Origin of the sequence: Nonomuraea sp. NPDC005692, assembly GCF_040631115.1 — a bacterium.
Taxonomy (GTDB): Bacteria; Actinomycetota; Actinomycetes; order Streptosporangiales; family Streptosporangiaceae; genus Nonomuraea.
On record NZ_JBEXYU010000006.1, the window covers coordinates 167,826 to 282,117 of the forward strand.

The 114,292-nt window shown below is 70.8% G+C and carries 101 protein-coding genes and 1 pseudogene (2 of these 102 only partly in view); 56 read left to right on the plus strand and 46 right to left on the minus strand.

From position 1 onward, the window contains the following. The 4 genes in view from ABZ459_RS15935 to ABZ459_RS15950 are tightly spaced (each overlapping or abutting the next) and all read right to left on the minus strand, a layout consistent with a single transcriptional unit that may run on beyond the window. A protein-coding gene (locus ABZ459_RS15935) for a GH1 family beta-glucosidase (protein WP_357970982.1) crosses the window boundary here: on the minus strand, positions 1 to 951 show its 5' portion. The gene continues 420 nt to the left of window position 1, outside the view; the window shows 951 of its 1,371 coding nt (coding positions 1–951); its start codon is at positions 949 to 951; its stop codon lies beyond the left edge, outside the window. Next, positions 948 to 1,751: a carbohydrate ABC transporter permease gene (locus ABZ459_RS15940; protein ID WP_357970984.1), complete on the minus strand. Its 804-nt coding sequence runs from the start codon at positions 1,749 to 1,751 to the stop codon at positions 948 to 950. The genes ABZ459_RS15935 and ABZ459_RS15940 overlap by 4 nt, the downstream gene beginning before the upstream one ends. Next, the gene (locus ABZ459_RS15945) at positions 1,748 to 2,707 is read right to left on the minus strand and encodes a sugar ABC transporter permease (RefSeq protein ID WP_357970985.1); all 960 of its coding nucleotides are present in this window, start codon (positions 2,705 to 2,707) and stop codon (positions 1,748 to 1,750) included. Before ABZ459_RS15945 ends, ABZ459_RS15940 begins: the two co-directional genes overlap by 4 nt. After that, positions 2,704 to 3,999, minus strand: a complete 1,296-nt coding sequence (locus tag ABZ459_RS15950) for an extracellular solute-binding protein (RefSeq protein WP_357970986.1) — start codon at positions 3,997 to 3,999, stop codon at positions 2,704 to 2,706. The genes ABZ459_RS15945 and ABZ459_RS15950 overlap by 4 nt, the downstream gene beginning before the upstream one ends. Before the next feature lie 189 nt (positions 4,000 to 4,188). Here ABZ459_RS15950 and ABZ459_RS15955 point away from each other — a divergent pair, with 189 nt between their 5' ends. Continuing rightward, positions 4,189 to 5,151 carry an alpha/beta hydrolase-fold protein gene (locus tag ABZ459_RS15955; protein ID WP_357970987.1) on the plus strand — a complete coding sequence of 321 codons (963 nt, stop codon included), beginning with the start codon at positions 4,189 to 4,191 and terminating at the stop codon, positions 5,149 to 5,151. Here the strand turns inward: ABZ459_RS15955 and ABZ459_RS15960 are convergent. After that, positions 5,135 to 6,031, minus strand: a complete 897-nt coding sequence (locus tag ABZ459_RS15960; protein WP_357970988.1) for a serine/threonine-protein kinase — start codon at positions 6,029 to 6,031, stop codon at positions 5,135 to 5,137. The two genes, ABZ459_RS15955 and ABZ459_RS15960, sit on opposite strands and share 17 nt — an antisense overlap. A 38-nt stretch (positions 6,032 to 6,069) precedes the next feature. Next, complete coding sequence (locus tag ABZ459_RS15965) at positions 6,070 to 7,899, minus strand: N-6 DNA methylase (RefSeq protein WP_357970989.1); 1,830 nt, start codon at positions 7,897 to 7,899, stop codon at positions 6,070 to 6,072. Between the two features lie 75 nt (positions 7,900 to 7,974). On the opposite strand from ABZ459_RS15965, the gene ABZ459_RS15970 reads away from it, so the two are divergent. Continuing rightward, positions 7,975 to 8,745 (plus strand): protein phosphatase 2C domain-containing protein, encoded by a 771-nt coding sequence (locus tag ABZ459_RS15970; RefSeq protein ID WP_357970990.1) that lies wholly within the window; start codon positions 7,975 to 7,977, stop codon positions 8,743 to 8,745. A gap of 124 nt (positions 8,746 to 8,869) precedes the next feature. Then, entirely contained in the window at positions 8,870 to 9,862 is a 993-nt protein-coding gene (locus tag ABZ459_RS15975) for a CHAP domain-containing protein (protein ID WP_357970991.1), read from the plus strand. A 10-nt stretch (positions 9,863 to 9,872) separates the two neighbouring features. Here the strand turns inward: ABZ459_RS15975 and ABZ459_RS15980 are convergent, their stop codons facing one another. Then, complete coding sequence (locus tag ABZ459_RS15980; protein WP_357970992.1) at positions 9,873 to 10,925, minus strand: glucose 1-dehydrogenase; 1,053 nt, start codon at positions 10,923 to 10,925, stop codon at positions 9,873 to 9,875. A gap of 125 nt (positions 10,926 to 11,050) precedes the next feature. Between ABZ459_RS15980 and icmF the strand changes: the two genes are divergently transcribed. Continuing rightward, the gene (icmF, locus tag ABZ459_RS15985) at positions 11,051 to 14,257 is read left to right on the plus strand and encodes a fused isobutyryl-CoA mutase/GTPase IcmF (RefSeq protein WP_357970993.1); all 3,207 of its coding nucleotides are present in this window, start codon (positions 11,051 to 11,053) and stop codon (positions 14,255 to 14,257) included. Positions 14,258 to 14,313: 56 nt separating this feature from the next. Beyond that, on the plus strand, positions 14,314 to 14,814 hold the full coding sequence (gene tpx, locus ABZ459_RS15990) for a thiol peroxidase (protein WP_357970994.1): 501 nt from the start codon (positions 14,314 to 14,316) through the stop codon (positions 14,812 to 14,814). A gap of 7 nt (positions 14,815 to 14,821) precedes the next feature. Here tpx and ABZ459_RS15995 read toward each other — a convergent pair whose 3' ends face one another. Then, positions 14,822 to 15,721: a TIGR03619 family F420-dependent LLM class oxidoreductase gene (locus tag ABZ459_RS15995; RefSeq protein ID WP_357970995.1), complete on the minus strand. Its 900-nt coding sequence runs from the start codon at positions 15,719 to 15,721 to the stop codon at positions 14,822 to 14,824. Positions 15,722 to 15,730: 9 nt separating this feature from the next. After that, entirely contained in the window at positions 15,731 to 16,537 is an 807-nt protein-coding gene (locus ABZ459_RS16000) for an SAM-dependent methyltransferase (protein WP_357970996.1), read from the minus strand. A 142-nt stretch (positions 16,538 to 16,679) separates the two neighbouring features. Here ABZ459_RS16000 and ABZ459_RS16005 point away from each other — a divergent pair, with 142 nt between their 5' ends. Continuing rightward, complete coding sequence (locus tag ABZ459_RS16005; protein WP_357970997.1) at positions 16,680 to 17,405, plus strand: helical backbone metal receptor; 726 nt, start codon at positions 16,680 to 16,682, stop codon at positions 17,403 to 17,405. Here the strand turns inward: ABZ459_RS16005 and ABZ459_RS16010 are convergent, their stop codons facing one another. The 4 genes from ABZ459_RS16010 to ABZ459_RS16025 are packed head-to-tail and all read right to left on the minus strand — an operon-like array spanning position 17,406 to position 21,667. Further along, positions 17,406 to 18,551 (minus strand): ROK family transcriptional regulator, encoded by a 1,146-nt coding sequence (locus tag ABZ459_RS16010; RefSeq protein WP_357970998.1) that lies wholly within the window; start codon positions 18,549 to 18,551, stop codon positions 17,406 to 17,408. A gap of 2 nt (positions 18,552 to 18,553) precedes the next feature. Further along, positions 18,554 to 19,399 carry a carbohydrate ABC transporter permease gene (locus tag ABZ459_RS16015; protein WP_352349881.1) on the minus strand — a complete coding sequence of 282 codons (846 nt, stop codon included), beginning with the start codon at positions 19,397 to 19,399 and terminating at the stop codon, positions 18,554 to 18,556. Continuing rightward, the gene (locus tag ABZ459_RS16020; RefSeq protein ID WP_357970999.1) at positions 19,386 to 20,300 is read right to left on the minus strand and encodes a sugar ABC transporter permease; all 915 of its coding nucleotides are present in this window, start codon (positions 20,298 to 20,300) and stop codon (positions 19,386 to 19,388) included. Before ABZ459_RS16020 ends, ABZ459_RS16015 begins: the two co-directional genes overlap by 14 nt. Beyond that, positions 20,297 to 21,667, minus strand: coding sequence for an extracellular solute-binding protein (locus ABZ459_RS16025; RefSeq protein ID WP_357971000.1), 1,371 nt, complete (start codon positions 21,665 to 21,667; stop codon positions 20,297 to 20,299). Before ABZ459_RS16025 ends, ABZ459_RS16020 begins: the two co-directional genes overlap by 4 nt. Before the next feature lie 449 nt (positions 21,668 to 22,116). Between ABZ459_RS16025 and ABZ459_RS16030 the strand changes: the two genes are divergently transcribed. Further along, positions 22,117 to 23,151 carry a zinc-binding dehydrogenase gene (locus tag ABZ459_RS16030; protein WP_357971001.1) on the plus strand — a complete coding sequence of 345 codons (1,035 nt, stop codon included), beginning with the start codon at positions 22,117 to 22,119 and terminating at the stop codon, positions 23,149 to 23,151. Continuing rightward, positions 23,148 to 23,933, plus strand: coding sequence for a sugar phosphate isomerase/epimerase family protein (locus ABZ459_RS16035; RefSeq protein ID WP_357971002.1), 786 nt, complete (start codon positions 23,148 to 23,150; stop codon positions 23,931 to 23,933). Before ABZ459_RS16030 ends, ABZ459_RS16035 begins: the two co-directional genes overlap by 4 nt. Positions 23,934 to 25,117: 1,184 nt before the next feature. Here ABZ459_RS16035 and ABZ459_RS16040 read toward each other — a convergent pair. Next, positions 25,118 to 26,236: a zinc-binding dehydrogenase gene (locus ABZ459_RS16040; RefSeq protein WP_357971003.1), complete on the minus strand. Its 1,119-nt coding sequence runs from the start codon at positions 26,234 to 26,236 to the stop codon at positions 25,118 to 25,120. Next, positions 26,229 to 27,179 carry a Gfo/Idh/MocA family oxidoreductase gene (locus ABZ459_RS16045; RefSeq protein ID WP_357971004.1) on the minus strand — a complete coding sequence of 317 codons (951 nt, stop codon included), beginning with the start codon at positions 27,177 to 27,179 and terminating at the stop codon, positions 26,229 to 26,231. Before ABZ459_RS16045 ends, ABZ459_RS16040 begins: the two co-directional genes overlap by 8 nt. Positions 27,180 to 27,277: 98 nt before the next feature. Between ABZ459_RS16045 and ABZ459_RS16050 the strand changes: the two genes are divergently transcribed. The 3 genes from ABZ459_RS16050 to ABZ459_RS16060 are packed head-to-tail and all read left to right on the plus strand — an operon-like array spanning position 27,278 to position 29,988. Further along, positions 27,278 to 28,252: a glucosyl-3-phosphoglycerate synthase gene (locus ABZ459_RS16050; RefSeq protein ID WP_357971005.1), complete on the plus strand. Its 975-nt coding sequence runs from the start codon at positions 27,278 to 27,280 to the stop codon at positions 28,250 to 28,252. Then, entirely contained in the window at positions 28,249 to 29,367 is a 1,119-nt protein-coding gene (locus tag ABZ459_RS16055) for a glycosyltransferase (protein ID WP_357971006.1), read from the plus strand. Before ABZ459_RS16050 ends, ABZ459_RS16055 begins: the two co-directional genes overlap by 4 nt. Positions 29,368 to 29,379: 12 nt before the next feature. Next, on the plus strand, positions 29,380 to 29,988 hold the full coding sequence (locus ABZ459_RS16060) for a response regulator transcription factor (protein ID WP_357971007.1): 609 nt from the start codon (positions 29,380 to 29,382) through the stop codon (positions 29,986 to 29,988). 375 nt (positions 29,989 to 30,363) lie between these two features. Here ABZ459_RS16060 and ABZ459_RS16065 read toward each other — a convergent pair. Both ABZ459_RS16065 and ABZ459_RS16070 read right to left on the minus strand, forming a co-directional pair. Then, positions 30,364 to 31,635, minus strand: a pseudogene (locus tag ABZ459_RS16065) (histidine kinase); the annotation flags it as partial. A 406-nt stretch (positions 31,636 to 32,041) separates the two neighbouring features. Then, on the minus strand, positions 32,042 to 32,836 hold the full coding sequence (locus ABZ459_RS16070) for a universal stress protein (RefSeq protein ID WP_357971008.1): 795 nt from the start codon (positions 32,834 to 32,836) through the stop codon (positions 32,042 to 32,044). Between the two features lie 79 nt (positions 32,837 to 32,915). On the opposite strand from ABZ459_RS16070, the gene ABZ459_RS16075 reads away from it, so the two are divergent. Together ABZ459_RS16075 and ABZ459_RS16080 are read left to right on the plus strand one after the other, a co-directional pair. Next, entirely contained in the window at positions 32,916 to 33,218 is a 303-nt protein-coding gene (locus ABZ459_RS16075; RefSeq protein WP_357971009.1) for a hypothetical protein, read from the plus strand. An 86-nt stretch (positions 33,219 to 33,304) separates the two neighbouring features. Then, positions 33,305 to 33,853 (plus strand): phosphatase PAP2 family protein, encoded by a 549-nt coding sequence (locus ABZ459_RS16080; protein WP_357971010.1) that lies wholly within the window; start codon positions 33,305 to 33,307, stop codon positions 33,851 to 33,853. Here ABZ459_RS16080 and pip read toward each other — a convergent pair. Continuing rightward, entirely contained in the window at positions 33,819 to 34,778 is a 960-nt protein-coding gene (pip, locus tag ABZ459_RS16085) for a prolyl aminopeptidase (RefSeq protein WP_357971011.1), read from the minus strand. The genes ABZ459_RS16080 and pip overlap by 35 nt on opposite strands. A gap of 66 nt (positions 34,779 to 34,844) precedes the next feature. Between pip and ABZ459_RS16090 the strand changes: the two genes are divergently transcribed. Next, the gene (locus ABZ459_RS16090) at positions 34,845 to 35,762 is read left to right on the plus strand and encodes a threonine/serine dehydratase (RefSeq protein WP_357971012.1); all 918 of its coding nucleotides are present in this window, start codon (positions 34,845 to 34,847) and stop codon (positions 35,760 to 35,762) included. Here ABZ459_RS16090 and ABZ459_RS16095 read toward each other — a convergent pair. From ABZ459_RS16095 to ABZ459_RS16115, 5 genes are all read right to left on the minus strand, one after another. Continuing rightward, positions 35,753 to 36,331 carry a hypothetical protein gene (locus ABZ459_RS16095; protein ID WP_357971013.1) on the minus strand — a complete coding sequence of 193 codons (579 nt, stop codon included), beginning with the start codon at positions 36,329 to 36,331 and terminating at the stop codon, positions 35,753 to 35,755. The genes ABZ459_RS16090 and ABZ459_RS16095 overlap by 10 nt on opposite strands. Positions 36,332 to 36,398: 67 nt before the next feature. Next, positions 36,399 to 36,818, minus strand: coding sequence for a large conductance mechanosensitive channel protein MscL (mscL, locus tag ABZ459_RS16100; RefSeq protein WP_352349915.1), 420 nt, complete (start codon positions 36,816 to 36,818; stop codon positions 36,399 to 36,401). Between the two features lie 80 nt (positions 36,819 to 36,898). After that, on the minus strand, positions 36,899 to 37,114 hold the full coding sequence (locus ABZ459_RS16105; protein WP_357971014.1) for a DUF397 domain-containing protein: 216 nt from the start codon (positions 37,112 to 37,114) through the stop codon (positions 36,899 to 36,901). A 164-nt stretch (positions 37,115 to 37,278) separates the two neighbouring features. Continuing rightward, the gene (locus tag ABZ459_RS16110; protein WP_357971015.1) at positions 37,279 to 37,482 is read right to left on the minus strand and encodes a DUF397 domain-containing protein; all 204 of its coding nucleotides are present in this window, start codon (positions 37,480 to 37,482) and stop codon (positions 37,279 to 37,281) included. 219 nt (positions 37,483 to 37,701) lie between these two features. Then, a complete protein-coding gene (locus ABZ459_RS16115; protein WP_357971016.1) occupies positions 37,702 to 38,550 on the minus strand; it encodes a helix-turn-helix transcriptional regulator in 849 nt (282 codons plus the stop codon). 608 nt (positions 38,551 to 39,158) lie between these two features. Between ABZ459_RS16115 and glgX the strand changes: the two genes are divergently transcribed. The 4 genes from glgX to ABZ459_RS16135 all read left to right on the plus strand — a co-directional run bounded on the left by glgX (position 39,159) and on the right by ABZ459_RS16135 (position 46,309). After that, positions 39,159 to 41,252, plus strand: a complete 2,094-nt coding sequence (gene glgX, locus ABZ459_RS16120) for a glycogen debranching protein GlgX (RefSeq protein ID WP_357971017.1) — start codon at positions 39,159 to 39,161, stop codon at positions 41,250 to 41,252. Beyond that, positions 41,245 to 43,395: a malto-oligosyltrehalose synthase gene (treY, locus tag ABZ459_RS16125; RefSeq protein WP_357971018.1), complete on the plus strand. Its 2,151-nt coding sequence runs from the start codon at positions 41,245 to 41,247 to the stop codon at positions 43,393 to 43,395. The genes glgX and treY overlap by 8 nt, the downstream gene beginning before the upstream one ends. Continuing rightward, on the plus strand, positions 43,385 to 45,097 hold the full coding sequence (gene treZ / locus ABZ459_RS16130; protein WP_357971019.1) for a malto-oligosyltrehalose trehalohydrolase: 1,713 nt from the start codon (positions 43,385 to 43,387) through the stop codon (positions 45,095 to 45,097). The genes treY and treZ overlap by 11 nt, the downstream gene beginning before the upstream one ends. A 246-nt stretch (positions 45,098 to 45,343) precedes the next feature. Then, on the plus strand, positions 45,344 to 46,309 hold the full coding sequence (locus ABZ459_RS16135) for a hypothetical protein (RefSeq protein WP_357971020.1): 966 nt from the start codon (positions 45,344 to 45,346) through the stop codon (positions 46,307 to 46,309). Positions 46,310 to 46,427: 118 nt separating this feature from the next. Here ABZ459_RS16135 and ABZ459_RS16140 read toward each other — a convergent pair whose 3' ends face one another. From ABZ459_RS16140 to ABZ459_RS16180, 9 genes are all read right to left on the minus strand, one after another. Continuing rightward, positions 46,428 to 48,029 carry an FAD-dependent monooxygenase gene (locus ABZ459_RS16140; RefSeq protein ID WP_357971021.1) on the minus strand — a complete coding sequence of 534 codons (1,602 nt, stop codon included), beginning with the start codon at positions 48,027 to 48,029 and terminating at the stop codon, positions 46,428 to 46,430. Between the two features lie 870 nt (positions 48,030 to 48,899). Further along, the gene (locus tag ABZ459_RS16145; RefSeq protein WP_357971022.1) at positions 48,900 to 49,190 is read right to left on the minus strand and encodes an MTH1187 family thiamine-binding protein; all 291 of its coding nucleotides are present in this window, start codon (positions 49,188 to 49,190) and stop codon (positions 48,900 to 48,902) included. Positions 49,191 to 49,471: 281 nt separating this feature from the next. Further along, positions 49,472 to 49,801: a hypothetical protein gene (locus tag ABZ459_RS16150; RefSeq protein WP_352320347.1), complete on the minus strand. Its 330-nt coding sequence runs from the start codon at positions 49,799 to 49,801 to the stop codon at positions 49,472 to 49,474. Positions 49,802 to 49,811: 10 nt separating this feature from the next. Further along, positions 49,812 to 50,489: a uracil-DNA glycosylase gene (locus ABZ459_RS16155; protein WP_357971023.1), complete on the minus strand. Its 678-nt coding sequence runs from the start codon at positions 50,487 to 50,489 to the stop codon at positions 49,812 to 49,814. A gap of 69 nt (positions 50,490 to 50,558) precedes the next feature. After that, positions 50,559 to 51,932: a M1 family metallopeptidase gene (locus tag ABZ459_RS16160; protein WP_357971024.1), complete on the minus strand. Its 1,374-nt coding sequence runs from the start codon at positions 51,930 to 51,932 to the stop codon at positions 50,559 to 50,561. 82 nt (positions 51,933 to 52,014) lie between these two features. Further along, positions 52,015 to 52,914, minus strand: a complete 900-nt coding sequence (locus ABZ459_RS16165; RefSeq protein ID WP_357971025.1) for a carbohydrate ABC transporter permease — start codon at positions 52,912 to 52,914, stop codon at positions 52,015 to 52,017. Beyond that, complete coding sequence (locus ABZ459_RS16170; RefSeq protein ID WP_357971026.1) at positions 52,911 to 54,284, minus strand: ABC transporter permease subunit; 1,374 nt, start codon at positions 54,282 to 54,284, stop codon at positions 52,911 to 52,913. Before ABZ459_RS16170 ends, ABZ459_RS16165 begins: the two co-directional genes overlap by 4 nt. A gap of 12 nt (positions 54,285 to 54,296) precedes the next feature. Next, positions 54,297 to 55,625: an ABC transporter substrate-binding protein gene (locus tag ABZ459_RS16175; RefSeq protein ID WP_352320357.1), complete on the minus strand. Its 1,329-nt coding sequence runs from the start codon at positions 55,623 to 55,625 to the stop codon at positions 54,297 to 54,299. Positions 55,626 to 55,633: 8 nt separating this feature from the next. Next, positions 55,634 to 56,881, minus strand: coding sequence for an ABC transporter substrate-binding protein (locus ABZ459_RS16180; protein ID WP_357971027.1), 1,248 nt, complete (start codon positions 56,879 to 56,881; stop codon positions 55,634 to 55,636). Positions 56,882 to 57,011: 130 nt separating this feature from the next. Between ABZ459_RS16180 and ABZ459_RS16185 the strand changes: the two genes are divergently transcribed. The 3 genes from ABZ459_RS16185 to ABZ459_RS16195 are packed head-to-tail and all read left to right on the plus strand — an operon-like array spanning position 57,012 to position 60,510. Further along, a complete protein-coding gene (locus tag ABZ459_RS16185; RefSeq protein ID WP_352349944.1) occupies positions 57,012 to 57,518 on the plus strand; it encodes a PadR family transcriptional regulator in 507 nt (168 codons plus the stop codon). Beyond that, complete coding sequence (locus ABZ459_RS16190; RefSeq protein WP_352320362.1) at positions 57,515 to 58,243, plus strand: ABC transporter ATP-binding protein; 729 nt, start codon at positions 57,515 to 57,517, stop codon at positions 58,241 to 58,243. Before ABZ459_RS16185 ends, ABZ459_RS16190 begins: the two co-directional genes overlap by 4 nt. Continuing rightward, complete coding sequence (locus ABZ459_RS16195; protein WP_357971028.1) at positions 58,240 to 60,510, plus strand: FtsX-like permease family protein; 2,271 nt, start codon at positions 58,240 to 58,242, stop codon at positions 60,508 to 60,510. Before ABZ459_RS16190 ends, ABZ459_RS16195 begins: the two co-directional genes overlap by 4 nt. 18 nt (positions 60,511 to 60,528) lie before the next feature. Here ABZ459_RS16195 and treS read toward each other — a convergent pair whose 3' ends face one another. Further along, entirely contained in the window at positions 60,529 to 62,223 is a 1,695-nt protein-coding gene (gene treS, locus ABZ459_RS16200) for a maltose alpha-D-glucosyltransferase (protein ID WP_357971029.1), read from the minus strand. A 264-nt stretch (positions 62,224 to 62,487) separates the two neighbouring features. Beyond that, complete coding sequence (locus ABZ459_RS16205) at positions 62,488 to 64,110, minus strand: asparagine synthetase B family protein (RefSeq protein ID WP_357971030.1); 1,623 nt, start codon at positions 64,108 to 64,110, stop codon at positions 62,488 to 62,490. Positions 64,111 to 64,226: 116 nt separating this feature from the next. Here ABZ459_RS16205 and ABZ459_RS16210 point away from each other — a divergent pair, with 116 nt between their 5' ends. The 4 genes from ABZ459_RS16210 (at position 64,227) to ABZ459_RS16225 (ending at position 69,477) form a co-directional block, all read left to right on the plus strand. After that, positions 64,227 to 66,038: a hypothetical protein gene (locus ABZ459_RS16210; protein WP_357971031.1), complete on the plus strand. Its 1,812-nt coding sequence runs from the start codon at positions 64,227 to 64,229 to the stop codon at positions 66,036 to 66,038. Positions 66,039 to 66,054: 16 nt separating this feature from the next. Then, positions 66,055 to 66,687: an anticodon-binding protein gene (locus ABZ459_RS16215; RefSeq protein ID WP_357971032.1), complete on the plus strand. Its 633-nt coding sequence runs from the start codon at positions 66,055 to 66,057 to the stop codon at positions 66,685 to 66,687. 163 nt (positions 66,688 to 66,850) lie between these two features. Beyond that, on the plus strand, positions 66,851 to 68,191 hold the full coding sequence (gene lysA, locus ABZ459_RS16220; protein WP_357971212.1) for a diaminopimelate decarboxylase: 1,341 nt from the start codon (positions 66,851 to 66,853) through the stop codon (positions 68,189 to 68,191). After that, positions 68,188 to 69,477 (plus strand): homoserine dehydrogenase, encoded by a 1,290-nt coding sequence (locus ABZ459_RS16225; protein WP_357971033.1) that lies wholly within the window; start codon positions 68,188 to 68,190, stop codon positions 69,475 to 69,477. The genes lysA and ABZ459_RS16225 overlap by 4 nt, the downstream gene beginning before the upstream one ends. A gap of 16 nt (positions 69,478 to 69,493) precedes the next feature. Here ABZ459_RS16225 and ABZ459_RS16230 read toward each other — a convergent pair whose 3' ends face one another. From ABZ459_RS16230 to ABZ459_RS16245, 4 genes are read right to left on the minus strand one after another with little or no spacing between them, the layout of a single operon-like run. After that, entirely contained in the window at positions 69,494 to 71,182 is a 1,689-nt protein-coding gene (locus ABZ459_RS16230; protein WP_357971034.1) for a glycosyltransferase, read from the minus strand. After that, the gene (locus ABZ459_RS16235; RefSeq protein WP_357971035.1) at positions 71,179 to 73,215 is read right to left on the minus strand and encodes a glycosyltransferase family 2 protein; all 2,037 of its coding nucleotides are present in this window, start codon (positions 73,213 to 73,215) and stop codon (positions 71,179 to 71,181) included. Before ABZ459_RS16235 ends, ABZ459_RS16230 begins: the two co-directional genes overlap by 4 nt. Continuing rightward, positions 73,212 to 74,708, minus strand: a complete 1,497-nt coding sequence (locus tag ABZ459_RS16240) for a glycosyltransferase family 2 protein (protein ID WP_357971036.1) — start codon at positions 74,706 to 74,708, stop codon at positions 73,212 to 73,214. The genes ABZ459_RS16235 and ABZ459_RS16240 overlap by 4 nt, the downstream gene beginning before the upstream one ends. After that, complete coding sequence (locus ABZ459_RS16245; protein WP_357971037.1) at positions 74,705 to 75,142, minus strand: hypothetical protein; 438 nt, start codon at positions 75,140 to 75,142, stop codon at positions 74,705 to 74,707. Before ABZ459_RS16245 ends, ABZ459_RS16240 begins: the two co-directional genes overlap by 4 nt. Positions 75,143 to 75,378: 236 nt before the next feature. Between ABZ459_RS16245 and ABZ459_RS16250 the strand changes: the two genes are divergently transcribed. Continuing rightward, positions 75,379 to 76,449 carry a family 2 glycosyl transferase gene (locus ABZ459_RS16250; protein WP_357971038.1) on the plus strand — a complete coding sequence of 357 codons (1,071 nt, stop codon included), beginning with the start codon at positions 75,379 to 75,381 and terminating at the stop codon, positions 76,447 to 76,449. After that, positions 76,446 to 78,095 carry a glycosyltransferase gene (locus ABZ459_RS16255; protein ID WP_357971039.1) on the plus strand — a complete coding sequence of 550 codons (1,650 nt, stop codon included), beginning with the start codon at positions 76,446 to 76,448 and terminating at the stop codon, positions 78,093 to 78,095. Before ABZ459_RS16250 ends, ABZ459_RS16255 begins: the two co-directional genes overlap by 4 nt. Before the next feature lie 43 nt (positions 78,096 to 78,138). On the opposite strand, the gene ABZ459_RS16260 is transcribed toward ABZ459_RS16255, so the two are convergent. Further along, a complete protein-coding gene (locus ABZ459_RS16260) occupies positions 78,139 to 79,527 on the minus strand; it encodes a glycosyltransferase (RefSeq protein WP_357971040.1) in 1,389 nt (462 codons plus the stop codon). 236 nt (positions 79,528 to 79,763) lie between these two features. Here ABZ459_RS16260 and thrC point away from each other — a divergent pair, with 236 nt between their 5' ends. The 5 genes from thrC to ABZ459_RS16285 all read left to right on the plus strand — a co-directional run bounded on the left by thrC (position 79,764) and on the right by ABZ459_RS16285 (position 86,309). Next, positions 79,764 to 80,822 (plus strand): threonine synthase, encoded by a 1,059-nt coding sequence (gene thrC, locus ABZ459_RS16265; RefSeq protein WP_357971041.1) that lies wholly within the window; start codon positions 79,764 to 79,766, stop codon positions 80,820 to 80,822. 44 nt (positions 80,823 to 80,866) lie between these two features. Then, entirely contained in the window at positions 80,867 to 81,772 is a 906-nt protein-coding gene (gene thrB, locus ABZ459_RS16270; protein WP_357971042.1) for a homoserine kinase, read from the plus strand. A gap of 454 nt (positions 81,773 to 82,226) precedes the next feature. Continuing rightward, on the plus strand, positions 82,227 to 84,251 hold the full coding sequence (rho, locus tag ABZ459_RS16275) for a transcription termination factor Rho (protein WP_357971043.1): 2,025 nt from the start codon (positions 82,227 to 82,229) through the stop codon (positions 84,249 to 84,251). A 146-nt stretch (positions 84,252 to 84,397) separates the two neighbouring features. After that, positions 84,398 to 85,663, plus strand: a complete 1,266-nt coding sequence (locus ABZ459_RS16280; RefSeq protein ID WP_357971044.1) for a sensor domain-containing protein — start codon at positions 84,398 to 84,400, stop codon at positions 85,661 to 85,663. 10 nt (positions 85,664 to 85,673) lie between these two features. Next, a complete protein-coding gene (locus ABZ459_RS16285; protein WP_357971045.1) occupies positions 85,674 to 86,309 on the plus strand; it encodes a response regulator transcription factor in 636 nt (211 codons plus the stop codon). A 40-nt stretch (positions 86,310 to 86,349) separates the two neighbouring features. On the opposite strand, the gene ABZ459_RS16290 is transcribed toward ABZ459_RS16285, so the two are convergent. Next, positions 86,350 to 87,420, minus strand: a complete 1,071-nt coding sequence (locus ABZ459_RS16290; protein ID WP_357971046.1) for a hypothetical protein — start codon at positions 87,418 to 87,420, stop codon at positions 86,350 to 86,352. A 220-nt stretch (positions 87,421 to 87,640) separates the two neighbouring features. Between ABZ459_RS16290 and rpmE the strand changes: the two genes are divergently transcribed. From rpmE to ABZ459_RS16385, 19 genes are all read left to right on the plus strand, one after another. Beyond that, positions 87,641 to 87,859, plus strand: a complete 219-nt coding sequence (rpmE, locus tag ABZ459_RS16295) for a 50S ribosomal protein L31 (protein ID WP_352320396.1) — start codon at positions 87,641 to 87,643, stop codon at positions 87,857 to 87,859. 85 nt (positions 87,860 to 87,944) lie between these two features. Continuing rightward, a complete protein-coding gene (gene prfA, locus ABZ459_RS16300) occupies positions 87,945 to 88,997 on the plus strand; it encodes a peptide chain release factor 1 (RefSeq protein WP_357971047.1) in 1,053 nt (350 codons plus the stop codon). Further along, entirely contained in the window at positions 88,994 to 89,848 is an 855-nt protein-coding gene (gene prmC / locus ABZ459_RS16305; RefSeq protein ID WP_352320399.1) for a peptide chain release factor N(5)-glutamine methyltransferase, read from the plus strand. The genes prfA and prmC overlap by 4 nt, the downstream gene beginning before the upstream one ends. Position 89,849: 1 nt before the next feature. Further along, positions 89,850 to 90,506 carry an L-threonylcarbamoyladenylate synthase gene (locus tag ABZ459_RS16310; RefSeq protein WP_357971048.1) on the plus strand — a complete coding sequence of 219 codons (657 nt, stop codon included), beginning with the start codon at positions 89,850 to 89,852 and terminating at the stop codon, positions 90,504 to 90,506. 244 nt (positions 90,507 to 90,750) lie between these two features. Continuing rightward, positions 90,751 to 92,886 carry a hypothetical protein gene (locus ABZ459_RS16315; RefSeq protein WP_357971049.1) on the plus strand — a complete coding sequence of 712 codons (2,136 nt, stop codon included), beginning with the start codon at positions 90,751 to 90,753 and terminating at the stop codon, positions 92,884 to 92,886. Further along, positions 92,886 to 93,260 carry a hypothetical protein gene (locus ABZ459_RS16320; RefSeq protein WP_357971050.1) on the plus strand — a complete coding sequence of 125 codons (375 nt, stop codon included), beginning with the start codon at positions 92,886 to 92,888 and terminating at the stop codon, positions 93,258 to 93,260. Before ABZ459_RS16315 ends, ABZ459_RS16320 begins: the two co-directional genes overlap by 1 nt. Positions 93,261 to 93,417: 157 nt before the next feature. Next, positions 93,418 to 94,683: a serine hydroxymethyltransferase gene (gene glyA, locus ABZ459_RS16325; RefSeq protein WP_357971051.1), complete on the plus strand. Its 1,266-nt coding sequence runs from the start codon at positions 93,418 to 93,420 to the stop codon at positions 94,681 to 94,683. 57 nt (positions 94,684 to 94,740) lie between these two features. Beyond that, a complete protein-coding gene (locus ABZ459_RS16330; RefSeq protein WP_357971052.1) occupies positions 94,741 to 96,030 on the plus strand; it encodes an MraY family glycosyltransferase in 1,290 nt (429 codons plus the stop codon). A 131-nt stretch (positions 96,031 to 96,161) separates the two neighbouring features. Then, on the plus strand, positions 96,162 to 96,584 hold the full coding sequence (locus ABZ459_RS16335; RefSeq protein WP_357971053.1) for a hypothetical protein: 423 nt from the start codon (positions 96,162 to 96,164) through the stop codon (positions 96,582 to 96,584). 65 nt (positions 96,585 to 96,649) lie between these two features. After that, positions 96,650 to 96,865 (plus strand): AtpZ/AtpI family protein, encoded by a 216-nt coding sequence (locus ABZ459_RS16340; protein WP_229824207.1) that lies wholly within the window; start codon positions 96,650 to 96,652, stop codon positions 96,863 to 96,865. A gap of 67 nt (positions 96,866 to 96,932) precedes the next feature. Then, a complete protein-coding gene (atpB, locus tag ABZ459_RS16345; RefSeq protein WP_357971054.1) occupies positions 96,933 to 97,730 on the plus strand; it encodes a F0F1 ATP synthase subunit A in 798 nt (265 codons plus the stop codon). A gap of 69 nt (positions 97,731 to 97,799) precedes the next feature. Further along, positions 97,800 to 98,033, plus strand: coding sequence for an ATP synthase F0 subunit C (gene atpE, locus ABZ459_RS16350; RefSeq protein ID WP_036327412.1), 234 nt, complete (start codon positions 97,800 to 97,802; stop codon positions 98,031 to 98,033). Between the two features lie 31 nt (positions 98,034 to 98,064). Then, positions 98,065 to 98,616, plus strand: a complete 552-nt coding sequence (locus ABZ459_RS16355; protein ID WP_352320415.1) for a F0F1 ATP synthase subunit B — start codon at positions 98,065 to 98,067, stop codon at positions 98,614 to 98,616. Then, entirely contained in the window at positions 98,616 to 99,425 is an 810-nt protein-coding gene (locus ABZ459_RS16360) for a F0F1 ATP synthase subunit delta (protein WP_357971055.1), read from the plus strand. The genes ABZ459_RS16355 and ABZ459_RS16360 overlap by 1 nt, the downstream gene beginning before the upstream one ends. A gap of 40 nt (positions 99,426 to 99,465) precedes the next feature. After that, the gene (gene atpA / locus ABZ459_RS16365) at positions 99,466 to 101,115 is read left to right on the plus strand and encodes a F0F1 ATP synthase subunit alpha (protein WP_357971056.1); all 1,650 of its coding nucleotides are present in this window, start codon (positions 99,466 to 99,468) and stop codon (positions 101,113 to 101,115) included. A 3-nt stretch (positions 101,116 to 101,118) separates the two neighbouring features. Beyond that, the gene (locus ABZ459_RS16370; RefSeq protein WP_357971057.1) at positions 101,119 to 102,021 is read left to right on the plus strand and encodes a F0F1 ATP synthase subunit gamma; all 903 of its coding nucleotides are present in this window, start codon (positions 101,119 to 101,121) and stop codon (positions 102,019 to 102,021) included. Position 102,022: 1 nt separating this feature from the next. Further along, positions 102,023 to 103,471, plus strand: a complete 1,449-nt coding sequence (gene atpD, locus ABZ459_RS16375; protein ID WP_357971058.1) for a F0F1 ATP synthase subunit beta — start codon at positions 102,023 to 102,025, stop codon at positions 103,469 to 103,471. Positions 103,472 to 103,539: 68 nt separating this feature from the next. Beyond that, positions 103,540 to 103,941, plus strand: a complete 402-nt coding sequence (locus ABZ459_RS16380; protein WP_080042501.1) for a F0F1 ATP synthase subunit epsilon — start codon at positions 103,540 to 103,542, stop codon at positions 103,939 to 103,941. A 29-nt stretch (positions 103,942 to 103,970) separates the two neighbouring features. Then, positions 103,971 to 104,351 (plus strand): DUF2550 domain-containing protein, encoded by a 381-nt coding sequence (locus ABZ459_RS16385; RefSeq protein ID WP_357971059.1) that lies wholly within the window; start codon positions 103,971 to 103,973, stop codon positions 104,349 to 104,351. Here the strand turns inward: ABZ459_RS16385 and ABZ459_RS16390 are convergent. Beyond that, complete coding sequence (locus ABZ459_RS16390; protein ID WP_357971060.1) at positions 104,348 to 104,938, minus strand: cob(I)yrinic acid a,c-diamide adenosyltransferase; 591 nt, start codon at positions 104,936 to 104,938, stop codon at positions 104,348 to 104,350. The two genes, ABZ459_RS16385 and ABZ459_RS16390, sit on opposite strands and share 4 nt — an antisense overlap. A 127-nt stretch (positions 104,939 to 105,065) precedes the next feature. Between ABZ459_RS16390 and ABZ459_RS16395 the strand changes: the two genes are divergently transcribed. The 4 genes from ABZ459_RS16395 to ABZ459_RS16410 all read left to right on the plus strand — a co-directional run bounded on the left by ABZ459_RS16395 (position 105,066) and on the right by ABZ459_RS16410 (position 108,620). Further along, complete coding sequence (locus ABZ459_RS16395) at positions 105,066 to 105,962, plus strand: ATP-binding cassette domain-containing protein (protein ID WP_357971061.1); 897 nt, start codon at positions 105,066 to 105,068, stop codon at positions 105,960 to 105,962. Beyond that, positions 105,959 to 107,068: an ABC transporter permease gene (locus ABZ459_RS16400; protein WP_357971062.1), complete on the plus strand. Its 1,110-nt coding sequence runs from the start codon at positions 105,959 to 105,961 to the stop codon at positions 107,066 to 107,068. The genes ABZ459_RS16395 and ABZ459_RS16400 overlap by 4 nt, the downstream gene beginning before the upstream one ends. Then, a complete protein-coding gene (locus ABZ459_RS16405; RefSeq protein ID WP_357971063.1) occupies positions 107,069 to 108,238 on the plus strand; it encodes a histidine kinase in 1,170 nt (389 codons plus the stop codon). A 64-nt stretch (positions 108,239 to 108,302) separates the two neighbouring features. Continuing rightward, positions 108,303 to 108,620, plus strand: coding sequence for an STAS domain-containing protein (locus tag ABZ459_RS16410; RefSeq protein ID WP_357971064.1), 318 nt, complete (start codon positions 108,303 to 108,305; stop codon positions 108,618 to 108,620). A gap of 169 nt (positions 108,621 to 108,789) precedes the next feature. On the opposite strand, the gene ABZ459_RS16415 is transcribed toward ABZ459_RS16410, so the two are convergent. From ABZ459_RS16415 to nucS, 5 genes are all read right to left on the minus strand, one after another. Continuing rightward, a complete protein-coding gene (locus ABZ459_RS16415) occupies positions 108,790 to 109,332 on the minus strand; it encodes a TetR/AcrR family transcriptional regulator (RefSeq protein ID WP_357971065.1) in 543 nt (180 codons plus the stop codon). A 144-nt stretch (positions 109,333 to 109,476) separates the two neighbouring features. Then, positions 109,477 to 110,949 carry an aldehyde dehydrogenase family protein gene (locus tag ABZ459_RS16420; RefSeq protein WP_357971066.1) on the minus strand — a complete coding sequence of 491 codons (1,473 nt, stop codon included), beginning with the start codon at positions 110,947 to 110,949 and terminating at the stop codon, positions 109,477 to 109,479. Between the two features lie 32 nt (positions 110,950 to 110,981). Next, entirely contained in the window at positions 110,982 to 111,539 is a 558-nt protein-coding gene (locus ABZ459_RS16425; RefSeq protein ID WP_357971067.1) for a GNAT family N-acetyltransferase, read from the minus strand. 3 nt (positions 111,540 to 111,542) lie between these two features. Then, on the minus strand, positions 111,543 to 112,844 hold the full coding sequence (locus ABZ459_RS16430) for a carotenoid oxygenase family protein (protein WP_357971068.1): 1,302 nt from the start codon (positions 112,842 to 112,844) through the stop codon (positions 111,543 to 111,545). A 106-nt stretch (positions 112,845 to 112,950) separates the two neighbouring features. Further along, positions 112,951 to 113,613 carry an endonuclease NucS gene (gene nucS, locus ABZ459_RS16435; protein ID WP_357971069.1) on the minus strand — a complete coding sequence of 221 codons (663 nt, stop codon included), beginning with the start codon at positions 113,611 to 113,613 and terminating at the stop codon, positions 112,951 to 112,953. A gap of 36 nt (positions 113,614 to 113,649) precedes the next feature. On the opposite strand from nucS, the gene ABZ459_RS16440 reads away from it, so the two are divergent. Next, a protein-coding gene (locus ABZ459_RS16440) for a 3-hydroxybutyryl-CoA dehydrogenase (RefSeq protein WP_357971070.1) crosses the window boundary here: on the plus strand, positions 113,650 to 114,292 show its 5' portion. 806 nt of this gene lie beyond the right edge of the window; 643 of the gene's 1,449 nt are visible here — the first part of the coding sequence; it begins with the start codon at positions 113,650 to 113,652; the stop codon falls past the right edge of the window.

Consider the following 114,292-nt stretch of genomic DNA (forward strand, 5'->3'; position numbering starts at 1 on the left):
CCAGGCGGCGTCGGCGGGCAGCCCCGGGCCCGACTCGACCACGCACGGGTTGTAGTAGTTGACGCCTACCAGGTCGATCGGCGCGTTGATCAGCTCCAGGTCGCCGTCGTGGACGTGCGCGGTCCCGCCGTTGCGCGCCGCCGCCGCGAGGACCTCCTCCGGGTACCTGCCGTGCACCGCCGGGTCGAGGAACTGCCTGGTCAGCAGGGCGTGGACCCGTTCGGCGGCGGCCGCGTCCGCCTCGCCGGCGACCGCCGTGGGGTCGTTGACCTGGGCCGGGGTGAGCACCGGCGCGGAGTTGACCACGAGCATGATGCTGCGCGCCCCCGCCGCGCGCAGCCCGCGCGCCGCCAGGCCGTGGCCGAGCAGCAGGTGGTGGGCCGCGCGCATGGCCTGGCCAGGGTCGCGGCGGCCGGGCGCGTGCACGCCGTTGCCGTAGCCGAGGAAGGCCGACACCCAGGGCTCGTTGAGCGTCGTCCAGTGGGTCACCCGGTCGCCGAGCCGGTCGTGCACGGCCTGGGCGTAGTCGGCGAAACGGTAGGCCGTGTCGCGGTTCGTCCAGCCGCCGTGGTCTTCGAGGGCTTGGGGAAGGTCCCAGTGATAAAGCGTGACATAGGGCGAAATTTCGGCGGCTAGTAGTTCATCTACGAGCTTGTCGTAGAAGGCCAAGCCGCGCGGGTTGATCGGCCCCGTCCCCTCCGGCTGCACGCGCGGCCAGGCCACCGAGAACCGGTAGGCCCGCAGCCGCAGCTCGCGCATCAGCGCGACGTCGTCCTTGTACCGGTGGTAGTGGTCGCAGGCCACGTCGCCGGTGTCGTCGCCGGCGACCTTCCCGGGGGTGTGGGAGAAGGTGTCCCAGATCGAGCGGCCGCGCCCGTCCTCCTCGACCGCCCCCTCGATCTGGTAGGAGGCCGTGGCGGCTCCCCAGACGAATTCCTCGGGAAACTTCATCCCTTAACAGCTCCTTGCATGATTCCACCGATGATTTGCCTGCCGAACAGGGCGAAGACCGCCACGAGCGGCAGGACGCCGACCGCCGTGCCCGCCAGGCCCAGCACGTAGTCGTTGACGTAACCGCTGGCCAGCGTCGACAGAGCCACCTGGACGGTCGGGTTGTCCGGGTTCAGCACGACCAGCGGCCAGAAGTAGTCGTTCCAGGCCGACATGAACGTCAGCATGCCGAGCACGGCCGCCGCCGGCCGCGCGGCGGGCAGCACGACGTGCCAGAACAGGCCCCACGTCGTGCACCCGTCGACCCGCCCGGCCTCCAGCAGCTCGTCCGGCAGCGCCCGGGTCAGGTACTGGGTCATGAAGAACACGCCGAACGCGTTGACCAGCGCCGGCACGATCAGCGCGTAGTCCGTGCCGGTCCACTCCAGCTTCACCATGAGCAGGTAGAGCGGGATGATGCCGAGCTGGGCCGGGACCATCATGGTGGCCACGGTGATCACCAGCATGGCGTTCCTGCCCCGGAACCTCAGCTTGGCGAAGGCGAACCCGGCCAGCGTCGAGAAGAACATCACCGCGACCGCGATCGAGCCCGCCACGATGACCGAGTTCAGCAGCGCCAGCCCGAAGGGCACGGTGTCGAACACGCGGGCGACGTTGTCGAAGAAGTTCCCGCCGGGCAGCAGCGGCGGCGGGACCTCGGCCAGCGCCGAGTTGTGCCGCGAGGCCACCACGACGCTGTAGTAGAGCGGGAAGGCGGAGAAGAAGGCGACCGCGATGAGGGTCAGGTAGCGCAGTCTCATGTCGTGCCGCCCTTCACCCTGCGGCTGATCAGGAAGTTGATCCCGGCGGCGACCACCACGACCAGGAACATCAGCCAGGACGCCGCCGAGGCGTACCCGAAGTCGAACTTGGTGAAGCCCTGCTCGTAGACGAACAGCGCGAGCGTCTGGTACTGGCGGTCCGGGCCACCGCTGGCCGCGCCGCCGCCCGCGCCGCTGCTCTGGCCGAACAGCAGGGGCTCGGCGATGATCTGCATCGCGCCGATCGTGGAGACGATGACGACGAAGATGATCGTGGGCCGGATCATCGGGATGGTGATCCGGCGCAGCTGGGTGAAGCTGCTCGCGCCGTCGAGGGTGGCGGCCTCGTACAGCTCGCGCGGTACGGCCTGCATGGCGGCCAGGAAGATGAGCGCGTTGTAGCCGGTCCAGCGCCACATGATCATCACGGAGAGCGCGATGTGCGAGGTCGCGGTGCCGGCCGCCCAGTCGATCTTCCCGATGCCGACCCACGACAACACCCAGTTGATCAGCCCGAAGTCGCGGCCGAAGAGCTGACTGAAGATCACCACCACGGCCACCACGCTGGTGACGTTGGGCAGCAGCATCGAGATGCGCAGCAGCGTCTGGAAGCGCAGCCGCCGGTTCAGCAGGTGGGCCAGCCAGATGGCCAGCAGGAGCTGCGGCACGGTGGACAACACGCCGATGGACAGCGTGTTGAAGGTGGCGTTCCAGAAGTAGCCGTCGGCCAGCAGCGTCTGGAAGTTCTTCGCGCCGACGAACGTGTGCTCCTCCGACAGCAGGGTCCAGTCGTGCAGGCTCACCCAGGCCGTGTAGACGAGCGGGAACAGCCCGAAGGCGCAGAAGAGCAGGAAGAAGGGGGCGACGTAGGCGTACGGCGACACCCTCACGTCGAGGGTGTGCCGTACGCCACGCCGCCGGTGCCGGGCCGGCGCCGACAGCGGGAGCGTACTCATTTGATCTTCTGGACGTCCTGGAGGACCTGCGCCCACGCCTCGTCGGGCGTCTGCTTGCCCTGCTCGACCCGGCCGAGCCCGTTGCCGATCGCCACCCGGACGTCGGCCTCCTTCGGGCCGAGGTGCTGCGGCTTGAGTGCCTTGGCGGCGTCGGAGTAGATCTTGCCGATGGGGGCGTCGCCGAAGAACGGCTTGGTGAAGTTCTGGATCGAGGGGTCGTCGTACAGCGCCGGGATCGACGGGAACGTGCCCTCCTCCTTGAACACCTTGGCCTGGTTCTCCTTGGAGGTCAGGAAGTCGATCAGCTCGGCCGCCTCCTTCGGGTGCTTGCTCTGCTTGGGCACCATCAGATGCGAGCCGCCGCTGTTGCCCGAACCGCCCGGCACGGTCGCGATGTCCCACTTGCCGGAGGCGTCCTTGGCCTGCTCCTGGATGAACCCGGTCATCCAGGCCGGGCAGATGATCGTGGCGAACGAGCCCTTGGCGAAGCCGGTGTTCCACGGCGGGGTGAAGGCGGCCAGCTTGGCGGTGAGGCCCTCCTGGGTGAGCTGGTTGGACAGGTCCCACGCCTTCTTCACGTCGGGGTTGCTGTCCACGATGATCTGGTCCTGGGTGTCGTACAGGCCGACGGGGGCCTGGTTGACCATGGCCCGGAAGATCTCGCCGGGGGAGTCGACGAACTTGGCGCCGGCGACGTCCGCGGCGCCGAACTTCTTGCCGGTCTCGATGTACTGCTCCCAGGTCGGCCAGAGAGCGCTCACCTCGGTCCGGTCGCTCGGCAGCCCGGCCTTCTTGAACAGGTCCTTGCGGTAGCACATGGCCAGGCCGCCGACGTCGGTGCCGAGGCCGAGGAGCTGCTGCCCGTCCTTGCTGAGGCCCTGCTGCCATTTCCAGTCGAGGTAGTCGCCCTGCCGCTTGTCCAGCCCGTACTGCTTGAGGTCGACGAACTTGCCGGGCTGGGAGGTGAACGTGCTGACGTAGCCCACCTCGACGGCCTCGACGTCACCCGCGCCGGCGTTCGTGGCCAGGCGCTTGACCAGGTTGTTGTGGTGGTCGTTGAACTGGGTGACGGCCTCCGTGATCTCGATGTTCGGGTGGGCCTTCTTGTATTCCTCGTAGAGCGGTTTGAAGCCGAAGTCGCCGAAGAGGCCGATGGACAGCTTGATCTTCTCGCCGGGCTTGGCGCTCGCCTCGGTGGCGGGGCTTCCGCCGCCGCCACCGCAGGCCGTCGCCAGCGCGAGCAGGGACGCGGTGAGCACGGGCAGGGCGAGCCGCCGGACACGAGGGGTCATGGAAACCCTCCTGGGTAGAACGGGGGATGTGAGAGAGCGCTCTCTCGCCAGATTCGCGGCCCATACGCCACCCTGTCAACGGTGTCCGGATAACGATCGGCGTTACCGAGAGAGCGCGTTCAGGGCAGGCGGGGGGCGGGTGGGGTAGGGTGCTGCAACGTCTCCGACCGGATCGAGGAGCAGCCCGCCTTGACGAGCGACCTTCCGCCCGAGACCCTTCCGGTTCCGCGTCCGGGCGCGACCGTCACGCCCGTCGTCAGCCGGCTCGACGACGAGCACGACGCGGTCACGTTCCTGTGGCGCGGCCCCGCCCGGGAGGTGCGCGTCCTGGCCGGCAGGCTGCGTCCCGACGGCGCCGACGCGCTGCTGGAGTGCGCGCCGGACCTCTGGAGCCGCACCTTCCGCGTGCGGCGCGGCTGGCGCGCCTCCTACCACCTCCAGGTGGACGGCGAGCAGGTCGCCGACCCGCTCAATCCCCGCCGGTGGCGCGGCTTCTCGATCGCCGAGACGACTCCGTCGTCACCGTGGCTGGTCCCCGGCCGGCGCCGCCACGAGCTCGTCCGCGAGCCCGTCGGGTTCCGGTACGAGCCCGCGCTCCCGCCGGTCTGCTCGCTGGTCGCGCTCGACGGCGAGGAGTGGACCGAGGACCTGCCCGTCGTCCTCGACAACCTCATCGCGGCCGGCCGCATCCCGCCGGTCCGGGCCTGGCTGGTCGAGTCGGGCCCCGACCGCACGGCCCGGCTCACCTGCGCCCCCGGCTTCGTGGACGCCCTGCCCCACGACGGCTTCACCGTGATCGCCGGCCAGAGCCTCGGCGGGCTCACCGCCGTCTACGCCGCCCACCGGCATCCCGGCAGGTTCGCCGCGGCGGTGTCGCAGTCGGGCTCGTTCTGGTGGCCGGACGGGCCCGAGCCCGAATGGCTGACGGGCGAGCTGGCCAGGGGCCCGGTGCCACGCGTGCACCTCCAGCTCGGCAGCCTGGAGGACGACGACATGCACGGCCCGACCGAACGGCTGCGGGCCGTGCTCGGCGCGGCGGCGGACTACCGGGAGTTCGCGGGCGGCCACGACCGCTACTGCTGGCGCGACCGCCTGGGGGACGCCCTGATCGCCGCCTTCGCCGGGTTCCGGGGCCCTACGACCGGGGGCTGAGCACGCGGCCCACCATGCGGGCGTACATGCGGCCGGGGCTCGGCGCCTCGGCCAGGAAGCCGGGGAGCATCGGCAGCTCGACGGCGAAGGGGGCCAGCCGCTCGTACAGCTCGTCGGCGTCGGCGGGACGGTTCTCCGGCTGCTTCTCCAGCAGTTCGGCCAGGAGCGCGCCCAGCTTGTCGGGAAGGCCGGGGATGGCCGGCGGACGCTCCTTGACCTGCTGCTCGAACACCACGTAGTCGGTCGGCCCGGTGAAGAGCTGCCGCCCGGTCAGCATCTCGTGCAGGACGCAGCCGAGCGAGTACAGGTCGCTGCGCGGCTCGGCCACGCCGTGCTGGATCTGCTCGGGGGCCATGTACGCCGGCGTGCCGAGGATCTGGCCGATCCGGGTGAACGTGGTGACGTCGGCGTCCCGGAGCAGCGCGAGCCCGAAGTCGAGCACCTTGACGCTGCCGTCGGGGCAGAGCATGAGGTTGGTCGGCTTGAGGTCGCGGTGGCAGATCGCCAGGGCGTGGGCCGCCGACAACACCGCGCACGCCTGGGCCGCGATGGCTGCCGCCCACGGCACCGGCAGCGGGCCGTGCTCGCTGACCACGTCGGCCACGGTGACGCCCTCGATGAACTGCATCACCTGGTAGAGCCGCTGCTCGTGGGTGCCGAAGTCGTAGAGCACGGGCGCGCCCGGATGCTCCAGCCTGGCCAGGATGCGCGCCTCGCGGATGAACCGGCGTTCCAGCTCGTGGTCGGGGCCGCTCGGCAGCCTGAGCAGCTTCACCGCCACCCTGCGGTCGAGGTGGCGGTCGTGGCCCGCGTAGACCGCGCCCATCCCGCCCTGCCCGAGGGGGAGGTCGTCGAGCTCATAGCGGTCGCCGATGACCATTCGCCCCTCCACGCAGCCTTTCGGGAAAAACTACACCGTCAGGACTGCGGGTGCAGATGGCCGTCGGCCAGCCCGTCGAGGCCGAGCCTGATCAGCGTGCGGCCGAGCGTCGAGGTCTCGCGCAGCGCGTCCTCCAGCACGGCCAGTTGCCTGAACGCCTCCCCGTACGCCTTCTGCTCCTTCAGCGACAACCGCGGCACGCGGGTGCGGCGCACGTCGAACCTGCTGGACCCGGTGGTCACCCGGCCGCCCGCGGCCCGCAGGAAGCCGGCCAGGAAGTCGGGGTCGAGCCGGCGGGCGTCGACCCGGTAGAGGGTCAGGTGGGGGCCGAGCACCGCGCCGCCGTCGGCGATCACCCGCACCCCGGAGTAGGAGGCCACCACGTCGCCGGGACGGATCACGATCAGGCCGGGCTGCATGCTGGTCAGGCCGGAGGGCGCGCTGCCGCGCAGCACGTCGTCGGCCGTGAGCACGGCCACGTCGCCCCCGTCGGCGGCCATCTTGGGCGGCGCCTGGGACGTGCTCACCAGGCCCTCCTTGATCAGGTCGCCCAGCGTCGTGGACGGCTGGTCGAGCGGCTGGTCGAGCACCTTCAGGTCGGGCGGGACGGCCGCGGCGGCCAGGAAACGGTCGCGGGCCTGCGCGAAGGCCCGGCCCACGTCGTCGCGGCGCTGGTGGCGGGCCGGGGTCATGTCGACCTCGTCGGCCAGCAGGTCGATGATGCGCACGGTCTGGTCGGAGCGGTCGTCGAGGTAGGCCAGCCAGGCGGGCTCGACCGGCGCCAGGTCGGCCGTCGCGTCGAGGATGAGCACCTCCGACGGCGGCCGCTCGCCCGCCCTCGGCCGGCGCAGCAGCCACAGGTCGGAGCCCGGCAGCGCCACCACCGCGCGCAGGGCTCCGGCGCGCAGCAGGTTGGCCCTGATCCGGCGGCCCGCCTTGCGGCTCGCGGCGGCCGGCGGCATGAGCACGGCGACCAGGCCGCCGGGCCGGACGTGGGTGAGGCAGTGCTGGACCCAGGCCAGCTCGGGCTCGCCGCGCGGCGGCAGGCCGTGCTCCCAGCGCGGGTCGCCGGTCAGCTCCTCGTAACCCCAGGCCCGCTCGTTGAACGGCGGATCGCACACCACGGCGTCGGCCTTGACCTCGGGGAAGCCGTCGAGCCGCATGGAGTCGCCGGCCACGATGTCGGCCTGGATACCGCGCAGCCGCAGGCGGGCGGCGGTGATGGCGGCCGAGGTCTCGCTGAGCTCCTGCCCGAGCACCCGGGCGGGCCGGCCACGGCCGGGCGGCGGGTCGTCGCCCTCGGCGGGCGCGGGGTCGCCGGGAACGGCCTCGGACCGTTCCGCCGCGCCGGGCGGCGGCAGGAGCAGGGTGCCGACCCCGCAGGCCGGGTCGAGGACGGTGGCGCCGTCGGCGCGGACGAGCCGCAGCATCAGCTCGGCCACGTCGTGGCGGGTGACCGAGAGCTGGCGGGAGTGGGCCTCCAGGTAGCGCTCGCAGAGGAACTCGTAGGCCGTCAGCGCGCCGTGCCGCTCGGCCAGCTCCGACACGAGCCCGGCCAGCTCGGGCTCCAGCTCGCTCTCACCGCTGGTCAGCAACGTTCCAGCCTGGGCGACCAACCGGCCCAGCCGCAGATCGCCGGCGGCTTTCAGGCGTTGCCACACCCGATCTCCCAGCGAGACCTGGTAGGACTTCCCATAGCGGCGCAGCCAGGACTCGACCTGCCGCAGCGAGAACAGCGGCTGGTTCGCGGTTCCGCCGATCGGCTGGGGGAAGTCGTCGTGGCGGCGGCGCCAGTTGCTCACCGCGGCACGCCCGACACCGGCGAGCCGGGCGATGTCCCCGGCGTTCACGGTCGGGTCGTGGCTCATGAGGCCACAGTAGTTCACAAGAGTCTTCAGCGCATCTGCTTGTGAAGTCTTTCAACCAATGATTTACTGCTGGGTATGAAGCACAACATCCGCTATGCCGCCGGATCAGACGTGGGCCGCCGCAGGGAGCAGAACGAGGATTCCGGCTATGCGAGTGGCCGGTTGCTCGTGGTTGCCGACGGAATGGGCGGGCACGCGGCCGGCGAGCTGGCGAGCTCGGCGGCGATCGCCGTCATGCGCGAGCTGGATGCCACGCTTCCCGAGACGGGCTCGGACCTGGAGGCGGCCCTGGAGGGCGCCGTGCACGAGGCGGCCCGCAGGCTGGTCGAACTGGCCGACATCGACCCCGCCCGCCGGGGGATGGGGACCACGGTGACCGCCATGCTGTGGGACGGCTACCGGTTCGCCCTTGCTCATCTCGGTGACTCCCGCGGATACCTGCTTCGTGATGGTGCGCTCTATCAGATGACCAAGGATCACACACTTGTGCAGTCGATGGTGGACGAAGGGCGGATAACGGAGGATCAAGCCGCCGTGCACCCCCGGCGTTCCATGGTGCTGCGCGTCCTGGGCAGCGAGGGCCGGGCCGAGCCGGACATGGCGCTGCGCGAGGCCGAGCCTGACGATCGTTACCTCCTCTGCTCCGACGGGCTCACCACCGTGCTCGGGCCCGAGGTCCTGCATGAGGTGCTGACCACGGTGGCAGACCCGGCGGCGGCCGTCCAGCGGCTCATCGACCTGGCGAACGAGGGCGGCTCGCCCGACAACGTCACCGTGATCGTGGCCGACGTGGTGGCGCCGGGCGCGGGCGAGGTGAGCGTCTACCGCGTGGGCGCCGGGACCTGAGGAGCGGCGCACCACCCGCCTCAGCAGTCACATGCGTCCCAATGCCGAAATTTGGGCCCATAAATAGACACTTTCTGAATGATTCGAGCAAATTCGCGATGGCGCTACTACAGTCCATCGTGATTTGTCGGTTTTTCGGGGAGGAGTCACCCTGGACCCGATCGCGGACGCGCTGCTGAACCAGGTACGGCAGGAACTCGGTTACAAGGAGAAGAGCGGCCAGACCACCAAATTCGGCCAGTGGTACGCGGATCGCGTCCAGGACACCCAGTACCGCGACGCGCCCTGGTGTGACATGTTCATCGCCTGGGCGGCCGACAAGACCGGCCTCGGCTCGTACGTCGGGCAGTTCGCCTGGACGCCCTCCCACGCCGCCTGGTTCATCAAGCAGAAGGCGTGGGCGCAGCGGCCCGAGCCCGGCGCGCTGGTCTTCTTCGACTGGGGCGGCGGGAAGAGCTACAAGGGCGTCGACCACGTCGGGATCGTGGAACGGGTCGAGGGCAAGAAGATCCACACCATCGAGGCCAACGTCGACCGCGTCTGGCTCAAGCGCAAGGTCAGGGACACCGACAAGGTCGTCGGCTACGGCCTTCCCCGGGTGGTCAAGGCCACGGCCGACCAGGCGGTCGAGATCCGTTCGACCGAGCGGCCGTTCGTGCCCGCGCCGCGCACGGACGTGGGCCGGTCCTCGCCTCTCGACGTCCTGGGCACGCCGCCCGCGTTGCTGGTCGCGATGGTGCTGGTGACCGTCGTGCTCTCCTTACGCGTGACCGGCCGCCGTCGTGGCGTCCACCGTCGCTTCGGCTGGCTGCGGTTCTGGCACGCGCCAGAGGGCCGCGGCGCCGGGCGGACGAGGGACGGCGAGGACTGGGCGCCGCGCGTGACCGTGCTCACGCCCGCCCCGCCGCCGCGCGAGACCGCCGGGATCCGCGTGGGCACCGCTCCCGCCGCCCCGACCGCCTCCGCCCCGACCGCCTCCGCCGCGGTCCGGCCCCGGGCCGTCCGGGCGGTGGCGCCCGAGGTGCCCGCCCCGCGCGACGGCCGGACGGGCGCGGGACGACCGGCCGCGGGCCACGTCCCCGCCAACCGCCGCAAGCCCTACACCCCCAAGAACTGAGGCCGGGGGATCAGGAGGTGAGGTCGAGAACCACCTTGACGTCGCCGGCCTCGTGGGCGAAGGCGTCCTTCGCCCGGGTGAGGGGGACGCGGCGGGTGACCAGGCGTTCGAGCCAGCTCCGGTCCGCCTGGGCCAGGGCGGTCGCGGCGTCCCGGAAGTGGCGGAGGTTGGCGTTGACGGTGCCGAAGACCGCGTCGTTCTCCAGGACGATGTCCCGGTTGATCTCGCTGACGTCCAGCCGGTGGGTGCGCCCGCCCGCCCCGAGCCCGGCCAGGCAGACGATCCCGGCCGCGGACGTGCAGGTCAGCGCCTCCATGACGAGCTGCCCCACCCCGGTGCCCTCGATGATGATGTCCGGTTTGGCGTCGGTGAAGGCGTCCAGGTTGTCACCCACGTGGTACGTCGCCCCCAGGTCGGCCACCAGCGCGGGCTTGGCCCCGCCCGCCGTCCGGTCCAGGACGTGCACCTCCAGCCCGCGCTGCCGGCCCAGCAGCGCCGCCAGCAGCCCGATCGGCCCCGCGCCGGTCACCAGCACCGTGCGCGGCTCGAACCAGGCGCGCGAGCCGATCCGCTCGATGTGCTCCCACGCCTTGGCCACCACGGACGTCGGCTCGACGAGCATGCCCACGCTCTCCAGCGACGGGTCCAGGCGTACGGCGTACCCGGCCTTGACCGCCCACTGCTCGCTGGCGTAGCCGTCGATCTCCTTGATGCCGCGCTCGGTGTAGCGGCCGTTGCGGCACATGTCGAACTCGCCCCGCGCGCAGGCCCCGCACGGCTCGGGGTCGGGCCGGCGCACCACGCCCACGACCAGGTCGCCGGGGGAGAAGGCGGACCCGTCGGGCACCTGGAGCACCCGGCCGAGCGACTCGTGGCCGATGACCATGCGGCTCCTGCCGGGCGGCGCCCAGCCGTACTCGGCCGCAGCCAGCTCCCTGTCGGTCCCGCAGACCCCCAGGGCCAGCCCCTGCACGAGCAGCTCCCCGGGCCCCGGCTCCGGCTCGGGCACCTCTTCCACCTCGAGCGTCCCCTGCCGGCCCGGCTCGAACGTCAACGCGCGCATCGGCGTCACCCCCTGGGGCAGTCCTTACCCAGACCGGAAGGAGCTACGAGGACGTCCTACTATCGAAATAGTTGGACGTCCTAGTATCTTCGCAGGAGGGCCCCCTCGCAAAGGAGTGATCAGGCGTGCACGTTCCGGCGTACCCTGTCCGTTTCGTGACCGCCGCGGCGCTGTTCGACGGCCACGACGCGGCGATCAACATCATGCGGCGCATCCTCCAGACGCAGGGGGCCGAGGTGATCCATCTCGGCCACAACCGGTCCGTGGACGAGATCGTCACGGCCGCCGTCCAGGAGGACGTCCAGGGCGTGGCCATCAGCTCCTACCAGGGCGGCCACGTCGAGTTCTTCACGTACCTGGTCGAGCTGCTGCGCGAGCGCGGCGCGGGCCACGTCAAGGTGTACGGCGGCGGTGGCGGCGTGATCGTCCCCGAGGAGATCGAGCTGCTGCACGAGCGGGGCGTCACGCGCATCTTCTCGCCCGAGGACGGCCAGCGGTACGGCCTGCCCGGCATGATCAACAAGCTGATCGAGGAGTGCGACCACGAGCTCGGCGACCCGCCGTCGGTCGAGGCCGTGCTCTCGGGCGACCAGGCGGCGCTGGCCCGCGCGATCACCTTCATGGAGTCCGGTCGCGCCTCCGCGGAGCTGGCCGAGGGGCTGAAGGCGGCGGTCGCCGTCCAGGAGCGTCCGGCGCGGGTGCTCGGCATCACCGGCACGGGCGGTTCGGGCAAGTCCTCGCTCACCGACGAGCTGGTCCGCCGGTTCCGGGTGGACAACGACGACAAGCTGCGCATCGCCATCCTCGCCATCGACCCCACCCGCCGGCGCGGCGGCGGCGCGCTGCTCGGCGACCGCATCAGGATGAACAGCCTGGGCCCCCAGACCTACTTCCGCTCGCTGGCCACCCGCGGGGCCGCCAACGAGGTCCCGGCCTGCCTCGACGACGTGGTCACCGCGTGCCGCGCGGCCGGCTACGACCTGGTGATCGTGGAGACCCCCGGCATCGGCCAGGGCGACGCCGGCATCGTCCCGCACGTCGACGTGCCCATCTACGTCATGACCCCCGAGTTCGGCGCCGCCTCCCAGCTGGAGAAGATCGACATGCTCGACTTCGCCGAGGCCGTCGTCATCAACAAGTACGAGCGCCGCGGCGCCGAGGACGCCCTGCGCGACGTACGCCGCCAGCTCGTGCGCAACCGGGAGGCGTTCGGCCAGTCGCCCGAGGACATGCCGGTCTTCGGCACGATCGCCGCCCGCTACAACGACGCCGGCGTCACCGCCCTCTACCAGCACCTCAAGGGCCTGCTGCTGGAGGACGTCGGGCCGGGGCTGCTGCCCGTCGTGACCGAGCGCACCTCCAAGGCGGCCGCGGCGATCGTCCCGCCCGCCCGGGTCCGCTACCTGTCCGACATCGCCGACTCCGTCCGGACCTACCACGCCGAGACGCTGGCCCAGGCGGAGGTCGCGCGCCGCCGTCAGCAGCTCGCCGCCGTACAGGAGCTCCTTGGCGGCGCGGACGAGCGGCTGGCCGGGCTCGCCGAGCAGGCCGAGGGGGAGCTGAGCGAGGAGAGCCGCCGCCTGCTCGACGGCTGGCCCGCGGTCAAGGAGGCGTACCGCAGCGACGAGCTGGTGGTGAAGATCCGCGACCGGGAGATCCACACCCCGCTCTGGCGCGAGACGCTGTCCGGCAACCGCATCCCGCGGGTGGCCCTGCCGCGCTTCAGCGACCACGGCGACCTGCTGCGCTTCCTGCGCTCGGAGAACCTGCCCGGGTCGTTCCCGTTCACCGCCGGGGTGTTCCCGTTCAAGCGGGACGACGAGGACCCGACCAGGATGTTCGCCGGCGAGGGTGACCCGTTCCGCACCAACCGGCGCTTCAAGCTGCTGTCGGAGGGCCAGCCCGCCACCCGGCTGTCCACCGCCTTCGACTCGGTCACCCTGTACGGCCACGACCCCGACCTGCGCCCCGACATCTACGGAAAGGTCGGCACCTCGGGCGTGTCCATCGCCACGCTCGACGACATGAAGGTGCTCTACGACGGGTTCGACCTGGCGGCGCCCAACACGTCGGTGTCCATGACGATCAACGGCCCGGCGCCCACGATCCTGGCCTTCTTCCTCAACGCCGCGCTCGACCAGGCCCTCGACCGCTTCCGCGGCGAGCAGGGCCGCGAGCCCGACGAGCAGGAGGCCCGCGACCTGCGCGCCCGTACGCTGGCCACGGTCAGGGGCACGGTCCAGGCCGACATCCTGAAGGAGGACCAGGGGCAGAACACCTGCATCTTCTCCACCGAGTTCTCGTTGCGGATGATGGCCGACATCCAGGAGTGGTTCATCCAGAACGGGGTCAGGAACTTCTACTCGGTCTCCATCTCCGGCTACCACATCGCCGAGGCGGGGGCCAACCCGATCAGCCAGCTCGCGTTCACGCTGGCCAACGGGTTCACGTACGTGGAGGCGTACCTGGCCAGGGGGATGCGGATCGACGACTTCGCGCCGAACCTGTCGTTCTTCTTCTCCAACGGCATGGACCCCGAGTACAGCGTGCTCGGCCGGGTGGCGCGCCGGATCTGGGCGGTGGCCATGCGCGAGCGTTACGGCGCGGCCGAGCGCTCCCAGAAGCTCAAGTACCACATCCAGACCTCGGGCCGGTCGCTGCACGCCCAGGAGATGTCCTTCAACGACATCCGCACCACCCTGCAGGCCCTGATCGCCATCTACGACAACTGCAACAGCCTGCACACCAACGCCTTCGACGAGGCCGTCACCACCCCGTCGGCCGACTCGGTGCGCCGGGCGATGGCGATCCAGCTCATCATCAACCGCGAGTGGGGCCTGGCCAGGAACGAGAACCCGCTGCAGGGCTCGTTCATCATCGACGAGCTGACCGACCTGGTCGAGGAGGCCGTGCTGGCCGAGTTCGAGCGGCTGTCGGACCGGGGCGGCGTGCTCGGCGCGATGGAGACCGGCTACCAGCGCGGCAAGATCCAGGACGAGTCGATGCTGTACGAGATGCGCAAGCACGACGGCTCCCTGCCGATCATCGGCGTCAACACCTTCCGCAACCCCGGCGCCGAGCAGTCCGACCCGCACAAGCTGGAGCTGGCCAGGGGCACCGAGGAGGAGAAGCAGTCGCAGCTCGACCGCCTGCACGCCTTCCACGAGCGCAACCGGCCGCAGGCGCCCGCGGAGCTGTCGCGGCTGCGCGAGGTCGCGATGTCCGACGGCAACGCGTTCGCGGTGCTGATGGACGCGGCGCGGGTCTGCTCGCTCGGCCAGATCACCGAGGCACTGTTCGAGGCGGGCGGGCAGTACCGCCGCAACGTCTAGGGGAGATCGCGCCGCTAGGATCGCTGGTCGGGGAACATCGCTATCAGGAGGCTTTCATGTCCGACGTCACTTTCAAGGGCAACCCGATCACCGTGGGCGGCGCCTTCCCGAAGCCCGGCGACGCCGCGCCCGCCTTCAAGCTGGTCGGCACCGACCTGTCCGACCGCACGCTGGCCGACTTCGCCGGCAAGACCAAGGTGCTCAACATCTTCCCGAGCGTCGACACCGGCGTCTGCGCGGCCTCCGTGCGCCGCTTCAACCAGGTCGCGTCCGAGCACCCCGACGCGGTCGTGCTCTGCGTCTCGGCCGACCTGCCCTTCGCCCAGAACCGGTTCTGCGGCGCCGAGGGCCTGGACAAGGTGACCATGCTGTCGCTCATGCGGGGGCGTGAGTTCCTCGCCGACTACGGCGTGGCCCAGGAGTCGGGCCCGCTGGCCGGCCTGGCCGCGCGCGCGGTCGTCGTGCTCGACGCCGACGACAACGTGGTCTACTCCGAGCTGGTGCCCGAGATCACCCAGGAGCCCGACTACGAGGGCGCGCTGTCCGCGCTCAAGTAACCCGCGCTCAAGCGGCGCCGAGGCGCTCACGGAACTCGGCGGCCAGCTCCAGCAAATGGTCGTCGTCGGCGGCGGTGTGCTGGAGGTCCAGGATGACCTCGTGGACCCCGGCCTCCGCCGCCTGCGACAGGTACGCCGCGATCTCGGCGACCGTGCCGCTCCGCGGCGGGGTGCCGTCGCCGGTGATCAGCGGGTTGGAGCGCAGGATCATGCGCAGGGCGTCCGGGTCGCGTCCGGCCCGCTCGGCGCTTTCTCTGACCGTCTCCCACATCGACAGGAGCACGGGGAGGGGCAGCGCGGCCGTCAGCCAGCCGTCGCCCCTGCGCCCGATCCTGCGCAGCGCGTCCGGGGCGAACCCGGCCAGCAGCAGCGGCGGGCGGCGGGCCGGCTTGGGGTCGATGTGACTGGGCGCGATCGTCCACAGCTCGTGCTCGAACGTCACGGGGTCCGCGCCCCAGATCGCCTCCAGGGCGTCGAGGGTGGCCTCGTAGCGTTCGGCCCGGCCCTTCCAGGGCACGCCCACGGCGGCGTACTCGTCGGAGGACCAGCCGAGGCCGAGGCCCGCCGCCAGCCGGCCGCCGCTCAGGTGGTCGATCGTGGTGAGCGAGCGGGCCAGCACCGGCGGGGGGTACCAGCAGGCGTTGAGCGCGCTGGTGCCCAGCCGTGCCGAGGAGGTCACGGACGCGGCCACCGCCAGCACCGCGAACGGGTCGAGGAACACCCGATGGGCCTCCGGCACGCTGCCGTCGCCCCCGGGATAACGGTCCTTGGGCCGCAGCGGCGTCAGCAGCCGGTCGCCCGCCCACAGGCCGGCGAACCCCATCGCCTCGGCCTCGCGGGCCACCCGCGTCACGCTGCTCAGCGCGGCGAACCTGCCGTACTGCGGGACGGCGAGGCCGAGGTCCATGGGCGGGTCCTAAAGCTTCCTGGCCACGCCGCACACGATGAGCGACGACTCGGGGCGGTCCATGAAGTCGATCGTGTCCGCCTGGTCGGGATGCCACTCGGGCAGCCACACCAGACCGGGCTCCACCAGCTCGAACCCCTCGAACAGCTCCCTGATCCTGGCCCGGCTGCGCAGCGCCAGCCGCGCGGTGGCGTTGCGGTAGACCTCGGTGCCCGTGCTGACCGCGTCGGGACGGGCGTCGCTGGTGCCGTGGGACATGACCAGGTAACTACCCGGCGCCATGACCTCACGCAGGGTCTTGAGAATGCCCTCGGGATCGTCGGACTCCTCGATGAAGTGCATGATCGCCACCAGCAGCACGGCGACCGGCCGGCTGAAGTCGATGGTCCGCAGCACCTCGGGGTCGCGCAGGATGTCGCCCGGGTTGCGCAGGTCGCCCTCGACCACCGTCGTGTCCTCGCCGTGGCCGGTGAGCAGCGCCCTGGCGTGCACCAGCACCACGGGGTCACGGTCGACGTAGACGACGCGGGAGCCAGGGGCGACCTTGGCGGCCACCTCGTGCACGTTTCCCTGGGTCGGCAGCCCCGTGCCGATGTCGAGGAACTGCCTGATCCCGGACTCGGCGAGGTGGCGTACGGCGCGGCCGAGGAAGGCGCGGTTGGCCCGCGCCGCCGCCCGTACCTCGGGCGCCACCGTGAGGATGCGCTCGGCCGCCTCGCGGTCGACCGGGAAGTGATCCTTGCCGCCGAGGTAGTAGTCGTAGAGCCGTGCCACGTTCGGCGTGTTCGGATCGAAATCCGATGCCTCGTGCTCCAACCGTCGAGCCCCCGATCACAGAGTTTTAACGATCTTTACCGGGATTCTACGGATCTATACCGACATAAGAGTGGTGCTACGCATATTTCCGGAAAACGCAACCTAAGGTGGTGCCGTGGTCCACGATGACACAGGGATCCCTGTGGAGGTACCCCAGACCGTCCGGCGGATCGTGTCGCTGGTGCCGTCGCTGACCGAGTCCGTGGCGGCGACCCTCCCCGAGGCGCTGGTCGGAGCGACGGACTGGTGCACGCATCCGGCCGATCTGGACGTGGCCCGGGTCAGGGGCACCAAGAACCCCGACCTCGACGCCGTCCTGCGCCTGCGCCCGGACGTCGTCCTGGCGAACGCCGAGGAGAACCGCGCGCCCGACGTCCAGGCCCTGCGCGAGGCGGGCGTGGCGGTGTGGGTGACCAGGATCGAGACGCTGGAGCAGGCGTTCGCCTCGCTGGAGCGCATGTTCGCGCACGCCTGCCGTACGGACCGCCCGGCCTGGCTGTCGGCCGCCCGCCAGGCGTGGGGAGCCCCCGCGCCCGGCCCGCGGCGCACCGCGATCGTCCCGATCTGGCGCCGCCCCTGGATGGTCGTGGGCCGCGACACCTTCACCGGCGACGTGCTGCGGCACCTCGGCGTGGACAACCTGTACGCCGCCCACCCCGACCGCTACCCGAAGATCCCCCTGCCCGAGCTGACCGGCCACCGCCCCGACCTGGTCGTGCTGCCCGACGAGCCCTACGCCTTCAGCGCGGACGACGGCCCCGAGGCGTTCCCCGGCCTGGCCTGCGCGCTGGTCAGCGGCCGCCTGCTGACCTGGTACGGCCCCTCGCTCACCGAGGCCGCAACCGCCCTGCCGCGCGCGCTGGCCTGATCAGCCGACGGCGGCCAGCGCGCCGTCCACGGCCGCGGGGGAGAGCACGTGCTCCATCACGATCACCGCCATGCCCACGATCCCGGCCCGGTCGCCGAGCCTGCTGGTGACGATCTCCAGGTTGCGCGTCGTGTACGGCAGGCTGCGCCGGTAGACGATCTCCCTGATCCCGGTCAGGTAGTGCTCCTGCGTCCGCGCCATGTCCCCGGCCAGCACCAGCACGCCGGGGTTGAGCAGGCTGACCGCGGTGGCCAGCACCACGCCCAGCGTGCGGCCCGCCTCCTGGACGCGCGCGATCGCCGCCGGGTCGCCGGCCTGCACCAGGCGCACGACGTCGCGGCTGGTCTCCCGGCCGAGGTCGGCCGCGAGCGCGTGCCCGCTGGCCAGGGAGGCCACGCAGCCGCGGGAGCCGCAGGTGCACACCCGGTCGTCGGTCTCCCGGATGCGGACGTGCCCGATGTTGCCCGCGGCCTCCTCGACGCCCCGGTAGATCTGCCCGTCGAGGACGATGCCGGTGCCGATGCCGGTGGAGACCTTGACCAGGATCAGCGACTCGGTCTCCCGCCAGGACGACCACCATTCGCCGAGGGCCATCGCGTTGGCGTCGTTCTCCACCAGGATGGGCACGTCGTACGTGCGCCCGACGGCCTCGCTGATCGGGTGGTCGTCCCAGCCCGGCATCAGGAACGACCTGATCACCCGCCCGTCGGTGTGGTCGACCGAGCCGGGCAGGTCGAGCCCGATGCCGCACACGTCGCCCGCCGGCCGCCCGGTCCTGTCCAGCAGGCGCTGGAACGCCTCGCGCACCCACGTCAGCACGGGCTCGGGCCCGCGGTCGATGCGCATCTCGGCGCGTTCCTCGGCCATCGGACGGGCGGCGAGGTCGGTGAGCGCCACCCTGGCGTGGGTGGCGCCCAGGTCGGCCACGAGGATCAGCCGCCGGGCGGCGTCGATGTCGAGCACCGAGGGCGGCCGGCCGCCGCCCGAGGCGCCGACGCCGGACTCGTGCAGGTAGCCGGCGGCGATGAGCCGGTCGACCCGGTCGGTGACGGTCGACCGGGACAGGCCGGTGAACTCGATCAGGTCTTTGCGGGTACGGCAGGAGCCATCGCGGATGAGCTGGAGGACCTGCCCTGCCGTCAGCATGTCTATCCCTTCTCCGCTCCTGCCGTGAGGCCCTCCGTCAGCAGGCGTTCACTGGCGAAGAACACGATCACGATGGGCAGCGTCAGCACCACGGATCCTGCCATCAGCACCGTCGTGGGGATCTCTATGCTCCCCGCCAGCTGCGAGAGCCCCAGGGAGACCGTCCAGCTCTCCCGCCGCTCCACGAGGAACAGCAGGGCGAACAGGAACTCGTTCCACGCGATCATGAACGCGTAGAGGCCGGTTGCCATGAGCGCGGGCTTGGACAGTGGCAGCACCACCCGCCAGATGGTCGACAGCCGGGAGCAGCCGTCGATCGCGGCCGCCTCCTCCACGCTCTGCGGCACGGTCTCGAAGTAGTTGCGCAGCATGTATACCGTGACGGGCACGGTCTGCGCGATATAAACCAGGATCAGTCCGACCAGAGATCCCCTGAGGCCCAGCATGGTGAACAGCACGAACAGGGGGATGGCCAGCACGATCGCCGGGAACAGGTAGACGGCGAGGAACAGGAAGTGCACCTGCCGCCGGCCGAAGAAGCGCAGCCGCGCGACGGCGTAGGCGCCCGGGATCGAGATCAGCAGCGTGGCGGCCACCGAGGCGACCGCGACGACCGCGCTGTTCCTGATGAACGTGAGGAACCCCTGGGTGGTCAGCACGTTCACGTACGTGTCCAGGGTGAAGTGCCGCGGCCACACCGAGCCGGGCTCCAGGATGAGCTCCTGGATGTCCCGTACGGACAGCGTCACCATGTACAGGAACGGCAGCCCGGTGACGGCGAAGAGGAAGACGATGACCACGGGCCGCAGCGCCGCGAACAGCGCGCGCTCGAACCTATCCCTGCTCACGATCGCCTCCCGAGAAGAAGCGCAGGTACACGGCCAGCAGGACGACGAGGACGACGGCCAGCACGATCGCCTGCGCGGCCGAGGCGCCGATGTCGTCGCGGGCGGTCAGGAAGTTGTAGACGCGCACGCTGACCACCTCGGTGCCGGCGCCGCCGCCGGTCAGCAGGTAGACGTCGTCGAACTTGGTGAAGGTGAACACGAACCGCAGCACCGCCAGCAGCGCCACGATGCGCCAGAGCTGCGGCATGATCACGTGCCGGAAGCGCTGGGTGGGGGTGGCCCCGTCCACGACCGCGGCCTCCTCCAGCTCGGCCGGCAGCGCCTGCAGCCGGGCCAGGATGAACAGGAACGCGAACGGGAAGTACCGCCACGCCTCGAACGCGATCACGGTGAACAGCGCGACCGGCACCTTCAGCCCCAGGAGGTCGCCCTGGGCCTGGGTGAGGAAGGCGATCGGCTCCTTCAGCCAGGTGTTCACGATGCCGTACTGGGGGTTCAGCATGGTCTCCCACAGGAAGGCCACGGCCACCACCGGCGCCACGTACGGGATCAGGATCGAGGCCCTGACCAAGGTGCGGCCGGGGAACCTGGCGCGCAGGGCGAGCGCGGTGACCAGGCCGATCGCGATCGACAACGCCGTGCCGGCCACCGTGTAGACCAGGGTGTTGAGCAGCGACGCCCAGAAGCCCGGCTCGGAGATCACGTACGTGAAGTTCTCCAGCGTGTAGTGCCCGAAGACGCCGGCCCGGCGGATGTTGATCAGCCGTACGTCCTGGAAGGCCAGCATGATCGCCCACAGCAGCGGCAGCACCACCACGACCAGCGTGATGACCAGCGTCGGCGAGATCAACGCCAGCCCGGCCCGCCCTTCCCGCTGCCGCAGGGTGCGGGGTGCGCTCATTGCCGGATCCCGCGCTTGATGGTCTCCACGTCCTTCTTGGCCTGCGCGGCGGCGGCCTGCGGGGTCAGCGAGCCGTCGGCCACCTGGCTCAGGGCCTTGGGGACGGGCAGCTCGCCCATCGTGGCGCCGACCAGCTTGCCCTGGCCCTGCGGGATGCCCCAGCGGGCGAAGGTGTCGGGGCTGCGGCGCAGCGCGTCGAGCACGTCGGCCGGGTAGACCTCCGACAGCGGCTTCTTGGCGTCCACGCCCGCGGGCAGCTTCTTCCACTTGTCCTCGAAGCCCTTGCGGGTGGGGAACTTGCCCTCGGGCGCCATCCCGATCCAGCGCTCGTAGCCCTCGTCCATCATGTACGTGACGAACTTGGCGGCCGGATCGGTGGCCGCGCCGCGCAGCACCGCCCAGGAGACGATCTCGCCGTACTGGGCGGGCGCGCTCGCCCCGGGGCCCTTCAGCGCCGTGACCACGCCGGTGTTCTTCGCCAGCCACTCGGGGTCGCCGCGGCACTCGGCGCAGCTCGGCAGCGCGTCCTTACGCAGCCCCGCCAGCTCGTCGAGGATGAACGACGACCAGATCATCATGGCCGCCTTCCCGGAGAAGTACGTGGCCCGGGTGGAGTCGACGTCCTGTTTGCCCTTGACTGAGTAGTTCTTCGCCAGTTTCGCGTAGAAGTCGAAGGCTTTCACGCACTGTGGGCTATCTAGCGTGATATTTCCGGAATTGTCGACTAGTTGGCAGCCGTTCGCCAGCGCCACGTGCTCGAAGCTCTGCGCGGTGAAGGAGTCCTTGGGCGCGATCGCCATCGTGATGCCCGCCACCCCACCCGCGTTCAGCTTCGCCGCCGCCGTCTCCAGCGCCTCGTAGGTGTCCGGCGGCGCCAGCCCGGCCTTGTCGAACAGGTCCTTGCGGTAGAGCAGGAGCTGCGCCCACCCGTCGCTGGGCACGGCCAGCAGCCTGCCGCCCGAGGAGTCCAGTTCGAGCGCGCGCGGCGAGAAGGAGTCCTTGCCGAGCCCGTCCACGATCCGGCCCGGCGTCTCGGTGTCCAGCAGGTCGTTGGCCTCCAGCTCGCGGACGGAGGCCAGTGGCAGCGCGCCGATGACGTCGGGGAGGTCGTCCGCGGCGGCGGCGGCCGTCACGGTCTGGCTGAACTGGTCCTCCCCGACGCCGACCAGGTTCACCTTGATCCCGGTCTTCCTGGTGAACTCGGCGATGATCTGGTTCTGCACGGCCATCCGGTCGCCGAGGTTCTCCTCGGTCCAGACGGTGATCTGTTTCGCGCCGGACTGCTGCTCGCCGCCGTCGCCGCAGGCCGTGAGGGCGGCCGAGGCCAGCAGTGCGACGGAGAGGACGGCGGTGACCCTGTTCGGCATGGCACGCTCCTCTGGTTGGGGATATGCCGCACTTACCCGTAGAAATGGGGCAGGCACCTGGCGTAGGCGAGAACGAGACCGGTCCGTCCCCTCACCGTGCCGCCGCCGCACGTCATCAGGGCCGTCGGTAAAAGATTCGTCGGCGTTCCGGCAAATCTTCCCCAGAACCGATCACGGACGCCCACCTCGAAACGATCTGGTCTGATGTCATTTCGGTCATCCGGATGCTGCCCGGACAAGCACTTCTGGCGCTTCCGGATCAGGTGGACAGACGGGGCGTGACATGTCGGTAAGGTCTCTTTCCAGAACGCGCCCGCCCGGAAACCTGGATTCCATCGGCCGCGATCGACGGAAGTCGTAGACTTACGAGTGTTTCGAGCGCAACTATGGTGTGCAAACAAACACTAAATCTCTGACTTTTGTTTGATCAAAAAGCGTAAGTGTGGGGTATGCGCGTCATCACCTTCCAAGAGCCAGGCCGTGTCAGCGTCAGCCTGGAGTCGCCCGCCGAACTCGTGCCGGGCTCCGTCCGGGTGCGGACCCTGTATTCCGGGGTCTCCGCGGGCACCGAGCTGACCGCATATCGCGGCACCAATCCCTACCTCACCCGCAAGTGGGACACCGAGCGCCGGCTCTTCCTCGAAGGCCAGACGCACGCCTACCCCCTGTCCGGCTGGGGCTACCAGGAGGTCGGCGAGGTGGTGGAGGCGGCCCCCGACGTCGCCGAGCCGCCCGTCGGCAGCCTCGTGTGGGGCATCTGGGGCCACCGCGCCGAGGCGGTCGTCCCCGCCGAGAAGCTGGCCGGCCACATCCTGCCGCCGGGGGCCGACCCCGTCGCGGGCGTCTTCGCCCGGGTCGGCGCCATCGCGCTCAACGCCGTCCACGCCGCCGACGTGCACCTGGGCGACCAGGTCGCGATCTTCGGCCAGGGCGTCATCGGCCTGCTCGCCACCCGCATGGCGGTGCTCAGCGGCGCCCGGGTGGTGGCCGCCGACGCCATCCCCGACCGGCTCGAACTCGCCAGGAAGTTCGGCGCCGCCGAGACGTTCGACGTGCGGTCGGGCTCGGTCGCCGAGTTCCTGCGCAAGCGCATCGAGGGCGCCGACACCGCGATCGAGCTCAGCGGCAACCACCTGGGCCTGCAGGAGGCCATCAGGAGCGTGCGCAAGGGCGGCCGGGTCGTGGCGGCCGGCTTCTACCAGGGCGACGGCATCGGGCTGCGGCTGGGCGAGGAGTTCCACCACAACCAGGTGCAGCTCGTCTCCTCCCAGATCGGCGGCGTCGCCTCCTGGCTGGCCCACCGCTGGGACGTCGAACGCCTCCAGCGCACGTTCATGGAGCTCGTGCACCGGGGCGAGGTCGAGGTCGGCGACCTCGTCACCCACCTCGTGCCGGTCGAGAAGGCGGCCGAGGCGTTCGACCTGATCGACAAGCACCAGTCCGAGGTGCTCCAGCTCGTCTTCACCTTCGAGGAGTCACGATGAAGCTCGCCGCCCAGGAGCAGCTTCTGCCCGGCCGCAGCCTGCAGGAGAAGTTCGCGTTCGCGGTGGAGGCCGGGTTCGACGCGATCGAGCTGAGGGGGAAGGGCGACTTCCACTTCGCCGGCCGGCTGACCGAGCTCAAGCGGGCGCTGGCCGACGGCGTCGTGATGCCGACGGTGTGCGTCGAGATGCCGCACTTCATCGGCGACTTCGACCCGGCCAAGCGCAAGGACGCCATCCAGCAGCTCAGGTCGCAGCTCACAGTGATCGCCGAGCTGGGCGGCATCGGCGTCATGACCCCGGCCTCGTGGGGCCAGTTCTCGCTTCGGCTGCCGCCGTTCGAGCCGCCGCGCACCGCCGCGGACGACCGCGAGGTGCTGGCCGAGGCGCTCGGCATCCTCGGCGAGCACGCCCAGCGCAACGGCGTGCTGATCATGCTCGAACCGCTCAACCGGTACGAGAACCACATGGTCAACACCCTGGCCGACGCGGTCTCGTACTGCTCGATGGACTCGATCAGGATCGTCGGCGACACCTACCACATGAACATCGAGGAGGACGACCCCTGCCGGGCCCTGGCGGAGGCGGCCCCGTACATCGCGCACATGCAGATCAGCGAGTCCAACAGGAACCAGCCCGGCACCGGGCACCTCGACTGGGGCGCGCAGCTCGCCACGCTCGACGCCGTCGGCTTCGACGGCTACCTCGCCCTCGAGTGCCGGCTGCGGGGCGAGCCCGAGATCGTGCTCCCGCAGACGGCGGCCTTCATCAGGAAATTCCTATGATCCTTCGCGACGCCGTACGCGTGCTCGTCGCCAACTGGGACGGCAGCTACACGGTTCCCTCCCGTCGTCTGTACCCCCACCAGTGGAGCTGGGACTCCGCCTTCATCGCGATCGGCAACGCCCGCTGGTCGCCGCGGCGGGCCAGGTCCGAGCTGCTGTCGCTGTTCGGCGCCCAGTGGGCCGACGGCCGGGTGCCGCACATCGTGTTCAACCCCGTCGTGCCCGAGGGCGCCTACTTCCCCGGCCCCCAGTTCTGGGGCGCCCGCGCGCCGTCCGGCTCGGCGACCTCCGGCATCGTCCAGCCACCCGTGCACGCGCTGGCCGCCTGGAAGGTGCACCAGGCCGAGCCCGACCCGGCGTTCCTGGCCAGGATCTACCCCAAGCTCGTCGCCCAGCAGGAGTTCCTGCGGGCCTCCCGCCGCTCGCCCGAGGGCCTGATCTCGATCGTCCACCCGTGGGAGTCGGGCATGGACAACAGCCCGGCCTGGGACCTTCCGCTGCGGGCCGTCGAGGCCGGCGCGACGGGCTTCGTCCGCAGAGACCTCAACACCGTCAGCGCCGACGAGCGCCCCACCGACCGCGACTACGAGCGGTACGTCGCCCTCGCCGGCGCCTACCGCGACAGCGGCTACCAGCGGGCCGGCTCGTTCGAGATCGAGGACCCGCTGTTCAACGCCGCGTACGGCGTGGCCGAGTCGGCGCTCGCCGAGATCGCCGAGGTGTGCGGCCGCGACCCCGAGCCCCACCGGCGCGAGGCCGCCGCCGTCACCGCCGCCATGGTCGGCCACCTCTACCAGGACGGCCACTTCCGCCCCCGCGACCTGCGCACCGGCCGGCTGATCCGCTCGGGCAGCGCCGCCGGCCTGGTGCCGCTCATGCTTCCCGGGCTGCCGCTGGAGATCGCCGAGGCGCTGATCGGCACGGCCCTCGACAGGTTCTCCCTCAAGGACGGCGTGCTGCCCAGCCACGCCCCGGCCACGGCCGAGTTCGACCCGGCCCGCTACTGGCGCGGGCCGAGCTGGATCAACCTGACCTGGCTGGTCTGGCAGGGGCTCCGGGACCGCCGTCCCGACCTGGCCGACCTGCTCGCCGAGGGCATGATCCACGCCGTCGCCCACTCCGGCTTCCGCGAGTACTTCAACCCGTTCACGCTGCGCGGCCACGGTTGCCGGGACTTCAGCTGGTCAGCGGCCCTCATCCTCGACGTCGTGGCTGAGCACGGCCTGGACGGCCTGCCGCCGTCGGGCCGCGAGATCGGTCAGAAGTTCGGGAGCCTCCCCGAAGCCGACGACGTCGGTGACCACGTGCTCGCGTAGCAGCCTCCCGCGCTCCCTGAGCAGGCCGATCGTCTCGTGCGAGAGGCGTTCCCGGTCCCAGGCGTGCGCGAGGCCGCGCGGCACCCGGCCGATCTGGGCGCAGCGCAGTGCCAGCCCGTTGTGGTGGAACTCCTCGCCCAGCCGCACCTCGTCGGCGCCCTGGGTGTAGAACGCGAGGTCGATCAGCGTGCCCTGCGGGCGCAGCAGCCGCAGCCCCAGGGCCAGCGCCCGCGGTTGACCGCGGCACTGGAAGACCAGGTCCGCGCCGCGGTCGTTCGGGGCGTGCCGCCAGCGGCGCTTCAGCGTCACCGCCGGGTCGTCGTCGGGGGCGGCCAGGACCTGCGCGCCGATCGCCTCGGCCACCGCGAGCCTGGCCCGGGTCTCGTCCACGACCACCACCTCGGCGGCTCCGCAGGACAGGGCGAAGGACGCGGTCAGCAGCCCCACCACGCCCGCCCCGACCACCGCGACCCGGCGGCCGCGCACGCCGTCGCCCAGGTGCTGGACGGCCGGGCCGTGCAGGTCGGCGGCCGCGTGCAGCAGGCCGTTGGCGCAGATCGGGCCCATGTGGGCGACGTAGATGCCGAGCAGCGGGTCGAGGTCGCCGGGCAGCACGACGAACCGGTCGGTCATCGGGTCGGCCACGTACGCCGTGCGGTGGCCGTAGGCCATGGCGACCTGCGCGCCCTCGGCCACGGCCCGCGTGCGGGTCTCGGCGACCACGCCCACCTGCATGTAGCCGATGCCGCGCACCGGGTACGCCACCGACGGCGTGCCCGGCAGGAACAGCCCGAGCGCCGGGTCCCAGGTCGAGGTGAGGTAGGGGTTGGCGCCCTTGAGGTAGGTCAGCTCGGTGCCCGCCGAGACGCCGCTGTGCGTGGTGGCGACCATGAACCCGCCGTCGGGCAGGCCGGCCAGCTTCTCCTCGACCAGGCGCACCTCGCCGGGCGCCTCGATGCTCAGTGTCGTGCTCGTCGCCTCAGTCATCCAGCATCACCGGCCTCCGTTCCGCCGCCGAGCGCGCCAGCGCGATCGCCAGGCGGTGGGTTCGCAGGGCCTCGCCGTACGGCGCGCGCACGTCGGCGTCCTTCCCGCGCACCGCGTCGATGAACGTGCGGTCCACGAGGGTCTTGGCGTGGCCGCCGTCCTCGACGGCCTCCTCGCCGTCCACGAGCAGCCGGGTCTCGCTGAGCTCCAGCGCGATGCCGTCGGCGCACACCTCCAGCCCCACCCGGTGCTTGCGGCGCAGCAGGCAGGAGGTGGCCAGCAGGCCGGTCGCACCGCCCGCGAAGCTCATCACGGCCGAGGTGGCCCGGTCGATCTCGCCGTCCACCGCGTTCCCGGCCGGTACGGCGTGCACCATCGACACTTCGCCCACCAGCAGCCTGGCCAGGTCCAGGACGTGGACCGCCTGCTCCAGGATCTGGCCGCCGGACATGTTCGCCTTCAGCCACCAGCCGACCGGCGGGACCTTGTCCAGCCAGTGCCCGAGCGCGAGCTGGACGGGACGGCCGTCGAGCCGTTCCCTGGCCCGGTCGACGATGTCGAGGTAGCGCCAGTGGTGGCCGACGGCGGACGGCAGCCCGCGCCGGTCGATTTCGGCCGCGATGTTTTCTGCGGTTTTGAGATCGAGAGAAAGGGGTTTTTCCACAAAAATCGGGAGATTACACGACAAGACGTCGGATTCGGGGTTACCGTGCGCGAAAGGAGGCACACAGACGTAGACAGCGTCGAGACCGCCGGCCTCCAGCAGGCCGGCATGGTCGCCGTAGGCGGGGGCGCCGTGCGCGGCGGCCAACGCCTCAGCCTTGTGGAGATCGGTGTCGGCCACCCCGGCGATCGTCACATCGGGGAAGCCGGACAGGACATCTGCGTGGCGAGCGGCGACATTTCCGGCACCAATGATGCCGACATGGGTAATTGGGGACACAACCCGACATATGCCACGTCTAGGGGTTAACAAACAACGATGTTCAAAGGCGCATAGATCGGGCAGGGGTCGTGCCCCTATGAGATGGGGCTGACTGCATGGAGACAGATGTGCGTGCTTTGGCCAGGGCCCAGGAGTGGTGTGGCCCGCATTCCAGTACGGCTTCCGAATGGCCGGTGGATGCCTTAATCGCGGCCAAGGGCAACACAACGGTGAGCGTCGTCCTGCCGGCGCGCGACGAAGAACGCACGGTCGGGGACATCGTCACCGTGATCAGACGTGAACTGGTGGAGCAGGCGCCACTCGTCGACGAGATCCTCGTCGTCGACTCCAACTCCACCGACGCCACGGCGGAACGGGCACGCGCCGCGGGCGCGCGCGTCGTGGCGCAGAACGAGGTGCTGCCCCACCTGCCGTGCATGTCGGGCAAGGGGGAGGCGCTGTGGAAGGGCCTGGCCGCCTCCCACGGCGACATCGTCGCGTTCGTCGACTCGGACCTGCTCAACTTCGGCTCGCACTTCGTGTCGGGGCTGGTCGGTCCGCTGCTGGTGAACTCGGGCACCCATTTCGTCAAGGCGGCGTACGAACGGCCCTTCACGGGCGAGGACGGCGTGCCCCGGCGCGGCGCGGGCGGCCGGGTCACCGAGCTGGTGGCCAGACCCCTGCTCAACCTGTTCTGGCCGGAGCTGGCGGGCTTCCGCCAACCCCTCGGCGGCGAGTACGCCGCCCGGCGCGAAGTGCTGGAACAGGTGCCCTTCGTCACCGAGTACGGCGTGGAGCTCGGTCTCCTCGTCGACCTCCTCCAGCTGGTGGGACTGGACGCGATGGCCCAGGTGGACCTGGGCTCCCGCGCGCACGGCCACCAGTCCGTGAACGCGCTCGGCCGGATGGCCGGGCAGATCATGCTCACCGCGTGGTCCCGGCTGGAACGCCAGGGACGCGTGGTGTCCTCCGAATCCCCGGCTCACACGCTGCTGCAGTTCGGCCTGGACGGGCGGGCCGGCCTGGTGGACGTGGGGGTGGCGGAACGGCCGCCGCTCGCCTCGCTCATGCTGGAGGAGGACGTCGCGTGAAGGTGCTGATCAACGCGGGACCGTGGTTGGCGGTCCCGCCGCCCGGCTACGGCGGCATCGAGAACGTGGTCGCAACCCTGGTCCCCGCGCTGCGCGAACGCGGCGTCGAGGTCGTGCTGGCCTCCGTGGCGTCGAGCACGCTGGAGGCCGACGAGCTGATCGCCGTCTACGACGAGGGCCAGTTCGCGGAGTTGCAGAAGCCGTACAACCAGGTCATGGGGATCGCGCATGCGCACCAGGCCAGGGTGGCCGCCGAGTTGCGCGCCCGCGACGACATCGACCTCGTCCACGACCACGTGGAGGTCGTCGGGCCGGCGGTGCTGGCCGCGCTGGGCGGGCCGCCGGTCCTCCACACCCTCCACTGGGACCTGCGCAAACACCCGGCGTTCTACGGCGCCTTCCCGCGCTCGATCGCGGTCAACGGGGTGTCGGACTCCCAGCTCGCCCGCGCCCCCGAGGCCCTGCGCGCCGCCTCGCTGGGCTCCGTCCACCTGGCCACGCCGCTCGCCGGCCAGGACGTCCGCGCCGAGCGCGGCGAGCACCTGGTGATCATGGGCCGGATCTGCGGGCTCAAGGGCCAGCACGTGGCCGCCCGGATCTGCCAGAAGCTCGGCCTGCCGCTGGTCGTGGCCGGCCCGGTCTGCGGCCGGGACAGCCAGGCCGAGCTGGACGTCGTCCTGCAGGATCCCTACCACCCGCTGCACAGCCATCCCGACGTGCGCTGCCACCTCGACCAGGTGTCCCGCTACCTCGACGGCGACCTGGTCAGGTGGATCGGCGCGGTCGGCGGCCAGGAGAGGGACGAGCTGTACGCCTCGGCCCGCGCCGCGCTCTTCCCCATCCAGTGGGACGAGCCCGGCGGCACGGCGGTCGTCGAGGCCCTGGCGCTCGGGGTGCCGCCGGTGGGCCTGCGCCGCGGCTGCCTGCCCGAGATCATCGACCACGGCCGTACCGGCTTCCTCGCCGACACCGAGGAGGAGCTGGCCGAGTACGTCCAGCGGGTGGACGAGATCGATCCGGAGGAGTGCCGCCGCGAGGCCAGGCGCCGCTTCTCGCCCGGCGTGATGGCCGACCGCTACCTGGACCTGTACGACCGGGTCCTGCGCGCGGACTGATAGACATGTCCGGTGATTCGCGTACTTCTGGCCGAGGACCAGGCCGTGATCAGGCACGCGCTCGCGACCCTGCTCGGCCTGGAGGCCGACTTCGAGATCGTGGCCGCGGTCGAGTCCGGTGACGCCGCCGTGGCCTCGGCCGCCGCGCACCGGCCGGACGTGGCCGTGCTGGACATCGACATGCCCGGCACCCTCGACGGGCTGGCTGCCGCGGCGGAGATCCGGGCCAGGGTGCCCTCGTGCCGCACGCTCATGCTCACCGCCTACGGCAAGCCCGGCCATCTCAAGCGGGCCCTGGCCGCCCAGGTGGACGGCTTCCTGCTGAAGACGGCGCCGCCGGAGGACCTGGTCTCGGCGATCAGGGAGGTCACCCGGGGCGGCCGGGTGCTCGACCCGTCCCTCGCGGTCACCGCCTGGGACCTGGCCGACAACCCGCTCACGCCGCGCGAGGCCGACGTGCTACGGCTGGTGGCGGGCGGCGCCGAGGCCCCCGACATCGCCCGCCGGCTGCACCTGACCGCCGGGACCGTGCGCAACTACCTGACGGCCATCGTGGCCAAGCTGAACGCGCGCAACCGCACCGACGCCGTGCGCATCGCCACCGAGGCCGGCTGGATCTAGCGGAGCGCGCGCGTCGAGCCGGAACCAGCCGTCCGCGGCGGCGGTCGTGAGCCGGCCGCCCAGCGTGGCCAGGCGGGTGGTGAGGTTGCCCAGCCCGGACGAGCCGCGGCGGGGGGCCGCCGTGGCCGCGCCGTCGTTGCGGACGAGCAGCCCGACCTCGCCGCCGGCGGCGGAAGTGGAGATCACGCAGGCGCGCGCGGCGCTGTGGCGCAGGACGTTCGTCACGGCCTCGCGCAGCACGGCGCTGAGCACGGTCTCGACCTCGGCCGGCAGCTCGGGGTGCGCGAGCCGCAGGGTGGCCTCGACCCCGGCCGCCGCCAGCACCTTCCCGGCCGACTCGGCCTCGGCGGCGAAGGACAGCTCGCGCTGCTCGCCGGTGACCGAGCGCAGGTCGTGTCGGGCGTGCTCGGCCATGGCGACGACGTTCTCCAGCTCCCGGACGGGGTCGGGCAGGCGGCGGGCCAGCTCGCAGGTGAGCAGGATGGCGGCCAGGCTGTGGCCGAGCAGGTCGTGCAGGTCGCGGGCGGCCCGCAGGCGTTCCTCCACGACGGCGGAACGCGCCAGGCTCTCCCTGGCGGCGTGCAGCTCCTTGGCGAGCTGGGCCAGGCGGAGCAGGCTGTAGACCACCACGCCGGTGGTGAGCGTGCTCACCGTGATGTTGACGCGGCCGGGCAGCTCGTACAGGGAGGCGACGGTCCAGACCGCGGCCAGGATCGCGGCCGTCAGCGGCCAGGCCGTCCGCGGGCGGAAGGCGAGCAGCACCGGACCGGCGAGGAAGCCCGCCGCCCCCAGCCAGATCGGCCCGAACACCGGGATCGGGGCGAAGGTGAGCGCCGCCATCACCCCCAGCGCCACCATGTGGCGGCCGGTGACCGAGCGCAGCTGCATGACGACGATCACGGCCAGCGCCGCGACCGCGGGAGCCAGCAGGCCGGCCGGGATCTGCAGCAGCGCCTTGACGCTGAACCCGACCAGCACGGCGGCCAGCAGGACCACCGAGACGTCGGGCGGCTCGCGCCGGGCCGCCGCGGGCGGGCGCGTGGCGGGCAGCACGGCCTCCACCGTGTACCGGCCCCGCCCGGACAGGCCGCGGGTGAGCGTGCCGCCCGCCGCCGCCACCTGGCGCGTGAGCCCCGCCGGGTCGGCGAGCCCGCCGGCGTCGTCGTCCTCGGCCGTGCGGCGGCCGTCGTCGGCCACGCGCAGGTGTACCTGGGCTCGTTCGGGCTCCTCCCAGGTCTCGATCACGCACACCGTGGCGGTGCCGCGGCGGGCGACGTCCGTGACCGCCTCGCGCAGCACCGAGGCGAGCAGCGCGCCCGCCGGGCCCAGCGGCTCGGTGTGGGCGGCGCGCACCTCCACGCCGACGCCGGCCGCCTCCAGCAGGGCGCGGGCGGTGGTCAGCTCCGGGGCCAGGGACATCGCGCGGTAGCTCGCCGCCGCGGCGCGCGCGTCCGCCAGCGACTGCCGCGCCGTCGCGACCACCTCGCCGAGCGTCTCGGCCGCGTCCCGTGGCGCGGCCAGCGCCCGCCGCGCGCCCGCTCCGATCGTGGCCAGGCCGCGCCCGAGGCCGTCGCTCAGCTCGGCGGCGATGCGCAGCCGCTCCTCGGCCACCGCCGCCGCGGCCAGCGCGGGACGGGTGGCCTCCATCTCGGCCACCCGCTCGACCAGCCGGATGAGGCCGAACACGACCAGCGACACCAGCACCGTGGTGATCGCGAGGTCCGTCGTGGAGACCGCGTCTCCCGCGTTGCGCCAGTGGTGGATCACGACGCCGCTGAAGGCCACCGCGGGCGCCAGCGCCCACCAGCGCGTCACCAGCAGCGACCCGGCGAGGAAGCCGAGGATCGCGACGGACGCGCCCTGCCCCAGCGTCACCGCGTAGACCAGCACCCCCTGGACGGCGAGCAGCCACCCCTTCCTGACCCGCAGCGTGAAGGCGCACTGCGCGGCCAGCACCGGCAGCGCCCCCCAGGCGCCGGCCACCACGTAGACGCCGGCCAGCGAGGCCAGCACCACGACGACGATCAATCGGGCGACACGCACGCCCAGAAGCTTAGGAGAACCCCCGCGGCAGCACGGTGACCGGGCAGGACGACGACCTGAGCACCTTCATCGCCAGCTCGCCCAGGAACACCCGGTGGGGCTGGGCGTCCTCGCCGGCGGCGCAGACCAGCAGCTCGCCGGGCAGCCACTCGACGTCCTTGAGCGCGGCCTGCACGTCGTGGCCCTCGGCCACCTCCGACTCGGCCTCGATGCCGGTGCTCTCCCAGGCCAGCCGTACGGCCAGGGCGAGGTCGTCGCGCAGCTTGCCCTGGTCCTCGGTGCGCAGGTCGAGGGTGATCAGCCGGAGCGGCACGTCGAGCCGCAGCGCCGCCTGGGCCACCCGCTCGACCGCCGCGTCGCACTGCGGCCGGTGGACGTAGGCCAGGGTGAGCCGGGCGGGCTCGTCGGGCGGCACGTAGCCCGAGGGCGCCAGCATCACCGCCTCCGGCGACAGGTGCAGCAGGTGGTCGGCGGTGCTGCCGACGGCGATGCGGCCGTACTGGCCGCCGCTCGCCGAGCCGACCACGATCAGGTCGGCCCTGATCCTGCTGGCCAGCACCGACAGCCCGCGGCCGGTGCCCCGGCTCTCGAACGCCATGTACTCGGCCGGGACGACGCCCAGCTCCTCACCCGCGTGCGCCAGGTTGGCCTGGGCCTCGACGGCCAGCCCGGGGCTGCCCGGGGGATAGATGGACGCCACCGTGAGCTCGCCCCCGGTCAGCCGGGTGATGGCGGCCCCGAGCGCGAGGGCGTCCCGCCCACCGGGGTCGTTGCTATAGCCGACGATCACGTGCTCTCCGATCACGTTTGCCCTCTTACCCGCTCTGAACTGGGAATACGCGGTCTCTGCCGATGCGTTTGAAACGATTGGAGGCGTAAAAACAGTGAAGATCACCCTTGACACCCGTTTCAACGGGTCCCTCGGCCCGGTCACCCTTCGTGAAGCGGTTCAGCACCTCAAGGCGCACGACCTGACGTGCACCGTCCCCGCCGGCATCGTCGAGCAGAAGGTCACCGTCTTCTCCGACTGCGTGGAGCGCGGCTTCACCCCGCTGCGCAGCGAGATCATGGCCGCGTACTACGTGGCCGAGCGGGACGCCACCGCCGAGGCGTTCGACCGCGGCCTCATCACCGAGGGCGAGCTGGAGCAGAGGCGCGCTCTGCTGGTGCGCCAGTATCTTGGGTAAGGACCGGAATCGCCCTTTCGGTCGAAGCATTTGACGATCAAAGTTCATAAGGTCGTGTCCACTACCCGTTCACGGATTGGACACCTGTGTACCGCGACATCGTCGACTTCGCTCTGACCACGCCCGGGTGGCTGCACGCCCTCGCCGAGTTCGGCACGGACGCCGGCCTTTTCATCTTCGCGGCGCTGTTCCTCGTGTGCTGGTGGCGGGCGCGCCAGGCCCCCGCCCGCGACCTCGCGCTCGCCATCGCCGGGCCGGCCGGGGTGGTGGGCGCGTACATCGTGAGCGAGGGCGTCAAGCTGCTGGTCCGGGAGGACCGGCCGTGCCGCGGCGGCATCGCCACGATCGCGGCCTGCCCGCCCTCCACGGACTGGTCCTTCCCCAGCAACCACACCGTGATCGCCGCCGGGGCGGCGGGCACGCTCATCCTGGTCTGGCGCGCCCTGGCCTGGGTGGTGCTGCCCCTGGCCGCCCTGATGGGCTTCACCCGGGTGTTCGTCGGCGTGCACTACCCGCACGACGTGGCCGGCGGCTTCCTGCTCGGCCTGGTGCTCGCGCCGCTGTTCGCGCTGCTGCTGGTCGGCGCGGTCACCCCCGCGGTCAGGCTCGCGCGAAGCCGTCTGTCGCCGCGATGAGCCGGTCGACGATGCCGGGCTCGGTCGCCGCGTGCCCGGCGTCGTGCACCACCTGGAAGTCGGCCTCGGGCCACGCCTTGTGCAGGTCCCAGGCGGTGGCCATGGGCGTGCAGGCGTCGTAGCGGCCCTGGATGATCACGGCCGGGATGTGCCGGACGCGGTCGACGTCCCTGATGAGCTGTTCGGGCTCGAACCAGCCGCCGTGGCGGAAGTAGTGGTTCTCGATCCTGGCGAACGACACCGCCATCTTGTCCTCGCCGAACTCCGCCACCAGGCTCGGGTCGGGCAGCAGCGTGATCGTCGCGCCCTCCCACTGGGACCACGCCTTGGCCGCCGCGAGCCGGGCCGCGTCGTCGTCGCCTTCGAGGCGGGCGCGGTAGGCGGCCATGAGGTCGCCGCGCTCCTCGACGGGGATCGGCGCCAGGTAGGACTCCCACAGGTCGGGGAACAGGTAGCTCGCGCCCTCCTGGTAGAACCAGTGCAGCTCGTGCGGGCGCAGCGTGAAGATCCCGCGCAGCACCAGCTCGGTCGTGCGGTCGGGGTGCGTCTGGGCGTAGGCCAGCGACAGCGCGCTGCCCCACGACCCGCCGAACACCTGCCAGCGCTCGATGCCCAGGTGCTCGCGCAGCCGTTCCATGTCGGCCACCAGGTGCCAGGTGGTGTTGGCGGCCAGTGACGTGCCCGGCGTGCTGGCGTGCGGCAGGCTGCGCCCGCAGTTGCGCTGGTCGAACAGGACGATGCGGTACAGCTCGGGGTTCCACTGCCGGCGGTGGTTGGCGCTGCACCCGGCGCCCGGCCCGCCGTGCAGCATGACGGCCGGCTTTCCGTCGGGGTTGCCGCAGACCTCCCAGTAGATCTGGTTGCCGTCACCCACGTCGAGCAGGCCGGACTCGTAGGGTTCGATGGGCGGGTACAGAGTTCTCATGTCTCGCGATCCTGCCATGGAGCAGGGGCTCGCCGAATTGTGCCGGTCTGAGCCTAGAGTGATCGTATGGACCTGGTGACGATCGACGACATCCGCGCGGCGGCCGGGCGGATCAACGGAACCGCGGTGCGCACGCCGCTCCTGAGGATGGGCGAGGCGTGGCTGAAGCCCGAGAGCCTCCAGCCGGTCGGGTCGTTCAAGATCCGCGGCGCCTACAACGCGCTGGCCGCCCTGCGTCCCTCCGGCGTCGTCACGCACTCCTCCGGCAACCACGGCCAGGCGCTGGCGTTCGCGGCGGCGGAGTTCGGCGTGCCGTGCGTGGTCGTCGTGCCCGAGGGCACCCCGGCGGTCAAGGCGGCGGCGATCGAGGGCTGGGGCGCCGAGCTGGTGGTCGTTCCGCCCGACCAGCGCGAGGTGACGGCCGAGCGGCTGGCCGGCGAGCGCGGCCTGACGCTGGTGCCGCCCTACGACCACCGCGCGATCATCGCCGGGCAGGGCACGATCGGCCTGGAGATCGTCGAGGACCTGCCGGACGTCGAGGCGGTGCTCGTGCCGGTCAGCGGCGGCGGGCTGGCCGCCGGCGTCGCGGCGGCGGTCAAGGCGCTGCGGCCCGACGTCCGCGTGTACGGCGTGGAGCCCGAGCTGGCCGCCGACGCCGCCGAGAGCCTGGCGGCCGGGCACGTGGTTGCCTGGGAGACCACGCGCACGTTCCGGACCATCGCCGACGGGCTGCGCGTGAACCGGGTGTCCGAGCTGACCTTCGCCCACCTGCGCGAGCACCTCGAAGGCATCGTCACCGTCTCGGAGGACGAGCTGCGGGTGGCGATGCGGCACATCGCGCGCACGGCCCGGCTGGTGGCCGAGCCCAGCGGCGCGGCGACCACGGCCGCCCTGCTGTCGGGCCGCGTCCCCGCCGGGCGCACGGTGGCCGTGCTGTCCGGGGGGAACGTCGATCCGGAGCTGTTCGCCCAGGTCTACGCCTGAGCCCAGGCGTGGCGGGTGAGGAACCCGCGCTCGCCGGTGGCGTACTCGTGGAACGCCTGCTGCACCTCGGCCAGCTCGGGCACCATCGCGCGGACCATCGTGCCCTCCTTGTACTCCAGCTCGTAGCCGGGGGAGACCTGGAGGAAGTGCCGGCCGAAGTTCACCAGGGCGACGAACGGGTTCTGCGGCGACAGCGTGGCCAGGACGTCGTGGACCAGCCCGAGGTCGGGGTCGTGCACGACCATCCCGTCGCCGGTGTGGAGCTGCATGCCCTCGTACACGCCGAGCGGGGCCACGTTGTGCACCAGGTCCCGCTGGGGGTCGTAGCAGACCAGGCCGTGCGCGCGGGCGGTGGTCAGCACCTGGGCCGAGCTCTCGTCCATCGTGTCCAGGTCCATCGTCACCAGGACGTGCCCGGGGTACAGGGTGACCTGCCCGGGCAGCTCCTTGGCGACGTCGGGCACGTCCCCCTCGACGGGGTCGCTCCGCTTCACCGCCAGATACGTGGTCCGGGCCTGATCCCTGCTGATCGGCACGGGCTCGTCCCAGACCATCAACTCAACGCTCATCGGTCCATCTTGCCGAACGACCACCGTGCCGGTGCGCCACTGGGGTCAAGAGTCCGTGATGTACGGTTCAGCGCGGTTTCTCGGACTGGGGCACCAGCTCCACCGTGCAATGGGCACACCGACTGGCCTCGGCCGGGATGTCGGACAGGCACTCGGGGCACTCCTTGGTCGTCGCGGCCTTGTCCCGGTCGAACAGGTGGATCAGCCGCGTCATCGGGGCCACGACCAGCCAGTAGACGACCGCCGCGATGACCAGGAAGGTCAGCAGGTGGTTGAGGAAGTCGCCGTACTTGAACTGGCTGCCGTTGATCGTGAAGGAGTATTCGGCGAAGTTCGGCTGCCGGCCGCCGGTCACCGCGCCGATGAGCGGGGTGATGAGATCGGTGACCAGCGCCTGGACGAGCCCGCTGAAGGTCGCCCCGACGATGACGGCGACGGCCAGCTCGACGATGTTGCCTCGGAGTAAGAACTTCTTGAAACCGCCCATGGAGTCGGCATATTGCCGGGGGCCGCGGCCTGAAACCCCGATGGCCCCCGACAGAGCCCGATGGAGAACGTCGTGGCCGGTCAGACCTGGGGCGCGAGCCGTTCGAGATCGAAGCGGCCGTGCCGCACGCCGTCGAGGAACGCGGTCCACTCGTCGGTGGTGAACGACAGGACGGCACCGCTGGCGTCCTGACTTCCCCGCACCCAGACCCGGTCGGCGAGCATGGTGACCTCGACGCAGTCGCCATTGTTGCACCGTTGCCAGCGTGCCTGGTCAAGGGCAGGTGGGCGTTTCATCCATTACCTCCTGAAGGCGGCTGTAGAGGTATTGAGCCGAAGGTGATTTTACCTTGACAGCCGAGGATGACCAGGCGACAAAAGGGGCAGTGGCGAACGCCGGTGCCGGACAAAACAAAAGGCGGGCGTCCGTGAGGACGACCGCCGGAAAAAGCGCCGCGCGCTCAGTCGGACTGACGTATTCCACGCAGGAACGCGTCCCATTCCCGGGCGCTGAAGGTGAGGACCGGGCCGGCCGGGTTCTTGTTGTCCCGCACGCCGATCTCACCGGGGGACAGCAACGCGACCTCGACGCATTCTCCGTTGTTGCAGCGCGAGGCGGCCCGCCACCGCGGACCCGCCTGGACGTCAGGGTGGTGGGACGTCATTGTCTCCCCCTCGTGCATCGACAATGGGCGCGGCGGCGGTCGGACCTCGCCGGGCGCGCTCGGACGGTTCGCTCGGACACCGGCGATCTCACGTGGAGAGCGAAAGCGTCCCAATGGATGAACAGTAGCACCTGGCACTTGCCACGAGAACGAGGCTCTGATGTGTCGGAGGCATCATGCCAGGTGACCGGAAAAACGAGATGATCCTGTGACGGAGCGCTAAGCGAAGTTTGCGGCCATCTCGGTAATTCGCCGCTTCGATTCCTGGATGCCCAGGGCCTCGGCCCGCAGATGGTCGATGATCTCGCGAAACCGCCGGACCACCTTATCGGCCTCCAGGTAGAAAAGGCCCATTTGATGTTCCACGAAAATGGTGTCGGCGATGCCGGAGTCATGGTCGAACTCCATGAGCCGGAAGGTGCTGTCGAAGCCCACGTGCGCCCCCGCGGTGAACGGGATCACCTGGATGGTGACGTGCGGCAGCTCGCTCAGCTCGATGAGCCGGTCGAGCTGTTCACGCATGGTCTGCCGGCTGCCCACGTGCCGGTAGAGCACCGACTCGTCCAGCAGGACCCAGTAGCGCAGGGTGTCGGGCCGGTGCAGCCACTCCTGGCGCTTCATCCGCACCCTGACCCGATCGTCGAGCACGTCGGGCGCGATGCGGGGCAGCCAGCCGCGGATCACGGCGCGGGCGTAGTCCTCGGTCTGGAGCAGGCCGGGCACGGTGGTGATCTCGTACTCGGTGATGGCGCTGGCCTCCGCCTCCAGGCCGAGCATCTGCCGCAGCTCGCGGTTGTCGTAGAACTGCCACCACTCCTTCTGCCTGGCGTCCTTGGCCAGCGTCATGAGCTGGGCGGATTCGGCGGGGGAGACGTCGTACAGGCGGCACAGGTCGCGCACGTCACGCAGGCTGACGCCGCGCTGGGCGGTCTCGATCCTGCTGATCTTGGCCGGGGAGCACAGGAGGAGTTGGGCCACCTCGGCGATGCTGAGGTTCTTCTCGTTGCGCAGCTCGCGTAAGCGCATCGCCAGTTGCCGCTGCCGGAGCGTCGGGTTGGGGATGGTCATCGCCGCACACTCCCTTCCCGCGCGGTGGCCGGTTGCCCCGGAGCGTACCCCCGGGTTCGGTTTCGAAGGCATGTGCGGTAGGTAATCGTCACCGGCACGTTCCTATGGCAAGTGCCAATTCGGGGTGGGTTTCCGGCGTCGGAGGGTAAAAGTCAGCCAAGCCGTAAGAGAGGGGGATGCCCTGGGGCTGATTTGATCAAACCACCAGAGATCGAAATGCCGCGTTCATTCCCTGACGCGATGGCTCACCAGAGGCCGTCCGTCACATAAGGCTGGGCCGACGGGGGCTCGTCGGCCCGGCTGTGACGATCATTCGCTACTGCCAGAGCGAGGATCGACCGTCCTGATCGCGGGGGATCGGGGACGCAGCGTCGCGTCACCCCGATCGTGGGTGCGGATCCGGTGCGCGGGGGCCGCGCACCGGATCCGTGAACCACGCCACACCCCCCACCGGGCCGAACACGTGAGCCGCCTTCGACACCGCGCCGTCGGAGGCGGCTCACTCGATTTTTCGGAGTATTCCGGACGGACGCGTGGGAAGGAACAGGGTGGCCTTGTCCGGCGGAGCGGGGGAACGGAACATGGGGAGAGACCGCAAGGGAGCCTCGATGATCGAGATCTGGCCTGGAGACCCCTATCCTCTCGGGGCGACCTACGACGGCGCGGGCACGAACTTCTCGCTCTACACCGAGGTCGCCCATGCGGTGGAGCTGTGCCTGTTCGACGAGGACAACGTCGAGTCGCGGGTGCCGCTCACGGAGGTCGACGGGTTCATCTGGCACGGTTACCTGCCCGGCATCGGCCCCGGGCAGCGTTACGGCTACCGGGTGCACGGGCCGTACGAGCCGGCGCGCGGGCTGCGCTGCAACCCGAACAAGCTGCTGCTCGACCCGTACGCGATGGCGATCGAGGGCGGCGTCGACTGGCACGAGGCGGTCTACGGCTACCGGTTCGGCCAGCCGGACACGCGCAACGACGCCGACTCGGCCCCGTACGTGCCGCGGTCCATCGTGATCAACCCGTTCTTCGGGTGGGGGCACGACCGGCCGCCGGCGACGCCGTACCACGACACGGTGATCTACGAGGCCCACGTGCGCGGGCTGACGATAAGCCATCCCAAGATCCCCAAGCACCTGCGCGGCACGTACGCGGCGCTCGGCCACCCCGAGATCCTCGACCACCTCACCAAGCTGGGCGTGACGGCACTGGAGCTGATGCCGGTGCACCAGTTCGTCACCGACCACATCCTGGAGCAGCGCGGCCTGTCCAACTACTGGGGCTACAACTCCATCGGCTTCTTCGCCCCGCACAACCGCTACTCCAGCACCGGGCAGCGCGGCGGGCAGGTGCTGGAGTTCAAGGCGATGGTGCGCAGCCTGCACGAGGCGGGCATCGAGGTCATCCTCGACGTCGTCTACAACCACACCGCCGAGGGCAACCACCTGGGCCCGACGCTGGGGTTCAGGGGCATCGACAACAGCAACTACTACCGCCTGGTCGAGAACGACAAGCGCTACTACGTCGACACCACCGGCACGGGCAACAGCCTGCTCATGCGCTCCCCGCACGTCCTGCAGATGATCATGGACTCGCTCCGCTACTGGGTCATCGAGATGCACGTCGACGGGTTCCGCTTCGACCTCGCCTCCACCCTCGCCCGCGAGCTGCACGAGGTCGACCGGCTGAGCGCGTTTTTCGACCTGGTGCAGCAGGACCCGGTGTTGTCGCAGGTCAAGCTCATCGCCGAGCCCTGGGACGTCGGCCCCGGCGGCTACCAGGTCGGCAACTTCCCCTCGCGCTGGACCGAGTGGAACGGCCGCTACCGCGACACGATCCGCGACCTGTGGCGCGGGCAGGCCGCCACGCTGCCCGAGTTCGGCTCCCGCTTCACCGGGTCGAGCGACCTGTACAAGGACGACAGCCGCCGCCCGGCCGCCTCCATCAACTTCGTGACCTGCCACGACGGCTTCACCCTGCAGGATCTCGTCGCGTACAACGACAAGCACAACGAGGCGAACAAAGAGGGCAACCGCGACGGCACCGACGACAACCGGTCGTGGAACTGCGGCGAGGAGGGCCCGGCGAGCCTGGCCATCGAGTCGCTGCGCGAGCAGCAGAAGCGCAACTTCCTCACCACGTTGTTCCTGTCGCAGGGCGTGCCGATGCTCTCGCACGGCGACGAGCTGGGCCGCACCCAGAAGGGCAACAACAACGGCTACTGCCAGGACAACGAGCTGACCTGGGTCGACTGGTCCGACATCAGGGAGAACTGGCTGCTGCTGGAGTTCACCCAGGAGCTCGCGGCGCTGCGCAAGAAACATCCGGTCTTCCGGCGCAGGAGGTTCTTCTACGGCAGGCCGGTACGCGGGCTGAGCGACATCGCCTGGCTCACCCCGTCCGGGGAGGAGATGACCGACAGCGACTGGAACGTCGGCTACGCCAAGTCGCTGGCCGTCTTCCTCAACGGCGACGCCATCACCGAGCCCGACCGGCGCGGCCGCCCGATCAGGGACGACTCCTTCCTGCTGCTGTTCAACGCCCACCACGACACGATCAAGTTCACGATCCCCCAGGACTACGGCGAGATGTGGCACACCGAGATCGACACCGCGATGCCCATCAGGCTCGACGTGCGGATGGTGCGCGCGGGCGAGGCGATCGAGGTCCCCGGACGCAGCGTGCGGGTGCTGCGCCGTGTCTAGGCCGGCCTCGACGTACCGGGTGCAGCTCACCCCCGACTTCGGTTTCGCGCAGGTCGCCGAGATCGCCGGCTACCTGCGCGACCTCGGCGTCAGTCACGTCTACCTGTCGCCGGTGCTGCAGGCCACGCCCGGGTCGCGGCACGGCTACGACGTCGTCGACCACTCCAGGATCAGGGAGGAGTTCGGCGGGGCCACCGGCTTCCGCGAGATGGCCCAGGAACTGGCCGCGCACGACCTGGGCATCGTCATCGACATCGTGCCCAACCACATGAACACGATGAACGCCCAGTTCTGGTCGGTGCTCAAGGACGGCCCCGCCTCGCCGTACGCCGGCTGGTTCGACATCGAGTGGGTGGACGGGAAGGTGGCGCTGCCGGTGCTCGGCGACGACACCGAGCCGGTGGTCGACGGCGACGTCCTGCGCTACCACGAGCACGCCTTCCCCCACCCGGGCCACTACCGGCTGGTCGACTGGCGCGAGGGGCCCGGCTACCGGCGCTTCTTCGACGTGTCCTCGTTGATCGGGCTGCGCGTGGAGGACCCGTCGGTGTTGTTCGCCACGCACGAGGTGATCTTCTGGCTGCTCGACGAGGGCCTGGTCGACGGCTTGCGCATCGACCATCCCGACGGCCTGGCCGACCCTCGCGGCTACCTCGACCGGCTGCGCGAGCGGACCGGCGGCCCCTGGACGGTCGTGGAGAAGATCCTCATCGGGCCCGAGCGGCTGCAGCCCGACTGGGCCTGCGACGGCACGACCGGCTACGAGGTGCTCAACCGGATCAACGGCCTGTTCGTCGACCCCTCGGGCAAGGAGCCGCTGGTCCGGCTGTTCAGCGAGCTGACCGGGCAGCCGGACGACTACCGTCCGGTCATGACGCAGGCCAAGCGCGAGGTGCTCGACCTGTTCTTCGGGGCGGAGGTCGACCGGCTGGCCAGGGTCACCGGCTGCGAACCGGCCGCGGTGTCGGAGCTGCTGGCCGCGATGCCGCTCTACCGCGCCTACCTGGTGCCGGGGGAGGAGCCGCCGCCCGAGTCGGTGGAGATCGTCGAGCTGGCCGCCGCCGAGTGCTCGCCCGCCGTGCGGCCGCTCGTCCAGCAGGTCCTGTACGGTTCGCCGGAGGCGATCGTGCGTTTCCAGCAGACGTGCGGGCCGGTCATGGCCAAGGGCGTCGAGGACACCGCGCTGTACCGGTGGTTCCCGCTGTCGTGCCTCAACGAGGTGGGCGGCGAGCCGGACGTGTTCGGCGTCTCGGTTGAGCAGTTCCACGACTTCTGCGGGGAGATGTCCCCGTACACGATGACGACCCTGTCCACGCACGACACCAAGCGGTCGGAGGACGTGCGCGCCCGGTTGTCGGTGTTGTCGGAGATGCCCCGGGAGTGGGCGTCCGTGGTGTCCGAGTGGTCGCGGGAGCTCTCGTTCGACCCCCACCTCGACTACCTGGCCTGGCAGAACCTCATGGCGGCCTGGCCGATCTCCGCCGAACGCCTCACCGACTACCTGCTCAAGGCGGCTCGGGAGGCCAAGACCGCGATCTCGTGGGTGCGTCCGGACGCCGGCTACGAGCGGCGGCTGCGGGAGTTCGCGCAGGCCGCCGTGCGGCTGCCGGTGGAGGAGTTCACCGAGCGCATCGAGCCGTTCGCGATGTCGAACTCGCTCGGGGCCAAGCTGGTGCAGCTCATGATGCCCGGGGTGCCCGACGTGTACCAAGGCAACGAGACCACCGACTTCTCGCTGGTCGATCCGGACAACCGGCGGCCCGTGACGTACCCGCGCAAGCCCGAGACCTCCTGGGACGCCGCCAAGCTCCTGGTCACGACGCAGGCGTTGCGGCTGCGCAGGCGGCTCGGGGGCGCGGCGCCGTACCTGCCGCTGCGGGCGGAGGGGGAGGCGGCCGAGCACGCGATCGCCTTCGCCCGGGGCGAGGGCCCGCGGGCGGTGGCGGTCGCCACCAGGCTGCCGGTACGCCTCGCGCGCCGCTCCGCGGTCGCCGGCCACTCGGTGTGGGGCGACACCACCTTGACGCTGCCCGGCGGATCCTGGCGCGACCTGCTCACCGGCGAGCCGCACTCGGGAACGGTTCCGCTGGCCCGGCTGCTCGATCAGTACCCCGTCTCACTGCTGGAGCGACATGATCTTTGAGGTCTGGGCACCGAAGGCCACGGCTGTCGAGGTCGACGTTCTGGACGGACGCCGGCCGATGTCCCAGGGGGAGAGAGGCTGGTGGTGGGCCGAGGTCGCCGAGGCCGGCCACGGCACCAGGTACGCCTTCGTCCTCGACGGCGGCGGGCCCTACCCCGACCCGCGCTCCCGGCGGCAGCCGGAGGGGGTGTTCGGGCCGAGCGCGGTCTACGAGCACGACCGCTTCACCTGGTCCGACCACGACTGGAAGGGCCGCGACCTGCGCGGCTCGGTGATCTACGAGCTGCACGTCGGCACGTTCACCGGCGAGGGCACGTTCGCCGCGGCGATCGAGCGGCTGGAGCACCTGGTCGAGCTCTGCGTGGACTTCGTGGAGATCATGCCGGTCGCCCCCGTCCCCGGCGGGCGCAACTGGGGGTACGACGGCGTCGACCTCTACGCGGTCAACGAGACGTACGGCGGGCCCGACGGGCTGAAGTCGTTCGTGGACGCGTGCCACCGGGCCGGGATCGGCGTCATCCTGGACGTGGTCTACAACCATCTGGGGCCGTCGGGCAACTTCCTCCACCCCTTTGGTCCGTATTTTTCCGGCTTTGCTGGTAGCTATTGGGGTGAAGCGGTCAATCTGGACGGGCCGGGGTCCGACGAGGTCCGCCGGTACTTCATCGGCAACGCCGTCCAGTGGCTGCGCGACTACCACATCGACGGGCTGCGGCTGGACGCCGTCCACGCGCTGCACGACCGGCGCGCCCGCCACCTGCTGGCCGAACTGTCGGCGGAGGTCGACGCGCTGGCCTGCTCGCTCGGCCGGCCGCTGTCGCTGATCGCCGAGTCCGACCTCAACGACCCGCGCATGGTACGCCCGCTGGAGGCCGGCGGCCTGGGGATGACCGCGCAGTGGAACGACGACGTCCACCACGCCCTGCACACCGCCGTGAGCGGCGAGAGCCACGGCTACTACGAGGACTTCGCCGACCCGTCGGCACTGGCCAGGGTGCTGACCCGAGGCGTGCTGCACGACGGCGGCTACTCCAGCTTCCGCGACCGGGCGCACGGGCAGCCCTTCACCGGCGTGCCCGGCCATCGGCTGGTCGCCTGCCTGCAGAACCACGACCAGATCGGCAACCGGCCCGGCGGCGACCGGCTGCCCGTGTCCGCGCTCAGGCTGGGGGCCGGGTTGCTGCTGACCTCGCCGTTCACGCCGATGTTGTTCATGGGGGAGGAGTGGGGGGCCCGCGCGCCGTTCCTGTTCTTCTCCGACCACGTGGAGCCCGAGCTGCGGGAGAGCGAGGGGACGCGGCGCGAGCGCGAGTTCGACGGCTTCGGGTACGCCTGGGACGCGCCCGACCCGTCCGACGAGGAGGCGTTCCTGCGTTCCAAGCTGGACTGGAGCGAGTTGAAGGAGGAGGAGAACTGGTCCCTGCTGTGCTGGTACCGGGACCTCATCGCGCTGCGCAAGGCGCTGCCGGAGCTGTCGGACCCGCGGCTGGACCGGGTGCGGGTGGAGGCCGATCCGGAGGGCAGGTGGCTGGTCATGTGGCGCGGGACGGTGTGCGTCAGCGTCAACTTCTCGCCGGAGACGCTGACGTTGCCACCGGCGGGCGCCATTCTCCTGCTGGCCTCGGACGACCCGGTCGCCGCCGGCCCCGACGGCCTCCGCCTCCCCGGCCAAACCCTGGCCATAACCCGCACCACCCCCTGACCCCCGGGCTCCCGCCTCCCCCCCCACACCACCCCCTGACGGCCTCCCGCCTCCCCGGCCAGACCCTCGTTCCATCTCCCGCGCCATCCCCTGGCCGGGCGGTGCTGCGCAGGTGTCTCCCCGGGGGTTGTCCACAGGCTGGGGGCCGGTCGGCGGGGTTGTCCCCAGAACGGGGTTCGGCCGCACCGGGGCGGGCCGGGTTCCGGATCCTGGGTGCCTCACCACGTTTCGAAGGCGAGGCACCTCATGAAGATCGTTCTGCCGCTCCCCGCCATGCTGACCTCACTGTTCGTCGTAGCCGTGGAGCACCTGCCGTTCGACGTCGACACGTTCGTGCCCTGGCGCGTCCCCGGGCCGTACCGGAAGGCGGCCCGTGACGCGCTCGACACCCCGCCGTCCCTGACCGTCACCCATGCTCCCGCCCCCTGGCGACCGGCCGGGCTCACCCTCACGGGCGACGAACGACGGCGGCTGCGCCGAGCCGGGCAACACGTGCTGGTGTCCACCACCGCGCCCCCACGCCGCCTGCCCGGCAACGTGCAGACCGCCAGAGCCGTGGCCCGCGCCCTCGCCCGCCAGTGCGACGGCCTGCTGATCGACCCGTCGACCGCCTCGGCCGTGCCCGCCTGCCCGAGGTCGCCGGGCGAGCCAGGAGACTTCCGCCTCGGCGACGACTGGCTCACCTGGAACGTGCAGATGCGCGACGACGCCACCTGCCCCCCATGGGACCCGTCCGAGACGGCCGCCTGCGACTGCCTGCGCGTCACCTCGCGCGGGCTGAGCCGCTTCGCGCTGCCGGAGATCACCCTCGACGGCGCCGCCTGCGCCCACAGCCTGTGCGCGACCGCCCTGCTCCGATCGGTGGCCCATCGCCTGGTCGCCGACCAGCTCGCCCATCTGCGGGCGCACCCGCTGGCCACCTGCCACGAGATCGACGACCTGCTCCGGATCCGGCCGTCCGGCGCCCTCCGGGGCGTCCCGCCGTTCGGCGTACGGCTGACCCCATGCGACGCCGACCTCGGCGAGCCGGGTAGCTCGAGCGCCATCCGCCGCCTGAAGGTGGGCCCCGCCCCCGGCTGCGGCCGGCTCACCCGTCTCAAGGTGGGGCCGCCGTCCGGCTTCACCGGCTCGGTCAACGACTGGCTCCGCACCACCGGCAGCCTCGACCTGACCTCCGTCGACCACCCCGCCCGCCCGGCCCTCGCCGCCTGATCCCCGCCCCCGCGAGACGGTCAGACCCCTGGAGCACGTACGTGCCTCCCCGCTCATGAGCACGTTTCACGACCCCGGCGAATGTCGTCGGGGCGCCGGTCCAGTGAGAGGCAGGTGGTCAGCGGTGCAGGATCCGGGTGAGGGCCTGGTCGAGCGTGGACATGGGGTCCGCCGTGGGGCGAGGGGCGCGCCAGGCCACATACCCGTCGGGCCGCACCAGGACGGCGCCGCCTTCCCGCACCCCGTACCGCTCCCGCCAGCGGCCCTCCACGTCCACCAGCTCGTCGTCCACCAGGATGCGGGTGAGCTGCACGCCCAGGCGCTCCTTGACCACGCGGCCGGCGTCCATCCAGACCTGGCCGCCACTCTTGTCGGCCAGCAGGACGAAACCCGAGCCGAACAGGTCGATGGTCGAGATGCGCTGCCCCTCCCAGTCGAGCACGACGTGCGGGGCGCGGCTGCCGGGGCGGCCGCTCGGGGTGCGCGGGTCCTCCAGGAGCGAGCCGTCGTCGCCGGGCTCCTCCAGGACGGCGGCGGAGTGGTACCGGTAGCCGAGCATCGCCTGCAGGAAGTCCTCCAGGGGCTCGGGGTAGTCGGAGCGCTCGTCCACGGGCATCCGCACGCTGAGATTGGCGAGCTGGGCGTCCGCGGTCAGGGCACCGATCGGGCGGCGTTCGGCGTCGTAGGTGTCCAGGAAGCCGGGGCCGGCCTGCCCGCTGATCACCAGCCAGAGGCGCCAGGCGATGTCGCAGCCGTCCTGGAGGGCGGTGCTGCCGCCCTGGCCGCCGGTGGGCGGCATGGTGTGGGCGGCGTCGCCGGCGAAGAAGACGCGTCCGGCGCGGAAGGTGTCGGCCACGACGTGCGCCAGGCTGAACGTCGCCGTGTCCAGCACCTGCACGTCCAGGTCCGGGATGCCGGTTCCGACGCGGATGAGCTCGACGCAGCGTTCCTCGGTGAGCGCGTCGGCGCCGCCGTCCGGGGAGGGGGCCTGGTTGATGCCGAGCACGTGCGCGCCGACGCCCGTGCCGGTCACGATGACGCCGGTGAACGCGTCGTTGTGCAGGTACCAGACGATGACCTCGCGCTCGTTCACCAGGCCGGTCAGGTCGGCGTCGAACATGATCGAGCGCATCTGCACGAGATCACCCCTGCCGGAGGTGGGCACGGCCAGCCGCTCGCGCAGCGTGCTCCGGTGGCCGTCGGCCGCCACCACGTAGTCGGCCCGTACGATGCTCTCTTCGCCGTCGGCGGCCCGGATCACGGCGGTGACGCCGTCGTCGTCCTGGTCGAGGGAGATCAGCTCGGTGGAGAAGCGCAGGTCGGCGCCGAGCTCGTCGGCGTAGGCGCGCAGCACCCGCTCGACCTCCGACTGGGGGGCGCCCACGCGGGGCACGGGGGTGAGGTCGGCGAGGGCGTCGAAGTCGCCCGAGTCCTCGAAGATCATCTGTGGGTCGGGGTCGGCCAGCGTTTTGGCGATCGCGATGCGCATGGAGTCGCCGATGCCGATCCAGATGTCGGCGAACGTCTGCTCGATCCCCGGAAGCGGCCGCAGCAACTCGACGGCTCGCGGTCCCATGCCGAACGCCTTGGGCTGGATGGACGTGCTCGGGTGCCGCTCGACCAGAATGACGGGCACTTCGCGCCAGGCCAGCAGCGCGGCAGCGCTCAGGCCCGCGTACCCACCGCCGACCACCAGCACGGGCACTCGCTCTTGTCTCATTGCCTCCACCTCCGGGCACACGTAGTATCGCGTTCACTGATCAAGCGACACGATATGTCGCGTTTACGGAGACGGTCAAGACATATCGCGAATCCCGCCATTCATCGGAGCTCTCAGACCACCTGGAAGCACGACGCCTCCTGAGCACGGGGTCAAACGGCCGGCGTCCGCCCCGCCCGCGAACCGAGCAGCGCCGACATCGCCGGGACAGGCTTGCAACACGTCAAGACGACCTTCAGCGCCACGCCCCTGCTACGGGCCTCCGCGCCACGTGTTCGCTCCGGGGCTCCGCGCTACGTACCCGCTGCGAGGCTCCTCATCGCGTGCCCGCTACGGGAGACTTCCCGCCTTGTGCGCGCGGGGCTGCGCGCCACATGCCCGCTACGGGCGCCTCACCATGTCCCGCTATGGGGGTTCTCGCCATGTCCGGCTGTGTGGGTTGCGTGCGACGTGCCACGTGCCCGCTTCGGGCCTCCTCGTCACGTGCCGCTATGGGAGGCTTTCCGCCCTGTGCCCGCTGCGGGAGCTGCGTGCCACGTGCCTGCGTTGGCGGCTCCTCGCCACGTGTCCGCTACGGGAGGCTTTCCGCCCTGTGTCCGCCGCGGGGGCTGCACGCTACGTGCCCGTTGCGGGGCTTCTCACTGTGTGCCCGAATGGGGGCTCAAGCTTACGAGGATGCGGCCGAGAGCTCCCATGCGGTGCGGGCTGTCGCTGGTCGACTGCCGCCCGCCTTCCCGACCAGCCACATGCCGATGGCGTACGGCCTCTGGGCGGGCGGTCAGGTGTTGAGGTGCTGGCTGGGGGCGGCTTCTGGGGGAGCGGCTTGGGGCTGAGGTGTTCTGCTTGGAAGCTTGGTGGCGGGGAGGTGGGTCAGGAGAGGTGGCGTTCGAGGCTTTGGAGTTTGGTGGTCATGCCGTCCGTCACGCCCGGGCGGAGGTCGGCCTTGAGGACCAGGCTGACTCTCGGGGCGACCTCGGAGACGGCGTCGACCGCGCGCCTGACGACGTCCATGACCTCGTCCCATTCGCCCTCGATCGTGGTGAACATCGCGTCCGTGTGGTTGGGCAGGCCGCTCTCGCGGACCACCTTGACGGCGCGGGCGACCGGTTCGGCGACCCCTTCGCCGACGCCCAGCGGGGTGATGGAGAAGGCCACGATCATGGCGACAGATCCCTCGGAGAGCGGAAAAAGCCTGGACGAGACGATCGTAGCCGGGAGCGAAGAGCCACGACGCGGGTGGGGCGTCGTGGCTGATCGCCGTACGTCAGAGGTCACGACGCGGTGGGCGCCGTGGCCGGCGCCGTGCGACGGAGCCGCAGCGCAGATGGTGCGCCGTGGCCGGTCGCCGTACGTCGGAGGTCACGGCGCGGGTGGGGCGCCGTGGCCGGTCGACGTACGTCACGTCACGTCACGTCACGTCACGTCACGTCACGTGTGAGAGGTCACGCGTGGTCGTGGTCGTGGTGGTCCTCGTCCTCGTCCTCGCTCGGCCCCTCGGACGGCTCCACCCCGAGAACGGCCTCGCGCGGCTCGATCTCGGTGATGTGGTCCACGAGCTGCAGCACGTGGTCCGGCTCGATCAGCCACTGGAGCGCGGAGGCGCCGGTCTCGTCGGAGTTGACGAGGTCGGCCTGCTCGGAGCGCTCCTCGTCGCTGAGGTCGGCGTCGGGATGCCGGATCTCGGCCAGCGCCGCCGCCTGCAGCGCGTTCACGTCGAGCACCTCCACGGTCAGCTCGACCGTAAGGCGCAGGTATTTCGGTTCATCACTCATGGCGACGATGCTAGGGCAGCTTCCACTCGACAGGTGCGGCGCCTTGCTGGGTGAGCAGCTCATTGGCGCGGCTGAACGGCCGCGAGCCGAAGAAGCCGCTGCGCGCCGACAGCGGGGACGGATGCGCCGACTCGATGCGCGGCACGCTGCCGAGCATGGGCGCGAGGTTGCGGGCGTCGCGACCCCACAGGATGGCGACCATCGGCTTGTCGCGGGCCACGAGGGCGCGGATGGCCTGCTCGGTGACCTGCTCCCAGCCCTTGCCCCGGTGGGAGGCGGGCTTGCCCGGCATGACGGTCAGGACCCTGTTGAGCAGCAGCACGCCCTGCTCGGCCCACGGGGTCAGGTCGCCGTTGGCGGGGCGGGGGAGGCCGAGGTCGGACTCCATCTCCTTGTAGATGTTGAGCAGGCTCCCGGGCAGCGGCCGCACCTCGGGCGCCACCGAGAACGACAGCCCGACGGGGTGGCCGGGCGTGGGGTAGGGGTCCTGACCCACGATCAGCACCTTGACGTCGTCGAAGGGCTGGTTGAACGCGCGCAGGACATTGGGGCCCGCGGGCAGGTACTGCCTGCCCTCGGCGATCTCGTTGCGCAGGAACTCACCCATCAAGGAGATCTGCTCGGATACGGGCTCAAGAGCCTGAGCCCATCCGGCTTCGACGACTTCATGCAAAGGACGACCGGCCATGGCCGTGAAGCTTATCTAGGTCTGGTACGGCTTGCCGCCCAAACGGACGCGCAGGCCGTACCGGAATGATCACAACGACGGCTTGCCGGGCTGGAAGAGCCAGGCGTCGAAGAGGGCGTCGAGCTGCCTGCCGGACACGCGTTCGGACAGGGCGACGAAGGCGGCGGTGTCGGCGTTGCCGTACTTGTGGTCGTTCGCCCAGGTGCGCAGGATCGTGAAGAACGCGGTGTCGCCGACGGTCCGGCGCAGGACGTGCAAGGTCGCCGCGCCGCGGTCGTAGACGGGGTCGTGGAAGAGGGCGGCGGCGCCGCCGGGGTCGGCGGTGGGCGTCTGCCAGAACTCGTCGTCGGCGGGCCTGGCGTAGACGCCGTCGAAGGACGTCTGCACGGTCCGGCTGCCGATCTTCTCCAGCCAGAGCCATTCCGCGTACGTCGCGAATCCCTCGTTCAGCCAGATGTCCCGCCATAACGTGGGCGTCACCGAGTCGCCGAACCACTGGTGGGCCAGCTCGTGCGCGAGCAGCGACTCGCCGGGCACCACGGGGTAGATGGGCCGGGTCTGGGTCTCCAGGGCGTAGCCGACGTTCGGCTCGTGGTCCACGATCCCGCCGGTGGAGGAGAAGGGGTAGGGGCCGAAGATCGAGCTGAAGTAGTCCAGGACGGGGGCGTGACGGGCGGCGAAGTCGGTCGCCGTGCCGGCGAGCTTGGGATCCACGGCGGTGATCACCCGGTAGCCGCCGGACCTGGTGTCGGTGAGCTGGAACTTGCCGATCGACACCGTGGTCAGGTAGCTGGCCATGGGTTCGCGGGCGTCCCACACGTAGGTGGTCCGGCCGCCGGCCGACGTCCTGGTCACCAGGTCGCCGTTGGCCACCGCGACCCTCGTGCTGGGCACGGTCACCGCGAACCGGTACGTCGCCTTGTCGGACATGTGATGGTTGCCGGGGTACCAGGTCATCGCGCCCTGCGGCTCGTTGGCGTTGAAGACGCCGTCGCTGGTCCTGATCCAGCCGTCCCTGGAGCCGTCGGGGTCGAGGACATGGGTGGGCCTGCCGTCGTACCGGACGACGACGGAGAAATTCTGCCCGGAGGCCGGCGCGGCGGCGGGGGTGACGACCAGTTCGTCGCCGCTGCGGGTGAAGGCGGCGGGCCTGCCGTCCACGGTGACCGAGCGTACGGACAGCGAGCCGGACAGGTCGAGGTCGAAGCGGCTCAGCGCCTGGGTGGCGCGGGCGGTGACGGTGGCGACGCCGGTCAGGACGTTGGAGGAGGGGTCGTAGTCGAGGGCGAGGTCGTAGTGGCCGACGTCGTAGCCGCCGTTCCCCTGACCGGGGAAGTACGGGTCGCCCGCCCCGGGCGCGCCCGGGGTGCCGCCGAGCGCGGCGGCGGGGGTGAGGGGGAGGGAGATGAAGGCTGCTGCGGCGAGGGCGAGAAGACGCTTCATGAACAATCATCGGAGGTCCGGAAGGACGTGTTACGGGCGCCCGCCTGCCCCCCTCGGGAGGCGGGCGCCCGCCGGGAATGGCCTACTTGACGGAACCGGCCATCATGCCCTGGACGAAGTACCGCTGGAAGGCGAAGAACAGCACCAGCGGGATGATCAGTGACAGGAACGCCCCGGAGGAGAGGATGTCGACGTTCGATCCGAACTGCCGCATCTGGGACTGCAGGGCCTTGGTCATCGGCTGGTTGTCGGTGTTGGCGAACACGAGCGCGATGAGCATGTCGTTCCACACCCACAGGAACTGGAAGATGCCCAGCGAGGCGATGGCCGGCTTGCCCAGCGGGAACACGACCTGGGCGAAGATCTTCCACTCGGGTGCGCCGTCCATCCTGGCGGCCTCCAGGAGCGAGGCCGGGATGCCGACGAAGAAGTTGCGCAGCAGGAAGATGGCGAACGGCAGGCCGAACGCCGTGTGGAACAGCACCACGCCGGGGATCGTGCCGAAGATCCCGACACCGCCGTAGAAGGCGGCGACGGGGATCAGCGCGATCTGGATCGGCACGATCAGCAGGCCCACCACGACCAGGAACGCCGTGTCCCGGCCGCGGAACTCCATCCACGCGAACGCGTACGCCGCCATGGCCGCGATGCCGATCACCAGGATCGTGGTCGGCACGGTGATGGCCACCGTGTTCCAGAACGACGAGGTGAAGCCGCTGGCCAGCAGGTTCTTGTAGTTGGCCAGGGTCAGCTCGGCGGGCTTGGTGAAGATCGTCCACCAGCCCTCGGCGTTGTTCACCTTCACCGTGCGCAGGGAGACGACCAGCAGGCCCAGCGTCGGCACCAGCCAGAACAGGCCGAGCACGATCATGACCACCTGGACGGCCCCGCCACCGAGGCGGTCCACGATCCTGCTCGCCACGCCCCTGCGCGGCGCGCCCGCCTCCAGTCCGTGAGACGCGTTCACGGTCGCGGTCGTCATGTGTCTTCCCTTCTGAACCGGCGGATGTTCATGATCATGAAGGGGAGGACCAGGATGAGCAGGAACACCGCGAGTGCGCTGCCGAGCCCCTGGTTGTTCCCGCCGCCGAACGACACGCGCCACATCTCCAGCGCGACCACGTTCGACTGCGGCTGAACCGAGGCAGGCGCGATGATGTAGACCAGGTCGAAGACCTTCAACGTATTGATGATCATCGTCACGAAGACGACGAGCAGCACCGGCGACAGCAGCGGCACGGTGATCCGCCGGAACACCTGCCACTCGGTCGCGCCGTCGATGCGGGCGGCCTCCAGGGCGTCCCGCGGGATGGCGGCGAGGCCGGCGGCGATCAGCACCATCGCGAACCCGGCCCACACCCAGACGAACGCGCCGATGATCGCCGGCGTGATGAGCGTCTGGCCGAGCCAGGTCAGGCCGCCGTAGCTGGCCTGGAAGTTCGACTCCGGCAGCCGTACGACGTAGGAGCCCGCGGGCAGGCCGTCGAAGCGGAACGTGCCGTCGTCGGCGGTCGTGGCGGTGCCCGCCACCTTGCCGTTCTGGACCGCCTCGACGGTGATGCCGGGCAGGCCCTTCTCCGTGGGGTCGACCGCGCCGCTCTGGCCGCCGCCGCCCTGGGTGAAGTCGAACCAGACGGTCCCGGACAGGCCGTCGCCCGAGGGGGCGCGGGCGGTCTGGGCGTTGGACGGCATGGTCTGCGGCTTGACGCCGACGATCGGGATCAGCACCGGCCGGCCCGCCTGGGCGGGCTCCTTGGTGACGACCGCGCCGTTCTGCTCGGTCACGGGAGACTCGTCGCCGCCGCGCGGCCGGGCCTCGGGGTAGCCCTTGGAGGAGGAGAACGTGTCGTGCACGGTGGTGAGCACGGCGTTGGCCAGGCCCTTGTCGGGGCTCTCCTCGTACACCAGGCGGAAGATGACGCCCGCGGCCATCAGCGAGACCGCCATGGGCATGAACACGATCAGCTTGAACGCCGTCGCCCACTTGATGCGCTCGGTCAGCACCGCGAAGATCAGGCCGATCGTGGTGACCACGATCGGCGCCACGACCACCCAGATGAGGTTGTTGCGGATCGTGACGAGCATGCCGTTGTCACTGAAGATCGTTGCGTAGTTGCCCAGCCCCACGAACCCGCTGCCCGAGGCGTCGAACAGGCTGCGGAAGATGGAGTAGACGATGGGGTAGACCACCCAGACGCCGAGCAGCAGGGCTGCCGGCAGGAGGAAGGCGATGGCGACCGCCGGCGATGGGCCGAGGCGTCGTCTCGTACGGGGGGTTTCAGCCGGTCCTGCGGAAGGCCCGCCCGCGATCTTCGCGGGCGGGGCCGCCGGGCCGTCCAACCGTTCGGTCACGGCCTTACCTCTTTACTTCCAGGCCTTCTTGGCCTCGGCCTCGAGCGCCGCCTGGGCGCCCTTGACGTCGCTCGGGTTGCGCAGGAAGTCCTGGAGGACCTTCCACTCGCCCTTGCCGTCGGTGCCGCCGAAGGCGCTCGGGGCCAGGTCCGACATGTCGTAGCGGACGGCGTCGCCGGCGGAGACGATCGTCTGGCCGAGCTGCTTGGTCAGCTCGTCGGGGTAGTTGTCGGGGGAGACGTTCTTGTTGGGCGACAGGTAGCCGGGGAGCTTGGCCCAGATCTCGCCGCCCTCCTTGGAGGCCAGGAACTGCACCAGGGCCATCGCGCCGGGGGAGTCCTTCATGACCACGGCCACGTCGCCGCCGAGCACGACCGGGGCGGTGTCGCCGGCCTTCGGGAACGGGAAGTACTTGGCGCCCTCGCCGACCTTGGCGCCGTCCTGGGTGGCCTGGGTGGCGACGAAGTCGGCCTCGATGACCATGGCGGCCTTCTTGTTGCCGTAGACCTTGGTCACGCAGGTCGGGAAGTCGGTCTGCAGGGCGCCGGAGGCGCCGTCGAGCACGAACTCCTTCTTGCCCGCGATCTGCGCGATCTTCTCCAGGGCGGTGGCGACGCTGGCGTCGGTCCAGGGGATCTCGTGCTTGGAGAGCTTGTCGTAGTTCTCCGGGCCGGCGCTGGACAGGTAGACGTTCTCGAACAGGTCGGTCAGCGTCCAGCCGGAGGCGCCGCAGAGGGAGAAGGGCGGGGTGCCGGAGTCGGCGATGGTCTGGCCGGCCTTGATCAGCTCGTCCCAGGTCGTCGGCACCTGGACGCCGGCCTCCTCGAACGCCTCGGAGCGGTACCAGACCAGCGACTTGTGCGCCGCCTTGATGAGCACGCCGTACACCTTGCCGTCGGCGGAGCCGAGCTCCTTCCAGTACGGCGTGTAGTTGGTGTCGATCTCCTGGGTGACCTCGGCGGACAGCGGCTTGAGCGCGTCCTGCTTGGCGTACTGCTGCACCAGACCCGGCTGCGGCAGGATCGCGACGTCCGGCGGGTTCTTGCCCTGGATGCGCGGGCCGAGGTAGGCGCCGGTGTCCTCACCCGTGGAGGCGTAGGTGACGGTGGCGCCGGTCTTGTCGGAGAAGGCCTTGAGCACCTGCTCGAAGTTCTTCTGCTCCGCGCCGGTCCACTTGGCCGCGACCTCCAGCTTGACGCCCTCGAGCGTCTTGGCGCCGGCGGCGGAACTGGCCGGCGCCGACTCCGAGGCGGTGGGGGTCGTCGTCGTCGGGGCGTTGCCGCAGGCGGCGACGGCTACCGCGAGCCCTGCCAGGACTACTGCTGCTCTGGCTTTACGCATGGCTTGCCTCACTGGGTTCTGATGATCTCTTCGAGTTCGGACTTCATGGAGGCCGCGACGTCGTCGGCGGACTCGTTCTCGGGGTCGGCCAGGGCCTTGGCGACCGAGCTGGCGATCACCAGGCTCACCTGGTTGTAGTTGGCGCTCACCGGCCGTGGTTTGGCGGCGAGGATGCTCTCCTTGAGCACCGGCAGGTACGGGAACCGCTTGATCAGGGCCGGGTCGTCGTACAGCTCGGTCCACACGGGCGGGAAGGAGCCCTCGGTGAGGACGCGGCGTTCGTTCTCCAGGCTGGTGAAGTAGCGGATGAACTGCTGTGCGGTCTGCTGGTGCTTGGAGTAGGCGCTGACGGCCAGGTTGATCCCGCCGAGGGAGCTGGATCCCTGACCGTTGAGTCCGGGCAGCCGGGTCACCGCGAAGCGGTCGCCCAGCTTGGCCCTGGCCGGGCCGTAGGCGTGCGGCCAGTTGCGGGCGAAGGCCAGCTTCCCGTCCTGGAAGGCCAGCCGGGTCTCCTCCTCCTTGAAGGTCAGCGAGTCGCCGGTGATCCAGCGTTCCCGCAGCCCTTGCATCAGGAAGTCGAGCGCGATCTTCCCCTTGGCCGGATCGAGGGTCACTTCCGTGCCGTCGTGGTTGAGAATCTGCCCGCCCGCCGACTGCACTGCCTCGGAGAAGTTCACGGTCAAGCCTTCGTAGGCCAGGAGTTGGGCTGCATAGCCTCCGATGTCCCGCTTTTTCGTTACTTCTCGCGCTTTATCGCGAAGTTCCGCCCAGGTCTGCGGCGGCTTCTTGATGAGATCGGTCCGGTAGTAGAGCAGTCCCGCGTTGCTGGTGTACGGGACGGCCCAGAGCTTGCCCTTGTAGACGGCCGTGTCCACGACGGGCGGCAGGAACCTGTCGAGCGGGAACAACCCGCGCTCCAGGGGGATGATCCAGCCGTTCTCCGCGAACTCGGCGGTCCACACGACGTCGAGCCCCAGCACGTCGTAGCGGTTGCTCTGGGCCTGGAGGTTGGCCACCATCTGGGCGCGTTGCTCGTCGGCGGCCTCGGGCAGCTCCAGCAGCGTCACCTTCTCGGCCGGGTGGGCCTGGTTCCAGCGGTCCAGCAGGGGTTGCAGGTACGCCGTGGTGTCGCGTCCGGTGGCGAAGGTGATCGGGCCTGTGCCGCCCGTCCCCTTCTCGCCGCTGCCCTCGTCACCCGCCGCCGTGCATCCGGCCGCCAGCACGACGACCAGAACGAACGAAAGCGGGCGCAGCACTCTGTTTCCTCCACAATCAGCGGGGTTACATACGTGTTAGGTAGATGCATTCATGTTATGCACACCTGTAATCTGATGGTCAACGGATACCTACGTAACGCTCACGTAACACAAAGCGGGGAGGTGAGGCGTGCGGCTTCACCTGCTGGCGCTCCTGGCCAAGGAACCGGCCCACGGCTACGAGCTCAAACAGGCCCTTGAACAGACGTTCGGCAGCGCCTACCCCTCCCCGAACATCGGGCAGATATACGTGACGCTCGGCCGGCTGGAGAAGGACGGGCTGGTCAGGGCCGTCGACGTCGAGCAGTCCAACCGGCCGAACAAGAAGGTCTACTACCTGACCGCCAAGGGCCGCGACCTGCTCACCATCTGGGTCGACGAGCCCACCGAAGGGCCCAGGGTGCGCGACGAGTTCTTCATGAAGCTCGTGCTCGCGCCGCTCACCGGCATCGCCGACCGGATGGCGCTGATCAGTCGCCAGCGCCGCCACTACCTGTCGCTCATGGGCGACCTCAACGACCTGCTCTCCCGTACGGAGCCCACCGACCGGGTGGCCCTGCTGCTGATCGAGGGGGCCATGCTGCACCTCCAGGCCGATCTTGACTGGCTGGAGCGATGCCAGGAGGATCTGGCATGAGCTCGGTCCTAAAAACGGTCAATCTGGTCAAAATCTACCAAGATGGCGCAGTGCCGGTGCCGGCCGTGCGCGGGGTGGACCTCCAGGTCGAGCCGGGCGAGTTCGTCGCGGTGATGGGGCCGTCCGGCTCGGGCAAGTCCACGCTCGTGCACATGCTCGGCGGCCTCGACGCGCGCACCAGCGGCGAGATCTGGCTCGACGGGCAGCGGGTCGACACCCTCTCCGAGAGCGCCTGGGCGCTGCTGCGGCGCAAGAAGGTCGGCTTCGTCTTCCAGTTCTTCAACCTGGTCGCCAACATGACCGTCGGCGACAACGTCGAGCTGCCCGCGCTGCTGGCCGGGGCCTCGCCCAAGGTGGCGCGCGAGCGGCGCGAGAGCCTGCTCGGCGCGCTCAACCTGGCCGACCGCGCCGCGGCCTCGCCCGCCCAGCTCTCCGGCGGCGAGCAGCAGCGCGTCGCGCTGGCCAGGGCCCTGGCCAACAAGCCCAGCCTGCTGCTGGCCGACGAGCCCACCGGCAACCTCGACAGCCGCAACACGCGCGACGTGCTGCGCCTGCTCAGCGACGTGCACAAAGAGGGGCAGACGATCGTCATGGTCACCCACGACGCCCGGGTGGCGGGCCTGGCCGACCGGCTGGTGTCGCTGTTCGACGGCGAGATCGTCGACGACGGCCGCATCGCCCGCCGCCGCACCCGTACCGCCGGCGAGGTGATCGACCTCCGATGAGCACCACCCTGGCCGGAAGCCGGTGGATCAAGGCCGACCTGCGGGCCAGGAAGGGCCAGGCGGTGCTCACCGTGCTGGTCGTGGCCGGGATCGTGGCCGCCCTGATCACCGCGGCGACCCTCCTGGAGGACGGCACCAACCCGTGGCGCAGCCTGTCGGCCCAGACCGACGGCGCCCACGTCTGGGTCTACACCGACGACGACCCCGACGTCGCCCTGGGCGGCATCGACGGCGTCACCGGCACCGCCGGCCCCTACCGCTCGGCCCCCGTCACCGTGGCGCAGGAGGGCAAGAAGGAGCCCGCGTCGCTGCGCGCGATGCCCGCCTCGCCGCCCCGGGTGGCCCATCCCGTGCTGGCCGAGGGCAGGTGGCTCGACGGCTCGCAGCCCGACGGCGTGGTCGTCGAACACTCCTTCGCCAGGTCGCTGGGCCTGGCGATCGGCTCCCCGTTCACCGTCATCGCGCTCAACGGCGAGCGCCACACGCTGTACGTACGCGGCATCGCCGACTCCGCCGACCAGGGCTTCTACCCCGAATGGACCCCCGGGCTGGCCTGGGTGCTGCCCGCCACGCTCGACCGCGTCGAGCCCATGCTGGGCCGCAGCGAATGGGTCACCGGGCTGCGCCTGTCCGACCCCGACGCCAGCCAGGTCGTGGCCCAGCGCGTCGTGGTGATGCTGGAGGACAAGCTCCAGCGCGTCTACACCTGGCGCGAGGTCAGGGCCGCGATGGAGCTGGACAACCGGCTGCTCGGCACGCTGCTCGCGCTGTTCGGCGTGGTGGGCATGGTCGCGGCGGCGCTCGCGCTGGCCAACGCCGCCGGCGGCCGGGTGCTCGGCCAGCTCCGCGACCTGGCCACGCTCAAGTCGATGGGCTTCACCGGCGGCCAGGTCGCCCTGCTGCTCCTGGTCGAGCACGGCGCGCTCGGCCTGCTCGGCGTCGGTCTCGGCGCGCTGGCGGGCTGGGGGGCGACGGCGGTGGTGCTCGGCACGTACTCGGCCGCGCCGATGCCGGTGCTGGCCATCGTGGCGGGCACGGCGCTGGTCGTCCTGGGCGCGGTGGGGGTGCCCGCCTGGCGGGGCGCGCGCACGCCGCCGATCCCCGCCGTGCCGGCCTCGCCGCCGCGCGGCCACCTGTCCCGGCTGGCCCGGCTCGGCCTGCTCGTACGCCTCCCGCCCGCCCTGATCCTGGGCACCCGCGACGCCTTCACCAGGCGCGTGCCGGCGTTCCTGACGGCGTTCGGCCTGGCCGTGCCGATGATGATGATCACGATCGGCCTCGGCGTCTGGGCCACCCTCGACAACTTCCTCAGCCACCCCGAACAGGTCGGCCAGCACGCCAGCCTGTACGTGCGCCCCGGCAAGCAGATGGAGTCGGCCGAGGCCCAGCGCATCGCCGAACGCGACCGCGACGTGCGCTCGGTCTACCCGGGCACCGACGTGAACGCCCTGGCCCCGGGCGAGGCCCGTTCGGTCCGGGTACGGGCGGTCGGCAGCTCGACCGACCCCTACCCGTTCCCCGTCGTGGAGGGCAGGGGCTACACCGAGCGCGGCGAGGCGGTCGCCGGGCAGGGGCTGCTCGACCTCCTGGGGGTCAGGATCGGCGACCGGGTGCGCCTGACCGTGGGCGGCTCGCCGCTGATCGTCCGGATCGTGGGCCGTACCGTCGAGCCCGACCTGGACGGCGAGGTGCTCTCGGTGGGCCTGGACAGCCTGGCGGCCAAGGACTCCGTGCCGCCCCAGTACTACGCGCTGGCGCTGCGGCCGGGCGCGGACAAGGCGGAGGTGCGGGCCCGGCTGCTGGCCGAGTCGGCGGAGGGCCTCGACGTGCAGGCCGCGGTCAACCCGGCCGACCGGCTGTCGATCATCAGAGTGGTGATCGTGGCGCTGATCGCCGTGCTGGCCCTGATCGGCCTGGCCAACCTGCTCACCGCGAGCGCGATCGGCCTGCGCGACCACGCCTTCGACCTGGCTGTGCTCAAGGCGATGGGGCTGACGCCACGCCAGGTCATGGCCACGCTGGTGACCGGTACGGGCCTGCTGGTCGTGCTCGGCGTCGGCGCCGGCACGGCGGTGGGGGCGTCCGTGGTGGTGGGGCTGATCGACCTGCAGGGTCACACGAGCGGCGTGGGCGCGGGCATCGGCCGCGCGCCCTCGCCGGTGACGCTGGCGTTGGCCGTGGTGACGGCCGTGGGCACGGCCCTCGCGGTGGCGCTCATTCCCGCCCGCCGCGCGGCCCGTGCCCAGGTGCCCGTCACTTCACGCTGATCCCCCCGGGGGCTGTGCTCAGTCCCCGGGCTTCAGCGCGAACCAGTAGAAGCCGTGGCCCGGCAGGGTCAGCAGGTAGGGCAGCTCACCGATCTTCGGGAAGCGCACCCCGCCGCGGGCCTCGACCGGCACCATGCCCTCGAACCTGCGCAGGTCCAGCTCGACGGGCTGCGGGAACTTCGACAGGTTGTTGACGCAGAGCATCACGTCGTCGCGGTCCTCGCGCACGTACGTGAGCACGCACGGGTTGGAGGACCACATTTCGGTGTAGGCGCCGAGGCCGAACACCGGGTGGTTCTTGCGGATCTCCAGCATGCGCCGGGTGAAGTGCAGCAGGGAGCCCTCGTGGCGCTGCTGGGCCTCCACGTTGACCGCCTGGAAGCCGTAGATCGGGTCCATGACGGCCGGCAGGTAGAGGCGGCCCGGGTCGGCCGAGGAGAACCCGGCGTTGCGGTCGGGGCTCCACTGCATCGGCGTGCGGACCGAGTCGCGGTCCTCCAGCCAGATGTTGTCGCCCATGCCGATTTCGTCGCCGTAGTACATGACCGGCGAGCCCGGCAGCGACAACAACAGCGCCGTGAACAGCTCGATCAGGTCCCGGTTGTTGTCCAGCAGGGGCGCCAGGCGACGCCGGATGCCGAGGTAGGCCCGCATGCGCGGGTCCTTGGCGTACTCCTTGTGCATGTAGTCGCGCTCTTCCTCGGTCACCGTCTCGAGCGTGAGCTCGTCGTGGTTGCGCAGGAAGATGCCCCACTGTGCCGTGTCGGGCAGCTTGGGGGTGCGGGACATGATCTCGGAGATCGGCTCGCGGGTCTCCTTCTTCACCGCCATGTAGATGCGCGGCATCAGCGGGAAGTGGAAGGCCATGTGGCACTCGTCGCCGCCGGTGGTGGGGTCGCCGAAGTACTCCACGACGTCCTCGGGCCAGCCGTTGGCCTCGGCCAGCAGCACCCGGTCGGGGTAGAGCCGGTCGACCTCCGAGCGGATCTTCTTCAGGTACGCGTGCGTCTCGGGCAGCCCGGAGCACGCCGTGCCCTCACGCTCGAACAGGTACGGCACCGCGTCGAGGCGGAAGCCGTCGATGCCCAGGTCGAGCCAGAACCGCAGGACCTCCAGCATGGCCTCCTGCACCGCCGGGTTGTCATAGTTCAGGTCCGGCTGGTGGTGGAAGAAACGGTGCCAGTAGTACTGCTTGCGCACAGGGTCGTACGTCCAGTTGGACTCCTCGGCGCCGATGAAGATGATCGGCGCGTCCGGATAGCCGGTGGGCTCGTCGGACCAGACGTAGAAGTCCCCGTAGGGCCCCTCCGGGTCATGCCTGGAAGCCTGGAACCACGGGTGCCTGTCGCTGGTGTGGTTCATGACCAGGTCGGTGATGATCCGCAGGCCCCGCTCGTGCGCGGCCTCGATCAACTGCACGAAGTCTCCCAGGTCGCCAAAATCCGGAAGGATCTTCATATAGTCCGAAATGTCATAACCGCCATCGCGCAGCGGGGACTCGTACAGCGGCAGCAGCCAGAGGCAGTCGACGCCGAGCCATTCCAGGTACCCGAGCTTCTCGATGAGACCGCGCAGGTCGCCCGTGCCGTCACCGTTGGAGTCCTTGAACCCCCGGACGAGAACCTCGTAGAACACCGCCCGCTTGTACCATCGCGGATCTTCCGAGACGAAAGCCTCAGAGATCGACTCCGGTGATGGGGATGCGTTGATCATGATGTCGCTCACAGGAAGAGATGTGGGCAGGACGAAGTCACCGGTTACCCCGGCGTTCTTAGCTGGTGACCGCGCCGCGTGGAGTCGTCATCCCTGCGAACTCCATGCCCTCGAACGAGACCGGATTTGTGATCTGGTGCCCGTTTGTTGCGGCGCTTACGGGCCGAACACTACCAGCCCGGTGGCTTTCCGGAACCCGCTTCTGCTGTGCGACGTGTAATACCCGCGAGATCCGTATGTAATCGCCCTGTTACCCAGAGTTCGCTAAAAAGGGGCGGTGACGTCGGGGAGGTCGTTCTCGAAGTCGTTCAGCCAGAGTCCGAAAAGCACCAGCCCGCGCACCCAGAAACGGTCGTTCCAGCCGTTGAACCGGGTCAGCGCGTCGGGCCCGCCGGCGATCACCTCGTGCAGCTCGTCGGAGAGCATTCCGGGCACGCGCCTGGCCACGACTTCGAGCATCCCGTGGGAGTAGGCCCGCGCCGGCGCGGCCGTGGAACGCAGGGGCACCCGCTGGAGCGGCTGCTTGACCACGTTCGTGGAGGGCAGCGCGGCCACCCTCGGGTTGGCCGCGTGCAGTACCTCGCGGTAGAAGCGGCCCTTGTCCTTGCGCGCGACGCCGACGCTGAGCGCGGCGTCGAAGAAGGCGGGGTGGATGAACGGCGCCGCGAACGACGCCTCCGGGCCCACCAGGTTCACCGCCGAACGCGCGATGCCGCGCACGGTCCTGGTGTGCAGCACCGACAGCGGCAGCTCGGCCCGGTGGCCGTGGAGCATCGAGGTGGCCGCCGCGAACTGCTCGCGCACGGTCTCCTCCATCCACTGCGCGGCGGCCTTGGACAGGAACGGCTGCGCGGGTGCGCCCAGCGACAGCGAGCCGAGCAGCGCCGCCGACCGCTCGGCCTGCGTCCTGGCCTCCAGTGCGGCGCCGCTGACCATGAAGTTCTTCAGCAGCGGGCCGCCGGCCAGGCCGTCGACCAGGATGCGGCCCGCGCCGTGCACCTCCTTGGCGAACGGCGCGTACCAGGCGTGGTGCGGCGTCAGGTACTCCAGCCGGCGGGCCACCTCGGCGGCGTCGCCGGGGTAGGCGGCGGCGTCCTGGGTGACGACCCGGTGCGGGATGCCCAGCTCGCGGGTGATCGCTCTGGCGAAGGCGATGTCGGTGTCGGTGCCGTCGTCGGGGCTGGTGGTCCACGACTCGACGTCGGCGCCGCGGGCCACGGCCACGCTCGCCAGCAGGCGCGAGTCGTAGCCGCCGCTGACCGGCACGAGCAGCTTGCGGCCGTCGTAGTCCTCGTAGACGTGGTGGAGCAGCTCGACGATCTCCTCGGGGCTGGTCCACGCCTCGTACGGCTCGGTGCGCAGCCAGCGCGGCAACCGGCGCTCGGTGGCCAGGCGGCCGTGCTCGAACACCAGCGCGCTCGACCCCGGCAGCCGCCTGACCTCCCGGTACGGGGTCGCCTCGCCCAGCGGGAACGTCACCTGGATGATCGAGGCCCAGGCGGCCCAGTCGATCTCGATGGCCACCAGGCTGAGCAGCGGCTGGATCAGCGAGGAGAAGTAGACCGCGTCGCCCTGGCGCACGTAGTAGACGTCGACCAGGCCCAGAGCGCCCGCGTGCAGCGCCACCCGCGCGCCGTCGCCGATCAGGCCGGGCGTCTCGTACGTCTCCGCGACCGTGATCCAGTCCTCGGCGGCGGCCGGCTTGCGCTCGCCCCACGAGAACGCGAACGCGCCGCCCGCCCGGTGGTACGGCGGCAGCGGCGCGGAGCTGAACAGCGCGGCCTCGTCCGTCTGGAGCGCGGGCCGCACCTTGGGGCCCGCGGCGGTGAGTTTGCCCAGTATGGAGGTGTCGATCCGGCCGAGAGCGCCGCATACGTAGGGTCGCACGTTGAACTGCACCGGATCTCATCCCTTCGAGACGCTTCCTGCAAAAGAGTATCCTTTGCCGGGCTAAGAGAGCGGAGGTCCGGTTGTCTACCGAGCTGGAAAGCACGCGTCGGGCGTTGCGGGAAGCTGTCGCGCAGGCCGAGCGCGCGGCCGAACTGGCCAGGCTGCTGGACGCCGCGCAGTCCAGGCTGGCGGCCGCCGAGGAGAGCGCCGAGGAGGCCAGGAAGCTGGCCGAGCAGCTGAGCGAGGCCGAGGAACGGCTGGAGGCCGAGCGGGCCGCGGCCGACAGGCTGCGCAAGGAGCTGGCCGAGCAGCGCTTCCAGGCCGAGGTGGCCAACTGGAAGCTGTCCTCGATCAAGGTCGCCCGCTGGAACCGGCTCGGCGACGCCATCAAGAGCGGCAAGAACAACCCGATGCGCCTGGCCAAGGGGCTCAGGGGCGCGGCCAGGCCGGTCAAGCGGCCCAGCGCGCCCAAGCGGCGGCCGGTGGCCGTCCAGGGGGTCAAGGAGGCGCGTCCCGGGGCGTCGTTCCAGGCCACCAGCACGACCAGGACGCTGGGCGGGGCCTCGTTCAAGCTCAAGCCGTACCGGATCCCCACCGGGCCCAACACCCGCCCGCACCTGACCGCCGCCGTCGTCGCCGATCCGCACGTCGAGGCGCTGCTGCGCTACGAGTGGCGCCAGACGACCGGGTTCACGCCGCGGGACTTCGCCCGCGTGCTGCCGCTGGAGGTGCCCCACCTGCTCGTGGTGGAGTCCGTCACGCAGGGGCCGTGGCTGGAGGAGCTGACCGGCGAGCCGGGCGAGGGGCTCAGGGCGCTGCTGGCCTGGTGCGCCGAGCGCGGCATCCGTACCGTCTTCTGGCACACCCAGGGTGACGTGGCCGACTACGCCGCCGCGGCCGAGCTGTTCGAGCACCGCTTCACCAGCGACACCACGGTCCCGTGGCCGCGCCTGCACTTCGGCGTGCAGCCCCGGGTGCACAACCCGCTGCCGCTGGCCGGCGGGCGGGTCGACCGGGTGCTCACGCTCGACCAGCTCCTGCCGCCGCACCTGGCCTATCCCGACGTGCTCACCTCCTACCGCTGGCCGGCCGCGGCCGAATGCCCGCCCGGCACGCCGCAGTGGCGGCTGGCCGAGATCGCCGCCTGCGGCACGCCGATCGGCACCGAGCCGGACTCGCGGCGGGCGCACGTGGCGCTGCGCCGGGCGTACGGCACGGGGACGATGACCGAGCGCGTGGACGAGCTGCTGGAGGCCATCGGCCTGCCCGGCGCCCGCGCCACCCTCGACACCTCCGTGCTGCTGCCGATCCTCGACCCGTCGCTCATGGAGCACGCGCTGGCGCAGGTGGCCAGGCAGTCGGGCGTGGCCCAGGTGATCGTCATCGGGCCGCCCGAGGCCGAGCTGCGCGCCCGCGACGTGCTGACCGACGCGGAGGTGCTGTACCGGCGGCCCCACCCCGCCATGAGCGAGGGCGCGATGCTGGCCAAGGGCCTCGACCTGTGCGAGGCCGACCTGGTCGCGGTCATGGACCCGCGCGACGTCTACGGCCCGCACTACCTGTCCGACCTGCGGCGGGCCTTCCTGTTCAGCACGGCCGACATCGTCGGCAAGGCCGCCTTCTACGCCCACCTGCGCAAGCCCCAGGCGACCCTGCTCAAGCAGCCCGAGGCCGAGTACGCCTACCTCCCCGAGATCGCCGGGGCCACCCTGCTCGCCCGCAGGAACGCCCTGCGCGAGCTGGGTTTCGCCGACCTCACCGAGGGCTGGGACGAGGTCATGATGCGCCAGTGCCGCACCGACGGCGTAAAGGTCTTCTCCGCCGACCGGTTCGGCTACGTGCGGGTGCGCGACGAGGACCGCTGGCTGCTGGGCGCGGCCCAACTGGTCGAGTACGGCTCGGCGGAGCCGCACGCGCTGATCTGACGCCTACGCTGAGGCGATGACCGACCTGCTGGCCGAGGCGCTGGAGGAGGTGCTGGGGGAGCCGCCGGCGCCCGAGGGCACGTGGGAGCGGGAGGCCGTCTACGTCTCGGCCGCCGCGCTGCGCCGCCGCGTCCCGCCGGCCGAGCTGGCCGCGCGGGTGCGGGCGGTGGAGGGGGTGGCCGGGGCGCAGGCGCGGCCGAACGGCTTCCTGCGCATCGTCGTGGACGTGCCGGGACGGCTGGTCGAGTCGCTGAACCCGCCGGACCTGCCCGAGCCCGGCTGGCCCGACTTCCCGCGCACGTGGGACAACCCCGGCTTCGTCGTCCGGTACGCCCATGCCCGCGCCTGCGCGGTGCGGCGGTGGGCCGGGGAGCTGGGGGTGCCGCGCACGGGGTTCCGGCCCGAGCTGCTCGACGGGCCCTACGACCGCCGGGTGCTGCGGGTGCTGGCCGAGGTGCCTGGACGCGCCGTCAGCCGCGACCCCGGCTGGGATGCCTTCGCGGTCCGGCTGGCGCTGGCCTACCACGACGCCCACGAGCACGCCCCCGCCGTCCCGATGGGCGACGAGCCGGTCCGGCCGGTGCACACGGCCCGGTTGCGGCTCGCGGAGGCCGTCCGGGGGGTACTGGTTGGGCCGGAAAGATTGTGATGGATCGTAAAATATCCGGCTAAAGCGCGAAAAATCGTGAATATTTTGCTTGTGGACCTTGATCGCGTCTCGATACGTGGGCAGCGGTCCTGGAAGGGGTGGCGGTTCCGATAGCCTCGATCGGGTGAGCTTCGTCCATCCAGCCGGGGACCGGCACGCCGAGATGCTGCCCCACGAGCGCCCCCCGATGGCGCCCGCCGACCTCAACCGGATCGACCCCACGATCTGGCCCCGAACGTCGACCCGGACCGACGGCACACTCACGGTCGGCGGCGTCGACGTGCGCGACCTGGCCCGCGAGTTCGGCACGCCGCTCTACGTCCTCGACGAGGCCGACGTACGCTCACGCATGCGCGACTACGCCACGGCCTTCCAGGGCTCCGAGGTCCACTACGCGGGCAAGGCGTTCCTGTGCAAGGAGATCGTGCGCTGGCTGGCCGACGAGGGCCTCGGGCTCGACGTCGCCAGCGGCGGCGAGCTGGCGGTGGCGCTCAGCGTCGGCTTCCCGCCCGAGCGCATCACCCTCCACGGCAACAACAAGTCCACGGCCGAGCTGACCCGCGCCCTGGAAAGCGGCGTCGGGCACATCGTGGTCGACTCCTACGAGGAGATCGCCCGCCTCGGCTACCTCGCCGAGCAGCTCGGCAAGCGGCCCAAGGTGATGATCCGGGTGACCACCGGGGTCGAGGCCCACACCCACGAGTTCATCGCCACGGCCCACGACGACCAGAAGTTCGGCCTGTCGCTCAACACCGGCGCCGCCGCCGAGGCCGTGCGCCGCATCCTCGCGCTGCCGCAGCTCGACCTGGTCGGCCTCCACTCCCACATCGGGTCGCAGATCGTCGACACCGCCGGGTTCGAGGTGGCCGCGCGGCGGCTGGCCACGCTGCTCGTGCAGATCAAGGACGAGCACGACGTCGTCCTGCCGGAGCTCGACCTCGGCGGCGGCTACGGCATCGCCTACGTCGACGGCGACGAGGCCCCCGACATCAAGGAGCTGGCCGACGGCCTGCGCGAGATCGTCACGAAGGTCTGCGCCGACGCCGGCCTGCCGGTGCCGCGCCTGACCGTCGAGCCGGGCCGCACCATCGTGGGTCCCGGTGGCATCACCCTCTACGAGGTCGGCACGGTCAAGGACGTCGAGGGCCTGCGCACGTACGTCAGCGTCGACGGCGGCATGAGCGACAACGTGCGCACCGCCCTCTACGGCGCCGAGTACACCGCCACCCTCGTCAGCCGCGCCAGCGACGCCGAGCCCATGCTCAGCCGCCTGGTCGGCAAGCACTGCGAGAGCGGCGACATCCTCGTGCGCGACTGCCACCTGCCCGCCGACCTGGCGCCCGGCGACCTGGTCGCCGTGGCCGCGACCGGCGCCTACTGCCGCTCGCTGGCCAGCAACTACAACTACCTGCCCAGGCCCGCCGTGGTCGCCGTCGCCGACGGCGCGGCCCGGGTGATCGTGGCGGGCGAGACCGAGGACGACCTGTTGAGGGGGCAGCTGTGAAACCGCTGAAAGTGGCTCTGCTGGGCTGCGGCGTCGTCGGCTCGCAGGTCATCAGGCTCCTGCACGAGCAGGCCGGCGACCTGGCCGCGCGCATCGGCGCCCCGCTCGAGCTGGCCGGCGTGGCCGTGCGCAGGCTCGGGCGCAAGCGTGACATCGAGGTCGACCCGGCGCTGCTGACCACCGACGCCGAGTCCCTGGTCACCCGCGACGACATCGACATCGTCGTCGAGGTGATCGGCGGCATCGAGCCGGCCCGCACGCTCATCGTGGCCGCCCTCGAACGCGGCAAGTCGGTCGTCACCGCCAACAAGGCCCTGCTGGCGGAGGACGGCTCGTCCCTGCACGAGGCGGCCCGCCGGGGCGGCGGCGACCTCTACTTCGAGGCCAGCGTGGCCGGCGCGATCCCGCTGCTGCGCCCGCTGCGCGAGTCGCTGGCCGGCGACCACGTCAAGCGCGTGCTCGGCATCGTCAACGGCACCACCAACTACATCCTCGACAAGATGGACACCACGGGCGCGTCCTTCACCGACGCCCTGGAGGAGGCCCAGACGCTCGGCTACGCCGAGGCCGACCCGACGGCCGACGTCGAGGGCTTCGACGCCGCCGCCAAGGCCGCGATCCTGGCCGGCCTGGCCTTCCACAGCCGGGTCACCGCCGACAAGGTGCACCGCGAGGGCATCACCGAGATCACCGCGACCGACGTCGCCTCCGCCAAGGCCATGGGCTACGTCATCAAGCTGCTGGCCATCTGCCAGCGCTCCGACGACGGCCGTTCGTTCGGCGTGCGGGTGCACCCGGCGATGATCCCGCGGACCCACCCGCTCGCGGGGGTGCGCGAGGCGTACAACGCGGTGTTCGTGGAGGCCGAGTCGGCCGGGCAGCTCATGTTCTACGGCAAGGGCGCCGGCGGCGCGCCGACGGCCTCGGCCGTGCTCGGCGACCTCGTGGCCGTCGGCCGCAACCGGCTGGCCGGCACCCACGGGCCCGAGGAGTCCACCTACGCCGACCTGGCCGTCCACCCGATGGGCGACACGGTCACGCGCTGCCACGTGGCGCTCGACGTGGCCGACAAGCCGGGCGTGCTGGCGCGGGTGGCCGACCTGTTCGCCAAGCACGACGTGTCCATCCAGACCGTCCGCCAGGAGGGGCACGGCGACGACGCCCAGCTCGTCATCGTCAGCCACCGCGCCACCGACGCGGCCCTCACGGCGACCATGGAGGGGCTGCGCGAGCTCGACATCGTCCGCGCGGTCGCCGGCGTGATGCGCGTGGAGGGCGACGACTGACGCCCGCCCCGCCCGGTCAGCGGGCGGGGAAGGCCAGGTCGCGGACGCGGCGTACGGCCCGTTTCAGGACCGTGCGGTCCTGTTCGCGGGCCAGCCGCATCGCCTCGCGCCGCCAGCTCTCGGCCTTCTCCCGCCAGCGGGAGGCGTCCCTGCCGTTCTTGGCGGCCTCCCGGCGCAGCTGGGCGATCTCGGCGCGCAGAGCGGCGACGCGCTTGCGGTGGAGGGTCAGGTCCTTCTCGTGGCGGGCGGTGAGCAGGGCTAGCTCGGCGACCGGCGGCCGGCGCGGCGGGTAGACGTCGGGGCGGCGGCGCAGGCCCCACGACGCGCCGTCGGCCCATTCCAGGCCGTACAGGGTGTCGATCAGGTCGTCCGGGTGGTCGTCGGGGGTGGCGACCAGGGCGGCTCTGGACAGGGCGGCCGTACGGTCGAGGCGGGCGGCGACCACGCCCTGCGGGGTCTCGTCCAGGGCCAGGCACAGGCTGCCGAGGTCGTGCTCGTCCAGGTGGGCGATCAGGCGTTCGAGCGTGCCGGGGGAGAGGGTCCAGCCGGGCGGCACGGTCAGGCGGAAGGGGGCCGCCGTGCCGGCGGGTGGCCCAGGAGGCGGTTCGGTGGCCAGCCGCACTCGTGGGTCGTGCTCGAAGGTGGCCTTGAGCAGGCGCAGGTCCAGATCGGGGTCGCGCAGGGGCGAGCGGCGTCCGGTGGGCAGCGCGGGCCAGGGGCCCGTGAGGGTGAGGCGCACGTCGGGGACGGAGGAGGCGAGCAGGGCGTCCGCGGTGGCGCGGGTGTCCTCGTAACCGCCCGCCGTCACCACCGCCTCCACGTACGGCACCAGCCACTGCCGCCCCGGATCCGTCCGCAGATACCGCCGGTAGGGAACCCGGTCGGCCACGTAGGGGTCGTTGTACCGCTTCAACGCGGCGACGTCGCGCATCGCGGTCGGCAGGCCGACGTGCCACGCCCGCGCCTGCGGGTCCGGGACGAACACCGCCCCCGCCTGGACGAGCCGGTACCCCAGCTCGGTGTCCTCGGCCAGCACCAGCGAGGTGTCCAGGCCGCCGATCGAGCGCAGCAGCGCCGCCGGGTACGACGCCGTGGCCCCCACGTGCACGCGGGCGGCCGTCGCGCCGGACGCCGTACGCAGGCCGTCGTGGTCGTGGATGATCCTCTCGGCCCAGTCGTGCCGGTGCGGTGACAGCGGGAACAGGCCGTCCTCGGCGCCTGCGTCCAGGGCCTGGACGACCTGCTCCGGCGTGGGCGGCTGGCCGGCCGAGGTGAAGTCGATCCAGCCGAGCACCACGACGTACGGGGCCAGGTGGTGCCACCGGAGCTGGGCCTCGACGTGCCGCCGGTGCGGGACCATGTCGGCGTCCAGCACGAGGACGACCTCGCCGGCGGCGGCGTCCAGGCCCGCCTGCACGGCCCAGGCGCGCCCCCAGCCGCCCGGCGGGCTGGAGATCAGCTTGGTGCCGCCCGGGGCGAGGTCGGGCAGGCGGATGGGGGTGGCGCTGCCGTCGTCCACCACGATCACGTCGAGCAGGTGCGCCGGGTAGCTCTGCGCGGACAGGGCGGCGAGCGTCAGGTCCAGGGTCTCCTGGCGGTCGTGCGCCGGGATGACGACCGTGACGGCGAGCTCCGGCTCCCAGGCCCCCAGCTCGGGAGGGTCGAGGACGCCGAAGTCGTTGCCACGGATGCGCGGGACGGTCATGGGCGGCTGCTCCCCTCCAGCTCCATCAGGGCGTTCGGGCGGAACCCGCGCCACTGGCGCCGGTTGCGGCGCAGGAACGTGCCGATCGGCTCCTGCCAGGTGTGGGCGGAGGCCGGGCCGCGGCGCAGGATGTAGCCCAGGCCGTGGGTGCGGTAGATCTGGCCGCCCGCCGCCTGGAGGGCCTCCTGGAACTGGGTGTCCACCGAGCGGCGCAGCGGCCGGAAACCGCCCACGGCCTGGAACGCCGAACGCTCCACCAGGATCGTGCCGCCCGCCACGAAGCTGGTGATCTGCTCGGTGACCTGGCTGCGGTGCACGGTGACGTCGATCGAGGCCAGGTAGACGAACTCGGGCACCGTGCCGACCACCTGCGCCCCCGAGTAGGCGTGGGCGAGCAGCAGGTCGGCCAGGAAGTCTGGGCCGTACCAGTCGTCGTCGTCCATCTTGAGCAGGAATGAGCCGGAGGCCCTGGCGGCGGCCTCGTTCAGCACCTCGCCGAAGACGGCCGCGGGGTCGGCCTCGTACACGGTCAGCGGACCGCCGAAGGCGGCCAGGGCGGCGGCGACGTCGGGGTGCTCCCGCGGGACGCCGTGCAGCGCGAGCACCACTTCGAGCTGGGCGTCGCGCTGGCGGGCGATCTGCCGCAGGGCGAACGGCACCATGTCGGCGCGCCGGGTGGCCAGCAGGACGGAGGTGAGCGGGGGAGCGGGGGCGGGCGCGCCGAGCTGCTCCCATCGGGCGGCCACGCCATGGGTGCGCAGGGCGGCCCGGCGCAGCCGGATGCTGTGCTCCTCGCGCCGCAGCTCGTCGGACAGGTCGGGGGCGGCGGGCAGCAGCGTGACCAGCTCGTCCCCGAGAGCGCCCGCCCAGCGCGGCACGGCTCCGGTGACCAGCGGCACCCCGGCGGCGGCCAGACCGGCCAGCACCCGCACGGCCGCCAGCGGGCCGCTGTGCGGATGTTGCCAGCTCACCTCGACGCCGCGGATCTGCCGGAGCCTGGCCACGTCGGCGTCGGTGACCCCGCCCGACTCGGCGAACGTCGTCACGACCTTGCCGTCGAGCAGCACCGACCAGCGGCCGTCGCGCTCGGTCAGCGCGGCCATGCCCCGGGACGGGGTGGTCACGAAACCCTGGGGGTTCACCAGCCGCTCGTCCACGGGCGGGACCATCGACGGCTCGCCGAGCACGTCGGGATCGGCCAGCGGCGACCCCGCCCCGCCGGGACGCCCGATGCTCTCCCAGCTCGCGGCGACGATCGTGGGCCGTTCGACGGGCGCCTGATCCCCGGCCCAGCCGATCCCGCCCGGCTCGCCGGACCCGCCCGGCGTCAGGGCCGGGGACGCGTCCGGGGCGCGGCCGTCGCCCGGCGGGCGCAGGGCGTCGCCGGCCAGACCGCGGAGGGCGTCGTCGCCCAGCGTGCGGAGCACGACGTCACTGCCGGGCGCGCCGACGCGTTCGGGGACCGGGCCGCTCACCTCGGCGGGCGTGGCGTTCGGGTCGCCGGGACGCCAGTCGGCCGAGCCGATCCCGGCGATGCCGGCGGCGGGTGCGGCGATCACGTCCAGGCGGTGCCCGGCGAAGGCGCGGGCGGTGGCGGTGACCGTACGGCCGGCGGGCGTCGCGGCCGAGAAGCGGGCGTCCACCACCCACACCCGGCTCCTGGGCTGGTACACCCGCAGGTCGGTCAGCGACCGCCAGCGGTGCGCGGGGGTCGGCGTGGGCACGGGGGCCGGGTGCGAGGCGGGGGCGTCGAGCACGCACACCACCACCCGCCCGGCCAGCGGGAGCAGCTTGTGCAGGGTCGCCACCCTGCGCAGGTCGGCGGGCGTCCTGGCGAGCACGAGGACGTGGTCGGCCGACTCCGGCTCGGCGGGCGGCTCCAGCAGGTCCCGGTCCAGGTCCACGGCCCGGCCCGCGCCGTCGGCCGGGAAGGTGTGGCCCTCGATGCCGGCCAGGAACACCCGGGCCTCCGGCAGCTCCGCCAGCAGCGCGGTGACCGTCCGCCGCTCGGCGGACGATTGATCGGCGATCATCCGGCGCTCCGCAGGTGCCGGATCAGGGAGCTCAGCGGCCCGGGAGCGGGGTCCTCCTCGTCCTGCGCGCGGGACAGGCGCTCGACCTCGGCGGCGAGCCGGTCGACCTGGGCCCGCAGCTCCTTGGTCTCCGCCAGCCGCCGGGCCGCCAGCGCGCGCCACTTGGCCGGGTCGCCGCCCAGCGGCGGAGGCTCCGCGGCGGTGCCGAAACCGTGCTCGCCGCCCTCGACCCACAGGACGCCGAACAGCTCGTCCACCAGGTCGTCGGCGGCGCCGTCGTAGCGCGCGGCGCGGGCGAAGGCGGCCGTGCGCTCCAGCCGGGCGGCCACGACCCCGTCCGAGTCCTCGGCCAGGGCGACGCAGAGCAGGCCGAGCAGGTCCTCGTCGGCCAGTCGCACGAGCCGGGCGAGGGTGTCGGCCCCGAGGACCCATCCGGCGGGCAGCCGCAGCAGGAACGGGGTGGGGGCGACGCTGACGGGTTCGCTTTCCGCGAACGTGACGCGCGGCTCGTGGGCGTACAGGTTGTGCAGCAGCCGCAGGTCCAGCAGCGGGTCGTCGAGGCTGGACCGGCGCTCGCCGGTCAGCCGGCCCCAGGGGCCGACCACGGTGACGGCGGCGTCGGGCAGCGTGCCCGCCAGCGCCGCGTCCACACTCGCCCGGGTCTCCTCGTACGTGGTGGCGCTCACCACGACCCGCACGTACGGCACCCGCCAGTGGCGCCGGGGATGGCTGCGCAGCCAGCGCAGCTGCGGCACGAGGTCGCCCAGGTAGGACCAGTTGTGCCGGTGGACCTCCTTCTCCCGCGACATCACCGTGGACGGCCCGACGTGCCACGCCCTGGCCTGCGGATCGGGCACGAACACCGCCCCCGCCTGGGCCAGCCGGTACCCCAGCTCGGTGTCCTCGGCCATGTTGAGCGAGGTGTCCACGCCGCCCGCCGCGCGCAGCAGCTCGGCGCGCACCGACGTGGAGGCCCCCGTGTGCAGCAGGTACGCGCTCGTCCCCGCGTCCTTCAGCATCCGGGTCGACTCCAGGGTCTTGCGCGTGTACTCCGGCTGCGTGCCCTCCTCGCCCGGGGCCGTCACGAACCGGATGTCGCCGATCACCACCGCGTGGTCGAGCAGGTGGTGCCAGCGCATGTGCGCCTCGAGGTGGTCGGGGGCCAGGATCATGTCGGAGTCCAGCCAGTGGATCACCTCGCCGGTGGCGGCCAGCTGCCCGGTCTGCCGGGCCGCGCCGCGTCCCCAGCCGTCGGCCACCCGTACGACGCGGGCTCCCGGCAGCTCGACCGGCGGCGTGCTGCCGTCGTCGGCGACCACGATCTCGACGAGCCCGGCCGGATAGGTCTGCGCGGCCAGCGCGGACGCCGTGCGCTCCAGCGCCTCCTGGCAGTCGTAGGCCGGGATGACCACGGACACGCGCAGCTCGGGCTTCCAGTCCCCGATCGCGGGCGGGCGCAGCACCCCGTAGTCGTTGTGCCGGACGCGGATCATGCCAGGCCCTTGGCCAGCGCGCGAACCTCCTCGCGCAGCTCCTCGACCTCCCGGGCCCTGGTCATGGCGTTCACCCGGTCCTCGCCGAGCGAGGCGAGGATCGCCCCGATGTCGTCGGCCCGCCGCGCGGCCGACTCCTCGACGGCCTGGACCAGCAGCTCCAGCCGGGATTCGAGGTTCTTGACCGCGGTCGTCGTACGGGCGAGCTCGGCCTCCTGCTTCTTCATGCGCAGGTCGATCCGGTGCGCCTTGCCGTCCACGCGGCGGACGGTGAGCAGCAGCAGGGCGAGGGCGGCCAGCGTGACCGCGAACGCCGCGACGGCCGCCGCCGCACCGAGGGTGAGCAGGCCGGCCAGGACGAGGAGGGCGAGCACCCCGGCGGCCACGACTGCGAGAAGTGCGGCGGCCGCTGCCAGTCGGCGGGGCGAGAGCATCCGCGCAAACCTTTCATAGTCACGACTAGTCGGGCATAGGAGGATGGGCGGGATTTTTGCCACCCTAATAAACCCTGACCTCTACCGTGCCATAAGTTCCTGGAGGAAAACTGGGAACCCGCTGCCTCGGGGCCCACGCCGCCCGCCATGCGAAAGCTGCCTGTCTGTCTACTGACGTGTAAAAACGGGCGTAAGGTAGGCGCCGATCCCGTCCGTCCGGTCAAGGAGCATCGTCCATGTCCGTCACCCCCTGCGGCTTCACGCGTACGCCGGGCAAGGGGTTCGCCCGGCTGCACTGGGCGGACGGCTGGCAGGTGGACGGCGGATCGCCCGACGTGCCCGAGCTGCGTTCCCGGCGGGGGCTGGAGGTCGACTGGCCCGCCGCGCCGGTGCCGCTCGACGGTCTGACGGAGCTGGCCGGCGCCGGGATCCCGCTGACCGCCCAGCATGCCCCGGCGTGGGTGCCGGGCGACCTGGCCTCGCTGCTCACCGACCGCGACTGGCTCGCCGAGCCCGCTGACGGCACCGCGCGCTCCCTGGCCGACCTGCGGCGGGAGGAGCACAGCGTACGGCTGCGGCGGCTGGTCCACCGGCCCGCCCGCGCGACGGTCAGCATCGTGATGTCGACCAAGCGGCCCGCCCTGGTCGGCGCGGCGCTGGCGCAGATGGAGCGGCAGCGGGGCGTCGAGGCCGAGGTCCTGCTCGGCCTGCACGGGGTGGCCTTCGAGCAGGTACGCGCGGCCGTCGAGGCGTGCTCGCTGCCCGTCAAGTGGGTCGAGGCGGCCCGGACGGTGCCGTTCGGGGAGGTGCTGAACCGGGCCGCCGCCCTGGCCTCGGGCGACTACCTCGCCAAGTGGGACGACGACGACTGGTACGGCCCCTGCCACCTGTCCGACCTGCTCATGGCCCGCTCGTACGCCGGTGCCGACGTGGTGGGCACGACCGCCGAGTTCTTCTACCTGGAGCCGTTGCGCGCCACGATCCGGCGGACCACGTTCGCGAGCGGAGCGGCGTACCCTAGCGAGGTTTGGGCGGATCATGTAGCCGGAGGCACCATTTTGCTCCAAAGCGCGAAATTTCGGGAAATTGGAGGATTTCCCGCTCTCCCGCGTGCGGTCGATCTGGAGTTCCTGAAAGCGGCGCAAAAGATCGGCGCGCGCACCTATCGCACGCACGGCCTCGGCTACGTCCTGCGCAGAGGGCTCACCGAGGAGCACACCTGGCAGCTGCCCCTGGCCCATTTCGTAAGGATCGCCACGAACCAATGGCACGGCTTCCGGCCGAGCCTGCTGATGGAAACCGCATGAACAACGGCCAGAAGCCGCCGGTGCGCGGCAACGACTACCGCGTGCTGCGGCCCGGGGCGGACCTCACCCCGTCGCTCACGGTCAGCGTGATCATCCCGGCCTACGGCGGCCAGGACAAGCTGGACCTGGTGCTGGCCGGCCTCGCCCGCCAGACCTACCCGGCCGCGCTCACCGAGGTCATCGTCGTGGACAACGGCAGCGTCCCGCCCCTGCGGCTGCCCGCCGTCCGTCCCGAGGGCACCCGCCTGATCGTCTGCGACCAGCCCGGCCGCGCCAACGCCCGCAACGCCGGCCTGGCCGAGGCCACCGGCGACGTGATCCACTGGCTCGACTCCGACGTCGTCCTCACCCCGGGCGCGATCGAGGCCCACATGCGCTGGCACCACACGGCCCCCTACCTGGTCGTGACCGGCTACATCAGGTTCACCGACGCGGAGCTGCCCGCCGAGCTCCCCGCCGACCTGGAGGAGCACTTCGAGCCCGCCGAGCCGCACACCTGGATCGTCGACCTCGTCGAACGCACCGACGGCCTCACCGCCAACCCCCAGCGGCCCTTCAGCCTGCACGTCGGCGGCGCGACCTCGGTCGGCGCCCGCCTGATCGAGGCCGCCGGCCCCATGGACGACGAGCTGATCCTCGGCCAGGACACCGAGATGGGCTACCGGCTGGGCCAGGCGGGCGCGGTGTTCGTGCCCGAGCCACGCGCCCGCGCCTACCATCTCGGCCCGACCATGCGCATGCGCGACAAGGAGTCCATCGACCGGGTGAGCCACGCGTTCGTGGCCGACCGCATCCCGGCGTACCGGTGGTTGCGCTCTCATCCGTCCCGCCAGTGGAAGATCCCGTACGTCACCGCCGTCGTGGACGGCACGGCCGGCTACGACAGCGTGCGCGCGACGGTGGACGCGCTGCTCGCCGGGACCGTTCCCGACCTGTCGGTGCTCCTGCTCGGCCCCTGGGACGAGCTGGACCGCGAGCGCCGCTCCCCGCTCAAGGACCCCGGCCTCGACCTGGCCCTGGTCCACGGCCACTACCTGCACGAAGGACGGGTGCGCCTGGTCTCGGCCGAGGAGGTGGACCCGGCCACGCCGTTCGTGCTGCGCCTGCCGACCGGCTGGATCCCCGGCGAGGACACCCTCGCCCGCCTGCTCGACCTGGCCCGCGACGAGGGGCTCGGCCTGGTCGCCGTGCTGCTGCGGGAGTCGTCGCAGGGCGTCGTGGCGGCCCGTCTGGAACGCTGCTCGGCCTTCGCCAGGGCCCGCATGGTGGCCGCCGACCACCCCGGTGACCCCGGCGACCTCGACGACGTGGTGGACGCCGTGTCCGGCGTGTCCTGGGTCGAGGGCGAGACCTACGGGTTCACCACGGAGGCGGCGCCGCTGATCGGGCGGCGCGGGGCGTACCGGGCGCGACTGGAGGCCCAGGCCGAGATGGAGCGGCTGGCGGCGGAGGCCGACCGCCTGCGCGCCCAGGTGACCAAGTGGCGGGACGAGGCCACGCGGTGGCGCAGGACGGCCGTCGAGCTGCGGCGCGACGTGAGCACCCTGCGCCGCCAGCTCGCCGCCGCGAACCGCGCCCAGCAGAGCCTGCGCACCCTGCTGTCGGCCACGATGAAACGAGCGCTGGGCCGCCGCCTGCGCGGCTGACCCCGTCCCCCGGAACGCCCCCCGGACCGTCCCTCGGACGCGGTCAGTTCGGGCGCAGGGCCGACTTCAGCCGCCTGAACAGGGTGTTCTCGGCGGACTCAGCAGGGACCGCCACCGTCGCGGGGATGGTGACCGGCTCCGGCTGCGGCGGCGCGGGCCAGTAGCGGTCCGGCGGCTCGTGACGTACGCCGTGCGTGGTGTCGATGACGTCGTCGAGGTCGGCGCCGGGACCGGCCAGCAGCAGCGCCCGGCCCAGCGCGGAGGTGCGTTCGAGCCGGGCCGTGCGCCCGTCGGGCAGGTCGACGACGAGCACCCCCGTCAGGTCCTTCTGCACCGACTCGACCATGCGCTCCAGCGTCGCCCGGTGCAGCGGCACGTCCACCGGCCCCCGGTAGCGGAACGGCGTGGGCGCGGGCGTCGGGGCGGCCTCGTCGATGAGCCGGATGCGTTCGTCGTGCGCGAACAGGTCGCGCATGAGCCGCAGCTCGAAGCACGGGTCCGACAACACCGCGCGCCGCCCGTCGTCCAGCCGCGACCACGGGCCGACCAGCGTCAGCACGACGTCCTGGAGCTTGCCGTCCAGGGCCGCCGTCACCGCGCGCCGCACCACCGACTCGGAGGTGTCGGTGACGTCCAGCACGATCTCCACGTACGGCACCAGCCACCGCCGGCCCCGGTCCTTGCGCAGGTCCCGGCGGAGGGGGATCCGGTGCGCCAGGTACGGCTCCACCGCCCGCACGGCCCGCTCCCGGTCGCGGTGCTGCGCCGGCAGCCCGAGGTGCACCGCCTGGGCGGCCTGGTCGGGCACGAACACCACGCCGTGCATGGCCAGCCGGTAGGAGAACTCGGTGTCCTCGCCGCGCACCACGGTCGGGTCGAGCCCGCCCACGGCGTCGAAGACCTCGCGGGGGAGGGCGAAGGTCGGCCCGGTGCACACGTGGTACGGGTTGCGGCTGCTGCGCAGCCCGTCGGTCTTCTCGATCGTCGCCTCGGTCGAGCTCGACACGGCCGCGGCCAGGTCGAACACCTCGTCCAGGCGCCCGGCGCCGAACACCTGCCGCGCGGTGACCGGCGGCGCCTCGACGAACTTCTTCATCCCGATCGTGACCAGGTAGTCGGTCACGTGATGCCAGCGGGCCAGGGCCTCGATGTGCTCGCGGCAGGCGACCATGTCGGCGTCGAGCCGCTGGATGATCTCACCGTCGGCGGCCTTGGCGCCGGTGTTGACCGCGTTGGAGATGCCCCAGCCGTCGCGTACCGGGACGATCCTGGTGTTGACCGGCCGGATCTCCGGCAGCCGGACGGGCGGCGCACTGCCGTCGTCGACGACCAGGACCTCCATGAGATGGTCCGGATATGTCTGCGCGGCCAGCGCGGCGAGCGTCAGGTCGAGCTTGTCCTGCCCGCCGTGCGCCGGTATCACCACGCTCACGGACAACCCCGGCGACCAGGCCCCGAGCTCCGGCGGCACTACTGGTGAATAGTCGTTCTGCCTCAAAGCAGGACGCGCGTTCATGGTGACCCCCTGCCGAGACCCTATCGGGAGATGCTGAGAATTTCCTGAATAATGGCGCTGTCCAACGACCTGTCCACTCAGTGGACTCGGCTCCGCGCCCGCGCCGCGCACCCCGTACACTCGGTGGCCAACACCGCAGGTAGGGAGTCATCATGGGCAGGTCGTGGCGTGGCCTCATCGAGGAGTACCGAGAGCGTCTTCCGGTCACCACGAAGACGCCCGTCGTCACGCTCCTCGAAGGCGGCACCCCGCTCGTCCCGGCGCACCGCGTGTCGGCGCTGACGGGATGCGAGGTCTATCTCAAGGTCGAGGGGGCCAACCCCACCGGCAGCTTCAAAGACCGTGGCATGACCATGGCCATCAGCAAGGCGGTCGAAGAGGGCGCCAAGGCGGTCATCTGCGCCTCCACCGGCAACACCTCGGCCTCCGCGGCGGCCTACGCCGTACGCGCGGGGCTGACCTGCGCCGTGCTGGTGCCGAAGGGCAAGATCGCGATGGGCAAGCTGGCGCAGGCGCTCGTCCACGGCGCCACGCTGCTGCAGGTCGAGGGGTCGTTCGACGACTGCCTGGAGATGACCCGCAAGCTGTCCTCCAGCTACCCGATCGCGCTGGTCAACTCGGTCAACCCGTTCCGGCTGCAGGGCCAGAAGACGGCGGCGTTCGAGATCGTCGACACGCTCGGCGACGCCCCCGACATCCACTGCATCCCGGTGGGCAACGCGGGCAACATCTCGGCCTACTGGATGGGCTACCAGGAGTACGCCGACGACGGCGTCTCGACGAAGCGTCCGCGCATGTTCGGCTTCCAGGCCAGCGGCGCCGCGCCGATCGTCGAGGGCGCCCCGGTGACCCACCCCCACACGATCGCCACCGCCATCCGCATCGGCAACCCGGCGTCCTGGAACCTGGCCACCGCGGCCCGCGACGAGTCCGGCGGCGTCATCCAGGCGGTGACCGACCGGCAGATCGCGGCGGCGTACAAGCTGCTGGCCCAGGAGGAGGGCGTGTTCGTGGAGCTGGCCTCGGCGGCGAGCGTCGCGGGGCTGCTCCAGGCACACTCCCAGGGGCTCGTGGAGGCCGGGCAGCGCATCGTCTGCACCGTCACCGGCAACGGCCTGAAGGACCCCGACTGGGCCATCTCGGGCGCGCCCGCGCCGGTGGTCATCCCGATCGACGTGCACGCCGCCGCCGCGGCACTCAACCTCGCCTGAGGGGTGCACGGGGAGTGAGCGAACGACGAGGGAACCGTGAACCAATGACGACGGTGCGAATCCGGGTGCCGGCCACGTCGGCCAACCTGGGGCCGGGCTTCGACGCGCTCGGCCTGGCGCTCACCCTCTACGACGACGTGGAGGCCACGCTCACCGCCGAGCCCGGCGTGCGCGTGAGCGTGCAGGGCGAAGGCGCGGGCGAGGTCGACCTCGGTGAGGGACACCTCGTCGTCCGGGCGATGCGCGAGGCGTACGCCCGCATGGGGGCGCCGCAGCCCGCGGGCATCGCCCTGCGCTGCGTCAACCGCATCCCGCACGCCCGCGGCCTGGGCTCGTCCTCGGCCGCGGTCTGCGCCGGCATCCTGGCCGCCCGCGCGCTGAGCGACTCCGTCCTGTCCGACGACGAGGTCTTCGCGCTGGCCACCGAGATGGAGGGCCACCCCGACAACGTCGCTCCGTGCCTGGCCGGGGGCCTGACGGTGGCCTGGACCGACCACGCCGGAGCACCGCGTATGGTGAAGCTGGCCCCCGACGAGAGGGTCCGTCCGGTCGCCGTCGTTCCTTCGACGCGGCTGTCCACGGAGACCGCTCGGGGGCTGTTGCCGAAGGACGTGCCCCACAAGGACGCCTCCTTCAACGCCGGCAGGGCCGCGTTGCTGATCGCCGCGCTGACCTCGCGGCCGGAACCAGAGCTGCTGCTCGCCGCCACCGAAGACCGTCTCCACCAGCCCTATCGCGCGCCTGCCATGCCGGAGAGCGCGCGTCTGGTAGAACGTCTGCGTGCAGTCGGCGTGCCCGCGGTCGTTTCGGGGGCGGGTCCCACGGTTCTTGCGTTTTCGTCACCGGATACGCAGGATTTGATCGCGCCAGAAGTGGGTAATGACTGGCACATCCAGCAAATGGACGTCGACCCGGTTGGTGCGAACGTTCAGTTCCCCGAGACACGCTGATGCCTCTTTAGACCTTCAGGGAATAGCCGTGTGCGCTGGTGATGTTAGGCTGATAGCCGCACCAGATGCCCCCTTGGTGGGTGCGTGCTTGTCAGCCATACATCGCTGCATCATGCTTCACGTCGCGAGGCGTGAGCAGCGCGGCTGTCTCCCCGGAATCCGTTGCCTCCGGTTGGCCCACACCCGGTTGGCCCAACGTGAGGCGGCGACGACGGGGACCTGCGCGTTCGACGCACATCGACATCTGGTTGGCGACAGCAATCTGGGGGGTGTCAGCCACGCGCCACGGTCCTGTGGCGGCCTGGACGAACCCCTCCCCAAGAGTGGCGGCCGTCCGCGACAGCCGAAGATCGCAACGTGCACCCCGACCCGGTCTGTCCCGCCGGGTCGCAAGCACCTCCGGGACGCCCGGCAGAACAAAACCGGCGCCCGACCCCTGGGAAGGACCTTTTAGTTGAGCGACACCACCGAACTCCTCTCCGACGCACCAGGCTCTCAGCCCGCGTCCGGCGACACCCCCACCCGCGCCGCGGCCAAGCCTCGTGCGCGTCGCTCCGGCACCGGCCTGTCCGCCAAGGTGCTGCCCGAGCTGCAGAAGATGGCCGCTGAGCTGGGCATCAGCGGCACCGGGCGCATGCGGAAGAGCCAGCTCATCGCGGCCATCCAGGAGAAGCAGGGTGGCGCCTCCGGAGACGGCGCTCCGGCGGCAGCCGCGGTTGAGGCGGCGCCCGTCCTGACGGAGGCCGCGCCTCCCGTGGCCGAGCGGCCCACCCGTACGCGCAGGGAACGTTCCCGCACCAAGCCCGCCGACGAGGCCGCACCGCAGGCCGCCGAGCCGGTGGCCGCGGCCCCTGAGCCCGTGGCCGCGCCGGCCGAGCCGGCCGTCGAGCAGCAGGCCCAGGTCGTGGACGCCGGTCAGGCCGACACGCGGGGCGAGCGCGAGAGCCGTCGCGAGCGGCGCAGCCGCGGCGAGCGCCGTGAGCGTGGCGAGCGCAGCGACCGCGGCGAGCGCGGTGAGCGCAGCGACCGCGGTGAGCGCAGCGACCGTGCCGACCGTGCCGACCGCGGTGAGGGCGGCCGTGCCGAGAGCAGCCGCGGCGACCAGCGCGCCACGGACGCCGGCGGCAGGGGCGACCAGCGCGGTGACCAGCGTGGCGACCAGCGTGGCGACCAGCGTGGCGACCAGCGTGGCGACCAGCGCGGTGACCAGCGCGGTGACCAGCGCGGTGACCAGCGCGGCGACGACGACGACCGGCGTGGCCGCAGGGGCCGCTTCAGGGAGCGCAACCGCGGCCGCGGCCGTGACCGCTTCGACAGCACCGAGCCCGTCATCGGCGACGACGACGTGCTCATCCCGATCGCCGGCATCCTCGACATCCTCGACAACTACGCGTTCGTCAGGACCAGCGGCTACCTGCCGGGCAGCAACGACGTCTACGTCTCGCTGGCCCAGATCCGCCGCAACGGCCTGCGCAAGGGCGACGTCATCACCGGCGCGGTGCGCCAGCCGCGCGACGGCGAGCGCCGCGAGAAGTTCAACGCCCTGGTCCGCCTCGACACCGTCAACGGCATGGACCCGGAGCAGGCCCGCAACCGGCCCGACTTCAACAAGCTGACGCCGCTCTACCCGCAGGAGCGCCTGCGCCTGGAGACCGAGCCGAACATCCTCACCACGCGGATCATCGACCTCGTCTCGCCGATCGGCAAGGGCCAGCGCGGTCTCATCGTCTCGCCGCCGAAGGCCGGCAAGACGATGGTGCTGCAGGCGATCGCCAACGCGATCACCCGCAACAACCCCGAGTGCCACTTGATGGTCGTGCTCGTGGACGAGCGTCCCGAAGAGGTCACCGACATGCAGCGGTCGGTGAAGGGCGAGGTCATCCACTCGACCTTCGACCGTCCGGCCGAAGACCACACCACGGTCGCCGAGCTGGCCATCGAGCGCGCCAAGCGCCTGGTGGAGCTGGGCCACGACGTGGTCGTCCTGCTCGACTCGATCACGCGACTCGGCCGCGCCTACAACCTGGCGGCCCCGGCCTCCGGTCGTATCCTGTCGGGTGGTGTCGACTCCACGGCGCTCTACCCGCCGAAGCGCTTCTTCGGCGCCGCGCGCAACATCGAGAACGGCGGCTCGCTGACGATCCTCGCCACGGCCCTGGTCGAGACCGGGTCCAAGATGGACGAGGTCATCTTCGAGGAGTTCAAGGGCACCGGCAACATGGAGCTCAAGCTCAACCGCTCCCTGGCCGACAAGCGCATCTTCCCCGCGGTCGACGTCGACGCGTCCGGCACGCGTAAGGAAGAGATCCTCATGGCCAAGGAGGAGCTGCAGATCGTCTGGAAGCTGCGGCGGGTGCTGCACGCCCTGGACATGCAGCAGGCTCTGGAGCTTCTCCTGGAGAAGATGAAGGAGACCAAGTCCAACGCCGAGTTCCTCATGCAGGTGCAGAAGACCACGGTGAGCAACGACCGCGACTAGCGGCCACGCGCCTGAAGGGGCGGCGGGGAGGTTCTCCCGCCGCCCCTTTCGCGTGCGCGGGCAGGTCGCGGGGTGGGGTTAACCCCACCTGCGGATCGGACGTCTGCTCCATTCACCCCGTCCGCGGTGCCGGGCAGGCTGGAGGCATGCGATCGGTGAGGCTGAAGGACAGGGTGCGGTTCGGGCCGAAGGGGCCGTTAGGGGTGCTGGTGGACCCCATGACCTGGCGGGCGGCTCCGTACCTGCTGGTCAGCGCGGGGTTCGGGATGGCCTGGTTCGTCGTGGTGGCCCTGGCGACGACGGTGGCGGTGCCGCTGGTGGTCGTCTGGGTGGGGCTGCCGCTGACGATGGCGACCGTGCTGATGTGGCGTGGCGGGGCGATGCTGGAGCGGCGGCTGATGGGGGCGGCGTTCGGGGTGCGGATCGCCGACCCGTACCGGAGGAGGCCCGAGGGCGGGCTGCTCGCGCACCTCACCTGGCTGCTCGGCGACAAGGCCACCTGGCAGGACCTCGGCTACCTCCTCATGCTGCTCCCGCTGGGCCTGGTCGAGTCCGCGTTGTCGCTCGCGCTGTGGACGGCGACGGCGACGTTGCTGCTCGCGCCCCTGGCACGCGTCCTGTACGTCCTGAGCGACGGGCGCACCGGCCTGATCATCGACGACTGGGCGGGCGTGCTGGTCGCGGGCGCGGCCGGCGTGGTGCTGCTCGTCGTGACGGCATATCTCGTACGGGGCATGGCCTGGCTGCACGGCACGCTGGCCACGGTGCTGCTCGGCGGCAGCGAGGAGGAGCGCCTGCGGGCCAGCCGGGCCAGGGGGATCGACGCGGCCGAGGCCGAACGCCGCAGGATCGAGCGCGACCTGCACGACGGCGCGCAGCAGCGGCTGCTGTCGGTGGCGGTGGACCTCGGACGGGCGCAGGCCAAGTTCGACACCGAGCCGGAGGAGGCCAGGACGCTGATCGTCCAGGCCCACGCGGGCACCAAGGCGGCCATCGCCGAGCTGCGCGACCTGGCCCGCGGCATCCACCCGGCCATCCTCACCGACCGCGGGCTCGACGCGGCGCTGTCGGGGCTGGCCGCGCGGGCCCCGGTGCACGTGGACGTCTCCGTCGAACTGACCGAACGGCCGCCCGCCGCGGTGGAGAGCATCGCGTACTTCATCGTCGCCGAGGCCCTGACCAACCTGGCCAAGCACTCGGGCGCGACGGAGGCGTCGGTGGCGGTGTTCGGGGACGACCGCGGCGTGGTCGTGGACGTGTGGGACAACGGCATCGGCGGCGCCGTCGTCACGCCGGACGGCGGGCTGTCGGGCCTGGCCGACCGGGCGGCGACCATCGACGGCGTGCTCGTGCTGCACAGCCCCGTCGGGGGGCCGACGATCGTCCGTGCGGAGCTGCCCTGCGAATGGTAGTCATGTGCACATGCGCGTGGTCATCGCCGAGGATTCCGTACTGTTGCGCGAGGGGCTGGCGCGGCTGCTCGCCGACGGCGGCTTCGAGACCGTCGCGGCGGTCTCCGACGGGCCCGCGCTGGTGGCCGCCGTCCACGAACACCAGCCTGACCTGGCGATCGTCGACGTGCGCATGCCGCCCACCCACACCGACGAGGGGCTGAAGGCGGCGCTGAGGGTCCGCGAGGCCAGGCCCGACTTCCCGATCCTGGTCCTGTCCCAGTACGTCGAGGAGCGCTACGCGGGCGAGCTGATCGGCAAGGCCGTCGGCTACCTGCTGAAGGAGCGGGTGGCCGACGTGGCCGAGTTCATGGAGGCGGTGCGCGAGGTGGCGGCGGGCGGCACGGTGATCGATCCGGAGGTCGTCGTGCAGCTGCTCAGCCGCAGGCGCAGGGGCGCGCCGCTCGACCTGCTCTCCCCCCGGGAGCGCGAGGTCCTGGCCCTGATGGCCGAGGGCCGCTCCAACACCGCGATCGCCTCCAGGCTGGTCGTCACCGAAGGGGCGGTGGAGAAACACGTGTCCGGCATCTTCGCCAAGCTGGCCCTCGGGCCCGCGCCCGAGGACCATCGGCGGGTTCTCGCCGTCCTGACGTATCTGGGTCGCTGATACGGCCTGCACCCGGGGTTGGGGATGCGGGCCGTACCCGCTACCTCACGTCCACGAACTCCTGCGGCGACAGGGAGGTGCGCGTCTTGCTCGTGCCGGGCACCTTGACCTGGAAGTAGCCGTCCTTCTTGCCCTTGAAGGTCTTGCTGTACTTGCCGGTCGAGGTGGCCTTGGCGTACCCCATGAACTTGTACGTCTTGGTGCCCTTGGTCTTGAAGTACACCTCGACGATCTTGTTCTTGTACGCTTTCGTGCCGCGGTAGACCTTGCCGTAGACCTTGAACGCGCGGCCCTTGGTGACCTTGTTCGGGGCCGAGATCGTCACCCTGGTCTTGGCCTTCTTGGACGCGCCGCCGGTCGGGGCGACGACCGAGAAGGACGCCTCGCCCTTGAGTGTCTGGCCGCCGCGGGTGGCGTACACCTCAAGGGTCCAGTCGCCCTCGGTGGTGTCGTCGGTGAAGTACGTGACGCCGCGGTAGTAGCTGTCCGACTCCTTGGCCAGCTCGCCGAGGTCGTAGTACTCGCTGGTGGTGTCGCTGACGAGCTTGGCCGAGACCGTGCCCGCGTCCTTCACCGACGCCTCGACCGTGACCTTGGTGTCCCTGCCCTTGACGAGCTGGACGGGGTCGGGGGTGACGTTCGCGCCGGAGATGCCCTGCTTGCCGGAGACCTTGACGGTGAACGGGGTGGAGTAGCTCGAGCCGCCGCGGGCGACGTTGACGGTGAGCTTCCAGTCGCCCGCCGGGTCGTCCTTGGTGATCGTCCACTTGCCGGTGACCGTCTTCTCGGTCGCCGGCGACGGGGTGGGGGTCGGGGTGGTGGTGGAGGTGCTCGGCGTGAAGTCGAACGACACCGTCCTGGCCGACTTGCCGGGCGGCTCGATGGAACCGGTCACGCTGGTGACGGTGCCCGGGTTCTTCAGCCTGAGCGTGACGGTGGCGTCGACGTCCTTCTCCAGAGGGATGTACGCGCTCGCCGACGCGTCCCCCGCGAAGTCGTCCGCCAGTGCGTAGGCCGAGGCCGACGCGCCGGTGGCCGAGAGACCGGCGCCTCCGAGGAGAACGGCGGCCCCCGTGGCGGCCGCGAGGAGCAGCCGCACCCTTCTCTTCATCAGTTGGATGATCCTTTGGCTAAGTCCCATTTGTGGGAAAAGTGATGGTTTGTGCGAGGGAGCCTAGTGTGGCGCGTGTGGCCACGTCATGAAGATCGCGGGAATGCCCCATGGCCTGGGCAGGTTGCACGATCTGGCACACTGGTAGCTGACCATTTTGCGGTTCCGGTTCACGCCATGCGTGAAGGCGACCCGGCGGCCGCAGCCCGAAAGGACAGCCATGAAGCCCGACATCCACCCCGATTACCACGTGACGCAGGTCTCCTGCTCCTGCGGTAACACGTTCACGACCCGCAGCACCGCGAAGAATGGCGTCATCCACGCCGACGTGTGCTCGGCCTGCCACCCGTTCTACACGGGCAAGCAGAAGATCCTCGACACCGGCGGCCGGGTGGCTCGCTTCGAGAAGCGCTTCGGCAAGAAGGCCACGGGCAAGTAGCTTCACCGACGCCGACCCGGCCGCACCACGTGCGCCGGGTCGGCGTTGTTGGTGAAACGGCATTCAACCCACTGAAGGACCCACGGTGAACCTCGACGAGTTGCTCAAGGAGTATTCCGAGCTGGAGCTGCAGCTTGCCGACCCCGCCGTGCACGCCGACCAGAACAAGGCCCGCACACTCGGCCGGCGCTACAGCCAGCTCACCCCGGTCGTCACCACCTACCGGGAGCTCGACGCGGCCCGCGAGGACCTGACGGCGGCCAAGGAACTGGCCGGCGAGGACGAGGCGTTCGCGGCCGAGGCGGCCGAGATCGAGGAGCGCATCCCGCAGCTTGAGGAGAAGCTCAAGCACCTGCTCATCCCGCGCGACCCCAACGATGACAAAGACATCATCATGGAGATCAAGGCGGGCGAGGGCGGCGAGGAGTCCGCACTGTTCGCCGGCGACCTGCTGCGGATGTACCTGCGCTACGCCGAGCGCCTCGGCTGGAAGACCGAGATCATCGACACCCAGCCCTCCGACCTCGGCGGCTACAAAGACGTCACGGTCGGCATCAAGGCCAAGGGCGACGAGGGCGTGTGGTCCAGGCTCAAGTTCGAGGGCGGCGTCCACCGCGTGCAGCGGGTGCCCGTCACCGAGTCCCAGGGCCGCATCCACACCAGCGCCGCGGGTGTGCTGGTCTACCCGGAGGCGGAGGAGGTCGACGTCCAGGTCGACCCCAACGACCTGCGCATCGACGTCTACCGCTCCAGCGGTCCCGGTGGCCAGAGCGTCAACACGACCGACTCGGCCGTGCGCATCACCCACCTGCCCACGGGCGTGGTCGTCTCCTGCCAGAACGAGAAGAGCCAGCTCCAGAACAAGGAGTCGGCGATGCGCATCCTGCGTGCCCGCCTGCTGGCCGTGGCCCAGGAGCAGGCCGACGCCGCGGCGCAGGCCGAGCGCAAGTCGCAGGTGCGGACGGTCGACCGTTCCGAGCGCATCCGCACGTACAACTTTCCCGAGAACCGGATTTCCGACCACCGCGTAGGCTTCAAGGCGTATAACCTCGACCAGGTTCTCGACGGCGAGCTCAACGCCGTCACCCAGGCACTCATCGACGCCGAGATGGCGGAGAAGCTCGCACAACACTCATGACATTTCTGCTGGACGAGATCGCTCTCGCCACCGCCCGGCTCGCCGAGGCAGGTGTGCCTTCGCCGCGCACCGACGCGGAGGAGATCGCGGCGTTCGTCCACGGCGTGCGCAGGAGCGAGCTCCACACGGTCAAGGACTCCGACTTCGACGCGCTGTTCTGGGAGGGCATCGCCCGGCGCGAGGCGCGTGAGCCGTTGCAGCACATCACCGGCCACGCCTACTTCCGCTACCTGGAACTCGCGGTCGGCCCCGGCGTGTTCGTGCCGCGGCCGGAGACCGAGGTCATGGCCGGGTGGGCGATCGAGACCCTGCGCGCCATGGACGTGACGGCGCCGCTCGTCGTCGACCTCGGCACCGGCTCGGGGGCCATCGCGCTGTCGATCGCCCAGGAGGTCGCGCTCGCCGAGGTGCACGCCGTCGAGGTCGACCCCGCGGCCTACACCTGGGCCAAGCGCAACATCTCCGAGCTGGGCCAGGGGCGTACGCACCTGCACCCGGAAGACCTCGCCGAAGCCCTTCCCGAGCTCAACGGCAAGGTCGACCTGGTGATCTCCAACCCGCCGTACATCCCGCCCGGCGCCATCCCGCGCGACCCCGAGGTCCGCGACTACGACCCCTCCAGGGCCCTGTACGGCTCCGGCGACGACGGCCTGGGCGAGGTGCGCGCGGTCGAACGCACCGCCCGCCGCCTGCTGCGACCCGGCGGCTGGGTGGCCGTCGAACACGCCGACGAGCAGGGCAGGGCCGTCTATCTGACCTTCCCCGAGGACAACGGCTGGCGCGACGTCCGCCTGCGCCAGGACCTCACCCGAAGGGACCGCTTCGTCACGGCCAGACTCGGCCAGGACTAGGATGCACGCCGTGGGAAGACGCTTTGACTGCTCCGACCTCGACCAGCGCGCCGAGGGCCTGATCGAGGCCGCCACCGCCGTGCGCCGCGGCGAGCTGGTCGTGCTGCCGACCGACACCGTCTACGGCATCGGCGCCGACGCGTTCATGCCGCCGGCCGTCACCGCGCTGCTCGACGCCAAGGGGCGCGGCCGCGACATGCCGCCGCCCGTGCTCGTGGGCACCGTCAGAGCCGCCACAGCGCTCGTGGACGACCTCGGGCCCTACGGGCAGGATCTCATCGACGCCTTCTGGCCCGGGCCGCTCACGCTGGTCTGCAGGGCCAACAGGGCCCTTTCCTGGGACCTGGGTGACACCAAGGGCACGGTCGCCGTCCGCATGCCGCTCCACCCGGTCGCCCTCGACCTGCTCAAGGAGACCGGCCCGATGGCCGTCTCCAGCGCCAACCGCTCCGGCGCCCCCGCGGCGACGACGGCGGAGGAGGCCGAGGAGCAGCTCGGCGACTCGGTCGCGGTCTACCTCGACGGCGGCAAGACCACCGACAACACGCCCTCGACCATCCTCGACCTCACCACGGCGGTGCCCCGGATGTTGCGCCGCGGCGCGATCCCCGTCGAGAAGCTGCGCGGCATCATCGGCTACGTCGCCACCGACGACTGACGTATACCGTCTTTTTATCCCGGCTGCGGCGGTACCACGGCCGCGGTTACCGTGAGTCCCGGAACGGCGACACGTCCGGGAGTGGCCCATGGGCAAGTTCGACGGCATGGATCCGCAGCTGGTCCGTGACCTGCTGACCGAGGTCAAGCACGCGTCCTCGACGCTGCGCACGGCCGAGGACCAGGTCAGGGCGGTGCTCAGCCGTGCCGGGCTGTCCGCGCGGAGCACTCACCGTCCGGTCCAGGTGGCCGACTCCGCCGATCACATGGTCAAGGACGTCAACACGCGGCTGGCCGTACTGGAGAAGCGCGCCGACGGGAAGCTGGGCGACACGTCGAAGACGGGCGGCGGCGGCACGGCCGACGAGCCCAAGGAGTCGCGGGGCACCCGCGACGACAAGTACGGCAACCCCCGCGCCGACGACCCGCCCAAGCACACGAACCCCGCCACCCCCGAAAACCCCGCCGACCCGAAGCCCACCCACCCCTCCACCCCGAAGGACCACGACCCGAAACCCACCGAGCCACCCCCGAAAACCCCCGACACCAAGCCCACGGACCCACCTGCACCGAAAGACCACGACCCCAAGCCGACGGACCCGGCGACGTCGAGGGACCACGATCCCAAGCCGACGGATCCGCCCGCGTCGAGGGACCACGATCCCAAGCCGACGGATCCGCCTGCGTCGAGGGACCACGATCCCAAGCCGACGGATCCGCCTGCGTCGAGGGACCACGATCCCAAGCCGACGGACCCGGCGACGCCGAAGGACCCCGACAGCACGACCGGCGACGACGGTGCCAAGGCCGACGGGGACGGGAAGGCGTGCGACGGCGCCGACAAGGACACCGGGACCAGCGGAAACGACACCAGGACCGACGACCGGACCGGTGAGCGGACCGGCGACCGCACGGACGGACGCAGCGACGGCCGGACCGGCGACACCCCGGCCGCCGACGACCCCAAGGCCGCCGACCAGGACAGCAGGCGCGACCGGGGCGCGGAGGCCGACACCGGCACGGCCGACGTCCCCGCGAAGGACCATTCGGACGACCCGCACAAGCCCCAGGTCGTGGTGGTCGACGGCGTGAAGGTCCTCCAGGTCCCCATCGACCCGCCCACGGCCGAACAACTGGAGTCCCTGCTCAAGCACGTCGACAACGTGCAGCCCATCGACATGCCGACCGTGCACGCCGATGGCGCCGCGGCGACGACGGGCGGAGGCGAAGGGCTGTCGGTGCCGGCAGGAGAGGGCGGCACCGACCCCTCGACCACCCCCTCAGGCACCACCGGCCACCACCACGGCACCGCAACCGCCACCGGCCACCCCTACGGCACGTCAGAGGGCACGGGCGCCCACTTCGGCACCGCCGGCGACACGACCTCCCACAACGGCACCCAAGGTGACGCGGGCAACGCCCACGGCACTCACACCGATGGCACCTCCTCCACCGGAACCCGCTCCGACGCCACTACAGGTACTGGCACCCAGCCCATCGGCGACACCGGCCGGGCCGACGGCGCAAATGGCCACACGGACACCGGCACAGGCCGAGCCGACGGCTCCGGCGGTGGCGCGATCAGCGACAACGGCCGCTCTGACGGCGGTGTTACCGACACCGGCCGTACCGACGGCGCCGCCTGCGCCGACGACAAGGCCACGAACGGCAACCGCACAGACGCGGGCACCGCCGACGGCAGCCGTGATGCCGGTAGTGGCACCGGGGACGGGCGTGCTGATGGCGGCGCGCATGGCGGACGTGCTGAGGGCGGTGCCACGAATGGTGGTCGTGACGTCGGTGGCGGTTACGGCGAGGGCGGGCGTGCCGATGGGGGCACGGGTGGTGGGCGCGCCGATGTAGGAACCGGTGGTGGCGGGGTCGATGCCGGTCGCGCTGACGGTGGTGCGGCGGACGCCGGTCGGGCCGGTGCGGACGGTGGTGGGGCTGGGCGTGGTGACGGTTCTGCTGGGGTGCGGATTCCGCCTACGGCGCCTGGGGGAGGGGCGGCCGTACCTGGTGGAGGAGACGTGTCGGCTGGTAGTGGCGATGCCGGGGGGCACGGTGCGGCCGTTCACGACGCCGGGGGGCATGGTGTCGGAAGTCATGGCGATGGTGGGGCACGGGGCTTGGACGGTGGGGGCGTCGGTGGAGGGTGGGTGAGTGAGGGGGACGGGGTTGTGGCTGTGGATGTGTCCGCGGCCGGGCCGGAGGCGATCAGGACGTTGATCGACGACGTTCGCGACGTTCAGCCGCTCGACATGCCCTCCGTGGAGGTTCCGCCCGGTGAGTACGGCAAGGGTGAGTGGGCGCCCAGGGACATCAGGCCGGACGGTCCATCGGGTGAGGTCGATCCCGGGACGTCGGGAAGGAGCGTGTGATGTACGTCGACCCGCCCGCCCCCAGGCCCAGGAGCAGGGACGAGATGCCGCCCGTCACCGCCGCGGGCCCGCTGGACAACCAGCCGCTGGCCTACGAGTTCAACCCCGACTACGAACGTCTCGTCACCGCCTGGAACACCGTCCTGCCCATGCTGGAGAAGCTCAGCACGGCCCTCGACAAGGCGTACGCGCTGGCCAAGAGCCCGCAGACCTGGGACGCGCCGGTCGGCGATCGTTATGTGCAGGACATCCGGGAATGGCGGTCCAAGCTGGCCCTCTACCGTCACGCCGTGCTCACCGCGATCAGTGACGAGGCCGACGACACCCCGAGGTGGATCCCCAGCCAGACCGGCGCACCACACGCCTTCCCCTGACCTCCGCGGTCCCTGACCTCCGCGGTCCCTGACCTCCGCTGTCTCTGAGCTGCGCGGTCTCTGAGCTGCGGGGTCGCGGTCCTCTGGCATTCGCGGGCGGCGGCCCTCCCGGGACGGTTACCTGGGCAAAACGGACATGCGGTCGTACAGTGGAGAGATGGGTGGGGAGCCGTACTACGGGCCCGACTTCGGGCGGTTGCGGCGGCAGGATCCGGAGCTGGCGCAGGTGCTGCTCGACGAGCTCGAACGGGAACGCGCCGGCATCCAGCTGATCGCCGGGGAGAACTTCACCTCCCCCGCGGTCATGGCCGCCCTGGGTTCCACCCTCACCAACAAGTACGCCGAGGGCTACCCCGGCAGGCGCTACTACGGTGGCTGCGAGGTCGTCGACCGGGCCGAACGCCTGGCGGTGGAGCGGGCGCGCAGGCTGTTCGGGGCCGAGCACGCCAACGTCCAGCCGCATTCGGGCGCCAGTGCCAACCTGGCCGCCTACGCCGCCCTGCTCCAGCCCGGCGACACCATGCTCGCCATGGCGCTCCCGCACGGCGGCCACCTCACGCACGGCTCGAAGATGAACTTCTCGGGACGATGGTTCGACGTCGCCTCCTACGGCGTGCGGCGCGACACCGAGCTCATCGACCACGACGAGGTGCGGGACCTGGCGCTGCGACACCGGCCCAAGGTCATCGTGTGCGGCGCGACGGCGTACCCGAGGTTGATCGACTTCTCGGTCTTCCGCGGCATCGCCGACGAGGTGGGCGCGTGGTTGCTGGCCGACGTGGCGCACCCGATCGGGCTGATGGCGGGCGGGGTGATCCCGTCGGCGGTGCCGTACGCGGACGTCGTGACGCTGACCACGCACAAGGTGCTGCGCGGGCCGCGCGGCGGCGCGATCCTGTGCACGGAGGAGCTGGCGGGCAAGATCGACCGGGCGGTGTTCCCGTTCGTGCAGGGCGGGCCGCTGATGCACGCGGTGGCGGCCAAGGCGGTGGCGTTCGGGGAGGCGCTGCGGCCGGAGTTCGCCGAGTACGCGGGGCGCGTCGTCGCCAACGCCCGCACGCTGGCCGACGCGCTGGACGGGGAGGGCATGCGTCCGGTCACGGGCGGCACGGACACCCACCTGGCCCTGATCGACCTGCGTGAGCTGGGCGTCTCGGGCGCCGAGGCCGAACGGCGCTGCGCGGCCGCCGGCATCACGCTCAACCGCAACGTCATCCCGTACGATCCGGAGCCGGCGGCCGTCACCTCCGGGATACGGGTGGGCACGGCGTGCGTGACCACGCAGGGCATGGGCCCGCGGGAGATGAAAGAGGTGGGAAGTCTGCTGTCGACGGCCGTGCGCGAACCGGCCGTCGCGCCCGAGGTCAGGGAAAGAGTGGCGGCGCTTCTCGCCATCCATCGGCCATATCTCAGCGAATATTAAGCTGGTCTGTGTCGGTTTCCGGTCACAGCTGGCCGGAGCATCCGGGAAACTAGGTCCGTGCGCGAATACCTGTTCATGGCGCTCATCTCGGCAGCGGTGACGTATCTGCTGGTGCCGCTGGTGCGCCGCTTCGCCATCCGCATCGGCGCCATGCCCGAGGTCCGTGAGCGCGACGTGCACACCACGCCGACGCCGAGGCTCGGCGGCCTGGCCATGTACGGCGGCCTGGTGGTCGGCCTGCTGGTCGCCAGCCAGCTGAAACACACCGGCGAGGCGCTGTCGGAGTCCGACGGCAGGGCGGTCACCGCGTTGATCGTCGCGGGCGGCCTGATCACGCTCACCGGCTTCCTCGACGACTGGTGGGGCATGGACGCCTTCATCAAGCTCGGCGGGCAGATCGCGGCGGCGGGCGTGCTGGTCTACTTCGACCTGCGGCTGCTCTACATCCCGCTGCCGAAGGACTGGGGCGGCTCCACCAGCCTCGACTACACGCTGAGCACGATCATCACCATCATGATCGTGGTGGTCACCATCAACGCCGTGAACTTCGTCGACGGCCTCGACGGGCTCGCGGCCGGCATCGTGTGCATCGCCGCCATGGCCACGTGGGCGTACTCGATCCTGCTGGCCCAGAGCATGAGCGTGGGGAACATCACCACCACGGCGGCCATCGCGGCCGTGCTCATCGGCACGTGCCTGGGCTTCCTGCCGCACAACTTCCATCCGGCCAAGATCTTCATGGGCGACACCGGGGCGATGCTGATCGGGCTGGTGCTCGCCTCCTCGATCGTCACGGTGACGCCGCTCGACCCGGCCGCCATCGAGGACATGAACAAGGTCCCGGTGCTGCTGCCGCTGATGCTGCCGGCGGCGGTGCTGGTCCTGCCGCTGATCGACCTGATCACCGCCGTGGTCCGGCGCACGTCCCACGGCATGTCGCCGTTCGCGCCCGACCGTGGTCACCTGCACCACCGGCTGCTGGACATCGGCCACTCGCACCGCCGTTCGGTGCTGATCATGTACGCGTGGGCGTTCCTGTTCGCCTTCGGCATGGTGGCGATGTCGCGCGAGGGCGTGCCGGTGCTGCTGTTCGTCGTGGTCATCGTGCTGGCGCTGGCGGTCCTCGTGCTGATGGCGGCGCCGCGCTGGCGGGGGAGGGGCGGCGCGCACGCCGCGACGCGCAACAAGCAGCCCGACGACGACGGCCCGCCCACCGGCCCGATGCCGCCGATCGGCCCGGAGACCGAGGTCAGGCGGCAGATGCCGCCGCAGGGCGGCCCTTCGGCGCAGGAACGCGCGAGCGCCGAGGGCAAACCGGTCATTCCTGCATTTCCGAGTCGTCCGTGATCGGGAACTAGAAACGGCAGGTAAAAGCGGTCTTCCGTGAGCTTGTGATATCTTTCACGAGCAGGGACCTCCAGACGCACATGTTCTGGAGGTAGCAAACGCTCGCTTGACAACATGCTGATGGAGCACCGATGCAGGCCAACGACGTGCGCGTACTCAAGAGCGCCGCTGTTCCGACCTTCGCGGTCGGGGTGGTCGCGGTCATCGTGGCGTTCCTCCTGGCGGGAGGCAAGGGAGCGCTCGGCGCGGCCCTCGGCACCTTGCTCGTCGGGGTTTTCTTCAGCGTCAGCGTGGTAGCGGTCTCCTATGCCGCCCGCGTCTCCCCGCAGATGATGGCGATCGCGGCCATGGTCAGCTACCTCGTCAAGGTCGTCGCCATCATGGTGGTGCTCTCCGCCTTCCGTGAGACCACCGTCTGGAACACCCAGGCCTTCGCGTGGTCCGTGGTCGTGTGCACGCTCGTCTGGACCGGATTCGAGGTCCGCGCGTTCATGAAGACCAAGATGCTCTACGTCGACCCCGAAGCCTCGGTCCCCGGAAAGGGTGACTCATGAGGCAGGTAAAGGGATGGGGTCCGATATGACTAGTCCTCTACTCGCCTGCTATCGTCGGGGCCGCGATGAGCGCACAGGAACGCCGACCGGAACACGACGGTCGCGACTTCTCCGATGCCATGTGGTCAGTCCCCAGCTATCTGCTCGCCGGGATGGCGGTCTATGGCGGTCTCGGGTGGTTGCTGGACCGGTGGCTCGACATGTCCGCGTTCTTCCCCATAGGCGTGGTCCTTGGGGTCGTGCTCGGCGGCTACGCGGTCTACCGGAAGTTCGGTCGCTAACCCGACGCAGCGATCGCCTCGCTGAGGAAACCCTTGTGATCCACTACGACGTTGAAGGGAACGCCGCGTGATTGCGCTGACGGTCCTCGCCCCCGAAGACAACTTCCGGGCGCCATCGCCCGATGAGCTGTTCAATTCGTTCACGCCGATCATCCCCGGGGTGACCTGGTTCACCAAGCCGGTGCTGCTGGCGATCCTGAGCGCGCTCGCGGTGATCGCGGTGTGCTGGGTGGCTTTCGCCAAGCCGAAGCTCGTGCCGAGGGGCACCCAGAACGTCGTCGAGTACGGCTACATGTTCGTCCGTGACCAGATCGCCCGGCCGTTCCTCGGCAAGGACGCCGATCGGTGGATGGGCCTGCTGGTCACCCTCTTCTTCCTGGTCCTGTTCTGGAACATCCTCGGTGTGATCCCGCTCGCGCAGTTCCCGGTCGCCTCGCACATCGCGTTCCCGGCCGTGCTCGCGCTCTCGATCTACGCGATCAAGGTCTACCTGGGCGTCAAGCACCAGGGCGGCATCGGTTACTTCAAGAACATGATGTTCCCGCCCGGCCTGCCCAAGCCGATCTACTTCCTCCTGGCGCCGATCGAGTTCCTCTCGAACATGATCATCGCACCGTTCACGCACGCGGTCCGACTGTTCGCGAACATGTTCGCCGGTCACATGCTGCTCGCGTTCTTCAGCATGGTCGGCTTCTGGTTCCTGTTCGAGAAGCTGACGCCCTTGGGCGCTCCCGTCGGCGTGGTGGGCGTGCTCATGACGATCCTCCTTACCGGGTTCGAGATGTTCATCCAGTTCCTGCAGGCGTTCCTGTTCGCGATGCTGGCGGCGATGTACATCGGCGGCGCGCTGCACCCGGATCACTGAGAACCACATACCGGAATATCCATGACCGGTGGGACTCCCTTCACCGGCCGTCCAGTAAAGGAAATAGCAATGAGCGTTCTCGCTGAGGTCTCCGGCAACGTCACCGCCATCGGTTACGGTCTCGCCGCCATCGGCCCCGGCATCGGCGTCGGCATCATCTTCGGTCAGGGCGTGCAGGCCATCGCGCGTCAGCCCGAAGCGTACGGCCTGATCCGCCAGAACATGCTCCTCGGCTTCGTCCTCACCGAGGCCCTCGCCCTGATCGGTCTGGTCGCGCCCTTCATCTTCCAGGGCATCAAGTAGACCGGAAGAATTCTGACGAAAGGCTGCACCCATGATTAAGGCAGCTACGCTCCTCGCGCAGGAGGAAGGTGCGAACCCGCTCCTTCCGCACACGTTCGAGCTCGTCGTCGGTATCTTCTCGTTCCTCGTCGTTCTCCTCGTCGTCGGCAAGATTCTCGTTCCGCGTATCCAGAAGACGCTGGCCGAGCGGACCGACGCGATCGAGGGTGGCATCAAGAGGGCCGAGGAGGCCCAGGCCGAGGCGCAGAACCTGCAGCGGCAGTACGCGCAGCAGCTCGAGGAGGCCCGCCGCGAGGCCGGCCGGCTCCGCGAAGAGGCTCGCGAGCAGGCCGCGCAGATCAAGGCGGAGCTCCGCGAGGAGGCGCAGGCCGAGGCCCGTCGTCTCGTCGAGGCCGCGCACGCCCAGATCGAGGCCGACCGCGCCGCCGCGTTCGCGCAGCTCCGCACGGAGATCGGCCGTCTGTCCACCGAGCTGGCCGGCCGCATCGTCGGCGAGTCCCTCGAGGACGAGGTCCGCCAGAGCCGGATCGTGGACAGGTTCCTCGACGAGCTCGAGAGCAGCAACGCGCAGGCGGTGCGCTAATGAGAGGTCTGAGCAGGACCTCGTTGGCAGAGGTCGAGGAGCGCTTCAACGCGGTCGCGGGCAGCGCCGACCTTGGCGCGCTCTCCGACGAGTTGTTCGCCGTCGCGGATCTGCTCGACCGCGAGCATGGCCTGCGCCGCGCGCTGTCCGACCCGGCCAGGGCCGCCGAGCAGAAGGCGGGCACCATCCGCGCCCTGCTCGGCGGCAAGGTCTCCGAGGCGGCCATCGCCACGACCGAGGCCGCGGTCTCGGTCCGGTGGTCGCGCGCGGGTGACCTGGCCGACTCGCTCGAACGGCTCGGCGTCGTCGCCGCGGCCGCCGAGGCGGAGGGCCAGTCCAGGCTCGACGACGTGGAGGACGAGCTCTTCCGCTTCGGCCGCATCGTCGCCGCCAACCCCGACCTCCGACGCGCGCTCGCCGACGCGGCCGCGCCCGCGGAGGGCAAGCGGCAGCTGCTGAGCGACCTGCTCGGTGGCAAGGTCGCCCCCACCAGCCAGCGCCTGATCACGCAGCTGGCGGTGCACCCGCGAGGGCGTAGCCTGGAGACGGGCTTGGAGGGGTACGGCCAGCTCGTGGCCCAGCAGCGCCAGCGCCTGGTGGCGGTCGTGCGCAGCGCGGTCGAGCTGTCCGACGCGCAGAAGCAGCGACTGGCCGACTGGCTGCGCACCTCCTACGGTCGCGACGTGCACCTGAACGTCGAGGTGGACAAGCGAGTGCTCGGTGGGTTCTCGGTCCGCATCGGCGACGAGATCATCGACACCACGATCGTGGGACGAATTGAAGAAGTCCGCCGCCGGTTGGCCGGCTGAGGCGCAGTGAGCGCCGAATGAATAGGGAGACAGAGTAGAGATGGCGGAGCTTACGATCCGGCCGGACGAGATCCGGGACGCGCTTGAGCGCTTCGTCCAGGCGTACGAACCGGAAGGCGCCGCGCGCGAGGAGATCGGGACCGTCGTCGACGCCGGCGACGGCATTGCCCATGTCTCCGGCCTTCCCTCGGCGATGGCGAACGAGCTGCTCGAGTTCGAGGACGGCACGCGCGGCCTGGCCCTGAACCTCGACCCCCGAGAGATCGGCGTCGTGGTCCTGGGCGACTTCAGCAAGATCGAGGAAGGCCAGACGGTCCGCCGGACGGGCGAGGTCCTGTCCGTGCCGGTCGGCGACAACTTCCTCGGCCGTGTGGTCGACCCGCTCGGCAACCCCCTCGACGGCAAGGGCGCGATCGAGTCCGAGGGCCTGCGCGCCCTCGAACTGCAGGCCCCCTCGGTCGTCCAGCGGCAGCCGGTGAAGCAGCCGCTGCAGACCGGCATCAAGGCGATCGACGCCATGACGCCGATCGGCCGCGGCCAGCGCCAGCTGATCATCGGTGACCGTGGCACGGGCAAGACCGCCGTGGCCGTCGACACCATCCTCAACCAGCGCGACAACTGGCTCTCGGGCGACCCCGAGAAGCAGGTGCGCTGCGTCTACGTCGCGGTCGGCCAGAAGGGCTCGACGATCGCCCAGGTGCGCTCCCGTCTCGAAGAGGCCGGCGCCCTGGAGTACACCACGATCGTCGCCGCCCCGGCCTCCGACCCGGCCGGTTACAAGTACATCGCCCCCTACACCGGTTCGGCCATCGGCCAGCACTGGATGTACCAGGGCAAGCACGTCCTCATCATCTTCGACGACCTCACCAAGCAGGCCGACGCCTACCGCGCCGTCTCGCTGCTGCTTCGCCGCCCGCCGGGCCGCGAGGCGTTCCCCGGTGACGTCTTCTACCTCCACTCCCGTCTGCTGGAGCGCTGCGCCAAGCTCTCCAACGACATGGGCGGCGGCTCGATGACCGGTCTTCCGATCATCGAGACGAAGGGCAACGACGTGTCGGCGTTCATCCCGACCAACGTCATCTCCATCACCGACGGCCAGTGCTTCCTGGAGACCGACTACTTCAACGCCGGTATCCGTCCCGCCATCAACGTCGGTATCTCGGTCTCCCGAGTCGGTGGCTCGGCGCAGATCAAGGCGATGCGCAAGGTGGCCGGCACGCTGCGTCTGTCGCTGTCGCAGTACCGCGACCTGGAGGCCTTCGCGGCCTTCGCCTCCGACCTGGACGCGGCCTCCCGCGCCCAGCTGGAGCGCGGTCAGCGCCTGACCGAGCTGCTCATCCAGCCGCAGTACTCGCCGTTCCCCGTGGAGCGTCAGGTCGTGTCGGTGTGGGCGGGCACGACGGGTGAGCTCGACGAGGTTCCGGTCGAGGACATCCGCCGCTTCGAGCAGGAGTTCCTCGACTACCTGCAGAGCAGCCACAAGGGCATCTTCGACAGCATCCGCGAGACCAACGAGCTGTCCGACGACGCGGTGACCAGCCTCAAGGACGCCGTCACGGAGTTCAAGAAGGGCTTCACCACCTCTTCGGGCGAGCTCCTGGTCAAGGACGAGCCGGTGGCGCCGCTCGAGGCCGACGAGGTCGGCCAGGAGAAGATCAAGAAGGTCGTCCGTCCGGCGACGGAGAAGTAGCTCATGGGTGCCCAGCTAAGGCTGCTGCGGCGGCGGATCAGGTCGGTCAAGTCGACCGCCAAGATCACGCGCGCCCAGGAGCTCATCGCCTCCTCGCGGATCGTGAAGGCGCAGATGCGGATGCAGGCGGCGCTGCCGTACGAGCGTGAGATCACTCGCGCCGTCACCGGCGTCGTCAGCAACGCGGCCAGCGTCGATCATCCGTTGACCGTGGCGAAGGAGAACCCCGCCAAGGCGGGCGTCCTCATCGTCACCAGCGACAGCGGGTTCTGTGGCGGCTTCAACGCCAACGTCCTGCGCGAGGCCGAGGCCCTGCGCGGGCTGCTGGAGAGCCGTGGCCTGACGGTGGTGCCGTTCGTCACCGGCCGGAAGGGTGTCACCTGGCACACCTTCCGCAACCGTACGATGGGCGGCCAGTGGGTCGGCTTCTCCAGGAAGCCGGCCTACGCCGACGCCAAGGAGATCGCGCAGACGCTGATCGACTCCTTCAAGGAAGAGGCGGGGATCGACGAGATCCACATCGTCTCGACCGAGTTCGTCTCGATGCTGACCCAGAACGTCGTGGTCAAGCGCGTGCTGCCGCTGGAGGTCGAGGAGACCGAGGCGACGGCCGGCGAGACGATCCCGCCGTACTTCGAGTTCGAGCCCACCGCGGGCGACGTGCTCGAATCGCTGCTGCCGCGCTATGTGGAGTCCCGCATCTTCACGGCGCTGCTGCAGTCGGCTGCTTCGGAGGAGGCCGCGCGCCGCCGCGCCATGAAGTCCGCCACGGACAACGCCAACGAGCTGATCCGCGTGTTCACCATGCAGATGAACCAGGCTCGCCAGGCCGAGATCACCCAGGAAATCAGCGAGATCGTCGGTGGCGCCAACGCGCTGGCTGACGCCGCAGCGGGGAAAGAGTGAAATGACTGCAGAGGCTGTTGAGACTGTTGAGCCCACGTCGGCCGGTGCCGGTCGTGTGGCCAGCGTCAAGGGGCCCGTCGTCGACGTGGAGTTCCCCGTCGAGGCGATGCCCGACATCTACAACGCGCTCAACGTCGAGGTGACCCTCGGCGGCGAGACCAAGACCCTGACCATGGAGGTCGCCCAGCACCTGGGTGACAACCTGGTCCGCGCCATCTCCATGCAGCCCACCGACGGCCTGGTCCGCGGTACGGCCGTCACCGACTCGGGCCACCCGATCTCGGTGCCCGTCGGCGACATCGTCAAGGGCCACGTGTGGAACACGCTCGGCGAGTCGCTCGACGTGCCGACCGCTTCGCTCCAGATCACCGAGAAGTGGGGCATCCACCGGCCGTCCCCGCCCTTCGACCAGCTCGAGTCCCGTACCGAGATGCTGGTCACGGGTATCAAGGTCATCGACCTGCTCACCCCGTACGTGCAGGGTGGCAAGATCGGCCTGTTCGGTGGCGCCGGTGTGGGCAAGACGGTTCTCATCCAGGAGATGATCCGCCGTGTCGCCCGCAACTTCGGTGGCACCTCGGTGTTCGCCGGCGTCGGCGAGCGCACCCGTGAGGGCAACGACCTCTGGCTGGAGATGGAGGAGGCGGACGTCCTCAAGGACACCGCTCTCGTCTTCGGCCAGATGGACGAGCCGCCGGGCACCCGTCTGCGGGTGGCCCTGTCCGCGCTGACGATGGCGGAGTACTTCCGCGACGTGCAGAAGCAGGACGTGCTGCTGTTCATCGACAACATCTTCCGCTTCACGCAGGCGGGCTCGGAGGTCTCCACCCTCCTCGGCCGCATGCCGTCCGCGGTGGGTTACCAGCCGACGCTGGCCGACGAGATGGGCTTGCTCCAGGAGCGCATCACCTCGACGCGCGGTCACTCGATCACCTCCATGCAGGCGATCTACGTGCCCGCCGACGACATCACCGACCCGGCCCCGCACAACGCGTTCGCGCACCTCGACGCGCAGACCGTGCTGTCCCGGCCGATCTCGGAGAAGGGCATCTACCCCGCGGTGGACCCGCTCGACTCCACCTCCCGGATCCTCGACCCGCAGGTCGTGGGCGAGGAGCACTACCGGGTGGCCCAGGAGACCAAGCGGATCCTGCAGAAGTACCGCGAGCTCCAGGACATCATCGCGATCCTCGGTATCGACGAGCTGTCCGAAGAGGACAAGGTCACCGTGCAGCGGGCCCGCCGGATCGAGCGGTTCCTGTCGCACCCGATGTACGCCGCCGAGGCGTTCACCGGCCAGCCGGGCGAGAACGTCCCGCTGGACGAGACGATCGCCTCCTTCAAGGGCCTGTGCGCCGGCGAGTACGACCACCTGCCCGAGCAGGCGTTCTTCATGGTCGGCGGCATCGACCAGGCCGTGGCCAAGGCCAAGGAACTCGAGCGTCGCTGATCGCCCTACGGTAGTGGCACGGGTGGGAGAACCCGTGCCGCTACCTGATCGGAAAGGAACCTGCTGAAGTGGCGAAGCTACGCGTAGGGGTTGTCTCACCCGAGCGTGAGATCTGGTCGGGCGAGGCCGACATGGTGATCGCCAAGACCGTTGACGGCGAGATCGGTATCATGCCGCAACACGCACCCGTGCTCGGCGTCCTCGTCGAGGGCGGCGTGCTGCGCGTCAAGCGGGAAGGTGAGCCCGAGCTCGTCGCGGCCGTTCACGGAGGGTTCATCTCCGTGGCCGATGATGAGGTGTCGGTGCTCGCCGAGGTCGCCGAGCTCGGTTCCGAGGTCGACGTCGCGGCCGCCCGAGACGCTCTCGACCGGGCTCAGGCCTCGATCGAGGCCAACCAGGAGGACGCCGACGCGGCGATCGAGGCGAAGCGGGCCAGGGCCCGGCTGCGCGCGGCGGGCGAAGAGGTTTAATACATACAACGGGATTCAGGGGGGCGGCCATGGTGGCGACGGTTTCGGTTTTGTTGTTGCTGCTGGTCGCCCTCGTGGTCCTGCGAGGGGTGACGCTCGCCCGTTCGCGCGGCAGCGTACCCTGTCGGCTGAAAGTGGGCAGCCGAGGGTGGCAGAGCGGGGTGGCCCGCTACGCCGACGGTGAGCTCCACTGGATTCCGCTCATGGGCGTCCGACTGAGGCCGCGCCACGCGATCGCGAGGCGCGGCCTCGTCGTTTCCGCCCGGCGTGAGATCGACGGCGGCCTCTACGCCGTCGACTGCGGCGGCACGACGCACGGGTTGTCGCTGGCGATGAGCGCCGACGCCCTGACCGGCTTCCTCGCCTGGCTGGAGTCGGCGCCGCCCAGCGCGTACCTCGACGTCGCCTAGCGGGTGCCGCCGGGCTTCCAGAGGATCTCGTTGCCGCCGTGGGCGACCCGGCAGGCGATGAAGAGCAGGTCGGACAGCCTGTTGAGGTATTTGGCGGTCAGCGGGTTGACGTCGTCGTGGGCCTCGAGCGCCGCCCACGTGGTGCGCTCGGCCCTGCGTACGGTCACCCGGGCCAGGTGCAGCGCGGCCGTGGCCGGGTCGCCGCCGGGCAGGATGAAGCTGCGCAGCGGTTGGAGCTCGGCGTTGAGCCGGTCGCACTGCTCCTCCAGCCGGTCGATGTAGGACTGCTCCACCCGCAGCGGCGGGAACTCCGGCTCCGCCACCACCGGTGTGGCCAGGTCGGCCCCCACGTCGAACAGCTCGTTCTGGATGCGCACGAGTAGCGCCACGAGGTCGGCGGACAGGGTGCCGTGGGACAGGGCCAGGCCCAGGCAGGCGTTGGCCTCCTCGACGTCGGCGTAGGCGGCCAGCCGGGTGTCGGTCTTGGCCGCGCGGCTCATGTCGCTCAGGTTCGTGGTGCCGTCGTCGCCCGTACGGGTGTAGATGCGGGAGAGGACGACGGGCTTGTCCTTGTCGGCACGCGTCATGAACCCAGCGTAATGACAAATGTCATCCGAACGGGACGCGCTTTCCATGTCACGTCCATGATTTCCACGACTACCAGGGCGAACGCCGCCAAAGCCACAATTTACCCATGACGAGAGAGAGGACCTGATGCTCGAGATCAGCGAGCTGCGCAAGCGCTTCGCGGGCGGTCCCGACAACCCCGGCGGCAAGGTCGCCCTGGACGGGATCAGCTTCACGGTACGTCCGGGCGAGATGTACGGCTTCGTGGGCGCGAACGGTGCGGGCAAGACGACGACGATGCGCATCGTCATGGGCGTGCTCCAGGCCGACTCCGGCGCGGTGCGCTGGCGGGACCGGGCGCTGGGCTACGACGACCGCACGCGGTTCGGTTACATGCCCGAGGAGCGCGGGCTGTACCAGAAGATGCGGGTCGCCGAGCAGATCGAGTACTTCGGCCGGCTGCACGGGCTCGCCCCCGCGGCGGCGAAGAAGGCCGCCGACGAGCTCATCGAGCGGCTGGGGCTGACCGAGCGCAGGGGCGACGCGGTGCAGACGCTGTCGCTGGGCAACCAGCAGCGCGTGCAGCTGGCCGTGGCGCTGGTGCACGACCCCGAGGCGCTGGTCCTGGACGAGCCGTTCTCGGGGCTCGACCCTCTCGCCGTGGACGCCCTGGCCGGGGCGCTCCAGGAACGCTGCAGGAGCGGCGTGCCGGTGATCTTCTCCAGCCACCAGCTCGACCTGGTGGAGCGGCTGTGCGACTCGGTGGGCATCGTCTCCGGCGGCCGGATGGTCGCGACGGGCACGGTGGCCGAGCTGCGTGCCGCCGAGGGCGACACCTTGCGCGTGGAGGTCCGCGACCCCGCCGCGGGCTGGGCCGACGGCCTGCCGGGCACGGTGACCGTCCACGGCGACCTGCACACCCTGCGGACGACCGAGGGCGACGACCAGGAGATCCTGCGCCGGGCCATGAAGGCCGGCCGCGTCGAGCACTTCGGGGTCGAGCAGCCGACCCTCACCGAGATCTTCAAGGAGGCCGTGGCGTGAACGGACTGATGCTGGTCGCCCGCCGCGAGATCGTCACACAGGTACGTACGAAGACGTTCCTCGTCGGCCTGCTGGTGACCGCGCTGCTGGTGGCGGCCGTCTCCTTCGCGCCCAAGATCATGGGCGGGAACGACTCGTACACGCTGGGCACGGTCAACTCCCAGCAGCTCCCGCTGAAGGCCGCCGCGCCGGACGCCGAGTTCGAGTGGCGCTCGTTCCCCGACGAGGCCGCGGCCAAGAAGGCCGTGCTGGCCGGTGACGTGGACGCGGTGCTGGTCAACGGCGACAAGGTGCTCACCGACGGCGAGATCGACAGCAAGCTCGGCGTGCTCATGCAGAGCACCAACAGGGAGATGCGGCTCGGCGCGGCCGGGGTGACGATCCCGCCGCTGCAGGTGGTCTCCGTGGGCGTGGACACCCGCTACCAGGCGGCCAAGACCGGTATCGCCGTGGTGCTGGTGCTCGTCCTGTTCATGCTGCTCATGGGCCAGGTCATGATGGTGGCCATGGGCGTGGTGGAGGAGAAGGGCAGCAGGATCGTGGAGATCCTGCTCGCGGCGGTGCGCCCGTGGCAGCTGCTCGGCGGCAAGATCGTCGGTCTGGGCGTGCTCGGGCTGATCAACCTGCTCACCATCCTCGCCGTCGGCCTGATCGCCACGTCGGTGTCGGGGTTCGCCTCCGACTTCCCGCCGGGTCTGCCGGGGCTGGTGGTCGCCGTCCTGGTCTGGTTCGTGCTCGGGTACGCGTTCTTCGCCACGCTCGCGGCCGCGTTCGCCTCGCTGGTCTCCCGCCAGGAGGAGGTGAGCAGCGTGATGTCGCCGCTGACCATGCTCATCATGGCCACGTACTTCGTGGCCTTCTACGCCACCAACGATCCCACGGGCACGCTGGCCACGGTGATGTCCTACATCCCGCCGTTCTCGTCGATGATCATGCCGGTCCGCATGGCGGCGGCCGACGTGCCGATGTGGCAGGTGGCGGCGTCCATGGCGGCGATGGCCGTGGCCGTGCTGGCGGTGTTGTCGTTCGGCGCCAAGGTCTACGAGCGGGCGGTGCTGCGCACGGGCGCCCGGCTGAAGCTCGGCGACGTGCTGCGCGCGGGCTAGATGGACGCGATCACGCGGGCGCGGCGGCTGACCCGCCGGATGCTGAACTCGACGCTCGTGATCATGTGGATCTTCCTGATCGCGTCGACGGTGTTCAGCCTCGGCTCGGCGGCGGCCGGCTGGCCGCGCCTCGTGTTCGCGACGATCGCGGCGCTCGGCTTCACCTGGCTCTACGTACGCGTCGTCGCCGCGGTCATGGAGCGCCGGTATCCCACGAGGGAGGTCGTGTGGACCGGCGCTCTGGCGTTCCTGGCGGCGCTGCTCGGCGGGGCCGACCCGATGGGCTGGGGGTTCGTGCCCATGGTCTGGCTGTCCGTGGTGGTGATCGGGCTGCCCGTGCGCAGGGCGCTGGCGCTGGGCGCGGCGACGTGCGCGGCCTGCGTCGGGCTCGGCGCGCTGTCCGTGCTGAGCGGGACGGGCCTGCTGGCGCTGAGCGGTGACTCCTTCCTCGTCTCGTTGCTCGTCATCGCCGCCCTCGACGTCGTGTGGGCTGTGGCGCTGCCCTGCACGAACAGGATGTGGGCCTGGATCTGGTCGCTGGCCGTGCAGGCCCACGAGGGCCGCGAGGCGCACACCCGGCTGGCGCTGGCCGAGGAGCGGCTGCGCTTCGCCAGGGACCTGCACGACCTCGTCGGCCACCAGCTCTCCGCCATCGCCGTCAAGACCGAGCTGGCCGTACGCCTGGCCGACGCCGACGGCAAGGCGGCCAGGGACGAGATGGCGGAGGTGAACACGCTGACCCGCAAGGCCCTGCGTGAGCTGCGCCAGGCCGTGCGCGGCTACCGCGAACTTGACTTGACCGCTGAGCTGAATAGCGTGAAGGGAGTGCTCGAAGCGGCCGGCGTCCGCTGCGAGGTGCGCCTGCCGCACCGCGAGCTGCCCCAGGGCGTCGCGCCGGTGTTCGCCTACGCGGTGCGTGAGGCGGTCACGAACGTGCTGAAGCACAGCGACGCGACCTTCTGCGACATCACGCTGCGATTCACCGACCAGGAGGCGGAACTGGCGGTGCGCAACGACGGCGTGGCCCGCAGGCAGGCCGACGACCTGGGCAGCGGGCTGACCGGCATGGGTGAGCGGATGGCCGCCGTGGGCGGGCGCATGACGGCCCGTCCCACCGGCGACGGACAGTTCCTGCTGACGGCTGTCGTGTCACTCCCGATAGATGGGTAGGGGAGGAGAAGCGGGGGTTTCGATCCCGGCGACCACACGCCGTGTGCGTGATTGAGGAGGTGGCATGCGCGTCCGGCGCAATCCACGAGGCCAGACGGTGCGGATCGGCGTGCGGCTCGACGCCGGCACGTCGGCCGGCGTGCGTGAGCGGCTGCACGCCGCGCTCGACGCCGGCGAGGGCGACCTCATCCTCGACCTCTCCAAGCTGGAGATGATCGACGCCACCGGGCTCGGGGTGCTGGTCGGAGCGCATCGGCGCGCGATCAGCGTGCAACGCCGCCTCGTTCTTCGGGGGGTGCCCCCGCGGATCATGCGGATCCTGGCGGTGACCCGGCTGAATCGGGTCCTGCACGTCGAGGTTCCCGCGGCCGCGGTGGCCTGAGGTCACATATCGGGGGCCGGGCGTCGATCAGCCGTCGCCTGCGCCCTTTCACGAGCCGAATATAGAGGGAATGTAGATTTCGGCTGGACCTCTATCACGGGCATGGCCACTCGGAAAGAACTGTGAAAGTGATTATTCTGTGACCCCATCACTGCGGGTAATCGGCGGGTCACGACGGACTGAGGCTGCGGATGAAGATGTGCACCGCCACCTCGACCAGATCGTCGATGTCCGGCTGCTGGTCGGCCAGTATCCATTCGATCAGCAGCTCTTGCAGGGCGCCAATTACGCCAAGTGCCACCAGCCGCCGATTCAGTGAGCGGGCCTGCGGGAAATCCGCCGACGCCTCCTCCACGAGCCGGGCGAAGGAGTCCACCGCCCGCTGACGCGAGGCTGTCAGGACGTCACCCGACCTGCGCACCTCCAGGTGCATGATGCGGGCCCGCCGCCAGTCGGCGGCGGCGAACTCGATATAGGCGCGAATCCCCGCCTTGACTCTTCCGTCAAGCGTGCCCGGCGCCTCCTGTAACGCTTTGGCCACAACCGCGAGGCTTTCCTCCACGCACCGCTCGTGCAGCGCCTGGAGCAACTCCTCGCGGCCGCCGAAACATTCGTAGAAGGCGCGGTTGGAGATCCGCGCCTCCGAGCACAATCTTTCGATGGTCGTCGCCGCGAAACCTGGTTTCGCGTATAGCGTGTAGGCGGCCGTCATCAGCCGCTCGCGTCTGTCCGCCAGCCTTTGCTCAGCCGACATTCCCCGGTAAGACCGGTTCACATTCCACCCGTCCAACATGATCGTGGCCCCCAGAGCACACAATTATGGACGGATGATCGGATTTGGGAAAGAGCGCGATGATTATCTTTTACGTCGCCCGTGCAAGAACGTGACAAGCCTGATCAGTCGCTCAAGCTCGTCGGGCCCTCTCCTGAACGAGGTCAGGTTCATGCCGGGCAGGGCGAAGCGCTGGCGGGAGACCGCCTTCGGCCTGGTGAACTCGCGTAGACCGTCGGCTCCGTGGATGCGGCCGAACCCCGAGTCGCCGATCCCGCCGAACGGCAGCGCGGGCACCCCGGCGAAGGAGATGACCGAGTTGACGGCGGTCATCCCGGTACGCATCGCCCGCGCGAGCTGCGTCGCCCGGCGCGCGTTCCGCGAGAAGATCGTGCCCGCCAGCCCGTACGCCGAGGCGTTGGCCAGCTCCAGCGCCTCCTGCGCGTCGCGGGTGCGCCGGACGGTGATCGTCGGCCCGAACGTCTCCTCGCGCACGGCCGGGGAGTCCTCGGGCACGTCCGCCACGATGACCGGGTCGACGAACGGCGCCCGTACCGAGCCGGGGCCGCCGGTGACCACTTTTCCGGACTTGGTGGCGTCGTCGATGTGCCGCCGGATGATGTCGATCTGGGCGGGCATGGTGATCGGGCCGTAGTCCTGGCCGGCCTTGACCTGGGCGGCCCGCTCCGACAACTCCCGCATGAACGGCTCGTACACCGCGTCCACCACGTAGACCCGCTCGACGCCCGCGCAGGTCTGGCCCGCGTTCGACATCGCGCCCCACAGGCAGGCGTCGGCCGCGGCGGGCAGGTCGGCGTCGGCGTCCACGATGAAGGCGTCCTTGCCGCCGCACTCGGCCACGATGGGCGTGAGGTTCTCCGCGCACGCCGCCATGACCCGTTTGGCGGTGGCGGTCGAGCCGGTGAAGGCCACCTTCCGCACCCGGGGGTCGGCGGCCAGCGCCGCGCCGGTCTCGCCGAGCCCGGTCACCGTCTGCAACACCGGCTGCTCGGGCACCGACTCGGCGAACAGCTCCGCCAGCCGCACGCCCACGCCGGGGGTGAGCTCGCTGGGCTTGAACACGACCGCGTTGCCGGCGGCCAGCGCGTACGCGATGGACCCCATGGGGGTGAACACCGGGTAGTTCCACGGACCGATCACGCCGACCACGCCGAGCGGCAGGTATTCCAGGGTGGCGGCCAGGTTGAGCCCCAGCATGCCGGTCGCCACGCGGCGGCGGCCCAGCACCTTGGCGGCGTTGCGGGCCGCCCAGTCGAGGTGCGTGACGGCCAGCACGATCTCCAGCGTGGCGTCGCCCACGGGCTTGCCGGTCTCCTCGTGCACCAGCGCGGCCAGCTCCCGCAGGCGCCGCGTGATGACCGCCTTGTAGTCGAGCAGGCGGCGCCTGCGCTCGCCGGCGGGCAGGGCCGCCCACCACTGCGCGGCCGTCTCGGCCCTGGCCACGGCCTCGTGCACGGCCTGGGCGTCGTTCTTGGGGTGACTGCCGACGACCTCGCCGGTAGCCGGGTTCAGTGAGTCGAACGTCAGCGTGGTCATGGCGTCACGATAAACCGGTAAGCCGTCGCTTACTAGCTCCGGGGTGGGCGCAGCATCCCCCACACCGGCGGCCCGTCCGGCAGCGTGAACCGCTCGGTGACCGCGAACCCGAACCGCTCGTAGAAGGGCACGTTCGACTCCTTGCTGCTCTCCAGGTAGACGGGCAGGTCGCCGCACCTGGCCAGGCCCGCGCGCAGCAGCGCGCCGCCCACGCCGGTACCCTGGAGCTCGGGCACGGTGCCGAGCTGGGCCAGGTACCAGTAGGGGCCGCCGGGCTTGTGCCGGGCGAACTCCTCCTCCAGCAGCAGGCCCTGGCGCACCCGGTCGCCCATGGCCGCCAGCAGGCCGGGCACGGCCGCCTCCGCGTCGGGCCGGTGGTCCGGCGGGTCCCACAGCGCGACCCCCGCCACGGCGCCGCCCCCGCTGAGCGCCGTGTCGGTGAACGCGTGCATGTGCCGGGCGATCGTGGCGAACATCCCCGCCGCGCCGCGGCCGCCGGGCAGCAGCCATCCGACCACCGGATCGTCGTGGAAGGCCCTGGCCGGCGCCCCGCCGGCGGCGTCGAAGTCGCCGGACTGCCTGATCTCCACCGGTCAGCCCTCCGCGAACCACGAGCCGTGGAAGCCCGCCGGCACCCGCCTGGGCAGCCGCACCGACGCGACGCCGGACAGGTCGCTCGCGTCCAGCACCAGCAGCTCGGACGACTCCCCGGAGGTGACGATCGACAGCAGCCACCCCTCGTCCTCGCCCGTGGCCCCCTCGGCCGGCACGAACACGGCCTCGCCGGTGGCGCCGCCGGTCTTCCTGACCTGGGCGGAGCCGTCGCGCAGGTCGTACTTGACGACGGCGTCGGCGCCCACCGTGTAGAGGTGGCGGCCGGGCCGGCCGAGCAGGTCCTCGTTGAACGTGGGGAACTCCACGCCGCGGTCGTCCAGCGCCTCCTCCGTGGCCGTGCCGGTGGCCGGGTCGAGGGTCCAGCGGTGCAGGGCGGCCGCGCCGGCGGCGCCCGCGTGCCGGGCCGGGTCGGCGGTGCCGCCGATCTGCTCCCAGACGGCGGACCACGCGCCGGGGGAGTAGCGGGCGGCGTTGAGGACGATGCGCCCCCGCTCGTCCTCCCAGGCGTTGCCGACGTGGAACACGTAGCAGGGGTCGACGTCGAACCAGCGGGTCGGGCCGCCCGTCCGGGGGGTGACGCCGATCCTGGCGCCGTAGTCGTCCTCCCAGGCGTACGGCATGCCGCGGCGGTTCAGGTCGAACACCACCGGCAGGTCCAGCCAGAGCAGGTGATGTTCGGTGACGGCGAAGTCGTGCATCATCGTCGGCCCCGGCACCTCGATCTCCCTGCTCTCCACCAGCTCGCCGGCGGCCGAGAGCCGGTGGTAGGTGAGGAACGGCGGGAAGTACCCGTAGCCGAAGAAGTGCAGCTCGCCGGTGAGCGGGTCGTGCTTGGGGTGGGCGGTCATCGCGGTGGTCAGCCGTCCGCCGAAGTCGCACGGGCCCACGGTGGCCAGCTCGGGCGTCACCTCGTGCGGCAGGCCGTTCTCCACCAGCGCCAGGATGCGTCCGGCGTGCCGGACGACGTGCGTGTTGGCGGTCACGGCGGCGAGATCGACGCCGGTGTCGGAGACGAACGGCGCGTCGTCGGTGAACTTGCTGGTCCGCACCCACCGGTTGCGGTACCACTCGGCCCGCCCGTCCCGCAGCCGGACGCCGTGCAGCATGCCGTGCCCGGCGAACCAGTGGCCGGGATCCTCGCCCGGCCGGGGATTGGGCCCGTTGCGGAAGTAGCGCCCGGTCAGCTCGGCGGGCAGCGCGCCCGTGACCTCCAGGTCGTGCGCCTCGATCTCGTCGGGGACGGGCGCCAGGTCGCCGCTGAGGTACGCGGGAACGTCCATGAACACTCCAATCTCGATAGGTCGAAACTAGAACGTCCATGAGAGACGTGTCAATACTGGAATGTCAGGCCATGGGAAGTCCCGGCCCGCTACGAGGCCGGGAGCGCTAGAAGAGGGTCGGGTTCTCCGGCTCGATGCCGCGCAGGGCGGCGTAGTCGAGGGTGACGCAGTCGATGCCCCGGTCGGTGGCCAGCACGCGCGCCTGCGGCTTGATCTCCTGGGCCGCGAACACCCCGCGCACCGGCGCGAGCAGCGGATCGCGGTTGAGCAGCTCCAGATAGCGGGTGAGCTGCTCGACGCCGTCGATCTCGCCGCGCCGCTTGATCTCGATGGCCACCGTCGCGCCCAGCGCGTCGCGGCACAGGATGTCGACCGGCCCGATGGCCGTCATGTACTCGCGGCGGATCAGCGAGTAGCCCTCGCCCAGGGTCGTGATGTGCTCGGCCAGCAGCTCCTGGAGGTGAGCCTCAACGCCGTCCTTGATCAGGCCGGGGTCGACGCCCAGCTCGTGGCTGGAGTCGTGGATGATCTCCGCCATGGTCAGGACCAGCTTCTCGCCGGTCTTGCCGTGGGTGACCGTCCAGGTCTCGCCGTCCTCCTTGAGCTTGCACGGCGGATTCATCCAGTTGAGCGGTTTGAAGGCGCGGTCGTCGGCGTGAATGCTGACGCTCCCGTCCGCCTTGATGAGGACGAGCCTCGGCGCCATCGGCAGATGCGCCGTGAGCCGTCCGATGTAATCCACGCTGCACCGCGCGATGACCAGCCGCATGACGGTCCACCTTAGCGGCTCTGGAAAACTGGTCGCATGGCGTTTGAAACGGTGGGAGTTGTCGGGCTCGGCACGATGGGCGCCGGGATCGCCGAGGTCTTCGCGCGTGCCGGGCTTCGGGTGATCGGTGTCGAGGCCGACGCCGAGGCGCTGGCCAGAGGGCGCGGGCACGTCGAGCGCTCCACGACCAGGGCGGCCGACCGGGGCAAGCTGACGGCCGGGCAGCGGGCCGAGATCCTGGGGCGCATCACGCTGACCACCTCGCGCGAGGACCTGCGCGAGGCCGACCTCGTGATCGAGGCGATCCCCGAGGTGCTCGACCTCAAGATCTCGCTGTTCCAGGACCTCGACCGCGTCTGCAAGCCCGGGACGGTGCTGGCCACCAACACCTCCTCGCTGCCGGTCACCGCCGTCGCCGCCGCCACGGGCCGGCCCGAGCGCGTGGTCGGCATGCACTTCTTCAACCCGGCGCCGGTGATGCGGCTGGTCGAGGTGGTGGGCACGGTGGTGACCGCGCCGGGGGTGGTCTCGGAGATCTGTGAGCTGGCCGGGCGGCTGGGCAAGACCGCCGTGCCGGCGGGCGACCGGGCCGGGTTCGTGGTCAACCGGCTGCTGCTGCCCTATCTGAACCACGCCGCCGTCCTGCTGGAGCTGGGCATCGCCACGCGCGACGGCATCG

Bases quoted from the DNA above. Each gene is read 5' to 3' on its own strand.
- ABZ459_RS16290 (WP_357971046.1), bottom strand. From the start codon at position 87,420: ATGAAGAGAAGGGTGCGGCTGCTCCTCGCGGCCGCCACGGGGGCCGCC.
- ABZ459_RS16110 (WP_357971015.1), bottom strand. From the start codon at position 37,482: ATGACGTCCCACCACCCTGACGTCCAGGCGGGTCCGCGGTGGCGGGCC.
- ABZ459_RS16245 (WP_357971037.1), bottom strand. From the start codon at position 75,142: ATGCTCTCGCCCCGCCGACTGGCAGCGGCCGCCGCACTTCTCGCAGTC.
- ABZ459_RS15940 (WP_357970984.1), bottom strand. From the start codon at position 1,751: ATGAGACTGCGCTACCTGACCCTCATCGCGGTCGCCTTCTTCTCCGCC.
- ABZ459_RS16405 (WP_357971063.1), top strand. From the start codon at position 107,069: ATGGACGCGATCACGCGGGCGCGGCGGCTGACCCGCCGGATGCTGAAC.
- ABZ459_RS16250 (WP_357971038.1), top strand. From the start codon at position 75,379: ATGTCCGTCACCCCCTGCGGCTTCACGCGTACGCCGGGCAAGGGGTTC.
- ABZ459_RS16360 (WP_357971055.1), top strand. From the start codon at position 98,616: ATGAGAGGTCTGAGCAGGACCTCGTTGGCAGAGGTCGAGGAGCGCTTC.
- mscL (WP_352349915.1), bottom strand. From the start codon at position 36,818: ATGGGCGGTTTCAAGAAGTTCTTACTCCGAGGCAACATCGTCGAGCTG.
- ABZ459_RS16280 (WP_357971044.1), top strand. From the start codon at position 84,398: ATGCGATCGGTGAGGCTGAAGGACAGGGTGCGGTTCGGGCCGAAGGGG.
- ABZ459_RS16030 (WP_357971001.1), top strand. From the start codon at position 22,117: ATGCGCGTCATCACCTTCCAAGAGCCAGGCCGTGTCAGCGTCAGCCTG.
- ABZ459_RS16145 (WP_357971022.1), bottom strand. From the start codon at position 49,190: ATGATCGTGGCCTTCTCCATCACCCCGCTGGGCGTCGGCGAAGGGGTC.
- ABZ459_RS16340 (WP_229824207.1), top strand. From the start codon at position 96,650: ATGAGCGCACAGGAACGCCGACCGGAACACGACGGTCGCGACTTCTCC.
- ABZ459_RS16095 (WP_357971013.1), bottom strand. From the start codon at position 36,331: ATGAGCGTTGAGTTGATGGTCTGGGACGAGCCCGTGCCGATCAGCAGG.
- ABZ459_RS16035 (WP_357971002.1), top strand. From the start codon at position 23,148: ATGAAGCTCGCCGCCCAGGAGCAGCTTCTGCCCGGCCGCAGCCTGCAG.
- ABZ459_RS16230 (WP_357971034.1), bottom strand. From the start codon at position 71,182: ATGACCGTCCCGCGCATCCGTGGCAACGACTTCGGCGTCCTCGACCCT.
- ABZ459_RS16390 (WP_357971060.1), bottom strand. From the start codon at position 104,938: ATGACGCGTGCCGACAAGGACAAGCCCGTCGTCCTCTCCCGCATCTAC.
- ABZ459_RS16370 (WP_357971057.1), top strand. From the start codon at position 101,119: ATGGGTGCCCAGCTAAGGCTGCTGCGGCGGCGGATCAGGTCGGTCAAG.
- atpA (WP_357971056.1), top strand. From the start codon at position 99,466: ATGGCGGAGCTTACGATCCGGCCGGACGAGATCCGGGACGCGCTTGAG.
- ABZ459_RS16215 (WP_357971032.1), top strand. From the start codon at position 66,055: ATGACCGACCTGCTGGCCGAGGCGCTGGAGGAGGTGCTGGGGGAGCCG.
- ABZ459_RS16285 (WP_357971045.1), top strand. From the start codon at position 85,674: ATGCGCGTGGTCATCGCCGAGGATTCCGTACTGTTGCGCGAGGGGCTG.
- ABZ459_RS15965 (WP_357970989.1), bottom strand. From the start codon at position 7,899: ATGAGCCACGACCCGACCGTGAACGCCGGGGACATCGCCCGGCTCGCC.
- thrB (WP_357971042.1), top strand. From the start codon at position 80,867: ATGACGACGGTGCGAATCCGGGTGCCGGCCACGTCGGCCAACCTGGGG.
- ABZ459_RS16195 (WP_357971028.1), top strand. From the start codon at position 58,240: ATGAGCACCACCCTGGCCGGAAGCCGGTGGATCAAGGCCGACCTGCGG.
- ABZ459_RS16335 (WP_357971053.1), top strand. From the start codon at position 96,162: ATGCAGGCCAACGACGTGCGCGTACTCAAGAGCGCCGCTGTTCCGACC.
- ABZ459_RS16160 (WP_357971024.1), bottom strand. From the start codon at position 51,932: ATGAAGCGTCTTCTCGCCCTCGCCGCAGCAGCCTTCATCTCCCTCCCC.
- ABZ459_RS16240 (WP_357971036.1), bottom strand. From the start codon at position 74,708: ATGATCCGCGTCCGGCACAACGACTACGGGGTGCTGCGCCCGCCCGCG.
- ABZ459_RS16420 (WP_357971066.1), bottom strand. From the start codon at position 110,949: ATGACCACGCTGACGTTCGACTCACTGAACCCGGCTACCGGCGAGGTC.
- lysA (WP_357971212.1), top strand. From the start codon at position 66,851: ATGCTGCCCCACGAGCGCCCCCCGATGGCGCCCGCCGACCTCAACCGG.
- ABZ459_RS16175 (WP_352320357.1), bottom strand. From the start codon at position 55,625: ATGCGTAAAGCCAGAGCAGCAGTAGTCCTGGCAGGGCTCGCGGTAGCC.
- ABZ459_RS16395 (WP_357971061.1), top strand. From the start codon at position 105,066: ATGCTCGAGATCAGCGAGCTGCGCAAGCGCTTCGCGGGCGGTCCCGAC.
- ABZ459_RS16155 (WP_357971023.1), bottom strand. From the start codon at position 50,489: ATGGCCGGTCGTCCTTTGCATGAAGTCGTCGAAGCCGGATGGGCTCAG.
- ABZ459_RS16040 (WP_357971003.1), bottom strand. From the start codon at position 26,236: ATGACTGAGGCGACGAGCACGACACTGAGCATCGAGGCGCCCGGCGAG.
- pip (WP_357971011.1), bottom strand. From the start codon at position 34,778: ATGAGAACTCTGTACCCGCCCATCGAACCCTACGAGTCCGGCCTGCTC.
- ABZ459_RS16115 (WP_357971016.1), bottom strand. From the start codon at position 38,550: ATGACCATCCCCAACCCGACGCTCCGGCAGCGGCAACTGGCGATGCGC.
- prmC (WP_352320399.1), top strand. From the start codon at position 88,994: ATGACATTTCTGCTGGACGAGATCGCTCTCGCCACCGCCCGGCTCGCC.
- tpx (WP_357970994.1), top strand. From the start codon at position 14,314: ATGTCCGACGTCACTTTCAAGGGCAACCCGATCACCGTGGGCGGCGCC.
- rpmE (WP_352320396.1), top strand. From the start codon at position 87,641: ATGAAGCCCGACATCCACCCCGATTACCACGTGACGCAGGTCTCCTGC.
- ABZ459_RS15945 (WP_357970985.1), bottom strand. From the start codon at position 2,707: ATGAGTACGCTCCCGCTGTCGGCGCCGGCCCGGCACCGGCGGCGTGGC.
- atpE (WP_036327412.1), top strand. From the start codon at position 97,800: ATGAGCGTTCTCGCTGAGGTCTCCGGCAACGTCACCGCCATCGGTTAC.
- ABZ459_RS16320 (WP_357971050.1), top strand. From the start codon at position 92,886: ATGTACGTCGACCCGCCCGCCCCCAGGCCCAGGAGCAGGGACGAGATG.
- ABZ459_RS16410 (WP_357971064.1), top strand. From the start codon at position 108,303: ATGCGCGTCCGGCGCAATCCACGAGGCCAGACGGTGCGGATCGGCGTG.
- ABZ459_RS15950 (WP_357970986.1), bottom strand. From the start codon at position 3,999: ATGACCCCTCGTGTCCGGCGGCTCGCCCTGCCCGTGCTCACCGCGTCC.
- ABZ459_RS16235 (WP_357971035.1), bottom strand. From the start codon at position 73,215: ATGATCGCCGATCAATCGTCCGCCGAGCGGCGGACGGTCACCGCGCTG.
- ABZ459_RS15970 (WP_357970990.1), top strand. From the start codon at position 7,975: ATGAAGCACAACATCCGCTATGCCGCCGGATCAGACGTGGGCCGCCGC.
- thrC (WP_357971041.1), top strand. From the start codon at position 79,764: ATGGGCAGGTCGTGGCGTGGCCTCATCGAGGAGTACCGAGAGCGTCTT.
- ABZ459_RS16255 (WP_357971039.1), top strand. From the start codon at position 76,446: ATGAACAACGGCCAGAAGCCGCCGGTGCGCGGCAACGACTACCGCGTG.
- ABZ459_RS16430 (WP_357971068.1), bottom strand. From the start codon at position 112,844: ATGGACGTTCCCGCGTACCTCAGCGGCGACCTGGCGCCCGTCCCCGAC.
- ABZ459_RS16385 (WP_357971059.1), top strand. From the start codon at position 103,971: ATGGTGGCGACGGTTTCGGTTTTGTTGTTGCTGCTGGTCGCCCTCGTG.
- ABZ459_RS16165 (WP_357971025.1), bottom strand. From the start codon at position 52,914: ATGACGACCGCGACCGTGAACGCGTCTCACGGACTGGAGGCGGGCGCG.
- treS (WP_357971029.1), bottom strand. From the start codon at position 62,223: ATGATCAACGCATCCCCATCACCGGAGTCGATCTCTGAGGCTTTCGTC.
- ABZ459_RS16135 (WP_357971020.1), top strand. From the start codon at position 45,344: ATGAAGATCGTTCTGCCGCTCCCCGCCATGCTGACCTCACTGTTCGTC.
- glyA (WP_357971051.1), top strand. From the start codon at position 93,418: ATGGGTGGGGAGCCGTACTACGGGCCCGACTTCGGGCGGTTGCGGCGG.
- ABZ459_RS16150 (WP_352320347.1), bottom strand. From the start codon at position 49,801: ATGAGTGATGAACCGAAATACCTGCGCCTTACGGTCGAGCTGACCGTG.
- atpD (WP_357971058.1), top strand. From the start codon at position 102,023: ATGACTGCAGAGGCTGTTGAGACTGTTGAGCCCACGTCGGCCGGTGCC.
- ABZ459_RS15980 (WP_357970992.1), bottom strand. From the start codon at position 10,925: ATGCGCGCGTTGACGTTCGAGCCGGGCCGGCAGGGGACGCTCGAGGTG.
- ABZ459_RS16020 (WP_357970999.1), bottom strand. From the start codon at position 20,300: ATGAGCGCACCCCGCACCCTGCGGCAGCGGGAAGGGCGGGCCGGGCTG.
- ABZ459_RS16190 (WP_352320362.1), top strand. From the start codon at position 57,515: ATGAGCTCGGTCCTAAAAACGGTCAATCTGGTCAAAATCTACCAAGAT.
- treZ (WP_357971019.1), top strand. From the start codon at position 43,385: ATGATCTTTGAGGTCTGGGCACCGAAGGCCACGGCTGTCGAGGTCGAC.
- ABZ459_RS16090 (WP_357971012.1), top strand. From the start codon at position 34,845: ATGGACCTGGTGACGATCGACGACATCCGCGCGGCGGCCGGGCGGATC.
- ABZ459_RS16025 (WP_357971000.1), bottom strand. From the start codon at position 21,667: ATGCCGAACAGGGTCACCGCCGTCCTCTCCGTCGCACTGCTGGCCTCG.
- glgX (WP_357971017.1), top strand. From the start codon at position 39,159: ATGATCGAGATCTGGCCTGGAGACCCCTATCCTCTCGGGGCGACCTAC.
- nucS (WP_357971069.1), bottom strand. From the start codon at position 113,613: ATGCGGCTGGTCATCGCGCGGTGCAGCGTGGATTACATCGGACGGCTC.
- ABZ459_RS15995 (WP_357970995.1), bottom strand. From the start codon at position 15,721: ATGGACCTCGGCCTCGCCGTCCCGCAGTACGGCAGGTTCGCCGCGCTG.
- ABZ459_RS16010 (WP_357970998.1), bottom strand. From the start codon at position 18,551: ATGCTGACGGCAGGGCAGGTCCTCCAGCTCATCCGCGATGGCTCCTGC.
- ABZ459_RS16140 (WP_357971021.1), bottom strand. From the start codon at position 48,029: ATGAGACAAGAGCGAGTGCCCGTGCTGGTGGTCGGCGGTGGGTACGCG.
- ABZ459_RS16355 (WP_352320415.1), top strand. From the start codon at position 98,065: ATGATTAAGGCAGCTACGCTCCTCGCGCAGGAGGAAGGTGCGAACCCG.
- ABZ459_RS16310 (WP_357971048.1), top strand. From the start codon at position 89,850: ATGCACGCCGTGGGAAGACGCTTTGACTGCTCCGACCTCGACCAGCGC.
- ABZ459_RS15960 (WP_357970988.1), bottom strand. From the start codon at position 6,031: ATGGTCATCGGCGACCGCTATGAGCTCGACGACCTCCCCCTCGGGCAG.
- ABZ459_RS16050 (WP_357971005.1), top strand. From the start codon at position 27,278: ATGGAGACAGATGTGCGTGCTTTGGCCAGGGCCCAGGAGTGGTGTGGC.
- ABZ459_RS16105 (WP_357971014.1), bottom strand. From the start codon at position 37,114: ATGAAACGCCCACCTGCCCTTGACCAGGCACGCTGGCAACGGTGCAAC.
- ABZ459_RS16415 (WP_357971065.1), bottom strand. From the start codon at position 109,332: ATGACGGCCGCCTACACGCTATACGCGAAACCAGGTTTCGCGGCGACG.